This is a genomic window from Brevundimonas sp. (assembly GCF_036732845.1).
GTDB lineage: Bacteria > Pseudomonadota > Alphaproteobacteria > Caulobacterales > Caulobacteraceae > Brevundimonas.
Window position 1 is genome coordinate 1 of the sequence record NZ_DAINBO010000009.1, and the last position, 90,220, is coordinate 90,220.

General features: G+C 68.1%; 93 protein-coding genes and 1 tRNA gene. 52 read left to right on the top strand and 42 right to left on the bottom strand.

Annotated features, from left to right (window positions below; translation table 11 throughout):
* From V7D63_RS04925 to V7D63_RS04935, 3 genes are all read left to right on the top strand, one after another.
* A partial coding sequence (locus tag V7D63_RS04925) for a DNA gyrase C-terminal beta-propeller domain-containing protein (RefSeq protein WP_333591147.1) occupies window positions 1-1,022 on the top strand: 1,022 nt, incomplete at its 5' end.
* Window positions 1,023-1,299: 277 nt separating this feature from the next.
* Window positions 1,300-1,866, top strand: a complete 567-nt coding sequence (locus V7D63_RS04930) for a LemA family protein (RefSeq protein WP_333591148.1) — start codon at window positions 1,300-1,302, stop codon at window positions 1,864-1,866.
* Between the two features lie 6 nt (window positions 1,867-1,872).
* Window positions 1,873-2,889 (top strand): M48 family metallopeptidase, encoded by a 1,017-nt coding sequence (locus V7D63_RS04935; protein ID WP_333591149.1) that lies wholly within the window; start codon window positions 1,873-1,875, stop codon window positions 2,887-2,889.
* Between the two features lie 36 nt (window positions 2,890-2,925).
* Here the strand turns inward: V7D63_RS04935 and V7D63_RS04940 are convergent, their stop codons facing one another.
* Together V7D63_RS04940 and V7D63_RS04945 are read right to left on the bottom strand one after the other, a co-directional pair.
* On the bottom strand, window positions 2,926-3,660 hold the full coding sequence (locus V7D63_RS04940) for an arginyltransferase (RefSeq protein ID WP_333591150.1): 735 nt from the start codon (window positions 3,658-3,660) through the stop codon (window positions 2,926-2,928).
* Window positions 3,661-3,772: 112 nt separating this feature from the next.
* Window positions 3,773-4,675 carry a flagellar motor protein MotB gene (locus V7D63_RS04945; RefSeq protein WP_333591151.1) on the bottom strand — a complete coding sequence of 301 codons (903 nt, stop codon included), beginning with the start codon at window positions 4,673-4,675 and terminating at the stop codon, window positions 3,773-3,775.
* A gap of 139 nt (window positions 4,676-4,814) precedes the next feature.
* Between V7D63_RS04945 and V7D63_RS04950 the strand changes: the two genes are divergently transcribed.
* Genes V7D63_RS04950 through V7D63_RS04960 form a run of 3 tightly spaced genes read left to right on the top strand, consistent with a single transcriptional unit; the run spans window position 4,815 to window position 6,690 of the window.
* Window positions 4,815-5,303 carry a flavin reductase family protein gene (locus V7D63_RS04950; RefSeq protein WP_333591152.1) on the top strand — a complete coding sequence of 163 codons (489 nt, stop codon included), beginning with the start codon at window positions 4,815-4,817 and terminating at the stop codon, window positions 5,301-5,303.
* A 2-nt stretch (window positions 5,304-5,305) separates the two neighbouring features.
* The gene (locus V7D63_RS04955; protein ID WP_333591153.1) at window positions 5,306-6,184 is read left to right on the top strand and encodes an NAD(P)-dependent oxidoreductase; all 879 of its coding nucleotides are present in this window, start codon (window positions 5,306-5,308) and stop codon (window positions 6,182-6,184) included.
* A 44-nt stretch (window positions 6,185-6,228) separates the two neighbouring features.
* The gene (locus V7D63_RS04960; protein WP_333591154.1) at window positions 6,229-6,690 is read left to right on the top strand and encodes a hypothetical protein; all 462 of its coding nucleotides are present in this window, start codon (window positions 6,229-6,231) and stop codon (window positions 6,688-6,690) included.
* On the opposite strand, the gene V7D63_RS04965 is transcribed toward V7D63_RS04960, so the two are convergent.
* From V7D63_RS04965 to hemB, 3 genes are all read right to left on the bottom strand, one after another.
* A complete protein-coding gene (locus V7D63_RS04965; RefSeq protein WP_333591155.1) occupies window positions 6,681-7,430 on the bottom strand; it encodes a carbonic anhydrase in 750 nt (249 codons plus the stop codon). The two genes, V7D63_RS04960 and V7D63_RS04965, sit on opposite strands and share 10 nt — an antisense overlap.
* 107 nt (window positions 7,431-7,537) lie before the next feature.
* Window positions 7,538-8,623 (bottom strand): DUF5694 domain-containing protein, encoded by a 1,086-nt coding sequence (locus V7D63_RS04970; RefSeq protein WP_333591156.1) that lies wholly within the window; start codon window positions 8,621-8,623, stop codon window positions 7,538-7,540.
* Window positions 8,624-8,745: 122 nt separating this feature from the next.
* On the bottom strand, window positions 8,746-9,753 hold the full coding sequence (gene hemB, locus V7D63_RS04975; protein WP_333591157.1) for a porphobilinogen synthase: 1,008 nt from the start codon (window positions 9,751-9,753) through the stop codon (window positions 8,746-8,748).
* A gap of 218 nt (window positions 9,754-9,971) precedes the next feature.
* Between hemB and V7D63_RS04980 the strand changes: the two genes are divergently transcribed.
* From V7D63_RS04980 to V7D63_RS05000, 5 genes are all read left to right on the top strand, one after another.
* On the top strand, window positions 9,972-11,111 hold the full coding sequence (locus tag V7D63_RS04980) for an acyl-CoA dehydrogenase family protein (protein ID WP_333591158.1): 1,140 nt from the start codon (window positions 9,972-9,974) through the stop codon (window positions 11,109-11,111).
* Window positions 11,112-11,150: 39 nt separating this feature from the next.
* The gene (locus V7D63_RS04985; RefSeq protein ID WP_333591159.1) at window positions 11,151-12,206 is read left to right on the top strand and encodes an enoyl-CoA hydratase/isomerase family protein; all 1,056 of its coding nucleotides are present in this window, start codon (window positions 11,151-11,153) and stop codon (window positions 12,204-12,206) included.
* A gap of 72 nt (window positions 12,207-12,278) precedes the next feature.
* Entirely contained in the window at window positions 12,279-13,055 is a 777-nt protein-coding gene (locus tag V7D63_RS04990; protein ID WP_333591160.1) for a class I SAM-dependent methyltransferase, read from the top strand.
* 31 nt (window positions 13,056-13,086) lie between these two features.
* On the top strand, window positions 13,087-13,845 hold the full coding sequence (locus V7D63_RS04995) for a class I SAM-dependent methyltransferase (RefSeq protein WP_333591161.1): 759 nt from the start codon (window positions 13,087-13,089) through the stop codon (window positions 13,843-13,845).
* The gene (locus V7D63_RS05000; RefSeq protein WP_333591162.1) at window positions 13,845-14,594 is read left to right on the top strand and encodes a class I SAM-dependent methyltransferase; all 750 of its coding nucleotides are present in this window, start codon (window positions 13,845-13,847) and stop codon (window positions 14,592-14,594) included. Before V7D63_RS04995 ends, V7D63_RS05000 begins: the two co-directional genes overlap by 1 nt.
* A 144-nt stretch (window positions 14,595-14,738) precedes the next feature.
* On the opposite strand, the gene V7D63_RS05005 is transcribed toward V7D63_RS05000, so the two are convergent.
* Window positions 14,739-15,221 carry a hypothetical protein gene (locus tag V7D63_RS05005; RefSeq protein WP_333591163.1) on the bottom strand — a complete coding sequence of 161 codons (483 nt, stop codon included), beginning with the start codon at window positions 15,219-15,221 and terminating at the stop codon, window positions 14,739-14,741.
* Between the two features lie 100 nt (window positions 15,222-15,321).
* Here V7D63_RS05005 and V7D63_RS05010 point away from each other — a divergent pair, with 100 nt between their 5' ends.
* The 3 genes from V7D63_RS05010 to V7D63_RS05020 all read left to right on the top strand — a co-directional run bounded on the left by V7D63_RS05010 (window position 15,322) and on the right by V7D63_RS05020 (window position 19,183).
* Complete coding sequence (locus tag V7D63_RS05010; protein WP_333591164.1) at window positions 15,322-16,194, top strand: 50S ribosomal protein L11 methyltransferase; 873 nt, start codon at window positions 15,322-15,324, stop codon at window positions 16,192-16,194.
* A 63-nt stretch (window positions 16,195-16,257) separates the two neighbouring features.
* Window positions 16,258-18,069 (top strand): aminopeptidase P family protein, encoded by a 1,812-nt coding sequence (locus V7D63_RS05015; RefSeq protein WP_333591165.1) that lies wholly within the window; start codon window positions 16,258-16,260, stop codon window positions 18,067-18,069.
* Window positions 18,070-18,196: 127 nt separating this feature from the next.
* Complete coding sequence (locus V7D63_RS05020; protein ID WP_333591166.1) at window positions 18,197-19,183, top strand: aldo/keto reductase; 987 nt, start codon at window positions 18,197-18,199, stop codon at window positions 19,181-19,183.
* 160 nt (window positions 19,184-19,343) lie between these two features.
* Here V7D63_RS05020 and V7D63_RS05025 read toward each other — a convergent pair whose 3' ends face one another.
* Entirely contained in the window at window positions 19,344-20,099 is a 756-nt protein-coding gene (locus V7D63_RS05025; RefSeq protein ID WP_333591167.1) for a pseudouridine synthase, read from the bottom strand.
* Window positions 20,096-20,731, bottom strand: a complete 636-nt coding sequence (locus V7D63_RS05030) for a DUF938 domain-containing protein (RefSeq protein WP_333591168.1) — start codon at window positions 20,729-20,731, stop codon at window positions 20,096-20,098. The genes V7D63_RS05025 and V7D63_RS05030 overlap by 4 nt, the downstream gene beginning before the upstream one ends.
* Window positions 20,732-20,931: 200 nt before the next feature.
* Between V7D63_RS05030 and V7D63_RS05035 the strand changes: the two genes are divergently transcribed.
* Together V7D63_RS05035 and V7D63_RS05040 are read left to right on the top strand one after the other, a co-directional pair.
* Entirely contained in the window at window positions 20,932-22,776 is a 1,845-nt protein-coding gene (locus V7D63_RS05035) for a phosphoenolpyruvate carboxykinase (GTP) (protein WP_333591169.1), read from the top strand.
* 41 nt (window positions 22,777-22,817) lie between these two features.
* Entirely contained in the window at window positions 22,818-23,837 is a 1,020-nt protein-coding gene (locus tag V7D63_RS05040; protein ID WP_333591170.1) for an NAD(P)/FAD-dependent oxidoreductase, read from the top strand.
* On the opposite strand, the gene V7D63_RS05045 is transcribed toward V7D63_RS05040, so the two are convergent.
* A complete protein-coding gene (locus tag V7D63_RS05045; protein ID WP_333591171.1) occupies window positions 23,821-24,549 on the bottom strand; it encodes a TonB family protein in 729 nt (242 codons plus the stop codon). The genes V7D63_RS05040 and V7D63_RS05045 overlap by 17 nt on opposite strands.
* A 131-nt stretch (window positions 24,550-24,680) precedes the next feature.
* Between V7D63_RS05045 and V7D63_RS05050 the strand changes: the two genes are divergently transcribed.
* A complete protein-coding gene (locus V7D63_RS05050) occupies window positions 24,681-25,493 on the top strand; it encodes a transglycosylase SLT domain-containing protein (RefSeq protein WP_333591172.1) in 813 nt (270 codons plus the stop codon).
* 79 nt (window positions 25,494-25,572) lie between these two features.
* Entirely contained in the window at window positions 25,573-26,715 is a 1,143-nt protein-coding gene (locus tag V7D63_RS05055) for a DUF2336 domain-containing protein (protein WP_333591173.1), read from the top strand.
* A gap of 246 nt (window positions 26,716-26,961) precedes the next feature.
* Here V7D63_RS05055 and V7D63_RS05060 read toward each other — a convergent pair whose 3' ends face one another.
* The 5 genes from V7D63_RS05060 to V7D63_RS05080 form a co-directional block, all read right to left on the bottom strand.
* On the bottom strand, window positions 26,962-27,357 hold the full coding sequence (locus V7D63_RS05060) for an OsmC family protein (RefSeq protein ID WP_333591174.1): 396 nt from the start codon (window positions 27,355-27,357) through the stop codon (window positions 26,962-26,964).
* A gap of 13 nt (window positions 27,358-27,370) precedes the next feature.
* A complete protein-coding gene (locus V7D63_RS05065) occupies window positions 27,371-28,270 on the bottom strand; it encodes a pirin family protein (RefSeq protein WP_333591175.1) in 900 nt (299 codons plus the stop codon).
* Window positions 28,271-28,285: 15 nt separating this feature from the next.
* Entirely contained in the window at window positions 28,286-28,918 is a 633-nt protein-coding gene (locus V7D63_RS05070; RefSeq protein WP_333591176.1) for a YceI family protein, read from the bottom strand.
* An 89-nt stretch (window positions 28,919-29,007) separates the two neighbouring features.
* A complete protein-coding gene (locus V7D63_RS05075; RefSeq protein WP_333591177.1) occupies window positions 29,008-29,880 on the bottom strand; it encodes a pirin family protein in 873 nt (290 codons plus the stop codon).
* 135 nt (window positions 29,881-30,015) lie between these two features.
* Window positions 30,016-30,954, bottom strand: a complete 939-nt coding sequence (locus tag V7D63_RS05080) for a DUF6081 family protein (RefSeq protein WP_333591178.1) — start codon at window positions 30,952-30,954, stop codon at window positions 30,016-30,018.
* A gap of 98 nt (window positions 30,955-31,052) precedes the next feature.
* On the opposite strand from V7D63_RS05080, the gene V7D63_RS05085 reads away from it, so the two are divergent.
* Window positions 31,053-32,000 (top strand): LysR substrate-binding domain-containing protein, encoded by a 948-nt coding sequence (locus V7D63_RS05085; RefSeq protein ID WP_333591179.1) that lies wholly within the window; start codon window positions 31,053-31,055, stop codon window positions 31,998-32,000.
* A complete protein-coding gene (locus V7D63_RS05090; RefSeq protein WP_333591180.1) occupies window positions 32,000-32,551 on the top strand; it encodes an NADPH-dependent FMN reductase in 552 nt (183 codons plus the stop codon). Before V7D63_RS05085 ends, V7D63_RS05090 begins: the two co-directional genes overlap by 1 nt.
* A 217-nt stretch (window positions 32,552-32,768) precedes the next feature.
* Here the strand turns inward: V7D63_RS05090 and V7D63_RS05095 are convergent, their stop codons facing one another.
* Both V7D63_RS05095 and topA read right to left on the bottom strand, forming a co-directional pair.
* Window positions 32,769-32,978, bottom strand: a complete 210-nt coding sequence (locus V7D63_RS05095; protein WP_333591181.1) for a DUF2945 domain-containing protein — start codon at window positions 32,976-32,978, stop codon at window positions 32,769-32,771.
* A 65-nt stretch (window positions 32,979-33,043) separates the two neighbouring features.
* Window positions 33,044-35,647 (bottom strand): type I DNA topoisomerase, encoded by a 2,604-nt coding sequence (gene topA, locus V7D63_RS05100; RefSeq protein ID WP_333591182.1) that lies wholly within the window; start codon window positions 35,645-35,647, stop codon window positions 33,044-33,046.
* 152 nt (window positions 35,648-35,799) lie between these two features.
* Here topA and V7D63_RS05105 point away from each other — a divergent pair, with 152 nt between their 5' ends.
* The gene (locus V7D63_RS05105) at window positions 35,800-36,042 is read left to right on the top strand and encodes a hypothetical protein (protein ID WP_333591183.1); all 243 of its coding nucleotides are present in this window, start codon (window positions 35,800-35,802) and stop codon (window positions 36,040-36,042) included.
* Here V7D63_RS05105 and dprA read toward each other — a convergent pair.
* From dprA to V7D63_RS05145, 8 genes are all read right to left on the bottom strand, one after another.
* A complete protein-coding gene (gene dprA / locus V7D63_RS05110) occupies window positions 36,039-37,118 on the bottom strand; it encodes a DNA-processing protein DprA (RefSeq protein ID WP_333591184.1) in 1,080 nt (359 codons plus the stop codon). The two genes, V7D63_RS05105 and dprA, sit on opposite strands and share 4 nt — an antisense overlap.
* Window positions 37,115-37,753, bottom strand: a complete 639-nt coding sequence (plsY, locus tag V7D63_RS05115; protein WP_333591185.1) for a glycerol-3-phosphate 1-O-acyltransferase PlsY — start codon at window positions 37,751-37,753, stop codon at window positions 37,115-37,117. Before plsY ends, dprA begins: the two co-directional genes overlap by 4 nt.
* Window positions 37,754-37,814: 61 nt before the next feature.
* A complete protein-coding gene (locus tag V7D63_RS05120) occupies window positions 37,815-38,411 on the bottom strand; it encodes a hypothetical protein (RefSeq protein ID WP_333591186.1) in 597 nt (198 codons plus the stop codon).
* The gene (gene pyrC / locus V7D63_RS05125; protein ID WP_333591187.1) at window positions 38,408-39,688 is read right to left on the bottom strand and encodes a dihydroorotase; all 1,281 of its coding nucleotides are present in this window, start codon (window positions 39,686-39,688) and stop codon (window positions 38,408-38,410) included. The genes V7D63_RS05120 and pyrC overlap by 4 nt, the downstream gene beginning before the upstream one ends.
* Window positions 39,685-40,665, bottom strand: a complete 981-nt coding sequence (locus V7D63_RS05130) for an aspartate carbamoyltransferase catalytic subunit (RefSeq protein WP_333591188.1) — start codon at window positions 40,663-40,665, stop codon at window positions 39,685-39,687. The genes pyrC and V7D63_RS05130 overlap by 4 nt, the downstream gene beginning before the upstream one ends.
* Window positions 40,666-40,688: 23 nt before the next feature.
* Complete coding sequence (locus V7D63_RS05135; RefSeq protein ID WP_333591189.1) at window positions 40,689-41,612, bottom strand: AEC family transporter; 924 nt, start codon at window positions 41,610-41,612, stop codon at window positions 40,689-40,691.
* Window positions 41,612-42,091 carry a Holliday junction resolvase RuvX gene (gene ruvX, locus V7D63_RS05140; RefSeq protein WP_333591190.1) on the bottom strand — a complete coding sequence of 160 codons (480 nt, stop codon included), beginning with the start codon at window positions 42,089-42,091 and terminating at the stop codon, window positions 41,612-41,614. Before ruvX ends, V7D63_RS05135 begins: the two co-directional genes overlap by 1 nt.
* A gap of 38 nt (window positions 42,092-42,129) precedes the next feature.
* Window positions 42,130-42,711 carry a hypothetical protein gene (locus V7D63_RS05145; protein ID WP_333591191.1) on the bottom strand — a complete coding sequence of 194 codons (582 nt, stop codon included), beginning with the start codon at window positions 42,709-42,711 and terminating at the stop codon, window positions 42,130-42,132.
* A gap of 113 nt (window positions 42,712-42,824) precedes the next feature.
* Here V7D63_RS05145 and V7D63_RS05150 point away from each other — a divergent pair, with 113 nt between their 5' ends.
* The 5 genes from V7D63_RS05150 to V7D63_RS05170 all read left to right on the top strand — a co-directional run bounded on the left by V7D63_RS05150 (window position 42,825) and on the right by V7D63_RS05170 (window position 46,621).
* Window positions 42,825-43,340: a hypothetical protein gene (locus V7D63_RS05150; protein ID WP_333591192.1), complete on the top strand. Its 516-nt coding sequence runs from the start codon at window positions 42,825-42,827 to the stop codon at window positions 43,338-43,340.
* 426 nt (window positions 43,341-43,766) lie between these two features.
* The gene (gene gatC, locus V7D63_RS05155) at window positions 43,767-44,054 is read left to right on the top strand and encodes an Asp-tRNA(Asn)/Glu-tRNA(Gln) amidotransferase subunit GatC (RefSeq protein WP_292258557.1); all 288 of its coding nucleotides are present in this window, start codon (window positions 43,767-43,769) and stop codon (window positions 44,052-44,054) included.
* Between the two features lie 174 nt (window positions 44,055-44,228).
* Window positions 44,229-45,707, top strand: a complete 1,479-nt coding sequence (gatA, locus tag V7D63_RS05160; protein WP_333591193.1) for an Asp-tRNA(Asn)/Glu-tRNA(Gln) amidotransferase subunit GatA — start codon at window positions 44,229-44,231, stop codon at window positions 45,705-45,707.
* A 4-nt stretch (window positions 45,708-45,711) separates the two neighbouring features.
* Window positions 45,712-46,080, top strand: a complete 369-nt coding sequence (locus V7D63_RS05165) for a sigma factor-like helix-turn-helix DNA-binding protein (RefSeq protein ID WP_333591194.1) — start codon at window positions 45,712-45,714, stop codon at window positions 46,078-46,080.
* A 157-nt stretch (window positions 46,081-46,237) separates the two neighbouring features.
* The gene (locus V7D63_RS05170; protein WP_333591195.1) at window positions 46,238-46,621 is read left to right on the top strand and encodes an endonuclease domain-containing protein; all 384 of its coding nucleotides are present in this window, start codon (window positions 46,238-46,240) and stop codon (window positions 46,619-46,621) included.
* Window positions 46,622-46,656: 35 nt separating this feature from the next.
* On the opposite strand, the gene V7D63_RS05175 is transcribed toward V7D63_RS05170, so the two are convergent.
* Window positions 46,657-47,004 (bottom strand): hypothetical protein, encoded by a 348-nt coding sequence (locus V7D63_RS05175; RefSeq protein WP_333591196.1) that lies wholly within the window; start codon window positions 47,002-47,004, stop codon window positions 46,657-46,659.
* 125 nt (window positions 47,005-47,129) lie between these two features.
* Between V7D63_RS05175 and gatB the strand changes: the two genes are divergently transcribed.
* Window positions 47,130-48,623 carry an Asp-tRNA(Asn)/Glu-tRNA(Gln) amidotransferase subunit GatB gene (gene gatB, locus V7D63_RS05180; protein ID WP_333591197.1) on the top strand — a complete coding sequence of 498 codons (1,494 nt, stop codon included), beginning with the start codon at window positions 47,130-47,132 and terminating at the stop codon, window positions 48,621-48,623.
* Window positions 48,624-48,725: 102 nt separating this feature from the next.
* Here gatB and V7D63_RS05185 read toward each other — a convergent pair whose 3' ends face one another.
* Both V7D63_RS05185 and V7D63_RS05190 read right to left on the bottom strand, forming a co-directional pair.
* On the bottom strand, window positions 48,726-49,697 hold the full coding sequence (locus V7D63_RS05185) for an RcnB family protein (protein ID WP_333591198.1): 972 nt from the start codon (window positions 49,695-49,697) through the stop codon (window positions 48,726-48,728).
* 162 nt (window positions 49,698-49,859) lie between these two features.
* A complete protein-coding gene (locus V7D63_RS05190; RefSeq protein ID WP_333591199.1) occupies window positions 49,860-50,441 on the bottom strand; it encodes an RcnB family protein in 582 nt (193 codons plus the stop codon).
* A 157-nt stretch (window positions 50,442-50,598) separates the two neighbouring features.
* On the opposite strand from V7D63_RS05190, the gene V7D63_RS05195 reads away from it, so the two are divergent.
* Both V7D63_RS05195 and V7D63_RS05200 read left to right on the top strand, forming a co-directional pair.
* The gene (locus tag V7D63_RS05195; protein ID WP_333591200.1) at window positions 50,599-51,318 is read left to right on the top strand and encodes a glutathione S-transferase N-terminal domain-containing protein; all 720 of its coding nucleotides are present in this window, start codon (window positions 50,599-50,601) and stop codon (window positions 51,316-51,318) included.
* A 180-nt stretch (window positions 51,319-51,498) separates the two neighbouring features.
* Complete coding sequence (locus V7D63_RS05200) at window positions 51,499-51,798, top strand: sel1 repeat family protein (protein WP_333591201.1); 300 nt, start codon at window positions 51,499-51,501, stop codon at window positions 51,796-51,798.
* 41 nt (window positions 51,799-51,839) lie between these two features.
* Here V7D63_RS05200 and V7D63_RS05205 read toward each other — a convergent pair whose 3' ends face one another.
* Window positions 51,840-52,592 carry a polysaccharide biosynthesis/export family protein gene (locus V7D63_RS05205; RefSeq protein ID WP_333591202.1) on the bottom strand — a complete coding sequence of 251 codons (753 nt, stop codon included), beginning with the start codon at window positions 52,590-52,592 and terminating at the stop codon, window positions 51,840-51,842.
* Window positions 52,593-52,723: 131 nt separating this feature from the next.
* Here V7D63_RS05205 and V7D63_RS05210 point away from each other — a divergent pair, with 131 nt between their 5' ends.
* Window positions 52,724-54,172 (top strand): GumC family protein, encoded by a 1,449-nt coding sequence (locus V7D63_RS05210; protein ID WP_333591203.1) that lies wholly within the window; start codon window positions 52,724-52,726, stop codon window positions 54,170-54,172.
* Window positions 54,173-54,236: 64 nt separating this feature from the next.
* Entirely contained in the window at window positions 54,237-54,917 is a 681-nt protein-coding gene (locus V7D63_RS05215) for a hfsB (protein WP_333591204.1), read from the top strand.
* A 306-nt stretch (window positions 54,918-55,223) separates the two neighbouring features.
* Here the strand turns inward: V7D63_RS05215 and V7D63_RS05220 are convergent, their stop codons facing one another.
* The 5 genes from V7D63_RS05220 to V7D63_RS05240 are packed head-to-tail and all read right to left on the bottom strand — an operon-like array spanning window position 55,224 to window position 60,853.
* Complete coding sequence (locus V7D63_RS05220; protein WP_333591205.1) at window positions 55,224-56,174, bottom strand: glycosyltransferase family 2 protein; 951 nt, start codon at window positions 56,172-56,174, stop codon at window positions 55,224-55,226.
* Complete coding sequence (locus V7D63_RS05225) at window positions 56,171-56,908, bottom strand: polysaccharide deacetylase family protein (RefSeq protein WP_333591206.1); 738 nt, start codon at window positions 56,906-56,908, stop codon at window positions 56,171-56,173. The genes V7D63_RS05220 and V7D63_RS05225 overlap by 4 nt, the downstream gene beginning before the upstream one ends.
* The gene (locus tag V7D63_RS05230; protein ID WP_333591207.1) at window positions 56,908-57,846 is read right to left on the bottom strand and encodes a glycosyltransferase family 2 protein; all 939 of its coding nucleotides are present in this window, start codon (window positions 57,844-57,846) and stop codon (window positions 56,908-56,910) included. The genes V7D63_RS05225 and V7D63_RS05230 overlap by 1 nt, the downstream gene beginning before the upstream one ends.
* Window positions 57,843-59,288, bottom strand: coding sequence for a lipopolysaccharide biosynthesis protein (locus tag V7D63_RS05235; RefSeq protein ID WP_333591208.1), 1,446 nt, complete (start codon window positions 59,286-59,288; stop codon window positions 57,843-57,845). Before V7D63_RS05235 ends, V7D63_RS05230 begins: the two co-directional genes overlap by 4 nt.
* Window positions 59,288-60,853, bottom strand: a complete 1,566-nt coding sequence (locus V7D63_RS05240) for an exopolysaccharide biosynthesis polyprenyl glycosylphosphotransferase (protein ID WP_333591209.1) — start codon at window positions 60,851-60,853, stop codon at window positions 59,288-59,290. Before V7D63_RS05240 ends, V7D63_RS05235 begins: the two co-directional genes overlap by 1 nt.
* A 126-nt stretch (window positions 60,854-60,979) precedes the next feature.
* On the opposite strand from V7D63_RS05240, the gene V7D63_RS05245 reads away from it, so the two are divergent.
* From V7D63_RS05245 to V7D63_RS05290, 10 genes are all read left to right on the top strand, one after another.
* A tRNA-Ser gene (locus tag V7D63_RS05245) sits at window positions 60,980-61,071 on the top strand.
* Between the two features lie 352 nt (window positions 61,072-61,423).
* Window positions 61,424-61,936: a hypothetical protein gene (locus V7D63_RS05250; RefSeq protein WP_333591210.1), complete on the top strand. Its 513-nt coding sequence runs from the start codon at window positions 61,424-61,426 to the stop codon at window positions 61,934-61,936.
* Window positions 61,937-61,946: 10 nt separating this feature from the next.
* A complete protein-coding gene (locus V7D63_RS05255) occupies window positions 61,947-66,101 on the top strand; it encodes an RHS repeat domain-containing protein (RefSeq protein WP_333591211.1) in 4,155 nt (1,384 codons plus the stop codon).
* A gap of 3 nt (window positions 66,102-66,104) precedes the next feature.
* On the top strand, window positions 66,105-66,383 hold the full coding sequence (locus tag V7D63_RS05260; RefSeq protein WP_333591212.1) for a hypothetical protein: 279 nt from the start codon (window positions 66,105-66,107) through the stop codon (window positions 66,381-66,383).
* A gap of 205 nt (window positions 66,384-66,588) precedes the next feature.
* Complete coding sequence (locus tag V7D63_RS05265) at window positions 66,589-67,761, top strand: glycoside hydrolase family protein (protein ID WP_333591213.1); 1,173 nt, start codon at window positions 66,589-66,591, stop codon at window positions 67,759-67,761.
* Between the two features lie 14 nt (window positions 67,762-67,775).
* A complete protein-coding gene (locus V7D63_RS05270) occupies window positions 67,776-68,264 on the top strand; it encodes a hypothetical protein (RefSeq protein WP_333591214.1) in 489 nt (162 codons plus the stop codon).
* A 144-nt stretch (window positions 68,265-68,408) separates the two neighbouring features.
* Window positions 68,409-68,591, top strand: a complete 183-nt coding sequence (locus tag V7D63_RS05275) for a hypothetical protein (protein ID WP_333591215.1) — start codon at window positions 68,409-68,411, stop codon at window positions 68,589-68,591.
* A complete protein-coding gene (locus V7D63_RS05280; protein WP_333591216.1) occupies window positions 68,560-69,168 on the top strand; it encodes a hypothetical protein in 609 nt (202 codons plus the stop codon). The genes V7D63_RS05275 and V7D63_RS05280 overlap by 32 nt, the downstream gene beginning before the upstream one ends.
* Before the next feature lie 79 nt (window positions 69,169-69,247).
* Entirely contained in the window at window positions 69,248-69,553 is a 306-nt protein-coding gene (locus V7D63_RS05285) for an SCP2 sterol-binding domain-containing protein (RefSeq protein ID WP_333591217.1), read from the top strand.
* Between the two features lie 158 nt (window positions 69,554-69,711).
* Complete coding sequence (locus V7D63_RS05290; RefSeq protein WP_333591218.1) at window positions 69,712-70,923, top strand: acyl-CoA dehydrogenase family protein; 1,212 nt, start codon at window positions 69,712-69,714, stop codon at window positions 70,921-70,923.
* Between the two features lie 66 nt (window positions 70,924-70,989).
* Here V7D63_RS05290 and V7D63_RS05295 read toward each other — a convergent pair whose 3' ends face one another.
* Window positions 70,990-71,235, bottom strand: coding sequence for a general stress protein (locus V7D63_RS05295; RefSeq protein ID WP_333591219.1), 246 nt, complete (start codon window positions 71,233-71,235; stop codon window positions 70,990-70,992).
* Window positions 71,236-71,454: 219 nt separating this feature from the next.
* On the bottom strand, window positions 71,455-73,065 hold the full coding sequence (locus tag V7D63_RS05300; RefSeq protein WP_333591220.1) for an amino acid permease: 1,611 nt from the start codon (window positions 73,063-73,065) through the stop codon (window positions 71,455-71,457).
* A gap of 145 nt (window positions 73,066-73,210) precedes the next feature.
* On the opposite strand from V7D63_RS05300, the gene hrpB reads away from it, so the two are divergent.
* Both hrpB and V7D63_RS05310 read left to right on the top strand, forming a co-directional pair.
* Window positions 73,211-75,661, top strand: a complete 2,451-nt coding sequence (gene hrpB, locus V7D63_RS05305; RefSeq protein WP_333591238.1) for an ATP-dependent helicase HrpB — start codon at window positions 73,211-73,213, stop codon at window positions 75,659-75,661.
* A gap of 79 nt (window positions 75,662-75,740) precedes the next feature.
* Window positions 75,741-76,403, top strand: coding sequence for a dioxygenase family protein (locus tag V7D63_RS05310; RefSeq protein ID WP_333591221.1), 663 nt, complete (start codon window positions 75,741-75,743; stop codon window positions 76,401-76,403).
* On the opposite strand, the gene V7D63_RS05315 is transcribed toward V7D63_RS05310, so the two are convergent.
* From V7D63_RS05315 to V7D63_RS05325, 3 genes are read right to left on the bottom strand one after another with little or no spacing between them, the layout of a single operon-like run.
* On the bottom strand, window positions 76,400-77,197 hold the full coding sequence (locus tag V7D63_RS05315) for a TrmH family RNA methyltransferase (RefSeq protein ID WP_333591222.1): 798 nt from the start codon (window positions 77,195-77,197) through the stop codon (window positions 76,400-76,402). The two genes, V7D63_RS05310 and V7D63_RS05315, sit on opposite strands and share 4 nt — an antisense overlap.
* The gene (locus V7D63_RS05320; RefSeq protein ID WP_333591223.1) at window positions 77,197-78,087 is read right to left on the bottom strand and encodes a class I SAM-dependent methyltransferase; all 891 of its coding nucleotides are present in this window, start codon (window positions 78,085-78,087) and stop codon (window positions 77,197-77,199) included. Before V7D63_RS05320 ends, V7D63_RS05315 begins: the two co-directional genes overlap by 1 nt.
* Window positions 78,088-78,104: 17 nt before the next feature.
* Window positions 78,105-79,490 carry a glycosyltransferase family 2 protein gene (locus V7D63_RS05325; RefSeq protein WP_333591224.1) on the bottom strand — a complete coding sequence of 462 codons (1,386 nt, stop codon included), beginning with the start codon at window positions 79,488-79,490 and terminating at the stop codon, window positions 78,105-78,107.
* Window positions 79,491-79,654: 164 nt separating this feature from the next.
* On the opposite strand from V7D63_RS05325, the gene V7D63_RS05330 reads away from it, so the two are divergent.
* Genes V7D63_RS05330 through V7D63_RS05345 form a run of 4 tightly spaced genes read left to right on the top strand, consistent with a single transcriptional unit; the run spans window position 79,655 to window position 82,792 of the window.
* Complete coding sequence (locus V7D63_RS05330) at window positions 79,655-80,284, top strand: TetR/AcrR family transcriptional regulator (RefSeq protein ID WP_333591225.1); 630 nt, start codon at window positions 79,655-79,657, stop codon at window positions 80,282-80,284.
* Window positions 80,281-81,072 (top strand): ABC transporter substrate-binding protein, encoded by a 792-nt coding sequence (locus tag V7D63_RS05335; protein WP_333591226.1) that lies wholly within the window; start codon window positions 80,281-80,283, stop codon window positions 81,070-81,072. Before V7D63_RS05330 ends, V7D63_RS05335 begins: the two co-directional genes overlap by 4 nt.
* On the top strand, window positions 81,072-82,058 hold the full coding sequence (locus tag V7D63_RS05340) for a FecCD family ABC transporter permease (protein ID WP_333591227.1): 987 nt from the start codon (window positions 81,072-81,074) through the stop codon (window positions 82,056-82,058). Before V7D63_RS05335 ends, V7D63_RS05340 begins: the two co-directional genes overlap by 1 nt.
* Window positions 82,055-82,792 (top strand): ABC transporter ATP-binding protein, encoded by a 738-nt coding sequence (locus tag V7D63_RS05345; protein ID WP_333591228.1) that lies wholly within the window; start codon window positions 82,055-82,057, stop codon window positions 82,790-82,792. Before V7D63_RS05340 ends, V7D63_RS05345 begins: the two co-directional genes overlap by 4 nt.
* On the opposite strand, the gene V7D63_RS05350 is transcribed toward V7D63_RS05345, so the two are convergent.
* Window positions 82,789-84,825 (bottom strand): lytic transglycosylase domain-containing protein, encoded by a 2,037-nt coding sequence (locus V7D63_RS05350; protein ID WP_333591229.1) that lies wholly within the window; start codon window positions 84,823-84,825, stop codon window positions 82,789-82,791. The genes V7D63_RS05345 and V7D63_RS05350 overlap by 4 nt on opposite strands.
* Window positions 84,826-84,939: 114 nt before the next feature.
* Here V7D63_RS05350 and dapA point away from each other — a divergent pair, with 114 nt between their 5' ends.
* Window positions 84,940-85,824 (top strand): 4-hydroxy-tetrahydrodipicolinate synthase, encoded by an 885-nt coding sequence (gene dapA, locus V7D63_RS05355; protein ID WP_333591230.1) that lies wholly within the window; start codon window positions 84,940-84,942, stop codon window positions 85,822-85,824.
* Window positions 85,824-86,294, top strand: a complete 471-nt coding sequence (gene smpB / locus V7D63_RS05360; RefSeq protein ID WP_333591231.1) for an SsrA-binding protein SmpB — start codon at window positions 85,824-85,826, stop codon at window positions 86,292-86,294. Before dapA ends, smpB begins: the two co-directional genes overlap by 1 nt.
* Before the next feature lie 18 nt (window positions 86,295-86,312).
* On the opposite strand, the gene V7D63_RS05365 is transcribed toward smpB, so the two are convergent.
* The 3 genes from V7D63_RS05365 to V7D63_RS05375 form a co-directional block, all read right to left on the bottom strand.
* Entirely contained in the window at window positions 86,313-86,510 is a 198-nt protein-coding gene (locus V7D63_RS05365; protein ID WP_333591232.1) for a hypothetical protein, read from the bottom strand.
* 133 nt (window positions 86,511-86,643) lie between these two features.
* Complete coding sequence (locus V7D63_RS05370; protein ID WP_333591233.1) at window positions 86,644-87,282, bottom strand: uracil-DNA glycosylase; 639 nt, start codon at window positions 87,280-87,282, stop codon at window positions 86,644-86,646.
* Complete coding sequence (locus V7D63_RS05375; protein WP_333591234.1) at window positions 87,279-87,830, bottom strand: LabA-like NYN domain-containing protein; 552 nt, start codon at window positions 87,828-87,830, stop codon at window positions 87,279-87,281. The genes V7D63_RS05370 and V7D63_RS05375 overlap by 4 nt, the downstream gene beginning before the upstream one ends.
* A gap of 43 nt (window positions 87,831-87,873) precedes the next feature.
* Between V7D63_RS05375 and folK the strand changes: the two genes are divergently transcribed.
* The 3 genes from folK to V7D63_RS05390 all read left to right on the top strand — a co-directional run.
* Window positions 87,874-88,365 (top strand): 2-amino-4-hydroxy-6-hydroxymethyldihydropteridine diphosphokinase, encoded by a 492-nt coding sequence (gene folK / locus V7D63_RS05380; RefSeq protein WP_333591235.1) that lies wholly within the window; start codon window positions 87,874-87,876, stop codon window positions 88,363-88,365.
* A gap of 88 nt (window positions 88,366-88,453) precedes the next feature.
* Complete coding sequence (gene rpoZ / locus V7D63_RS05385) at window positions 88,454-88,813, top strand: DNA-directed RNA polymerase subunit omega (RefSeq protein ID WP_333591236.1); 360 nt, start codon at window positions 88,454-88,456, stop codon at window positions 88,811-88,813.
* 215 nt (window positions 88,814-89,028) lie between these two features.
* On the top strand, window positions 89,029-90,220 hold a 1,192-nt coding region (locus V7D63_RS05390), incomplete at its 3' end, for a RelA/SpoT family protein (protein WP_333591237.1).

Genomic DNA, 90,220 nt, shown 5'->3' on the forward strand with positions numbered 1-90,220 from the left:
TGAACCTGGACGAGGTGATCCGCATCGTCCGCGAGGAGGAGCAGCCCAAGGCGGTGCTGATCGCCCGTTTCGGCCTGACCGAGACCCAGGCCGACTTCATCCTGGACACCCGGCTGCGTCAGTTGGCGCGGCTGGAGGAGATGGCGATCGAGAAGGAGTTCAAGGCGCTGTCTGAGGAACTGGCGGGCCTGAACGCGATGATCGCCTCGCCCGCGCGCCAGACCAAGCTGCTGGTGGTGGGCCTTCAGGACGTGCGCAAGGCCCTGGTCTCGCCGCGCCGCACGACCATGGCCGAGGCGGTGGACGCCAGCGCCTTCGTCGCACCCGAGGCCTTCATCCCGCGTGAGGCGGTCACGGTCATCCTGTCGGAACGCGGCTGGATCCGCGCCGCCAAGGGCAAGGTCGAGGACCCGTCGGAGCTGAAGTTCAAGGAGGGCGACGCCCTGGCCTGGCTGGTCCCGGCCTGGACCACCGACAAGCTGCTGATCGGCGCCTCGGACGGGCGGGTGTTCACGGTCGGGGTCGACAAGCTGGCCTCCGGGCGCGGCCATGGCGAGCCGTTGCGCCTGATGATCGACCTGGACGAGAAGGCCGACATCGTCGGCGTGCTGGCGCACCAGCCGGGCGGCAAACTGCTGGTCGCGTCGAAGGCTGGTTACGGCTTCCTAGCGCCCGAGGACGAGACCCTGGCCCAGAAGCGTGGCGGCAAACAGGTGCTGAACGGCGAGATGCTGTCGATGCTGCGGGCTTCGGGCGATCACGTCGCGGCCATCGGCGACAATCTGAAGACCCTGGTCTTCCGCCTGGACGAACTGCCCGAGATAGGTCGTGGCAAGGGGGTGAAGATCCAGTCCTACAAACAGGGCGGCCTGGTCTCGATCACGACCTTCGACGCCGAGCCGGGACCGGAATGGGTCGACGGCGGCGGGCGACGCCGCAACTGGCCCGACTGGAAGGACTGGCTGGGCAAACGCGCGCAGACCGGGCGGCAGGGACCGAGAGGGTTGCGGAAGTTCAGGTAGGTTTCCCTCTCCCGATGGGAGAGGGCTTGAGGCCCGCAGAGCGAAGCGATGCGCCTTGGCCGAAAGGGTGAGGGTCGGATATCCGCCGATCATCACCCAGCAGTCGACCCTCACCCTTTCACGCGGCCAATCGCCTTGCAGGCTCCTGGGCGTTCAAGCCCTCTCCCAGCGGGAGAGGGATGACGCCGAGGTGACGCCGATTTCATTCGCGGGGGGCTTCGCCATACGCGATAATCCGCCCGTGGGCCGCGTTGGCCCACGGCTGGAGATTGAATGGATGACCTGGATCATCATCGGCGTCATCGTCGCCGTGCTGCTGTTCGTGGTGGTGGGCGCGTACAACAGGCTGGTCGCCCTGGATCAGGCGGCGAACCAGTCGTTCGCCGACATCGACGTGCAGTTGAAGCAGCGTCAGGACCTGATCCCCAATCTGGTCGAGACGGTGAAGGGCTATGCCGCCCACGAGAAGGGCACGCTGGAAGCCGTGATCCAGGCGCGCAACGCCGCGACCTCGGCGGCATCGGTCAATGACAAGGTGCAGGCCGAGAACATGCTGACGGCGTCGCTGGGCCGTCTGTTCGCCCTGTCGGAGGCCTATCCCGACCTGAAGGCCAACACCAATTTCCAGCAGTTGCAGATGGATCTGTCGGACCTGGAGAACAAGCTGGCTGCCGCGCGTCGTTTCTTCAACAATGCGGTGGGCGAGTTCAACGCCGTGCGCCGCCAGTTCCCGACCGTGCTGTTCGCCGGGATGTTCGGCTTTGGCGCGGACAAGCCCTTCTTCGACGTCGGGGCCGACGAACGCGCGGCCCTGAACGCCGCCCCGCCGCAGGTGAAATTCTAAGCCGCCATGGCCGCCTTCCACGGCCGCGCCGTCGGCCTGAAGACCCACATCTGGGCCAACAACACCCGGTCGGCGATCCTGCTGGCCGGGTTCCCGGTGTTGCTGGTGATGATCCTGTACGGGGTGCAGTTGGTCCTGATGGGATTGGGCGTCCTGCCGGGCACGGGCCGGGGTCTGGACGCCGATATGGCGCGGGCGGCCGAATGGCTGAGCTGGACCGTGCCCATGGCGGCCGTGATCGCCGTGATCTGGTTCGTCATCGCCTATTTCGGCAACCAGATGATGATCGACGCCATGACCGGCGCCCGCCCGGTCGAGCGGCGTGATGCGCCGGACCTCTATAATCTGTTGGAGAACCTGTGCATCTCTCGCGGGATGCGGACGCCGACCTTGCGGATCATCGAGGACCCGTCGCTGAACGCCTACGCCAGCGGCCTGCATGAAGGGCGTTACAGCGTCACCGTCACGCGCGGCCTGATGGACGCCCTGAACCGTGACGAGTTGGAGGCTGTTCTGGCCCACGAACTGACGCACGTCATCAATCGCGACGTGCGCACCATGGTCATCGCTTCGATCTTCGCCGGCATCATCAGCGTGATCGCCGAACTGGTGTTCCGTGGGCTGTTCTATGTGCGCGGCGGCGGCAAAAACAACAAGAACGCCGGGCCTCTGATCCTGATCGGTCTGGCCATCGCGGTGATCGGCTTCGCCCTGGCGGCGGTGATCCGCATGACCCTGTCGCGGACACGCGAATATGTGGCCGACGCGGGTTCGGTGGAGCTGACCAAGAACCCCGACGCCATGATCTCGGCCTTGCGCAAGGTCTCGGGCCGGTCGCAACTGCGGGCGCCGGACGAGGTGCAGGGCATGTTCCTGGACAATCACCCAGACCGGAACGGCTTCATGGACATGTTCGCCACCCACCCGCCGATCGAGAAACGGATCGCGGCCCTGGTGGAGTTCGCGGGCGGACGGGACCTGCCGCCGACGGATGCGATCAATACGGCCGTGCCGACGACGTAGATCTCCTCCCTGTCGTGCGGCGATGGGGAGGAGAAGTCAGTCCACCCGCACCCAGCCCATCGGCTTCAGCATCTCCATCGGCCGGAACTGGGCCTTGTAGTCCATCTTGGGCGAACCCTGGACCCAGTAGCCGAGATAGACATAGGGCAGGTTCACCGCCGCCGCCTGGCGCAGGTGGTCCAGGATGGCGAACACGCCCAGGCTGCGCCGCTCCAGCGACGGGTCGAAGAAGCTGTAGACCATCGACAGGCCGTCGTTCAGCAGGTCGGTCAGGGTGCAGGCCACCAGATCGCCCGGCCCGCCGTCGGTCGAGGGCAGGCGATATTCGATCAGATGGGTGCGCACGGCCGTGTCCTCGACCATGGCGACATAGTCCAGCCAGCCCATGTCGGTCATGCCGCCGCCGGGGTGGCGGTGATTGAGATAGCGGCGCAACAGGTCGAACTGCTCGATCGTCGCCTCGGCCTCGACCAGGCCGCGCGACAGGTCGGCGTTCCTGGCCATGACCTTGCGCTGGGTGCGCGACAGATCGAAATCGGCCACCGGCAGGCGCACCGAGACGCAGGCGTCGCAGGTCGCGCAGGCCGGGCGATAGGCGATGTTCTGACTGCGGCGGAAACCCGCCTGGGTCAGTTCGTCATTGACGTGCGCCCCGTCGAAGAAGGGCAGGTTGGCGAACACCTTGCGCTCGGTCTGGCCCGCCAGATAGGGGCAGGGCGCGGTCGCGGTCATATAGAAGCGAAGCTGGTGATGAGGAACGTGTCGGGTCACGCGCTAATCCCGCATCCGATTTCGCCGAAGGTGTGGCGCGACCTCGTCCATGACGCCGATGTGAGGCCGGTTCGGCGCGCGCCGCAAGGTCTCTCGCCTCGCGGCAGAGCGGTCACAGGCTGGTGTCCGTCGGCAGGACCGGCGCCTCGCGCAACAGCACGATGGCGATGCGGCGGTTGCCGGCCAGGCTGGGATCGTCGGGATACAGCGGGTCCGAGCCGGCCTTGCCCGAGACCTGATACACGCGGTCGGCGTCGACCCCGGCGTTCTGCAACACCAGGCGCGAGGCGTCGGCCCGCTGGGACGACAAGGACCAGTCGGTCGGGGCGCTGGCGCGGCCCGAACCGGGGCGGGCGCTGGTGTGGCCGGTGATGGAGATGCGGTTCGGCAACTGGTTGATGACCCGCGAGACGGCGCGCAGCAACAGGGTGGCGCGGGCGTTCGGGCGGGTGGAGTTCGGCTCGAACATCGAGCGGCCTTCCTGATCGACCAGTTGAATGCGCAGGCCCTCGGGCGTCTGGTCGATGATCAACTGTTTCGACAGTTCGGCCAGTTCCGGCATCGACTGCATGGCCTGGCGCAGGGATTCGGCGGCCGAGGCGAACTCGGCGGCCTCGCGCCGAGCGATCTCCTCGCGCAGGGCTTCTTCCGAGGCGGCGGCGAGGTTGGAGTTCTGACCCGCCTCTTGCGGCGCGTCCGGCGGCGCCTCGGGCGACAGTTGGTTGATCACCGACATGGCGCCGGACCCCTTGGCCCCGTCCTCGCCCAAGGAGGTCCCCCCCAGGATGCCGCCCGAACCGCTGGTCGTCTGGCTGACGCTGGCGGGGGCGAAATATTCGGCGATGCCGCGCTTCTGCTCCGGGTCGGTGGTGTTGATCAGCCACATCAGCAGGAAGAAGGCCATCATGGCGGTCACGAAGTCCGCATAGGCCACCTTCCACGCGCCGCCATGGTGGCCGTGGCCGCCGACCTTCTTGACCTTCTTGATGAGGATCGGACGATCACTCGAAGACATGGGAACTCACGCGGCAAGACTTCATTAGCCTTAAAATCGGCGCGGGCCGTTAAGAAGCCGTTGCGCCTGCTCCGTCAGCCGGGCTTTCGGTTGAGACCTCGCTCTTGCCGTGACGGGGCGGCTCGCCTAGGTCAGGCGGGTGTCCGACGCCCTTGACCGCTCTGCATATCGACGCGCCCTGGGGACCTTTTCGACCGGCGTCTGCGTGGTCACGGCCCATACGCCCGAGGGGGCGTTCGGCATCACGGTCAACTCCTTCACCTCGGTGTCGCTGGACCCGCCGCTGATCCTGTGGTGCCTGGACGAGGGGTCGGAGCGGCACGGCCTGTTCGCCGCCGCCGACAGGTTCGCCGTCCATGTCTTGCCGGTCGAGGATCGCGAGATGTCCGACCGCTTCGCCTGGGGCGTCTGCCGCCTGTCGCAGGATGAGTTCGACACCGCCGATCCGGCGCCGCCGCGCCTGAAGAACGCCCTGGCGCGGCTGGACTGCATCGCCGAGCAGCGCCTGCCGATGGGCGATCACCTGACCATCGTCGGCCGGGTGCTGGATTTCGACAGCCGGTCGGGCGACGCCCTGACCTATTTCCGCGGCCGTTATGGAACGGCCGCCGATCCTCACGAGGGGTGACCATGCGCATCGCCTTCGCCGGACTGGGCGTCATGGGCGCGCCCATGGCCCGACACCTGATCACCGCCGGACACGAGGTCGCGGGCTACAACCGTTCGCCGGACAAGGCGCGCGCCTGGGCGCAGGCGCATGGCGGCCGCTTCGCCGCGACCGTGGCCGAGGCGGCGGACGGGACCGAGCTGTTCATCCTGTGCGTGGGCGACGACGACGACGTGCGCCAGGTCGTGACCGAGGCCCTGCCGCACCTGGCTGAAGAGGCGGTGATCGTCGACCACACCACCACCTCGGCCAAGGTGGCGCGCGAAATGGCCGAACGGGCGGCCCAGCGCGGCGTCGCCTTCATCGACGCCCCGGTGTCAGGCGGACAGGCGGGGGCCGAGACCGGCCAACTCAGCGTCATGGCCGGCGGCGACGCCGACGCCCTGGCGCGGATCGAGCCGGTGCTGCGCGCCTATTCCAAGGCGATCCGGCACATGGGACCGGCGGGCGCGGGCCAACTGACCAAGATGGTCAATCAGATCTGCATCGCCGGGGTGGTTCAGGGCCTGGCCGAGGCGGTGCATTTCGCCGAACGGGCGGGACTGGACACGGACGCGGTCTATGAGGCGGTGTCCAAGGGCGCGGCCCAGTCCTGGCAGATGGACAATCGCTGGAAGACGATGGCCGAGGGCCGGTTCGACTTCGGCTTCGCCGTCGACTGGATGCGCAAGGACCTGGGCCTGGTGCTGGATGAGGCGCGGACCAATGGGTCGCATCTGGCGGTGACCGCCTTGGTCGATCAGTTCTATTCGGAAGTTCAGAGTTTGGGGGGATCGCGATGGGACACGTCGAGCCTGGCGGCGAGGTTGCAGGATCGAAGCCGCCGTCCAAGCGGCGGCTGACCACCATCTGGCGCCAAGGGGAACCGTCCCATCCGGCCTGGGCTTTGTGGTGGCGGCTGAAGCGGCATTTCAGCCTGCTGACGGCGCCGGCCAGTTGGTTCGGCTCGCCCGGCGCCTGGACCTATTTCGGCAACGACTTCATCACCGGTCTGCGCCGCAACGAATCGACCGCGCGGTCCTTCGCCCTGCTGGACGAGCAGCCCGAGCTGTTCGAGGTTGTGCGCGCCCTGGCGGCCCTGAATCTGAAACGCCACGAGCAGATGTTTCAGTTCATCGCCCTGCTGTACGTCTCGGTCCCGGTCACCATCGTGCTGGGATTGGCCGAGGTCATGCCGAATGACCTGATCCGCCTGTTCTCGGAACAGCAACGCGGGGTGATGATCCTGGTGACGGCCCTGACGGTGGGCGCGCTGGTTTACCTGGTCGGGATGTGGCGCGCCCGTCAGTTGATCTCGGTGCTGGAGCTGTGGCGGATCGAGCGCGGGCGCGCCGGACCTCAGGCGTGACCGGCGCCGTCGTCGGCTGAGGCGGGCGGCAGGTCCAGGAAGACGACCCGGCCCGTGTCCATCCGCTTGACGGCGGCGACGACCTTCAATCGTCCCGAGCCGATGGCGTCGGCCAGGCTGGCGTCGGCGACCTTCAGCTTGTCGGCGACGCGGCGGGCGTTCTCCTCGACCGCACGCACGGCCATGTCGGCGGCGCCCGAGCGGCGGGCGTCCAGCACGGCGGGGATGATCGGCACGATCATCTCTTCCAGGGACGGGTCCAGCGGGATGGCGCCGTCGACCACGGCCTCGGCCGCCGCCACGGCGCCGCAGCCGGTATGGCCCATGACCACCACCAGCGGGCAGTTCAGGTGCTTCACCGCATAGACGATGGAGGCCAGGCCGCGTCGGTCGACGGTGTTGCCGGCCACCCGGATCGAGAACAGGCGGCCGAAACCCTGGTTGAACAATATGGTCGGCGGGGTGCGGCTGTCGGCGCAGCCGACGATGGTGGCGATGGGGTTCTGACCGCTCTGAAGCTCGTCCAGGTCGTCGGCCTTGATGTGACCCAGGTTGTTCTCGCCGCGCAGGAAGGCCTCATTGCCGGCGATCAGCTCGGCCAGGGCCTGCTTGGGCGTGGGACCCGAGCGCGCGGCGGGAGCCGAAGACGCGGTCGTGATGATCGGCTCCAATCCGGTCGCGCCGGTCGAACCCGTCGTCGGGCGCGACTTGTCGCGTCCTCCCCCCCATAGCCAGCCCATGCATCCCCCCATAAAGCGACCGCCGTCTGTCGAACGGCGGTTAACATCTGTCAAGGCAAAGGGGCGGCGATCCGCGCGCGAAAGGCCGAGCCGAACCTTCCGTTCGACTACTTCAGAACGGTCTCGGCGTCCGTGAGCACGACGTCGTGCATCTGGTTCAGATAGGCTTCGTAATAGCCCTTGTGAGACGCGCCGACGATGGTCAGCATCCGGGTTCCCGCTTTACGGCCCAGCACTTCTCGGATGTTGGCGACCATCCGCAGGTTCCGCGTCTCCCAATATCCCAGATAGTTTCGCCCGAACGCCTGCGGCGACGGTTCGACGTGTTGTGCGCCGAAGTCGGAGCGATAGACCACCATGGCCATCGCGGGGGCGTTGTAGGCGCGATAGATGTTCAGCAGGCCTTCCGGTTCGCCCAGGCGCGCCTCAAGGGCGGCGTCCTGGTCCTTGCGCGCCTGGACATCCGGGTTGTCCCAGGCGGCCATGATGGCGGCGGCGTAGGCGTCCTCGTCATCGATCGGCGCCGCATTGTCCGCCGAATGGTCATCGACGCTCCAGACGCGTTCAAGCCCGATGCGTGCGGCCAGGGCGGCCGCGATCAGTTCGGTTTCGTTCCGTCGCGAGGCGCGCTGGTTGAGGGCCGCGATCAGATCCGGCGTCAGCCCGTCTTGCGCCAGGCGTTGGTTCTCGGGCAGGCGAAGCCATTGCACCAGCGCCGACGCCGGTTCGCCCGCCGCCAAGAACACCAAGGCCAGGCGTCGACGATCCGTCGACGACGGCGCCTGCGGCCAGTTCGCCAGCAAACGCTCCACCTCGGCGTTGGCCGTGGGAACGTCCATCCCCGCCGCCAGGGCCGCCGCGCCGGGATCGTAGCAGTATCGCTGTACGCTCTCGGCGTACCTGACCGGGTAGCGGCGCAAGCTGTCGCACTGCAGTCCCGACACGGTCTCGGTGGAAATCGCCGTGGGCCGCCACGCCGCCAGTCTTTCCAGAACAGGCTGGACCTGTTCGATGCGGAATGTGTCCGGCAGGCCCGACAGGTGCGGCGAGCCGAGAACCAGCACTTCGTTCAGCGCGCCCGGCGGCGGGCCTTTCAACTGGTCGGGGTGAAAGGCGGGAACATAGTCCTGGGCCATGGCCGGTGGGCCAAATGCCGTCAGCGCCGTCACGGTCAGAGCGAATGCGGCTCGCATTTTGGTCCCTCGATCCGCGCTGTGATCTGGCGCTGAGGGACCCTACCGACCGCTGTTCTCGCCACGAAGTTAAGGTTGCTTAATCTGATGCTCGCCGGTTCGCGAGGCGGGGCTGGCCGACCTCATGACCCCAACAGTCGCGCGGCCTTGGGTGCGAAATAGGACAGCACCCCGGCGCAGCCCGCGCGCTTGAAGGCGGTCAGGGTCTCGACGATGGCGCGGTCCTCGTCCAGCCAGCCGTTGGCGATCGCCGCCTGCATCATCGAATATTCGCCCGACACCTGATAGGCGAAGGTCGGCACGCCGAAGGTCTCGGACACGCGCCGGATGATGTCGAGATAGGGCATCCCCGGCTTGACCATCACCGCGTCGGCGCCCTCGGCGATGTCCATGGCCACCTCGCGCAAGGCCTCGTCGGAATTGGCGAAATCCATCTGATAGGTCTTCTTGTCGCCGGTCAGCATCTTGGCCGAGCCGACCGCGTCCCGGTACGGGCCATAGAAGGCCGAGGCGTATTTGGCGGCGTAGGACAGGATCAGCGTGTCCTGGAAGCCGTTGGCCTCCAGAGCCTCGCGGATGGCCTGGACCCGGCCGTCCATCATGTCGGACGGGGCGACGACATCGGCCCCGGCATGGGCCTGGATGAAGGCCTGTTCGGCCAGCCGCTCCAGCGTCGCGTCATTGGCGATGCGGCCGTTTTCGATCACGCCGTCGTGGCCGTGGTCGGTGTAGCAGTCCAGCGCCACGTCGCACATGACGCCGATCTCGGGCGCGGCGTCCTTGATGGCCTTGATGCACTCGGGGACCAGACCGTCGGGATCGGTCGCGCCCGTGCCGACGGCGTCCTTGGTCGCCGGATCGACATTGGGAAACAGGGCCACCGCCGGAATGCCCAGGTCGCGGGCTTCCTTCGCCGCCTCGGCCGCGGCCTTGGGCGACAGACGGAACACGCCGGGCATGGACGGCACGGCCACGCGGTCGTCGGCGCCGTCATGAATGATCAGCGGCCAGATCAGGTCGGCGGGCGTGACGGTGTTCTCCGCCACCAGACGCCGCACCCACGGACTGGCCCTGAGCCGGCGCGGCCGAGCGAGCGGGAAGGGGGCGGGGGCGAAGGGGAGCGTGGTCATGAGGCTCCATATCGCCCTTCTCCCATTGGGAGAAGGTGGCCTGGCGGAGCCAGGTCGGATGAGGGGCGGCTGTTTCAGTCGGCGTGGGCCGTGGCGTTGACAGCCGACCCTCACCCTTTCGCGCAGCCGATCGCTTCGCTCTCGGGCGCTCAAGCCCTCTCCCAATGGGAGAGGGGAGTGTTTAGAACCCCCCGCAAAGACTTCGAGGAAAACGCTCCATGGACTTCGCCCTCAACGACGACCAGCGCGCCATTCAGGACGCCGCTCTCGCCTTCGCCGAGGCCGAGCTGGCGCCGCACAGCGCCGAGTGGGACGAGACCAAGACCTTCCCGGTCGACGTCATGCGCCACGCCGCCGAAATGGGCTTTTGCGGCATCTACGCCCAGGAAGAACACGGCGGCATGGGCCTGGGCCGGGTCGAGGCGGCGGTGATCTTCGAGGAGCTGGCGCGCGGCGACGTGTCGACGGCGGCCTTCATCTCGATCCACAATATGGCGACCTGGATGATCGACGGCTTCGGTTCGGCCGATTTGCGCGCGCGCTATGTGCCGTCGCTGGTCACGATGGAGAAGATCGCCAGCTATTGCCTGACCGAGCCGGGTTCCGGCTCGGACGCCGCCGCCATGCGCACGACGGCGGTGCGCGACGGCGACCATTACGTCCTGAACGGCTCCAAGGCCTTCATCTCGGGCGCCGGGACCAGCGACGTCTATGTGGTCATGGCCCGCACCGGCGAGGCGGGACCCAAGGGGATCAGCGCCTTCGTCGTCGATCTGGGCACGCCCGGCCTGAGCTTCGGCGCCCAGGAGAAGAAGATGGGCTGGAACAGCCAGCCCACGGCCATCGTCAGCTTCGACGACTGCCGCATCCCGGCCGCCAATCTGCTGGGCAAGGAAGGCGACGGCTTCCGCTACGCCATGATGGGCCTGGACGGCGGCCGCCTGAACATCGCCGCCTGTTCCCTGGGTGGCGCCCGGCTGGCGCTGGAGACGGCCCAGGCCTATGTCGCCACGCGAAAACAGTTCGGCAAGTCACTGGATCAGTTCCAGAACACGCAGTTCAAACTGGCCGATATGGCGACCCAGTTGGAGGCGGCGCGGCTGATGGTGCTGCGCGGCGCCTGGGCCATCGACACCGGCCACCCGGAGAAGACCAAATGGTGCGCCATGGCCAAGCGGCTGGCCACCGACGCCTGTTTCCAGATCGCCGATGAGGCCCTGCAACTGCACGGCGGCTACGGCTATCTGAAGGACTATCCGCTGGAGCGGATCGTGCGCGACCTGCGCGTCCACCGCATCCTGGAAGGCACCAATGAGATCATGCGCGTGATCACCGCGCGGGAGATGATGCGGCAGTAGGCTGGACCGGAACGGCGACGCTACTTAGACGCAAGGTCCATGAGTGAATTGGAAGTCCTGACCCGCATCGAATCCGGCGTGGGGCGCATCACCCTGAACCGGCCCAAGGCGCTGCACGCGCTGAACCGGGGGATGTGCGAGATCATGACCGAGGCGCTGCTGGCGTGGCGCGACGATCCGGCGGTGAAGTCGGTGCTGATCGACCATGCGGGCGAACGCGGCTTCTGCGCCGGCGGCGACATCCGCATGATCGCCGAGAGCGGGGCGGGGGACGCGTCCGAGGCCAAGGCCTTCTTCGAGGTCGAATACAGGCTGAACCATCTGATGTTCGTCTATCCCAAGCCGATCACGGCGGTGGTGGACGGCATCGTCATGGGCGGCGGCGTGGGCATCAGCGAACCGGCCGACGTCCGCATCGCCACCGAACGCACCACCTACGCCATGCCCGAGACGGGCATCGGCCTGTTCCCCGATGTCGGCGGCGGCTGGTTCCTGCCGCGACTGCCGGGCGAGGCGGGGACCTGGCTGGCTTTGAGCGGAGCGCGGTTGAAGGCGGCCGATACGGTGGCCTTGGGCGTGCACACCCATTTCGTCCCGGCCGAGCGGATCGAGGATTTCAAGGCGGCGCTGCTGGCCGACCCCTCCGATCCCAAGACCGTCGCCGACCGCTTCGCCGTCGATCCCGGCCCGGCGCCCAGCGCCGAACATCGCCCGGCCATCGACCGCCTGTTCGCCCATGACACGGTCGAGGCGATCTTCGCGGGCCTGGAGGCGGACGGTTCGGATTGGGCCGTGGCGCAGTTGCAGACGTTGAAGACCAAGTCGCCGCAGTCGCTGAAGGTGTCATTGCGTCAGTTGCGGCTGGGCGCGAAGATGCCGACCTTCGCCGACAATATGGCGATGGAATACGCCCTGGGCGGCCGTGTCGTGCGCACCCACGACTTCCAGGAGGGCGTTCGCGCCGTGATCGTCGACAAGGACGGCCAGGCGAAATGGTCGCCCGCGACGCTGGCGGATGTCACCGAGGCGGACCTGGACGCCCTGTTCGCGCCCCTGCCGGACGATCAGGCGTGGACGCCGATCAAGGGTCTCTGAGGCCGTTTCTTTACTTGCGTCCCTTTCAAATCCGCGCCCCTATCCCGAACCTCGCCGTTCGGGATCGTCGCCATGAAGAAAGCCCTGTTCGCCGCCGTCGCCGCCCTGGCGCTGTCGGGCTGCATCATCATCGCCGATAGCGGGGAGCGGGATGTCGTCGTCCAAGCGGCGCCGCCGACCGACTATTCCGCCCTCTACGCCGACGCCGTGGCCGATCCGCAGCGGTTGCCGGAAGAGGTGGCGCGCGATCCGCTGAGGAAGCCGGCCGAAATGCTGGCCTTCATGACGTTGAAGCCCGGTGACGCCGTCGCCGACATCCGGCCCGAGGAAGGCTATTTCACCCGGCTGTTCGCCCCGGTGGTCGGGCCGACGGGCAAGGTTTACGCCTTCGTGCCGAACCAGACCGCGCGGCGTGAGGACGCCTTTGGCGACACCCTGGCGGCGGCCTATCCGAATGTTCAGCGGATCACCGGCGCGCTGGAGGAGATGGCCTTCGACCGTCCGCTGGACGTAGTCTTCATGGGCGAGGAGTACCACGACTTCACCATCCCCCGCTTCGGCGTGGACGTGGCGCGGATGAACGCCGCCGTCTTCGCGGCGCTGAAGCCCGGCGGCCTGTACGTCATCCTGGATCACCAGGCGGCGGACGGCGCGGGCGTCGGCGTGGCGGGAACCCTGCACCGCATCGAGGCGGCCGAACTGCGCCGTCAGGTCGAGGCGGCGGGCTTCGTCTTCGACGGTGAGAGCAAGGCCGTCCGCGTGCCGACCGACGACCATTCGCTGACCGTGTTCGATCCCGGCATCCGGGGCCGCACCGACCGTTTCGTCTATCGTTTCAGGAAGCCGTAGGGACCCGCGGCCGACAGGAAAGGAAACCGCCATGCGTAACCGTCTGATCCTCGCGGCCGTGGCCGCCGTTCTGGTCGCCGCGCCGATGTCGGCCGCGGCCTTGCAGGCGAACGACCTGATCGCCGCCGCCGTCGCCAACCCGGCGCGCCCGGCCGAGGACCGAGAGCGCGACGCCCTGCGCAAACCGGCCGAAACCCTGGAATGGGCGGGGGTGAAGCCGGGGATGCGGATCATGGATCTGGTGCCCGGCGGCGGCTATTTCACCCGCATCCTGTCGCAGGCGGTGGGCGAAGGCGGCCGCATCTACGCCATGCAGCCGACCGAGGCGGTCGCGGCCTTTCCGCAGTATCGCGAGATGATCGAGAAGATGGCGGCCGAGCCGGGTTACGACAACGTCTCGGTGCTGTTCCAGCCCGGCGCCGGCTTCGACGCCGGAGAGCCGTTGGACATGGTGTTCACGGCCTTGAACTATCATGACTTCCACGCCGACTTCATGGGCGACGCCGACGGACCCCAGGTCAATGCGGCGGTGTTCGCGGCGCTGAAGCCGGGCGGTCTCTACGTGATCATCGACCACCATGCGACGGCCGGTTCGGGCCTGGCCGATGTGAACCGGCTGCACCGCATCGACATCGAACAGGTCAAGCGCGAGGTCCTGGCCGCCGGTTTCGTGCTGGACGGCGAAAGCGATCTTCTGGCCCATCCCGACGATCCGCGCACGGCCATGGTGTTCAACCCGGCGATCCGGGGCCGCACCGACCAGTTCATGCTGCGCTTCAGGAAGCCGTGATGAGAGCGTTGCCGCTCGCGCTCGGCTTGGCGCTGCTGGCTTCGCCGCTGGCGGCGCAGGCCGTGTCCGACCCCATCGCCGCCGCCGTCGCCTCCGACCAAAGGCCCACCGCCGATCGCGGGCGCGACGCCGCGCGAAAACCCGCCGAGGTGCTGGCCTTCGCGGGTGTGCGGACGGGCTGGAAGGTCGGAGAGTACATGCCCGGCGCCGGCTATTTCACCCGTGTTCTGGCCCGCGCCGTCGGGCCGCGAGGATGGGTGTTGGCCTATCAGCCGACCGAGATCGTGCGGATGCGGCCCGCCTTCCTCAGCGAGATCCAGGCGGCGGCGGCCGAGCCGGGGATGGAGAACGTCCATGTCGTCTCCGAACCGACCCCCGCCTTCGCCGCGCCGGAACCGTTGGACTTGGTGTTCACGGTGCAGAACCTGCACGACCTGTACGGGCCGTTCGCCTCGGACGGTACGGGCGAAGCCTGGCTGACCGCCGCCTATCGGTCACTGAAGCCGGGCGGGGTGTTGCTGGTGGTCGATCACCACGCCCTGCCGGGAACGGGGTTGAGCGGGGCCGGGCGTCTGCATCGTATCGACGCCGAGGCGGCCAAGACGGCGATCATGGCCGCGGGCTTCGTGCTGGAGGCTGAAAGCGACTTGCTGGCCAATGCCGACGATCCCCGCACGGCCGGAGTCTTCGACCCGTCGATCCGGGGACGCACCAGCCAATTCATGCTGCGGTTCAGAAAACCGGTTTGACGATCCGGCAAAAGAAACGGGCGCCGGTCTCTCCGTCTTTGCCCCGGCGGATGGAGACCCGCCGTCACTCGATGTGATTTCAGCCAAAAAAGAAAGCGCCGGAGAGGCGGCCCCTCCGGCGCTTCCTATTTCAGAGACCTGATCTCAGCGTTTGCCGAAGATCGCGTCGCCCAGCATGGCGAAAAAGCCCTTCTTGGCGGCGGGCTTGGGCGTCGAGGCGACAGGGGCCGGAGCCGCCGGAGCAGGCGCGGCGGCCGGAGCGGGCGCGGGCTTGGGCGCGGCGGGCTTGGCGGCGGGCTTGGCCGCGGCGGGCGCCGGCTTCTTGGCCGGGGCGGGTTTCTTGGCGGCGGCGGGCTTTGCAGCCGCCTTCGCGGCCGGTTTGGCGGCGGCCTTGGGAGCGGCGGCCTTTTTGACGGGCGCGGCCTTGGGCGCGGCGGCCTTCGGAGCGGCCGTTTTCGCAGCCGCGGGCTTCACGGCGGGCTTGGCCGCGGGCTTGGCTGCGGCCTTGGGCGCGGCGGTCGGCTTGGGCGCGGCGGGTTTCTTCGCAGCGGCAGGCTTCGCGGCGCTCGACTTCGCGGCCGGTTTAGGCTTGGAAGCGGACTTGGACGCTGACGGTGATTTGGCCATGGACTCCCCGACCCCTCGGTTTGGACGAAAGCGCGCTGGACCACTGCGGACCGGGTCGCGCCGGATAAGTTCGATTCGGCATGATAACGGGGTTTAACAAATGTCACAGACCGCAGTTCAGATAATCGCACACGGGCCGCGCGAAATCGCCGAGACCGCCGCCGCCGTCCTGGACGCCGACCCCCTGTTGGAAGGCGCGACCTACTCCATTCTGGAAGAGGACGAGGACAGGGGCGTCTGGCGCATCGACGCCTTTCCCACCACCGACGAGGAGGCCGCCGGGATCGAAGCCAGCCTGCGCGCGCACGACGGCCTGACGGTCGTGGTCGAAAAGCTGGCCGACGCCGACTGGCTGGCCATGTCGCTGTCGGGCCTGCCGCCGGTCGAGGCGGGGCGGTTCTTCGTCTATGGCGCCCATGACCAGGGCAAGGTCCCGGCCGACGTCGTCGCCATCAAGATCGACGCGGGCGCCGCCTTCGGCACCGGCCACCACGGCACGACCGTCGGCTGTCTGGAGGCGCTGGAGACGGTGCTGACGACCTCGGGCGCCCCGGCGAAGGTGCTGGACGTCGGCACGGGCACCGGCGTGCTGGGCATCGCCGCCAATCTGACCGGCACGCCGATCGTGGTCGGCACCGACATCGACAGCCCTTCCGTGCGCATCGCCGGCGAGAACGCCGAGATCAACGGCGCCAAGGCGGTCTTCGTCGAAGACGGCGATCTGAGCCATCCGGCGGTGACGGGACCGGCGCCCTATGACCTGGTCTTCGCCAACATCTTGGCGCGGCCGCTGATCGAACTGGCCCCGGCGATCACCCGGCTGATGACGGCGGACGGGCGCGCCATTCTGTCGGGCCTGCTGCGGACCCAGGAGGTCGAGGTTCTGGAGGCGTATGAGGCGCTGGGCTTCGGGGTCGAACAGACCATCCACCACGACGCCTGGTCGGCCCTGCTGCTGCGGCGAAAGGGCTAGGGTTCTTAACTCTGAACGCGCTCACCCTCCCCAGGCGGGGAGGGGGGTGCTAGACCCCGCGTCATGCGCCAGACCTTCGACGAAACCACCACGCCCGCCTTCGGTGAAAAGCACCTGCCCCTGTTGCGCGCCCGCATGGCCGAGCAGGGGCTGGACGGCTTTCTGATCCCGCACGAGGACGAGCACCAGAACGAATATCTGCCCGCCGCCAACGAGCGGCTGGCCTGGATCAGCGGCTTCACCGGCTCGGCCGGGGCGGGGGCGGTGCTGACCGACCGCGCCGCCGTCTTCGCCGACGGCCGCTATACGGTGCAGGTTCGGGCGCAGGTCGATCCGAAGGCGTTCGAGATCCTGGACCTGGAGAACAACGGCCTGGCCCGCTGGCTGGAAGGCGCCCCCCGGGGCGCCGTCATCGGCTATGACCCGCGTCTGCACAGCCCCGACGCCCTGGCCGGACTGAAGGCCGCCGCCGCCAAGGCGGGCGCCGAACTGAGACCGGTCGACGTCAATCCGCTGGATCAGGCCTGGGGCGACGACCGTCCGCCGCAACCGACCGCGCCGGTGGTCCCGCACGAGGACCGATACGCCGGTGAAACCGCCGCCGCCAAACGCGCGCGCATCGGCCGGGCCGTCGCCGACAAGGGGGCGGATGTCGCCGTTCTGACCGCTCCCGCCTCCATCGCCTGGCTGTTCAATGTGCGTGGCGGCGACGTCATCCGTACGCCCCTGCCTCTGGCCCAGGCGATGGTCGAGGCGGACGGATCGGCGCGTCTGTTCATCGATCCGAAGAAGGTCACCAATGAGCTGCCCGGTTGGCTGGGCGACCAGGTCCGAGTCGAGGCGCCCGACGCCCTGGACGGCGCCTTGGAGGGGTTGAAGGGCCGCCGTGTCCTGATCGATCCCGGCGTCTCCTCGGCCTGGTGGTTCGACCGGCTGGATCAGGCGGGCGCGGTCGTGGTGCGCGCCGCCGACCCCTGCGCCCTGCCGCGCGCGGCCAAGAACGCTGTGGAGATCGAAGGCTCGCGCCAGGCCCACATCCGCGACGGCGCGGCCCTGACCCGTTTCCTGCACTGGGTCGACACCGTCGCCCAGCACAGCCTGCCCGACGAGCGTGAGGTGGCCGAGGCGCTGGAGCGGTTCCGCGAAGGGACCGGCGCCCTGAAGGACCTGTCGTTCGACACCATCGCCGGGGCCGGGCCGAACGGCGCCCTGCCGCACTACAAGCCCGTGACCCGCACCCTGCGGCGGATGGAGCCGGGATCGCTGCTGCTGGTCGACGGCGGCGGCCAGTATCTGGACGGCACCACCGACGTGACGCGGACCATGGCCGTGGGCGAACCGGGCGCCGATCAGAAGCGGATGTTCACCCTGGTGCTGAAGGCGCACATCGCCATGGCCGTGATCCGCTTTCCGACGGGCACGACGGGGCACCAGTTGGACGCCCTGGCCCGCGCGCCGATGTGGATGGCGGGCCTGGATTACGACCACGGCACCGGCCACGGCGTGGGCAGCTATCTGGGCGTGCACGAAGGACCCCAGCGCATCTCCAAGGCTGTGAACAGCCAGCCCTTGCTGCCGGGCATGATCGTGTCGAACGAGCCGGGCTATTACCGCGAGGGCCACTGGGGCATCCGCATCGAAACCTTGCAGGTGGTGACGCCCGCCGAACCCATCGCGGGCGGCGAACGGCCGATGCTGGGCTTCGAGCAACTGACCCTGGCGCCGCTGGACCGCCGCCTGATCGACGCGGCCCTGCTGACGTCGGACGAACGCGCCTATGTCGACGCCTATCACGCCAAGGTGGTCGAGAAGGTCGGGCCGTTGCTGGACGGCGAGGTTCTGGACTGGCTGAAGGCGCAGTGCGCGCCGCTGTAGGCCTTGCCCTGCTTTCGTCATTCCGGGTCTGCGGCGCTTCGCGCCTTCGCCCGGAATGACGAAAGAAAGGGTTGCGCTTCCTCCTCGGCATCACGACCTGAGCGGTTCAGCCAATCAGGAGTGCTCCATGAAGACCCGTCGCCTCGGCCGGAACGGCCCAGAAGTCTCCGCCATCGGTCTGGGCTGCATGGGGATGAGCGCCTTCTACGGCGCGACCGACAAGACCCAGTCGCTGACGACCCTGGACCGGGCGCTGGAGCTGGGCGTCACCCTGTTCGACACGGCCGAGATGTACGGGCCGTATCTGAACGAGGAGCTGTTGGGCGAAGCCTTCGCCGGGCGGCGCGACCGCATCTTCCTGGCGACCAAATTCGGCATCGGCTACAACGCCGAGCGTACGGCTCTGACGGTCGACGGCAGCCCCGCCAATGTGCGCCGGGCCATCGAAGGCAGTCTGAAACGGCTGAACACCGACCACGTCGATCTGTACTATCTGCACCGCGTCGATCCGAACACGCCGATCGAAGACACGGTCGGCGCCATGGCCCGGCTGGTGGAAGAGGGCAAGGTCCGTTTCCTGGGCCTGTCCGAAGCGAACCCGGCGACCCTGAGAAAGGCGCACGCCGTCCATCCGATCACGGCCTTGCAGACCGAATATTCGCTGTGGAGCCGCGAGCCGGAGGACGAGATCCTGACGACCTGCGACGAACTGGGGATCGGCTTCGTGCCCTACAGCCCGCTGGGCCGCGGCTTCCTGTCGGGCGAGATCAAGTCGATCGACGACCTGGCCGCCGATGACTATCGCCGCACCAATCCGCGTTTCCAGGGCGAGAATTTCCAGAAGAACCTGGATCTGGTCGCGGCCGTTCAGGCCATCGCCGCCGACCGGGGCGTCACCGCCGCGCAACTGGCCCTGGCCTGGGTGCTGGCCCAGGGTGAGCATCTGGTCCCGATCCCCGGCACGCGACGTTCCAAGACGTTGGAGGAAAACGTCGCCGCCGCCGACCTGGCGCTGACGGCCGACGACCTGGCGCGGATCGAGGCGGCCTTCCCGCGCGGCGCCGCCCAGGGGCATCGCTATGCGGAAACGGCGCGGTCGTCGTTGAATCGCTGATCCTTTCCTTCTCCCCTTGGGGGAGAAGGTGTCATGCGGAGCATGACGGATGAGGGGTAAGCCTGCCCCGTCCTGACTGTCAGCCGGTCAGCGTGTCGGACACAGCCCCCTCATCCGACCCGCTCTGCGGGCCACCTTCTCCCGCGAGGGGAGAAGGGTTTCACCCGATCAGCTTCTTGCGCTCATCGGCCGTCAGCATCCGCCAGCGGCCCTCGGGCAGATCGCCCAGGGCCAACGGGCCGATGCGCGTGCGTTTCAAATCCGTGACCTCCAGCCCGACCAGTTCGCACATCCGGCGGATCTGGCGGTTGCGGCCCTCGCGCAGGATGAAACGCAGGCGGCGCGGCTTGAGCTGGGTGACATCAGCGGGTTTCAGGGTTCGCCCGTCCAGCGACAGGCCGTGGCGCAGCAGGGCCAGCTTGCGCTCCGTGACCTCGCCAGAGACGCGGACCAGGTATTCCTTGGCCAGGTCCGACTCCGGCCCGATCACCGCCTTGGCCACCACGCCGTCGGACGACAACAGCAACAGACCGCGCGAATCCTCATCCAGCCGCCCGATCGGGGGCAGGGAGGCGTCGGCCGCGATATCCGGTGAGCCGTCCGTGGCGTTGGCGGCGGTCAGCAGGCGGACGGCGGGAATCTTGTCCGGCTCGGGCTGGCCCGAGACATAGCCGACCGGCTTGTGCAGCATGATGGTGACGGCGGCGTCCAGGGCGCGGGTCGCGCCGTCGCTGAGCGTCAGGGTCTGGCCGGGCAGGATCTTGCGGCCCGCGTCGGTCACCACCTCGCCGTCGATGCTGACCAGCCCTTCGGCGATCAGCCCCTCGGCCTCGCGCCGCGAACAGACGCCCGACTGGCCCAGCCATTTGTTGATCCGCTGCGGCTCGACGCCGTCATAGGTGCGCGTCCAGCTCATGGAACGCGCCGGAACAGCAGGGACAGATTGTTCGCCGGCATGGTCTTTCGCAGCGTCAGGGCCAGGCCGTTCGCCTTGGCCAGCGCCGCGACATCGGCCACGTCGCGCAGGCCCCAGGCCGGATCGCGCGCCTTCAGGCTGGCGTCGAAGGCTTCGTTCGACGGCGCGGTCTCGATCCCGGCCTCGCGATAGGGACCGTACAGATAGAGCAGGCCCATCGGCGCCAGGACCCGTCGAGCCAGGGCCATCAGGCCCTCGGTCGCCGTCCACGGGCTGATGTGGATCATGTTGATGCAGACCATGGCCTGGAACGGGCCGTCGGGCCAGGTCGCGGGGTCAAGGCAGTCGAGCGCGACGGGTTCCGTCAGGTTCGGCGGCCCCTCGCCCGCGCGCCAGGCGGCGATGCTGGCGCGAGCGTCCGGGCTGGGATCGCTGGGCGTCCAGTCCAGGCCGGGCAGGGCGGCCGAAAAGGCCAAGGCGTGCTGGCCCGACCCGGCGGCGATCTCCAGCACCCGGCCGCGCGCGGGCAGGTGGGCGCGCAGCACGGCCAGGATCGGCACGGTGTTGCGCGCGACGGCGGGCGAGCTGAGCGCGCCGTCCGGCGCCGAGGTCTGAGGGTCGAGGGTTCGCACCCCATTCCGATAGCCGCCGCAGGCGCGGGCGAAAAGTGCGTATCGACGGCGTCGGCGCGCTCACATGGGGTTGAAACTTGCATCAGTTGACGCCGCGTCGGCTTCGGTGTCTTTCGCCTGAAACATTGCGTGATCCCTCACGCGGAGGAGTCGGCCACGGCGACGCCAGATCGCCGAACCGGTCGTTCAGGAGCGTCATCGTGACTCAATCGATTCCCGGCCTTCATCCGGCGCCGACCACCCACGCCCGTCTCGTCGACTGGGTCGAGCGGATCGCGGCCTTGACCAAGCCCGCGCGCGTGCACTGGTGCGACGGGTCCGAGGCCGAAAAGGAAACCATCGTCGCCGACCTGCTGGCCAAGGGCACGTTGAAGGCGCTGGACCCGGCCAAGCGCCCCGGCTGCTACTACGCCGCGTCCGATCCGCGCGACGTGGCCCGCGTCGAGAGCCGCACCTTCCTGTGCCCGGCCGATCCGGCCGACGCCGGCCCGACCAACAACTGGGCCGATCCGGCCGAGATGCGCCAGCGTCTGGACGGCCTGTTCGACGGCTGCATGGCCGGACGGACGATGTACGTCGTGCCCTTCTGCATGGGACCTCTGGGGTCGCCGATCAGCGCCCTGGGCGTCGAGATCACCGACAGCGGCTATGTCGCCGTGTCGATGGGCGTCATGACCCGCATGGGCAAGCCGGCGCTGGACATGCTGGGTTCGGACGGCGTCTTCGTGCCCTGCGTCCACACCCTGGGCGCGCCCCTGGCCGAGGGGCAGGCCGACGTGGCCTGGCCGTGCAATGACGACAAGTGGATCGTCCACTTCCCCGAAACGCGGGAAATCTGGTCCTACGGCTCGGGCTATGGCGGCAACGCCCTGTTGGGCAAGAAATGCTACGCCCTGCGCATCGCCTCGGTCATGGCCCGCGACGAGGGCTGGCTGGCCGAGCACATGCTGATCCTGAAGCTGACCGATCCGAAGGGCCGCGCCAAATACGTGGCCGCCGCCTTCCCCTCGGCCTGCGGCAAGACCAACCTGGCCATGCTGCAACCGGCGCTGGAAGGCTGGACGGCCGAGACCATCGGCGACGACATCGCCTGGATGCGCTTCGGCGACGACGGCCGCCTGTACGCCGTGAACCCCGAGGCCGGCTTCTTCGGCGTGGCGCCGGGCACCAGCCGCAACACCAATCAGAACGCCCTGGCGACCCTGACGCGCAACACCGTCTTCACCAACACGGCCCTGACCGCCGACGGCGACGTCTGGTGGGAAGGTCTGTCGAAAGAGGCGCCGGAAGGCCTGACCAACTGGAAGGGTGCGGCCCACGACCCGGCCTCGGGCGAACCCGCCGCCCACCCCAACGCCCGCTTCGCCGCCCCGGCGCACCAGTGCCCGACCATCGCGCCGGAATGGGAAGACCCCAAGGGCGTGCCGATCGACGCCATCCTGTTCGGCGGCCGTCGCGCCTCGGCCGTGCCGCTGGTGACCGAGGCCTTCGACTGGGAGCACGGGGTGTTCATGGGTTCGACCGTGGCCTCGGAAGGCACGGCGGCGGCCGAGAACAAGGTCGGCGAGCTGCGCCGTGATCCGTTCGCCATGCTGCCGTTCTGCGGCTACAACATGGGCGACTATTTCGCCCACTGGCTGAAGATGGGCCAGGGCCGCGACGCTGCGAAGATGCCGCGCATGTTCTTCGTCAACTGGTTCCGCAAGGGCGAGGACGGCAAGTTCGTCTGGCCTGGCTTCGGCGACAACGCCCGCGTGCTGAAATGGGTGGCCGAGCGTCTGGACGGCGAGGCCGAGGCCCACGACACCCCGGTCGGCCGCGTGCCGACGCGCGAGGCGCTGGACTTGTCGGGCCTGGATCTGACGGACGCCCAGTTGGACACTCTCTTGAGCGTCGACGCCGAGGTCTGGGCCGAGGAAGCCGCCCTGATCCCCGACTTCTACGGCAAGTTCGGCGAACGCCTGCCCAAGGCCCTGTGGGAGCAGCATGACGCCCTGACCCGGCGCCTGGACGCGGCGCGGGCCGCGGCCATCGCGGCGGAATAAGGGGCTTGATTGAGCGCCGCGTCCGGCCGATGTGACCGGGCGTGGCCTCTCCAGCTCATGACATCCTGATCGTCGGCGCCGGCGTGCTGGGTCTCAGCACGGCGTCGGTCCTGCGCGCGCGCGGTCATGCGGTGACCGTGGTCGATCCCGGCGGGCCGAACGCCTCGTCCGTCGCGGCGGGCATGATCGCGCCGGCGATGGAGAGCGCGGCCGAAGACGTGACGCCGGAACGGGCGGATCTGTATCGACGGGCGGCGGCGCGATGGCCCGTTTTCGCCGCCGAGGCGGGGGTCGATGTGGTTCCCGCCATGGCCGAGTGGCGCGGCGAAGGCTGGGACCAGATCGCCGAGCGCCTGCGTGCGCTGGGCTTCGCGGCCGAGACGACCGAGCGCGGCGTGCGCGCGCCGCAGGACCTGCGTCTGTCGCCCACGGCCGCCCTGAAACGCCTGGCGGACGGCGTGGGCCGGATCGAGGGCCGCGTCGAGACCGTCACCGGCGACGCTCAGGGCTGGGTCGTGCGCCTGGCGGACGGCCGAACATTGACGGCCCAGGCCGTGATCCTGGCCACCGGGGCGGACGAGAGGATGGGCGGCCTGCCGCCGTCGGTTCGCGCGGCCCTGGACGCGGCGACGCCGGTGCGCGGACAGATCGGCTTTGTCGGCCAGGCGCTGGCCGACCGGACCCTGCGCGGTCGCGCGGGTTATGTGACGCCGGTCGACGGCGGCGTGGTCATCGGCGCGACCATGGAGGCGGGACGCCGCGACCTGACGCCGGACGCCGAAACCTCGGAGCGTCTGCGGCGGGCGGCCGAGGCCTTGCTGGAGCAGTCGATCGATCCGGCGGCCGTCAAATGGTGCGTCGGGGTGCGAGGGGCGTCGGCGGACGGCCTGCCCCTGGCGGGTCTGGCCGCGCCGGGCCTGGCAGTGGCCCTGGCGCCGCGTCGCAACGGCTGGATGCTGGGACCCCTGGTCGGCGAGATCGTCGCCGATGCGGTTGAAGGCCGCGCGCCCCGGCCCGAGGCGGCGGCCTTCGATCCCATGCGGTTCAGTCGGGCAGGGTGAAACGCACGCCGACATCGACGCGGGCGCCGTCGACTGCCTGGCCGTCCACTGCGCCGGGGTTCATGCGGAAATAGCGGCTGAGACCCAGGGCCGAACGACCGAAGCCATAGCCGCCCGGCGTCTCGGTCAGCACCGAACAGCCGGTCAAACTGCCGTCCAGCCGCACGGCGCAACGCAGGGTGGCCGCGCCCGCCACCTCATTGCGCATGGCGCGGTCGGGATAGGCGTCCATCAGTTGCGCTCCCGACGGCTTGCGCAGCCAGGTGGGGTTGGTGATGACGACCGGGCCGCGCGCGGGAACGTCCGGCGTAGCTGCTACGCCCGTCGCATCAGGCGCGACCGGATGGGCCAGGTTGATGACCGTGCCGGTGACCGGCGCCGGATCATCCGTCACCGGAACCGACAGCGTCTCGGTCGGCTGGGCGACGACGGGGCGGTTCAGATCGGGCGTCGGCGCGGGCGGCGCGGGGTCGTTCTTGACCACGGGCGGCGGCTCGGGCCGGTCCATGGTGACGGTGATGGGAGGCGTGTCGGAGATCGTTTCCGGGATCGCGATCTCGAACCGCTGCGTATAGAGGGCCACGCCGACTGCGCCGTGAACGACCAGAGACGCGCCGATGGCGCCCCAGGCCCAGCGCGGCAGAGGCTTTCTGCGCTCGCCGAAATCGATGGGGCTGACCAGTCCCGGTCCACCCGCGGTCTTCATCATCATGGCCGTCACTCCCTCTAAGGAAGCCCCCTCAGCCGTCGTCATGGTGACGCTTACGTTGCGGCAAGTTTGTGGCTGGTCGAGCCGTTAACGATTCAGACTCCGTTAACCATGATCGCCCAGCGTCCGGCATCATGACGGTCGGTGCGATTCCATCATCGGGAGGCGTGGAGGCGGCCATCCGGCGCGCCGCCGAGGCCACCGGCGTGGACTTCGACTTCCTGATGAAGACGGCCCGGCGCGAGAGCGCCATGAACCCGTCGGCGCGGGCGCGCACCTCATCGGCGGCGGGCCTGTTCCAGTTCATCGAACAGACCTGGCTGGCGACGGTCAAGAAGTCGGGTGCGCGACACGGCTACGGCCAGTACGCCGATCTGATCCATCGCGGGTCCGACGGGCGTTGGCGGGTCGAAGGGTCCGCCCGGAACGTGGTGATGGACCTGCGGTTCGATCCGCACGCCGCCTCGGCCATGGCGGCCGAACTGACGGCGTCGAACGCCGCCTATCTGCGCGGGCGCACGGGACGCGAGCCGGGGGCGGGCGACCTCTACGCCGCCCACTTCCTGGGACCCGGCGGGGCGGCGGAGCTGATGGAGGCCATGACCACGCGGCCCGGGGCCAGCGCGGCGTCGCTGTTTCCCGAGGCGGCGGGGGCCAATCGTTCGATCTTCTACCGCGACGGCCGCCCGGCCACGGTGGCCGAGGTGCACGCCAATCTGCAACGCACGGCGGGGCAGGGTGCGCCCGCCTCGGGCGTCGGCACGGCCGAAGAGACGCAAGGCCTGACCGACAAGCAAAGAGCCTTGGCCGCGCGCATGGATCGGCTGAAGCAGGATCAGAGCCTGCTGGCCCTGTTGCTGGGTCAGCCGGGCGAGGGCGGAACCGGCGTCGGCGGCGGCTTCGGCGGCGCCTTCGCGCCCGCTCCCACGAACGAAACCAGCGCCTGACCACCGCTTGGTGAACCCGCCGTTAATCATGGCGGGCGGATGCTGGGGTTCGACACGATTCCGTGCTGAGAGTCCGCCCATGACCGCCTACCGCGCGCGCCTGACCGACGCCGACATCCGCCGGCTGATCAAGGCGACCGACGAAGACGAACGCGCCGCCGCCGCGCACAAGCTGTGCCGCAGCATGGATCGGCCCGATCTGAACGATCAGGACCGCGCGGCGGCCCAGAAGATCCTGCGGGTCATGGCCGAGGACGCGGCCGAACTGGTGCGCCGGGCCATGGCGGTGACGCTGAAATCCTCGGACCTGATCCCGCGTGACGTGGCGCGGCGGTTGGCGGCCGACGTCGACAGCATCGCCCTGCCGATCATCGGCTCTTCGCCCGTCTTCACCGACGAGGACCTGATCGAGATCGTGCGCGCCGGCTCGGCCGTGCGCCAGACCGCCGTCGCCGCCCGTCTGCGCGTTAGCCGCGACGTGGCCGAGGCCGTGGTCGAGGTCGGCGGCGAGACCGCCGTGCGGACCCTGGCCGCCAACGACAACGCCGACATGGGCGAACACGCCCTGAACCGCGCCGTCGATCGCTTCGGCCAGTCGGGCGAGGTGGTGGCCGCCATCGCCTATCGCCAGGTGCTGCCGCTGCACGTGACCGAACGTCTGATCGAACTGGCGTCCGAGGCCGTGCGCGAGCATCTGGTCTCGCGTCACGCCATCGCGCCCGAGACGGCCATCCGCCTGGCCCAGTTCGCGCGCGAGCGGGCGACGGTCGATCTGGTCGATCAGGCCGCGGCCAGCCCCGACATCGGCCGCTTCGTCAGCCAGTTGAACGCGCGCAAGGCCCTGACGGCCTCACTGTTGCTGCGCGCCGTGGCGCGGGGGCAGATGGAGTTCCTGGAATACGGCCTGGCCGAGCTGGCGGGCACGCCGCATCAACGGGCCTGGCTGATGGTGCACGACGCCGGGCCGTTGGGTCTGAAGGCCCTGTACGACCGGGCCGGTTTGCCGCCGCGCCTGTTCCAGGCCTTCCGCGCCGGGGTCGACACTTGGCGCCAGCTCCAGTCCGAGGGCGCCGACACGACCGGCGAGGCGTTCCGCGAACAGATGCTGCAACGCTTCCTGACCCAACGTCCGAACGCGCCGCGCGAAGACCTGGCCTATCTGATGGAGCGTCTGGACCAGCCGGTGGCGGAAGCGGCGCCCCGCGCGGCGAACGCGGCCTAGGGACGACCCCCTGAACCTCGTCACCCTCGGGCTTGTCCCGAGGGGCCATGGGGCTGCAAACCGGACTGAGGGCTGTTGTGACCCCTGGTCAAGATCATCCGCGTTCGAGGACGCCGCCGGAATAGGCCCTCGGGACAAGCCCGAGGGTGACGGAGGTCTTGAAGGCCTTGGCGAAACTCAGACCCGATTAGGGGTTCACACCGCAGGGGGCGCCGTCTTTCCCGGCGGGCCATTAGATCTCGGCCCTTAGGCCAGCGTGGTGTGCACCGGCACGCCGTTCTTGATGGCCAGGGTCACGGGCGTGCGTTCGGCCACGTCGGCCAGGCGCGCGCGCTGCGCCTCGTCCAGCGGCCCTGTCGGCGTCAGCACCCGTTCGATGCGCGGCGGGGTTTCGCCGCCCAGATATTCCAGCCGCACCTCCAGCCCCTCCAGCGGCCAGCCCTTCTTCTCGGCGTACATCGTCAGGGTGATGGCGGTGCAGGCGCCTAGGGCCGAGACCAACAGGTCGAACGGGGCGGGTCCCGCATCCGTTCCGCCCAGGCGCGGCGGCTCATCGGCGGTGATTTCATGCTCAAGGTCATGCCCGGTCCTGATCGTGGTCCGGTAGCGGGCGGTTCCGATGCGGGCGTGGGCGATGGCCATGGTGCGGCTCCGATCAGGACGTGGGCGATGCGGACGGGGTCGGATCGGGCGGCAGGGGGATGAACTCCTGATCGTCCATGTCGGGCAGTTTCATCCGCCCGGCGCGCCAGTCGGCCTTGGCCTGTTCGATACGGTCCTTGGACGAGGAGACGAAATTCCAGTCGATGAAGCGTTCGCCCACCGGCTCGCCGCCCAGGATCATGACGGTCGACGGCTCCAGCGCGCAGACCACCGAGGCGACGCCCTTTTCCAGCACCGCCATCTGGCCGTGGCCCAGCGGGCGGCCGTCGTCGATCTCGACCAGGCCGGACACGACGTAGACGGCGCTTTCCGCATGGTCGGTCGGGGTCTGGAAACGCGCGCCCGGCTCCAGCTCCAGATGCAGATAGTGCATGGGCGAGAAGGTGTTGACCCCCGCCTTCAGGCCCAGGGTCTCGCCCGCGACCAGGCGGCCTCTCACCCCACCCTCGCGCCAGGTCGGCAGGTCGGCGGCGGCGACGTGCTGGAACGAGGGGTCGATCTCTTCCTGGCCGGTCGGCAGGGCGACCCAGGCCTGGATGCCTTCCATATGGGCGCCCTCGCGCCGCGCGCGCTCAAGCCGTTCGGAATGGGTGACGCCGCTGCCGGCCGTCATCCAATTGACCTCGCCGGGGCGGATGTCCTGATGATAGCCCAGGCTGTCGCGATGGGTGATCTCGCCGGCGAACAGATAGGACAGGGTCGAGATGCCGATATGCGGGTGGGGCCGCACGTCCATGCTCATCGGGAATCCGGCGGGCAGATCCAGCGGTCCCATGTGATCGAAGAAGACGAACGGCCCGACCGCCCGGCGCTTCATGTACGGCAGGACGCGCCCCACCTCGAAGCCGCCGCCCAGATCCCGGCGACGCTGGTCGATGACGAGTTCGATCATGGATTCAGTCTCCTACTAGGCGACGGCTTCGACGGTGATCTGAACATCTATCTCATCGCCGACCACTGGCAAGGCGACCCCCAGGCCAAAGTCGGAACGCTTCAGCGTCGTGGACGCCGAAAAGCCGACCGCCGGGGCACCGGTCATCGGATGGACGCCGGACCCGTTCAGAACGGCGTCCAGCACCACCGGTCGGGTGACGCCGCGTACGGTCAGGTCGCCTTCGACCTGGAACCGGTTGCCCAGGCCGGTGAAGCGCACCGCCCGGCTCTGAAAGGTGATGTTCGGATGGCGTGCGGCGTCGAAGAAGTCGGCCCCCTGGAACATGGCGTCCAGGGCGGGAACACCGGTGTCCGCGCCGCTGACCGGAATGGTCACCGAGACGCTGGACCTGGTCGGGTCGGCGGTGTCGATGCGGATCACGCCCTCGATGGTCTCGAAGGTCGCGCCGGGCCGCGACAGGCCCATGTGGTTCCAGGAGACGCGCGCCTGGGCGTGGGTCGGATCGATGCGATAGGCGACCGGACCCGCGGCCTGGGCGGTTGCGGCGATGGGGGCGGACTGAGCCGGGGGCGCGGCCAGGGCCGGGGCGCTGGCGGCCAGCAGTTGGACAATGACGGCCGCTGCGGCGGCGGTTCGGGAAATCATGGCATCCTCACGGGTCTGGGCTGCATCGACGGGGATCGTCAGCAGGAAGTGGAGGCGGCCCGGTCCGAAGACCGGGCCAGTGTGCGGGGTTAGGCCGTGGCGGCGATCTGGCCGAAACGGCCGGCGTTGAAGTCCGTGATCGCCTGGCGGATTTCGTCCTGAGAGTTCATCACGAACGGGCCGTAGCCGACGATGGGTTCGTCGATCGGCTCGCCGGTCAGGACCAGCAGGACGGTGTCGGCGTCGGCGCGGATCTGCACGCCCTCGCCGTCGCGGCTCAGCAACAGGGCCTCGGCGGCTCCGGCCGATTCCGTATCGTTGACGGTGATCCGGCCCGACAGCACCACCAGGATGGAGGTGTGGTCCTGGGGCAGGTCCAGCGTCGTCTGGGCATCGCGGTTCAGCCGCACGTCCCAGACGTTCATCGGCGTGAAGGTCCGGGCCGGACCCTTGGAGCCGTCGAAATCACCGGCGATGATCCGCGCGGTCCCAGCGCCGTCCTTCAGGCTGACGGTCGGGATCTCGGCGTTCAGGATGCCCTGATAGCCGGGCGTGGTCATCTTGTCCTTGGCGGGCAGGTTGACCCACAGTTGGACCATGCGGAACGGCCCGCCGGACTTGGCGAAGGCGGAAGAGTGGAACTCCTCGTGCAGGATGCCGCCGCCCGCCGTCATCCACTGGACGTCGCCGGGACCGATGATCCCGCCCTGGCCGGTCGAGTCGCGGTGCTCGACCTCGCCGTCATAGACGATGGTCACCGTCTCGAACCCGCGGTGCGGATGCTGGCCCACGCCGCGCCGTTCGGTCGTCGGCTCGAAATTGTGCGGCCCGCCATAGTCGAGCAGCAGGAAGGGGCTGACGTGCTTGCCGACGCTGTCATAGGAAAACAGCGACCGCACGGGGAAGCCGTCGCCGACCCAATGGCCGCGATCGTTTCCATAACGTCCCAGAACCTTTTTCATGGCTTGTCTCCTCGGGGCGACCGGATGGCCCGTTCGCGTTGACGGCCATATGCACCCGCAACGCCGACCCGAGTAGATTGCGAAAACGGCTCTATGCGTTCTAAATATGGAACGATGAAAGCGACCCCTTCAGGCTCAGGCCGGGTCCAGATGGATCTCGATGTTCTGGAACCCGCCGATGGCGCCCTGGCCGAACAGGCGTTGGTCCAGCGGGATGGAGATGCTCTCTTCCGGCGCGGTCTCATACTGGAAGGGAAAGGCGTCCAGCAGGCTGAACAGGCCGTGGCCGATGGCGAAGCTGTTGATCCGGTCGGTCAGGTCCTCGCCGGGACCCATGGCGGGCCAGCGGCCGGTATAGAGCTGGCCCTGCCAGTCCAGCGGCACGCCCACCCGCTCGACGCGGCTGATGACCTGGCCGTCGACCAGGAACTCCACGCCCGGGCGTTCGACCCCGCGCGAGAAGCGGATGGCGTAGGTGTGCGGGCCAGGCGTGATCGGGTGCTCCATGACGATCTGGGTGTGCATCTTGTCCGAGCCAACGGGGATGGCCGAGCCGGTCACGCTGGACGGCAGCCGCTCGACCAGGCACATGGCGACCCGCTCGGACACCAGCCAGTCGAACAACTGACCGGTCTCGAAGTCGATCAGATGCAGGGTGACGCTGGCCTGTTGGGCGTCCAGCAGCATGGCGGAATAGGGCGTGCCCGTCGGCCCGCCGCCAGACGGGCCATAGACGCCGTGCACCACCCGGCCGCGCTCTATGCCCGGCGTTCGGGCCTCGATCGTCGCCTTAAGCGTCAGAGAGCCGCGTCTGGGCGGGGCGAACGTCTTTCGGCTGACCCCGAAATATTTGATGTGATCCAGCACGCTCTTGTCGACGCCCGTGCTGAACGGGGCGGCCGAGACGGTGAACACGCCGTCCTCGAAACGGCGCGTGTCCTGAACCGCCATCTCGCCAAGACCGTAGATGTTGTCCCAGAGCGCCTGATAGTTCGCCAGCGTATAGCCGCCGTCGGCTCGGAAGTCGTCATAGACGATCCGGCTGGCCTGATCTTCCGTTTGCGGATGCGCCATCATCGCCGCCCCCTGTTCTTCATTTCATCACGCTAGGTGAGGCTTGATCCGACCGCCAACCCTGCGCCTTTATTCCTGAGCTGTTTCGCGAACTTGTGATGCCTGACCTCAACGACCTCTTCTACTTCGTTCGCGTGGCGGACCATGGCGGCTTCGCGGCGGCGGCGCGCGCGCTGGGCCTGCCGAAATCAAAGCTTAGCCGCCGGATCGCCGCGTTGGAGGATCAGCTCGGCGTTCGCCTGATCCAGCGCACCTCGCGCAAATTCTCGGTCACCGAGATCGGCCAGGAATACTACCGCCACTGCCTGGCCATGCTGGTCGAAGCCGAGGCCGCCCAGGCGGTGATCGACAATGTCGCGGCCGAACCGCGCGGCGTCATCCGCGTCGCCTGCGTGCCGGGGCTTCTGACCTATCAGATGGGCGGGCTGATCGCCGGCTTCATGGCCCGCTATCCCGAGGTCGAGGTGCATCTGGACAGCACCAGCCGCCGGGTGGATGTGGTCGGCGAGGGCTTCGACCTGGCCATCCGCGTGCGCGAGCCGCCGCTGGAGGAGACCGACCTGGTCATGCGCAAGCTGGACGAGAGCGTGCACCGCCTGGTCGCCAGCCCGGACCTGATCGCCCGAATGGTCGATGCGGCGACGGGTCCCGCCGACCTGGCGGACTGGCCCAGCCTGGATTTCGGCCCGGCGCATCGCGATCACGTCTGGGCCTTGCAGCATAAGGACGGCATGACCGCCTCGATCCGCCACACGCCGCGTCTGGTGACCGACGACCTGCACATGCTGCATGAGGGGGTGATGCGGGGGCTGGGCGTCGCCCTGCTGCCGTCGGTGGTGGTGGCGCGTGACCTGGAGAGCGGGCGACTGGTCGACCTTCTGCCCGACTGGCGGCCCAAGGCGTGGATCGTGCACGCCGTCTTTCCGTCGCGCCGGGGGCTGTTGCCGTCGGTGCGGTTGTTGTTGGACCATCTGGTTCAGGGTTGCGCCGAGCAGCGAATTCACGGCGAAACGTCGTCAGCGCCCCTATTGGAGACGAAAGACTGATGCGTCTGGTCGGACTGTCGGGCAGCCTGCGGGCGGCCTCATACAACAGCGCCCTGTTGCGGGCGGCCCAGGAAGCGGCGCCGCCGGACGTGGAGCTGATCGCCGCCGATATCCGGGGCATTCCCCTGTATGACGGCGACCTGGAGGCCGAACAGGGCCTGCCCGAGGCGGTGGTCGCGCTGAAGGACCTGATCGCCGGGTGCGACGGCCTGATGCTGTTCACGCCTGAGTACAACAACTCCATCCCCGGCCCGTTCAAGAACGCCATCGACTGGCTCAGCCGCCCAGCCTCGGACATCGGCAGGGTGTTCGGGGGGCGGCCGGTGGCGGTGCTGGGCGCCTCGCCCGGCCCGTTCGGCACGATGATGAGCCAGGCCGCCTGGCTGCCGGTGTTGCGGACGTTGGGAACCGCGCCCTGGTTCGGTCAGCGGATGTTGGTGTCGCGCGCCGGCGCCGTTTTCGACGCGGACGGGCGCCTGATCGACGACGACGTCCGTCAGCGGCTGGCGGCGTTCGTCGCGGGCTTCGCCGGTCACGTGCGCGGCCGTTGAACCCGGAAACGGCGGCGCCAACTTGGGTGCGTACTCGATACCGCTCATCCCCGCGAAAGCGGGGACCCAGTCCTTTTACCGCGCAGAGCGTCCGGGATGGCCTTCACTGGACTCTTGGCGGGGCCGGATCGCCCAAAACACTAGGTCCCCGCTTTCGCGGGGATGAGCGGAACGTGCTGGATCACTGATTTCAATGAGCCTTAATTGAGCCTGGACCCTAGTCGAGCCGCGTCAGCGCTCCATCCTTGTGGGCGGCGACATGGTCGGTCTTGTCGCTCTTGATCTCGTACTGGGGGGCGTCGGGCGAGGCCCGATGGCGATAGCCCTTATAGTCGAAGTCGGCCGTATGGACCTTGATGATCCGTCCGCTGACCCGCCCGGCCTCTGAGTTCCAACCGACATGGTCGCCGACGGCGAATTTGGTCATGACCGCGGTCCCTGTTCGTCCTCTTTAAGCGTGAAGGCGAGATCGGGTTCCATCGGCCGCTGAACTCAGGCCTTCTTCTTGGCGGCCGCCTTCTTGGCCGGAGCCTTCTTCGCCGCCGGTTTCTTGGCCGCGGCCTTTTTCGCTGGAGCCTTCTTCTTGGGACCGGCGGCCGCCTTGGCGGCCAGCAGGGGCAGGGCGGCCTCCAGCGTCAGGTCCTCGGGCGCCGTGCCGCGCGGCAGGGTGGCGTTGATCTTGCCCCACTTCACATAGGGACCGAAGCGGCCCGCCATGACGTGGATCGGCGCCCCGTCCTCGGGGTGGGCGCCCAGATCCTTCAGCGGGGCCGTCGCGGCGCCGCGCCCGCCCGGCCGCCCTGCGCGCTTCTCGGCCAACAGGGTCACGGCGCGGTTCAGGCCGATGTCGAAAACTTCTTCGATATCCGACACATTGGCATAGGTCCCATCGTGCAGGATGAAGGGTCCGTAGCGGCCCAGACCGGCTGAAATCATCTTGCCGTCTTCCGGGTGCGCCCCGACCTGACGCGGCAGGCTGAGCAGGCGCAGGGCGCGTTCCAGGTCCAGCGAGGCGGGCGACCAGCCCTTGGGCAGGGACGAGCGTTTGGGCTTGTCGCCGTCTCCGGCGGTTTCGACATAGGGACCGAAACGGCCGATCTTCAACTGCACCGGCTGGCCGGTCGCCGGATCGACGCCCAGTTCGCGGTCGCCGCCGTCCGCGCCGCCCTCGGCCGCGTCGGGCGAGGCCACGGGCCGGGTGTATTTGCAGTCGGGATAGCGCGAGCAGCCGATGAAGGCGCCGTAACGGCTGGTCTTCAGGCTGAGCTGCCCCTGATGGCACAGGGGGCATTCACGCGGATCGGAACCGTCGCCCTTGTCCGGGAAGATGTGGGCGCCCAGCGACTCGTTCAGGGCGTCCAGAATGGCGGTGGTGCGCAACTCGCCCGCCGCCTGGGTGGCGGCGTGGAAGTCGGTCCAGAAGCGGCGCAGCAGCACCTTCCAGTCCAGATCCCCGGCCGAGACCTCGTCGAGCTGGGTCTCCAGCGCGGCGGTGAAGTCGTATTCGACCCAGCGGTCGAAGAATTTCTCCAGGAAGGCGGTGACCAGCCGACCCTTGTCCTCGGGATAGAAGCGGTTCTTGTCCATCCGCACATATTCGCGGTCGCGCAGGGTGGTCAGGATCGAGGCGTAGGTCGACGGGCGGCCGATGCCCAGTTCTTCCAGCTTCTTGACCAGGGTCGCCTCGGAATAGCGGGGCGGCGGCTCGGTGAAATGCTGGTCGGTGCGGACAACGTCGACCTTGGCCGTCGCGCCTTCCTTCAGCGCGGGCAGGCGGGTGGTGTCGTCCTCGTCGTCCTCGGCGGCGCCCTTCGGACGATCGTCGCGGCCCTCTTCGTACACGGCCATGAAGCCGTCGAAGGCGACGACCTGGCCGGTGGCGCGCAGCCCCGTCTGGCCGTCGGCGGTCTCGATCTCGACCGTGGTCCGGTCCAGGCGCGCCGATTCCATCTGCGAGGCGACCATCCGCTTCCAGATCAGCTCATAGAGCCGCTGAAGATCGCTTTCGAGGCGCAAGGCGTCGGGGTGGCGGCTGATGTCCGTCGGCCGGATCGCTTCGTGCGCTTCCTGAGCATTCTTGGCTTTCGCCTTGTAATATCTAGGCTCAGACGGAACATAGGCGGGACCAAAACGGTCGCCGATGACCGAGCGGGCCTGGGCGATCCCTTCGGGACTGACCGAGACGCCGTCGGTACGCATATAGGTGATCAGGCCGCCCGAGCCGTCGACGCCCTCATACAGCTTCTGGGCCGTCTGCATGGTGCGCTGGGCGGTGAAGCCCAGTTTGCGGGCCGCCTCCTGCTGCAGGGTCGAGGTGGTGAAGGGGGGCGAGGGGCTGCGCTTGACCGGCTTCTTCTCGATCGAGCGGATCGTCAGCGGACTGGCCTGGATGGCGGCGCGCGCGGCCTGGGCCGTGGCCTCGTCCTTGATGTCCAGGCGCTGGACGCGCTTGCCCTGATGCTTGACCAGGCGGGCGGTGAAGGGCGGGCTGTCGGCCGTCAGATCGGCTTCGACCGACCAGTATTCCTGGGCCTTGAACCGCTCGATCTCCATCTCGCGGTCGACGACGATGCGCAGGGCCACCGACTGGACCCGCCCGGCCGAACGCGCGCCCGGCAGCTTGCGCCACAGCACCGGCGACAGGGTGAAGCCGACCAGATAGTCCAGCGCGCGGCGCGCCAGATAGGCCTGGACCAACTCCATATCCAGCTCGCGCGGCTGGGCCATGGCGTCGAGCACGGCGGACTTGGTGATGGCGTTGAAGGTGACGCGCTGGACGGTCGTGTCCTTCAGCGCCTTCTTCTTGTTCAGCACCTCCAGCACGTGCCAACTGATGGCCTCGCCCTCGCGATCCGGGTCGGTGGCCAGGATGACGCGGTCGGCGCGCTTGGCCGCCTCGGCGATCTCGCTGAGGCGCTTGGAGGCCTTGGCGTCGACCTCCCAATGCATGGCGAAGTCATCGTCGGGCAGGACCGAGCCGTCCTTGGACGGCAGGTCCCGAATATGGCCGTATGAGGCGAGAACCTCGTAGTCCGAACCAAGGTACTTATTGATGGTCTTGGCCTTGGCCGGGCTTTCGACGATGACGAGATTCATGAGCGTGGCGGTTCCCGGAGAGGGCGGGGAAGGTGGTGGGGGCGCGGCGTCCTGTCAATCGCGTGACGACAGCTTCTTCGACATGGGTTGAAAGTCAGCTTGCCAGTCTCGTTATGGTTGTGTGTATTGATGCGGCCAGGAGGAGAAACGCCATGGTCCAACCGACGCCCAGCGACGGGCCGCTAGATCCCGCCGCCGCGCCCGAACCGGAGGGTGTGCTGATCCCGGGCGTGGTCGAGGAGGAGAGGGTCCGGGAATACGTCCGCTCCCTGTCGGAGGAGTTGGCGTTGATGGCGCGCCGGGCCGGCGACGAACCCTTGGCCAGCGTGCTGGAGGCGGCCGTGCGGCTGGCGTCCGAACCCAGGCGAACCGTGGGGCGCGGCCGCAACAGCTAAAGCGAGACCAGGCCGCCGGGCAAAAGGGTGGCGCGCCCCGTCAGATCCAGCTCCAACAAGGCGGCGGCCACGGTCGAGACGGGCAGGTTCAGGGCGCGGGCCAGTTCGTCGCGCGGCGTCGGCGTGGGCGACAACAGGGCGGCGACGCGGTCCAGAAGCTCGGGCGCGATCTCGCCGGGGGCGTCGCCGAACGGATGGCCGCCCGGCGGCTCGCGCAGGGTGCGCAGGGTCGAAAAGGCCCGCTCCACGTCCTCGACGCCCTCGCAAAGGACGGCCCCGTTGCGGATCAGCTCATTGGGACCGCGCGAACGCGGGTCCAGCGGCGATCCCGGCACGGCGAAGACGTCGCGGCCCTGTTCCGCCGCCAGCCGGGCGGTGATCAGCGAGCCGGAACGCAGCTCGGCCTCGACCACCACGACGCCGCGCGACAGGCCCGAGATGATGCGGTTGCGGCGCGGAAAATCGCGCGCCTGCGCCCGTGCGCCCATGGGACTTTCGGAAACGATGCAGCCCTGCTCGCGGATGCGGTCGTACAGCGCGGCGTTGTCGGGCGGATAGACGTCGTCGACGCCGCCGCCCAGCACCGCGACCGTGCCGGTCGGCAGGGCGCCCTCATGCGCCGCCGCGTCGATGCCGCGCGCCAGGCCGGAGACGACGACATGACCCGCCTGACCGAGCTGCTGGGCCAGGCCGCGGGCGATGCGCTGCCCGCCCGCCGAGGCGATTCGGGCGCCGACCACGGCGACGCAGGGCCGGGACAGCAGGGCGGGGTCGCCCAGGGTCCACAACAGCGGCGGCGGCGGATCGACGGCGGCCAGCATCGGCGGATAGGCGTCGTCGCCCAGAACGATCAGGCGGGCGCCCGCCCGTGCACCGGCGGCCATTTCGGTCTCGACCTGTTCGACCGAAGGCGGGGCCGAGGCGCCGCCCGCCTTGCGGATCATGCCGGGCAGGGCGGTCAGGGCGGCCTGGGCCGAGCCGAACCGCTGAAGCAGTTGGCTGAAGGCGACGGGACCGATGCGTTCGGTGCGGGCCAACCGCAGCCGGGCGAACCGCTCGGCCTCGGGCAGGGTCACGCGGCCTTGGCTCCGATGCGGGGTTCCGCTCCCCGCAACAGGCGGCCGATGTTCTGATGGTGGCGGACCCAGATCAGCACGGCGGCGAAGGCGGCCAACAGGGTGATGGGCATGGATGTCGGCAGGCCCAGGGCGGCGATGGGCAGCAGCGACAGCACCGGCGTGGCCGCCGAGGCGATCAGGGCCGACAGCGACGAGATGCGGAACAGGGCGGCGGTCACCAGCCACAGGGCGGCGGCAAGCAGGCCCAGCGGCCACCAGGCGGCGATCATCAGGCCGAAGAAGGTGGCGACGCCCTTGCCCCCCTTGAAGCCCAGCCAGATCGGGAACAGGTGGCCCAGGAAGGCGGCGCCCCCGGCGATGGCGGCCGCGACGTCGCTGTCGAACAGCCACCGCGCCAAGAGCAGGGCGGCCGCGCCCTTGCCCGCATCGAGCAACAGGGTGGCCAGGGCCAGGTCCTTGCGGCCGGTGCGCAGCACGTTGGTCGCGCCGATGTTGCCGGACCCGATGTTGCGCACGTCGCCTGCGCCCGCCGCGCGGGTCAGGATGACGCCGAAGGGAATGGAGCCGAGCAGGTAACCGGCCACGGCCGTCAGACCGAGCGTGCCGAGCGCCGGAGCGACCAGATCCTGCACCTTCAGACCCCCAAAGATTCAGGCCCCCTGAATCGCTTCAGGCTGTGTAGCACGGGCGGCTTCAGGTGAACCAGCACCGGTAGTAATGCCCGGTGATGCGACGGCAGGACAGGAGGTCGCCGCCCCAGAGTTCCTGAAGATCGGATCGAACCGTGTGCTTTGGGGGCTTGCCGGTCCAGCCTCTCGCCGTGGCGACCGCGTCGCTCGGATCATGGATCACCGCGCCCCAATTATCGGCCACCCCCACGGGCTGTGGAAAGGCGATGCGAACGGGAGGGCCGCGCTCGATACGGTATTGGCGACCGTCGATTTGGCCTTGATCCGGCAGGGCGGCGGCTTGCGCGACCACCTGATCATAAACTGCCTTGTGAGATTGCAGGCTGGCCCATGCCCAGCTCCAGCTTCCCGCTGTCGAAATGAAGGGCGAAGCGGCAACGACGAGAGCGCCCGCGACGAGAGCCGCCAGTCCGCCGCGCCACCCAGACTGAATAACCGAGACGGCCAATACGCCGACGCCCATCACGAACCAGAAAATCTGGAGTACTGAGCCGAAGATGAAGACGGTCTCGAACAACCAGTCGCCGATGAACAGCAAAAGGCTCATGACGGTTGACCAGATCAGAATGGGGATCAGGGTCGAACGACTGATCCGCTTCACGTCATGAACACCCGTCGCCCGCCGACGAACGTGGCCTGAATCCGACCTTGCAGGCGGCGGCCGTCGAAGGGGGTGTTCTTGGATTTGGAGCGCAGGGCGTCGGCGTCGATGACCACCGGCGCGGCCGGGTCGAACAGGATCAGGTCGGCGGGCGCGCCGGGCGTCAGGGCGCCAGCCTCCAGCCCCAGTAGGGCAGCGGGACCGTGGGTCAGGGGCCGCAGCACGTCCAACAGGTCCAGCCCATGCTCGTGATGCAGGCTCAAGGCGGCGGGCAGCAGGGTCTCCAGCCCCACGGCGCCGGGCGCGGCCTCGGCGAAGGGGCGGCGCTTGTCCTCGGCCGGGGCGGGCGTGTGGGCGGATGTGATCACGTCGATCACGCCGTCGCGCACCGCCTCAACCAGGGCCTGTCGGTCGCTCTCGGCGCGCAGCGGCGGGTCCAGCCGGAAGAAGGTGCGGTAGTGGCCGATGTCCAACTCGTTGAAGCACAGGTGGTTGATCGACACCGAGGCGGCGACCTCCAGCCCGCGCGCCCGGGCGCGGGCCAGGGTCTCCAGCGCGCCCTCGGTCGAGATCTGATCGACCAGGAAGCGCACGCCGGTTTGTTCGACCAAGGCCAGGTCGCGCTCCAGCCCGATGCGTTCGGCCACGGCGGGCGCGCCCGACAGGCCCAGCCGCGTCGCCAGTTCGCCCGAGGCGGCCGTCGCGCCCTCGGCCAGCCACGGATCGGCGGGGCGGCAGGCGATCAGGGCGTTGAAGGCGGTGGCGTAGCTCATCACCCGCATCAGGGTGCGGCTGTTGGCGATGACGTGGTCGCCGTCGGTGAAATACAGGGCGCCGGCCTCGTCCATCAGGCCGATCTCGGCCATGCGTTCGCCGCCCAGGGCCTTGGTCGCGGCGCCCGCCGCGCGGACGTTGACCAGGTTCAGGGCCGCGCCCCGACGCTGGATGAAGTCGATCATCGCCGGATCATCGACGGCCGGATCGGTGTCGGGCTGGACCACGATGGTGGTGACGCCCCCGGCCGCCGCCGCCAGGGCGGCCGATTTCAGCGTCTCTTTCGGCTCATGCCCCGGTTCGCCGGTGCGCACGCGGATGTCGATCAGGCCCGGCGCCAGGCACAGGCCCACAGCGTCGATGATCTCGACGCCGTCGGGCGCGGTCGAGACGCCGTGCGCCACGTCGACGATGCGGCCGTCCTCGACCAGAACGGCGCCGGGACCGTCGTAGTCGGACGCCGGGTCCAGCAGGCGGGCGTTGATGAAGGCGAGGGCGGTCATGCGGCGCCTCCGCGACGTTCCGACAGGGCCGCCAGCACGGCCATGCGCGCGGCGACGCCCATTTCGACCTGGTCCTGGATCAGGGAGACGGCCGGATCGTCGGCGACGTCGGAATCGATCTCGACGCCCCGGTTCATCGGGCCGGGGTGCATGACCTTGGCGCCGGGCGCGGCCCAGGCCAGCTTTTCGCGGTCCAGGCCCCAGAAGCGGAAATATTCGCGGGTCGAAGGGGCCAGGGCGCCGTCCATCCGTTCCAGTTGCAGACGCAACATCATCACCACGTCCACCCCGGCCAGACCCTCGCGCATATCGTGGAAGACCTCGCAGCCCCAGCGGTCGGCGTCGCCCGGCACCAGGGTCGGCGGGCCGATCAGGCGGACGCGCGCGCCCATCATCGACAACAGGGCGACGTTCGACCGCGCCACGCGGCTGTGGGCGATGTCGCCGCAGATGGCGACCGTCAGACCGCCGACGTCGCCGAACGCCCGGCGCAGGGTGACCAGGTCCAGCAGGGCCTGGGTCGGATGTTCGTGCCGCCCGTCCCCGGCGTTGATCACCGCGCAGCCGACCTTCTGGCTCAACAGGTCGGCGGCCCCGGCGGCGGCGTGGCGGATGACCAGCACGTCCGGCTTCATGGCGTTCAGCGTCGCCGCCGTGTCGATCAGGGTCTCGCCCTTGGCGACCGAACTGGTGCGCGGCGACAGGGCGGTGACGTCGGCGCCCAGGCGCCGGGCCGCGATCTCGAACGAGGCCGAGGTGCGGGTCGAGTTCTCGAAGAACAGGTTCACCACCGTGCGACCGCGCATCAGGTCCAGCGTCTTCTGGTCCGACCGGCTGAGGTCCACGAAGGCGTCGGCCAGGTCGCACAGGGCCAGGGCCGCAGGCGGGTTCAGGTCGGTGGCGGATAGGAAATGATCGCGGGGGAACGGGACCAGCCGTTCTTTGATCGTCTCGGCGAGTCGGGCGGCCTGGCTCATCGAGGCCCGGCTATAGGCCCCGATCAGACCAGATGGAAGAGCGTCAACACCACCGGAATGCCCACGGCGCTGCCGACGGTGGTCAGGGCGACGATCCCGGCCATCAGCGGCGCGTCCCCGCCCATCTGCCGCGCCAGGATGTAGCTGGCCGCCGCGCCGGGCGCCGCGCCGCACATCAGGGCGATGCCCTGCGCCGTCGCATCGCCGCCGTAGAGGCGGCACAGGCCCCACATCAGCGGCGGGGTGACGACCAGTTTGATGAAGCTGACCGCGCCGATCGTGACCCGGCGGCGCGCCACCTCGGCGAAGCTCAGGCCCGCCCCGGCCACGATCAGACCCAGCGGCAGGGCCGCCCCGCCCAACAGTTGCAGCGTGTCGGAAACGCCGGGCAGGCGCGGAACCTTCAACAGGTTCAGGGCCAGGCCGACCAGACAGGCGATCAGGATCGGGTTGGACAGGATGGCCTTGGTCAGGGCCAGGGGCGACATCTCGCGCTGATCGGCGCCCCAGCGCACCAGGACGATGACGCACAGGATGTTGGTCACCGGGATCATGGCGGCGATGACCACCGCCGCCAGGGCCAGGCCGTCGGGACCGTAGATCGACTGAATCACCGGCAGGAAGACGAAGCTGTTCCAGCGGATCACGCCCTGAAAGACGCTGGTGAAGGCTGGGCCGTCGATCTTCAGCAAGGGGCGCGCCGCATAGGTGGCCGTGGCGATGATCAGCACCGAGGTGACGGCCGCCGCCCCGGCCGCGCCCGCGCCGCCGCCCGAGATGTCGGCCGTCCAGATCGCCGGAACCAGAAAGCCGGGATACAGCAGGTGGATCGACAGCTTCTCGACCGGCCGCCAGGTGGCGTCGGGCAGAAAGTCGGACTTGCGCAGGCCATAGCCGATGGCGATCAGCACGAAGACCGGAACGACGCCGACCAGCAGCGCGCCCATCAGATCCAGGTCGCCTGGTCGCGCACCCGGTCCAGCGCGCCTTGCAGGATCCAGGCGGCGGCGGTGCGGTCCACCACATCGGCCCGGCGTTTGCGGCTCAGGTCCAATTCGTCGATCAGGAAACGCTCGACCGCGCTGGTCGACAGCCGCTCGTCCCAGAAGGCGATGTTGACGGGGCGCAGCCGCTCCAGATTGCGGGCGAAGGCGCGGCACGACTGGGCGCGTGGTCCCTCGGTCCCGTCCATATTGACCGGCAGGCCGATGATCAGGGCCGAGGCCCGACGCCCGTCCATCAGTTTGAACAGGCGTTCGGCGTCGGGCGTGAATTTGGTCTTGCGGATCAGCTCCAGCGGGCTGGCGATCAGGCGCGAGGCGTCCGAAGCGGCCACGCCGATGGTCGCCTCGCCCAGGTCCAGGCCCAGCCAGGGCGTGTCGGGCGGGCAGGCGACGGACAGGTCGAGAAGGTCGAGGACGGGCACGGCTCGCCGGTAAGCTGATGGGTACGGCGTGTCAAAGACTACGGACGACAGCTCGCATCGCCGTAGGCCTCAAGGTATGGTTTGTCGAAACAGATAATCAGACCGTCGAGCACGTCTAGGTTCATGGGCCAGGCGATCTCGCGCCCAAACTTCGCACGGAACTCCGCAACCGCCTCGTCCCAGTCTTCAGGAGGCGGGGTGGCTGCGAGGCGATCGCGGGCAGTCTTGAGTCCTTCAAGGTCCCGGTTCAGGAATGCGACGCTTCCAAGCGCGTAGTCGGCGAAACCATCGGAAGTCACGCTGGGATCGACACCGGCCATCATCAACCGAACCGCACGTGCAGTTTGACCCAGGCCAGCGCGAAGCTGCCCCTCATGCCAGTAGTTCAGGTGTAACTGGCTTATGTCGAGGACCGCCCGATGGCTCTCGCGATAATCACGCAGAAGGTTGGCCGCTACGGCAAGGCACGTCTGGTTGTTGGCAAGCGTGCGCCAACTGATGACCTCAGTGCTGTCGAAACGCTCTGGAGACATGGCCATTAGGGCTTCTCGGTCATGAGCACATGGCGCCACAGGGGCAGAGACCGTTTGAAGCGCGATGAAAAGCGAGGCGATGAGCATGACGATCCTCCTGCACAGACGATTGTCATGTAAGGTGTCCAGATTGCGGCTCGGGTCTGGCGTCGCGCCGTGTCCAGAGGCATGGTGGCGCCTCGTCGACGAAGGAGAGCCGGATGCGTCCCCTTGTGTTCGTTTGCAGTCTTTTGGCGCTCAGCGCGTGCGACACCCAGGTCGAGAGCCGGCGCGAGGCGTTGGAGCCGCGACAGGGCGGCTCGGGTCCCGCCCAGACGGCGGCCCTGACGCCCACGGGCGCGCCCCAGACCCTGTCGCCCGAGACCGACGCCAGCCTTCAGAGTGCGGCCTCGGTGGTCGAGTTGACGACCCTGGAGGGCCAGGACGCCAAGATCTTCGGCACGGCGGGCGGCGATCCGGCCATGAACGGCCTTTATGTGCACATCGCCTTCTTCATTGACCCGGCCCAGGGCTGGCGCGTGTTCCGCATCGGCGACTTCCTGGACTATCGCGTGTTGCGCGCGGCGCCGGGCGTGGTCGATCTGGAACTGACCGAGAGCGTGATGGACGCCGCCACCCAGCAGATCGGCAGCCAGAAGCGACGGGTGATCGTCCGCTGGACGCCGGGCCAGGGCGGGGCGGCGCCGACGGCGGTGACAGTGGCTCCAGCAGGCTGATGGCTGCGTCACATATTTTGGTAGTTTCTAAGGTTGAAATCTGCGGCCTGTAAGCTCGCCCGCGCTAAAGCGTGGCCCTTACAGAAGTGCGGGACCTGATAACCTTACTCTCGCAACAAGGGGGGGCGGCATGGGTTCTTTAAGCATCTGGCACTGGATCATCGTTGTCATATGGCTTCTGCCGATGTTCCCTATCTCCACGATCTTGAAGAAGGCTGGCTTCAGTCCGTGGTGGGCGCTGCTTTATGTGGTGCCAGTTGGCAATGTGGTCGCGCTGTTTGTCTTCGCCTACGCCAAGTGGCCAGCAAGAGCGTAAGGCAGCCTCAGACTTCAAACTAAGGCACCGCCTGATCGTCCGCATCCTTGTGAAATCGCGGCCGGACGGCTAATCCCGCCGTCTCTATTTTCGCGCATCTGGAGGGCCGCATGGCCATCGACGCCGCGACGGTGAGGCGCGTCGCCCACCTCGCCCGCATCAAGACCCCCGAGGATCGGCTGGAGCCTCTGGCCGCCGAGCTGAACGGCATCCTGAAATGGATCGAACAGTTGGACGAGGTCGATGTGCAGGGCGTCGAACCGATGACCTCGAACGTCGCCGCGCGCCTGAAGATGCGCCCTGACGTGGTCACCGACGGCGCCAAGGTGGACGCCGTGCTGTCGAACGCGCCCAAGTCCGCTGACGGCTTCTTCGTCGTGCCCAAGGTGGTCGAATGAGCGTCGTCCATTTTATCCTTCTCCCCCCGGGGGAGAAGGTGGGCGGCGGAGCCGCTCGGTTGAGGGGGCTGCCGACTTCGCCCTCATCGCCCGGCTGCCTGCTCGCCGAACCAGCCCCCTCAACCGTCTCGCTCCGCGAGCCACCTTCTCCCCCGAAGGGAGAAGGAGATCGATATGTCTGACCTGACCTCACTCACGCTCACGCAAGCCGTCGCAGGCCTGAAGACGAAAGCCTTCTCGTCCGAAGAGATCACCCGCAGCTTCCTGGGCGCCATCGACGCCGCCAATCCGACCCTGAACGCCTATGTCGAGGTCACGGCGGACAAGGCGCTGGAAATGGCGCGTGCGTCCGACGCCAGACTGGCGGCCGGGCAGGGCGGGGCGCTGGAAGGCGCGCCGCTGGGCATCAAGGACCTGTTCTGCACCGACGGCGTCCAGACCACCGCCGGCTCCAACATGCTGCGCGGCTTCGTCCCGCCGTATGAATCGACCGTCACCGCCAATCTGTGGCGCGACGGGGCGGTCATGCTGGGCAAGCTGAACATGGACGAGTTCGCCATGGGTTCGTCCAACGAGACCAGCGCGTTCGGCCCGGTGAAGAATCCATGGAAGTCCAAGGCGTCCAACGCCGAACTGACGCCGGGCGGATCGTCGGGCGGCTCGGCCAGCGCGGTGGCGGCGGACCTGTGCCTGGCGGCCACGGCCTCGGACACCGGCGGCTCGATCCGCCAACCGGCGGCCTTCACCGGCACGGTCGGGATCAAGCCGACCTATGGCCGCGCCAGCCGCTTCGGCATGGTGGCCTTCGCCAGTTCGCTGGACCAGGCCGGGCCGATCACCAAAAACGTCGCCGACGCGGCCCTGATGCTGCGCTCCATGTGCAGCTTCGATCCCAAGGATTCGACCAGCCTGGACGTCGCCACGCCCGACTGGACCGCCAGCCTCGGCCAGGGCGTGAAGGGCCTGCGCATCGGCGTGCCGCGCGAATACGTCGTGGACGGCATGCCGGCCGAGATTCAGGCCCTGTGGGACCGCGGCGTCGAATGGCTGAAGGCCGCAGGCTGCGAGATCATCGACATCAGCCTGCCGCACACCAAATACGCCCTGCCGACCTATTACATCGTCGCCCCGGCCGAGGCCTCGTCGAACCTGGCTCGCTATGACGGCATGCGCTTCGGCCATCGGGCGACGGATGCGAAGTCGCTGACCGACCTGTACGAGACCAGCCGGGCCGAGGGCTTCGGCAAGGAGGTCCAGCGTCGCCTGACCATCGGCGCATACGTGCTGTCGGCCGGTTTCTACGACGCCTTCTACGTCAAGGCGCTGAAGGTGCGCCGCCGCATCGCCGAGGATTTCGACAACGTCTGGGACAAGGTCGATGCGGTGCTGACGCCCTCGACCCCGTCGGCGGCCTTTGCGTTGGGCGACAAGCAGATCGACCCGGTGACCATGTATCTGAACGACGTCTTCACGGTGACGGCCAACCTGGCCGGCCTGCCGGGGATCTCGGTGCCCGCCGGTCTGGACTCCGGCGGCCTGCCGCTGGGTCTGCAAGTCATCGGCAAGGCCCTGGACGAAGCCACCGTCTTCCGCGTCGGCCAGGCGCTGGAGGACGCGGCGGGGTTCACCGGCAAGGCGGAGCGCTGGTGGTAGGGCAATGACCGATCTGGAGCGCAAAGTGCTCGAACTTCGTGATGAAGGCCTCACCTTCAAAGCGATTGGAGAACGACTTGGCGTTTCAGGGAGCAGGGCGAGCCAATATGTCATTCGCGCTCAACTACGTCGCGATGTGGCTCCTTTCTATAGCGGTCCACAGGAAGCCGAAATCAGAGCCTTGGTGCCGGAGAGTGTTGCGCGTCGCTTTATGACGGATCGCATTTTCCATTGGCGCGAAGTGCTTACGGCTTATGTGCTTGGAGAACCGTTTTCCCGATGGCCGAATGGAAGACCCGTGTCCCTTGCTGTCGGAAATCTGATCAAGTTCGTCCTCCGAAACGAAGTTGATCTTCCAACTATCTCGCGATGAACCCTCTCCCATTGGGCGCGATGAACCCTCTCCCATTGGGAGAGGGAGGGACCCGCGCGCTTAGCGCGTGGGAGGGTGAGGGACGGATGTTGAGCGTTGAAAGCCGACCCTCATCCGACCTGGCTTCGCCAGGCCACCTTCTCCCACAGAGAGAAGGATGGTGACGAGCGGACGAACCCAGAGGGCGCGGTCGTTGCGACGGCGTGATGGGCTGGCCGAGCAGAAGGTATGGTCGCTTCTGCGCGGTGGTCGCATCGATGGGCTGAAGTTCCGACGCCAGCATCCAGTTGGTCCATACATCGTGGACTTCGCCTGTGATCCGCTGAGACTCGTGATCGAGATCGACGGCGGAATTCACACACGAGATGACGTAACGCTGGACGACCACTATCGGCAGGTGGAGATCGAAAGCTTAGGCTGGACGGTCATGCGGTTCTCGAACGAGCAGGCGTTGACCGAGCCGTTGCGGATCCTCGATGCGGTCCACGCCCATGCGCGACTGGTGAGGGCCGACCCTCACCCTCCCGCTCAACCAGGTTGAGCGGGTCCCTCCCTCTCCCGCTGGGAGAGGGTGTTTTACGCCGGCGGCAGTTTCTTCAGGTCGGCGTCGATGGCGGCGATGATTTCGGCGGTCACGGCGCCGCCCGACAGGGGCGCGACCTCGGCCAGGGTCATGTCCTCGAATTGCGGACGGGCCGGGTGCTGAGACACGCCGGGCAGGTGTTTTTCCATCACTGCGCGGGTCTGTTCATTGGCCAACAGGTCCTTGATCGAGCTGGCGATGGTCGGGCGCGCGGCGGGCGCGGCGGGGGCCTGGGTCCCGGCGGCGTGCGCGGCGTGGCCGCTGTGGTCATGGGATTGGGCGGATGCGCCGCTCGTGGCGGCGAGGGCCAGGGCGAGCGAGGCGGCGACGGTTCTGATCATGGTTTCCTCCGACTTGGAGCCGGATGGAACACCAGAGGCAAACGCCGTTCAATGGTGAATGTGAAACGCGGCGAATTGCGACGCGACGGCTTTCCTCGCGCCGCGTCGGAGGCTATCGCACAGGCATGAGCGACACGTCCAAACTGATCCAGGGCCGCACCGGCGCGTGGGAAATCGTCATGGGGCTGGAGATCCACGCCCAGGTGGCGTCGAAATCCAAACTGTTTTCGGGCGCCGCCGTCGGCTTCGGCGCGGGACCGAACGAACAGGTGTCGCTGGTCGACGCGGGCTTTCCCGGCATGCTGCCGACGCTGAACGAATTTTGTGTCGAACAGGCCGTGCGCTCGGGCCTGGGCCTGCGCGCTCAGATCAACCGGATCAGCCAGTTCGACCGCAAGAACTATTTCTATCCCGACCTGCCCACCGGCTATCAGATCAGCCAGCTCTATCACCCCATCGTCGGCGAGGGCGTGGTCGAGGTCGAGCGCGAGGACGGATCGTTCTTCAACGTCGGCGTCGAGCGGCTGCATCTGGAGCAGGACGCGGGCAAGCTGATCCACGACCTGTCGCCGACCGAGAGCTATGTCGACCTGAACCGGGCCGGCACCGCGCTGATGGAGATCGTCTCGCGCCCCGACATCCGCACGCCGGAAGAGGCGGTCGCCTATGTGAAGAAGATCCGCACCATCCTGATCTATCTGGGCACCTGCGACGGCGACATGGAGAAGGGCAATTTGCGCGCCGACGTGAACGTGTCGGTCTGTCGCGAGGGCGGCTATGACCGGTTCAAGGCGACCGGCGACTTCAGCCACCTGGGCACGCGCTGCGAGATCAAGAACGTCAACTCGTTCCGCTTCATCCACCAGGCCATCAACTATGAGGCCCGCCGCCAGATCGAGATCCTGGAGGACGGCGGCTCCATCGTGCAGGAGACGCGCCTGTACGATCCGAACGCGGGCGAGACGCGTTCGATGCGGTCTAAGGAAGAGGCGATGGACTATCGCTACTTCCCCGACCCGGACCTGTTGCCGCTGGAGCTGGAGCAGGCGTGGATCGACGCCATCGCCGCCAGCTTGCCGGAACTACCCGACGACAAGCGGCGCCGGTTCATGAGCGAATACGGTCTGTCGCAATACGACGCCGGAGTGCTGATCTCGGAACAGGCCAAGGCCGATTATTTTGAAGCCGCTGCGAAGGGGCGTGACGCCAAACTGGTCGCCAACTGGGTCACCAACGAGGTCTCGGCCCGCCTGGCCGCCGACGGCAAGGATTTCGGCGAGAACCCGCTGCCCGCCGCCCATGTGGCCCAGTTGGTCGAGCTGATCGAGACCGACGTCATCTCGTCCAAGATCGCCAAGCAAGTCTTTGACTATGTCTGGAACGGCGAAGGCTCTCCGGCCGAGGTCGTCGAAAAGCGCGGCCTGAAACAGGTCACCGACACCGGCGCCATCGAAACCGCAATCGACGCGATCATCGCCGCCAACCCCGACAAGGCGGCCGCGGTGGCCGAAAAACCCCAGGCCCTGGGCTGGTTCGTCGGCCAGGTCATGAAGGCCACCGGCGGCAAGGCCAATCCGGCCGCGGTCAACGACATCCTGAAGGCCAAGCTGGGCTTGTAGCCCCGCCCGCCGTCATCCTCGGGTCAAGCCCGAGGATGACGGAACTGAAAAGACAAAGGCCCCGGAGATCGCTCTCCGGGGCCTTCTTCGTTGCGTTGGAGCCTACCAGCGCCAGGCGTCGTAGATGGCTTCGATGATGTAGCCGTCGTAGCGGTCGACCAGATAGATGTTGTTGTCGACGAACACCCACATGGTCCCGGCTGGCGGATAGGGCAGGCCCCAATAGGCCCAGTCCCGCAGCTCGTAGCGCCAGAACAGGGACGGCAGGAAGTCGCCCTCGTAATAGCGGCGGCCCCAGTAGCTGCGCGGGACGTTGTAGTAGCCGTAGCCCGGCGCGAAATAGAAGCCGATCCGCACGCCGCTCCAGCCGCGGAACGAGCGGTCGTTGCGCCACCAGTCCGAGCGGCCGTGACGCCGTTCCCAGTTGCGGCTCCATTGGTCGCGGTTGAAGCGGTTGCGGAAGTCGCGGTGGTCGCGCCGGTCGTTGTTGTTCCAGTTGCCGCCGTTGGGACGATCCGGGCGGTCAGGACGGCCCGGACGATCGGGCCGATCCGGCCGATCCGGCCTGTCGGGGCGGTCAGGCCTGTCGGGACGGTTCGGCCAGTCGGGGCGATCTGGACGATCCGGGCGATCCGGGCGATCAGGCCGCGTCGGGCGGTCGGGCCGGTCCCAGCCGCCGTTGTTGCCGCCGTTGCCGCCGCCGTCATTCGGCCGGTCAGGCCGCTGGGGACGATCAGGCCGGTCGGGCCGGTCAGGACGATCAGGACGGTTCGGTCCCGTCCAGCCGCCATTGCCGCCGCCCGACGGATTGGAGGGCTGCTGAGGCGGTTGCGGCCTGTCGGGGCGATCCGGGCGATCCGGGCGATCGGGACGATCCGGCCGGTCGGGACGTTGCCCAGTGTCGGGGCGCTCGTCGCGCTGTTGCTGTTGTTGGCCGCCGTTGCGGCCGCGATGACGCGGCGGGTCGTCGCGCTCTTCGGCCTGCGGGCCGTCCTGGGCCGCCGCGGCCAGGGGCGCCGCCGCCGGAACGGCGAAGGCGACGAGGGCGGAAAAGACCATCAATGTGCGTTTCATGGCGTTCTCTATTCCCGATGCGCCCCTTATGGGCGTCGTGTGAGGAGACGGTCGCGCCTGGCGCATGAACCGTGTCTGAACGACGTTCGACACCGTCGTCGCGATAAAGAAAACCCCGCGGATCGCTCCGCGGGGTCGTCAGCCGGGTTCGGTTCGGAACCCCTAGAAGATGTCGTACAGCACGCTGGCGATCAGGCCGGTCGCCAGGGCGATCAGCACGATGTCGTTGCCGGCATAGACATAGCGGTAGCCGCGCGGGGCCTGCGGCAGGCCGTAATAATAGGGGTCGTTGACGTAATAGCTGCGATAGGCGGGCGGCAGGTAGCCGCCGCGGCTCCAGCGCTGGCCGTAGTAGCGCGGCTCGACCCGGTAATAGCCGTAGCCCGGCGCATACCAATAGTTCTGGCGGGCGCCGCGATAGTCGTGGAAATCGCTGCGGTCGCGCCACCAGTCGCGGTTGTTGCGGTCCCAGCGGCGGTTGTCGTTGCGCCAGTCGCGACGGTCGTCACGACGATCCTGACGCCAGTCGCGACGGTCGTCGCGGCGGTCCTGGCGCCAATCCCGGCGGTCGTCACGGCGGTCGTTGCGCCAGTCGCGATTGTCCTGACGCCAATCGCGTCGGTCGTCGCGCCGGTCATGGCGGCGTTCACGGCGGTCGTCGCGGCTCTGGGCCTCGGCGACCAGGGGGGCGGCGGTCGTGCTGAGCGCGAGGGCGACGACGGCGGCCTTGGTCAGGCGGTTCATGCATATCTCCATCGTTCGGCGCCCGCCCCCCGAGCGGCCAGTTAACCCTGACAGGCTCGGGTTCGCGGCATGAACCTCGCCTGAACGGTGAATTCAGGTGGATTGCGCGAGGCGGTCTCGCTCCCCAGATCAGGACCCGAAGCCAAGGAGCCAACGCATGACCCGGCCGATCGAACTCTGGTACTGGCCCACGCCGAACGGCTGGAAGGCGTCCATCGCCCTGGAGGAGATGGGGCTGGCCTATGAGATGAAGCCGGTGAACATCGGCGTCGGCGAGCAGTTCCAGTCGGGGTTCCAGGCCATCAGCCCCAATGGGCGGATGCCGGCCATCGTCGATCCCGACGGGCCGGGCGGCGAACCGATCTCGATCTTCGAGTCCGGGGCCATACTTCAGTACCTGGGTCTGAAGTCCGGGAAATTCTATCCGACCGACCCGCGCGCCAAGGCCGAGGTCGATCAATGGCTGTTCTGGCAGGTCGGCGGGCTGGGACCGATGGCGGGCCAGACGCATCATTTCCGCCAGTACGCGCCGGCCCTGATCAAGGATCAGCGCCAGATCGCCTATGGCGTGAACCGCTATACGAACGAGACGCACCGGCTTTACGGCGTGCTGGACCGGCGGCTGGCGGGGCGGGACTTCGTCGCGGGCGACTATTCCATCGCCGACATGGCCTGCTGGCCCTGGATCCTGCCCGAAAATCAGGGGCAGAACCTGGACGACTTCCCGAACCTGAAGGCCTGGGTTGCGCGCGTGGGCGCGCGGCCGGGGGTGATCGCGGGCAAGGCCGTGGGCGCCGATCTGCGCCGCGACCTGGGCCGCGCGGGGGCCGAGGCGGACGCGGCGCGCAAGGTGCTGTTCGGACAGCGGGCGCGGTAAGTCTGAATCAGAACTTACCGGTCGATTGAAGGTTTGTGAATCGCGCCTGGAGTATTCATTTCAGCTTTACTGAAAAGTCCGCGCGCGACCTGTCGCTGTTAACTTTAACTTCAAACCGGCGGTATTTGATCGCGTATCAGAGGGGCGGGCCAGAACGGCGTCGCCTTGGAGGATACGGTGATGAACGCGCAAGAACTGGCGCACGACGAAGCCCCGGCGGCCTTGCCGCTGCCGACGCCCGACATGGACGGCGACGCCCTGTTCCGCCTGGGGATGATGTATTCCTCGGGTTCGGGGGGCTGTCCGATGGACCGGGTCTCGGCCCATATGATCTTCAACCTGGCGGCCATGAAAGGCTCGGTCGAGGCGCGTGTCTATCGCCGCGAAATGAGCCAGGAGATGGAGCGTGAGGAGATCGCCGAAGCCCAGCGCGCGGCGCGGCAATACATCGACGCCGGCGTGGTGCGGCTGGTGGCCTGACGACATCGTCCTTCTCCCTCGGTGGGGAGAAGGAAGCGCCCCTAAAAATTCTGATACTGCCCGTTGATCGTATAGTTGAAGCCGATCGGCAGGGCGTTGCGGATCTGGGTGAAGAAGTTGGCCAGTTCGCCCAGATTGCTGCGCGGCACATAGATCAGGTCGCCGCGACGCAAGGCCACCACCTCGCCGCGCCGGGGCCGCAGATCGATCACCCGCATCATGCGCCGCCCGCCCGGCCCGCGCCGGATCAGGGCGACTTCTTGGGGCTTGGCCGTGGGCAGGAAGTCTCCGGCCTGGACCACCGCCTGATAGGCGTCGATGTCGCCGTTCATATCCAGAACGCCGGGGGTGCGGACCTCTCCGGCCACCCAGACCTTCAGCGGCCCGGCCGTCTTCAGGGTGATCTCGACCACCGGCCGCACCAGTTGCGAGGCATAGGCGCCCGAGGCGGCGCTCTCCAGTTCGGCGAGGGTGCGATCCGCCGCCATCAACTGGCCGACCAAGGGCAGGGACACCCGTCCGTCCGGCCCGATGCGCAGGGTGCGGGTCAGTTCGGGCGCGGTCGGGGTCGCGATCTCGATCTCGTCGCCGGGATAAAGCACGTACTCCGGCTCGTCGTCGGTCCAGTCGGCGAAGGGGATGTTGGGAAAACTGCCGGGCTGGACCCGATCCACGCGGCCGACGGCGCCCTGATTGCGGGCCATGGGGCGCGGCATGCGGTCAGCCTCGCCGCCCGCGCACCCTGACAGAAGGGCGGCGGCGCCCAGCAGGATCAGGCGGCGGTCAGGGATCATGGCGCTCGCTCAACACAGAGACTCGAAACCAGCTTCGGACCTCAGGCTGGCGGTTTATGGGTAACCAGTGGTTAACGCCGCGCGGCCACTGTCCGAACGACCGCCAGTATTGAACGGATTCGGCCCAACCCATGCGCTCGGCGACCTATGTGACAGCCCGCCCGCGTTATGGCTTCGGCGACGTCGTCGGCCTGCTGTTCCGGGAATTCTGGGTGATGATCGTGGTTTTCATGGTCGTCTTCGCCTTGGGCGCGGCGGCGATCCTGACGCTGAAGAAGACCTACACCGCCTCGGCCAGCCTGTTCGCGGGGGTGGGCCAGGAATATGTCTATCAACCGCGCGTCGGCCAGACCGCCGATCGCGGCCAGGCGCCGAACGGCGATCAGGTGGCCCAGTCCGAAGCCGCCATCCTGTCCAGCCAGATCGTCCAGCAGCGCGTGGTCAAGACACTGGGCGTCGTCGCCTTCCAGGACGGCAAGCCCGCGACCGGCACGGCGGCTCAGCAGGAGGCGGCCGCGGTTCGCGCCGTGGCCCAGGGCCTGAAGGTCGCCACCACGCCGGGCAGCGCGGTCATCAACGTCAGCTATGAGAGCGACGACGCGGCCAAGTCGGCGCAGATCCTGAACGCCGTCATCGACCAATATCTGATCCGCCGTCGCGAAGTGTTCCAGGATCACGCCAGCCCGGCCATCGGGGCGCAGCGCGAAGCGTTCCAGGATGACCTGGAGGCGGCCGACGTCGCCTATGAACAGTTCCAGCGATCCAACGACGTCGGCGATTTCGCCGCCACCAAGACGGCCCTGGCGACGGCCTATCAGACGGCCATGACCGAAAAACTGTCCAGCGAACTGGCCTTGGCCGCCGCGAACCGGCGGCTGCAGACCCTGGAGGCGCAACAGGCGGCCACGCCCGCCGAGATCGCCCTGCAACAGGATCTGAACATCTCGGCCCAGGACCAGATCCTGCAACTGCGCACCCAGCGTGAGGATCTGCTGGCCCGCTATACGCCTGACAGCCAGCCGGTGCGCGACATCGACGCGCGGATCGCGGGGCTTCAGCAATATGTGGCCACCGGCACGGCCGTGGGCGCCAAGGAGGTCCGCACCGGCCCGAACCCGATCTGGGTCGAGCTGGAGACGACGCGCATCAACACCCTGGCGGAGCGCAATGCGCTCCAGGCCCGGCTGGGCGGCGCCGAACAGCAGTTGGCCCAGATCCGCGAGCGGCAGATGGAGCTGACCCGCCAGGAGTCCGAGAACGCCGTGCTGGGCGGCAACCGCGAGATGCTGCAAGGCTCCGTGCGCGAATTCCAGCAGCGCGAGGCCCAGAGCCGCGCCGACGGCGCCCTGGTGGCGGCGGGCGCCGACAACGTCACCGTCATCGAACGCGCCCAGACCCCGACCAAGGGCAAGAGCCTGAAGGCGCCGTTGCTGGCGGCCGTCTTCCTGTTCGCGGCCTTCACCGCCCTGTGCGTGGGTTTGCTGCGGATCTTCACGCGGCGAGGCTTCGTCACGGCCGGGTCGGCGGGGCGGACGCTGGAGATGCCGGTGCTGGCTGTCGCTCCGGCCAAAGCTCAATGATCGTGGTAGCTTAGGAGCCTGCGGCGGGGCGCGTACCGATTCGATGGTCGATCTGACATCCGAAATGGCCGGCCTTTGGGCGGCGCTGGGACCGGCGCCGCAGCATCGCGGCCGCGTGATCCAGTTCGCCTCGGCCAGCACGGGCGAGGGCGTTTCGACCGTGGCGCGGGAGTTCGCGCGCCTGGCCGCCGTGCGCGCGCGCAAGCCCGTCTGGCTGATCGACGGCGACCTGTTGCAGCAGGGGCAGCTAGAGGCGGCGGCGGCCGAGCCGGAGCGGTTCGGGCGTCTGGGCCGGGCGGCTCTGGCGTCGCCGGACGGCTCCAGCTTCTTCGCGGTGACGCCGCGCGTCATGGATCAACAGAACCGGCCGGTCGCGCCCGCGCGCCTGCTGGCCGCCAGGCCCTGCCTGGGCGGGCGTCTGTGGATCACCCGCTTCGCCACCGAGACCCTGCGTTCGGGCCAGCGGGTCGAGGTGATCGGCGATCCCGGCTATTGGGACGCGCTGAGGAAGCACGCCGACACGGTGGTGATCGACAGCCCCGCGGCCGATCGCAACGACATGGCCATCACCCTGGCGCCCTTCGTCGACGCGACCATCCTGGTGGTGGCCGCCGAGACCACGGCGGCGCACGAGCCGGTCATCCTGCGCGACGAGATCGAGGCCGTGGGCGGGCGCATCGCTGGGGCGGTGGTCAACCGTTCGACCTATCGTCCTCCGGGATTCCTGAGGCGGCTGACGGGCTAAGTTCTTTCCTTCTCCCCTTGAGGGAGAAGGTGTCATGCGGAGCCTGACGGATGAGGGGGGTGTGTCCGCAAGCTGAGTGGCCGCCACCGAGTTCGGGATCAGGCTTGCCCCTCATCCGACCTCGTTCCGCTCGGCCACCTTCTCCCTCAAGGGGAGAAGGAGGGTTCCAGGCCGATTCCACCCCCATCCCCTGCGTCCGAAACCGACGCACACCCTTGCTAGGGTGCGCACACTGCCTTTTCGGGAGGGGCGGCGAACCTGGGGTCGATGGACGAATCGGACTCTTTGGACTCTCTTTTTTCGAGTCTAAGCCCGGTTCGCCTCCAGCCGCTCCAGTTCGCGCGCGCCATAAAAATGCGGCTCCAACCCCTTCATCCAGAACAGTTTACCGAGGCCGCGCGCGGCGCGGTCCAGCATGTCGGCGCGACGGGGGCTGAGGATCAGGGTCAGGACCAGGGCGGCTGAGCCGAAGGCGGCGGCCTGGACGGCGCCGATCAGCATCCAGCGGGCGACGGCGGGCCAGTCGCGGGCCTTGGCGGCGGTCTGGCTGGGTCCCTGGCCATAGGCGAAGGCGCGGGCCAGGGCATAGGACAGGGTGGCGCGGTGGGCGGGGGCGAACTCCTCCACCCAGGCGTCGGCGGCCCAGCCGAACCGGCCGCCGCGCGCGGCCAGGGCCGCGAACAGGGCGTCGTCCTCGCCCCCCGACTGATCGGCCGAGACGTCGAACGGCGCCGGGCCGGGCAGGGCGGTCGCGCGCACCATCAAGGAGTCGCCGCACCCGAAGCTGTGGCCGATCAGACCAGTCGTCGCCGGGCCTTCACGGCCGAAGAACCGTTCGAGATAGGGCCGCAGCCAGGGCTTGGCGTCCGGCGCCCGTCCCTGGATCGGGCCGAACACGACATCGGCGCCGGTCTGGGCCTGGGCGTCGATCAAGGCCGCCAGCCAGCCGGGCGAGGCGACCTCGTCATCGTCCAGAAAGGCGATCAGCGGCGCGTCGGTCTCGGCCAATGCGGCGTTGCGGGCGGTGGCGACGCCGGGGCGGGGCGCGTGACGATAGATCAGTTCGATCGAGGTCTCGTCTCGCAGCCGCCGTATGACCGGCTCGGCGGACCCGACGGGGTCGTTGTCGGCGATGACGATGGAGGCGAGGCGGCCTTTGACGCCCGCCTGAATGAAGATCGACCTTAGGGCGCGCTCCAGCTCGGCCGGGCGGCGCAGGGTCGGAATGACGACGCTGACCTGATGGAGGGCGCTCACGCCAGCACCTCGCCGACGGTGCGGATGTCGCAGCCCCGCGCCTTGGCGTACCGGGCCAGGTTCCGCAGCGCCTCGGGCGTGCAGCCCCAGGGCGAGGGCGTGGCCCGCACGTCGTGGGTGAACAGGATCAGCCAGGCCTTCTCGGCCACGGCGCGGTCGATCCAGGCGCGGGCGCGGGTCTCGCCGTCGTCGCCCTCTATGCCCACGGCGGGAAGCTGGTTCCGGTCGCCGCCGTCATGGACCAGCCCGGCATGGACGCCGCGCAGAGAGCCGTAGCGCGGGCCGAGCCGCTGCTTGGCGCGCGGCCCGACCTCGCCATAGGGAAAGGCGAAGTGGGCGGCGGTTCCGCCCAACTCGCGCAGCGTCGCGGCATTGGCCGTGACATCGGCCGACAGGCGCTCGTCGTCGGCGCGATGGCAGTCGATGTGATCGCGCGTGTGGCAGGCGATCTCATGCCCGGTCGAGACCAGGCGGCGAACGTCGTCGGCGTCGGCGAACCGGCCCATATGCCCGTCGCGGCCGAACAGGCCGGCGCACAGATACCAGGTCCCGCGCACGCCCTCGGTCTCCAGCACCGGCGCGCCCTCGTGCACGGCGCTGGCGGGCACGTCGTCGAAGGTGAAGCTGACGACCGGCCGGTCCAGCATCAGCCGCGCCGGACGGCGGTGCGTCAGCCGGGCGTAACGGCGCCGCAGCTTGCCCTTCAGACTGGGATCGGCGGCATAGGGCTGCATCAGACGGCCCTGGCGTACAGGGCCGCGCGATACAGGCGCAGCGAGAAGGCCCGCGCCTTGACCGGCAGCCAGGCGGCGGCGGCGGCGCGCTTCATCCATGGTCGAATGGCGTCGAGACCGGGAAGACGCTTCAACAGGCGCGCGGCCTTGTAGCTGGGATAGGCGCTGACGATGTCCGGGTGACGGCCCACGACGCGGGCGAAGTTGGGGGCCGACTGCTCATATTTGGCCGTCAGGGCCTCGACCGTGTCCAGGCCCATGTGGGTGGCCGGATTGTCCAGATGGACGACGCGGAACCGGCGCGACACGCGCATGGCCCATTCCACGTCCTCCCAGCCCCAGCCGCTGAAGCCGGGGTCGAAAGCTTCGGTCTCGAACACGTCGCGCCGGACCAAGAGGTTGGAGGTGTAGACGTACTTCTCGGGTTGCCGCGCCCGCTCGGTATAGGGCACGCAGTCCGAGCGCGTGGCCATGGCGCGGTGCACGGCGAACCGGGCCTCGTCGGGGGCTTGCAGCAGCGAGAAACCGCCAAAGGCCACCGCCGGGTCCTCGCGCGCCACCAGATCGGCCCAGTCCTTCAGGAAGCGGCGATGGTCGGGGCGCATGTCGCTGTCCAGGAACAGCAGGCTGCCGCCGCGCGCGGCCGAGGCCAGACGGTTGCGGCCCCGGCTGCGGCCCTCATTGGCCGGCAGGGTGATCAGCCGCGCGGGCAGGCGCATGGTTTCGATCTGGGCCGACAGGCGCGCGGTCAGTTCGACGTCGCCGGTGCCGTCGTCCAGCAGCAACAGTTCGACCCCGCCGTCGACGGCGGCGGCCTCTTCGTCCAGCAGGGTCAAAAGCTGGCTCGGGTCGTCGCGCAGGAAGGGGATCAGAACCGACACGGCGGGCCGGGCGGTCTTCCAGCGGGCGTTGTCGGTGATGACGGCGCGGCGGCTCATGCCAAGGCTCCCCGGCGCTGGGCGATCAGACGACGGGCCAGGTCGCGCACGCCCGCCGCGTTCAGGGTCAGGACGACGGCGGCATAGACAACCGCGCCGACCGAGGCGTCCAGCATCAGCTCGGCGAACCCGCCGATCGTCGGCAGGGAGCGAACGGCCGCGGCCATGACCGCCGAGGCGATGGCGCACCGGATCAGGGTCTCCCACGGCACGGGCAAGGGCATGACGCGCCGCCCCATGGCCCAGGACGCGATCAGGCCCAGGCCGAAGCTGGCCGCCGTCGCCCAGGCCGCGCCCAACACACCGTAACGCGGGATCAGGATGACGTTCAGAACGACGTTGGCGAGCGCCGGAACCGCCATGGCCGCCAGCAGCAGGCCGGTCTTGCGGCTGAGCGTGAAGGCCTGGTGGAAGTAATAGACCGTCATGCCCGACAGCAGGGCCGACAGGGCGATCCAGGGGGTGATCAGGGTCGCGGCGTCGCGCAGATGCTCGCCGATCATGAACTGAGCCAGGGGGCGCGCGACCAGGGCCACGCCGACGCAGGCGGGCAGGCCGACCAGGATCAGGGTCTCGGCCTGTTCGCGCGCGGCGGCGGCCAGGCGCTCACGCCCGCCGCGCTCCAGCGCCATGACCAGGGCGGGGGTCCCGGCGGCGCCCAGCCAGATGAACAGGACGTCGAGCGTGCGGTTGGCGATGCTGTAGCCCGCGTGATAGGCGCCGACGGCGGCCGTATCCATGAAGGCGGCCAGCAGGAACCGGTCGGTCGAGGCCAGCACCACGGCCAGGGCCAGACTGGCCGCGATGGGATAGCCATAGACGGCGTAGGCGCGCAGTCGGGCCGGGTCGATCACGCCGTTGCGCGCCTGTTTCAACTCGCCGGGCAGGATGAAGGGCAGGGCGGCCAACGGAGCCAGGGCCAGACCGGCCAACGGCGCCGCGCCGCCCGCGCCCGACAGGGCGAAACCGACGCCGATGAGCAGGCCGCCGATGGCGATGAAGATGTCCAGGCCCGCGGCCTTGGCGACCTCTCCGGCCGCGCGGAACCGTTCCTGGGCCAGTTTGGACAGGCAACGCACCGGCGCGCCGAACAGACCCACGGCCAGGGCCAGGCGGAAGGCTGGATCGACCGGCAGGAGCCAAAGCAGCAAGGCGACGGCGGGGAAATAAAGGGCCGTCAAGATGAAGGCTGTGCGGTACAGGCCGGCGAAGTGGGCGGCGGTCTCCTCGGCCGTCTTCTGCGCCGCCCAAAAGCGCGCCATGGCCGCCTCCAGCCAGGTGAAGACGGCGACATGGACCAGGGTCACGACCGAAAAGGCCAGGGCGTAACGACCGAAGTCCTCGGGACTCAGCAGGCGCGTGAAGACGACGATGGCCAGAAAGCCGACCACCCCCTGCACGATGTTGGCGGGCAGATAGCCCCAGACCCCGCGCCAGAACATCAGCGCACCGCCATGCGGTCACCCAGCAGCACCGGGATGGTGACGATCATGATCCACAGGTCCAGCCAGAAGGATTGGCGCTCGATGTACTCGACGTCCAACTGAACCCGGCGGCGCACGTCGGCGGCGCTGTGCAACGGGCCGCGCGAACCCTTGATGGCGGCCCAGCCGGTCATGCCCGGTTTGATGCGATGACGGTGGGCGTAGTCGGCGACCAGGCGGGCGGATTCCACCTGGCCGGTCTTCATGCCGATGGCGTGCGGACGCGGCCCGACCAGCGACATCTCGCCCTGGATGACGTTCAGCAACTGAGGCAGTTCGTCCAGGCTGGTCGAGCGCAGGATGCGGCCGATGCGGGTGATGCGGTCGTCATCCGCCGTGACCTGGCGCGCGGCGGTGGCGTCGGCGGCGTCGGCGCGCATGGTGCGGAACTTCCAGACCACGATCTCCTCGTGGTTGAAGCCGTGACGGCGCTGGCGGAAGAAGGCCGGGCCGGGGCTGTCCATCCTGACGGCCAGGGCGATCAGGCCCAGAACGGGCGCCAGAAAGACCAGGGCGGTCAGGCCCAGGATCAGGTCCTGCAACCGTTTGTGGAAGGCCTTCTTGTCCGGGTCGACCGGCCCGTCGAGGCTGGCCAGCGGCGTGCGCGCCAGGCGTTCCAGGGCGGCGTTGCGCTCGTCCTCGCCGTGCGGATCGACCATCAGGGTGACGGGGGTGGGCAGGACGGCCAGGCGGCCAGTCAGCTCGCGCACCCGCGCCTCGGCCTTGGGGTCGATAGCCATGACGATGCGGTCGACATAGGGCGTCATCCGGTGCGTCAACAGGTCTTCGGCCCGGCCCAGCACCGGCACTCCGGCCACGGCCTCGGGCGCACGGGCCAAGCGGTCGTCGAACACGCCCAGCACGTTCAGATCACGGCGGCTCAGAGCTTCCTGGATCACCGCCTCGGCGTTCTTGGTCGCGCCGACGATGACGACGTTCGGCGTCAAGGCCCCCGAGGCGCGCCAGCGGCCGATCATGTCGCGCCAGCCCATGTGCAGGCCGTACAGGGTGACCGTGGTCAGCGCCGCCCAGATCAGAACGGCGGTGATGGTGGCCGTGCCCGGCGCGAATCCGGCGGTCAGGGCCAGGGCCAGGCCGCCGCCCAGAAGGCCGCAGACCGTGACCCGCGCCAGATGAACGCCGACGCCTTCGTCACGACCGAAACGATACAGATCCAGACGCCGCATCAGCCACAGCATCAGCACCATCCCGGCCACATAGGGCAGGACCAGGGCCACGGGGGCGTGGACCAGACCGGAAGGCGTCGCCATCCAGGCGCAGGTCATGGCCAGGGCGACGGTCAGGCTGGCGTCGATGGCGCGGAAATAATGGGGGGCCAGCCGCGCGGCCCCGCGCTGACGCGCATTCAGCCAGACCTCCGGCCGGAACGGGCCGCGTCGGGCCGCGCCCTTGGCGTCGGGTTCGACCATGCGGCGCGCGGCATAGGCCTGAAGCGCCGGCGCGCCGGCGGGCGCGGCGTCCAGATCGTCCGACGAGGGCAGGCGGGACAGGGAGTCGGGCATGGGCGTCCAGGAAGCGGAAACGTCCGGCCGATCCTGCCCATGCGGCCTCTAGATCACGTTAACGCTCGGAAGTCGCACGAGCCGGATTGCACGGCGCCGTCCGCTCCGCTATCCACGCCGCCTGCCGGAGACGTGGCCGAGTGGCTGAAGGCAACGGTTTGCTAAATCGTCGTACCCTGTAAGGGGTACCGAGGGTTCGAATCCCTCCGTCTCCGCCAGACCTTCCCGGAAAACGCCAGTGCGGCTTTGGATGCGCGGACGCGGCCTTTCAAGGTCGTGAGGGTCTTCGTCGTTTCGCACCATTGGCGTTGACGACAGGTCAGCGCGCTCGATTGCACGTGTTGAGTGTTTTATGCTGCTGATTTTTTGTATGATTTTTTGACATTGCTCGCCTTGAGCCGCCTGGGTTCGGCGCCCGCATAAGACTGCCTCCTGAGTTCAACCTCTTCAGGAGACATATTGATGCGATGGTCCGTTCCTCCGTCATGCGACGGAGCAGCCACATCCGGCCCGGTGCGGGTTTCATTGGGCAAGCGCGCTCGATTTGGTCTGCTTTTGGCCTGTCTGGCCGTGACGACGCCCGTCGCCGCCCAAGAGCAGGCCACCTATCGGTACGACGCCTTTGGGCGTTTGGCCGGGGTGGCGCGGTCGGTGACCGGGGCGGCGGGGAATTACACGGGATACGCCAATGACGCGGCCGACAATCGTCTGTCGCGCGGCGTCGTCGCCGTGCCGGCGCCGGCCGTGGCCAAGGAGCTGCGCGCGGGCGAAACCCTGGTCCCGTTTCAGAAGCTGACCTCGGCCGATGGCCGTTTCACCTTCCTGTTCCAGGCCGACGGCAATCTGGTGCTCTACTTCGGCGCGACGCCGTTGTGGGCCTCGACGACCATGAACGGACGCGGGCTGTCGCTGCGCATGGAGAGCGGCGGGAACCTGGTTCTGTACGACGCCGCCAATGCGGTCGTCTGGTCATCGGGAACCGGCGGCCACCCCGGAGCGAAACTCGTCCTCCAGAACGACGGCAACGCGGTCATCTATGACGGCGCGACCCCGCTCTGGGCCACCCACACCTGCTGCCACTGAGGGGCTTTTCATGACACGCAATACGATCAAGGCGGCCCTGATGGGGTCCGCCGGCTGGGGGCTGCCCGTCGCGGTGGCCCTGGCGTTCGCGGCCGCGACGCCGACCTATGCCCAGGACATCATCAAGCCGCCGGAATCCTATAATCCGACCGATGCGCGGGGGGTGAACCTGGCCACCGGTTCGCTGTCGATCTCGACGACCGAGATTTCGGCCGGTCAGCCGGGCCAGGGCGGGCTGAGCTACAGCGCCAGCTATGACAGCCAGGCGCGCGGCTGGCGCCACAGCGTCTGGGGCGGGGTGCAACGCGACCCGGCCGATCCCAGTGCGCCGCTGCCCGGTTACACCGTGACCGTCATGGGCAAGTCGGTGGTGTTCGAGAAGGTCGGCACGGCCTTCAACGCGGTCGACGGCTTCGGCCAACTGACCCTGAGCGGCGGCGTCTACACCTTCACCGACCTGGACGGCACGGTCGCCACCTTCAACCAGGCCGACAAGAGCATCGAAGGCCATGAGGCCAATGAAGGGGTGATCAACCTGATCGTGCGCCCGGACGGCGAGCGGATCAGCTTCACCTATGAGGTTGTGAGTTCGGGGCCGACCGTCCAACGGCACCTGAAGTCGGTGAACAGCAGCCTGGGTTACCAGTTGTTCTTCAGCTACCCCGGCTCCGACCGATTGGGCGCCTGGAGCGTCACGGCGATCAACAACGGCGACGCCTATTGCAACCCCACGGCTTCGACCTGCTCGCCCGGCTCCGGCTGGCCGAGCCTGACGTTCGCGCGGACGGGGGTGACCGGCGATTACACCGTCACCGACAATCTGAGCCGACAACTGAAGTTCACGGTCGGATCGCGAGGGCCGACGGCGATCTATCGTCCGACCTGGACCAGCGGCGCGCCCAGCATGGCCGTGACCTACGGCCCGTCGTCGGGTGTGGCCGCCGATGCGGTCGCTTCCGTCAGCGACGGCGTCGGTCAATGGACCTATCAGATCATGCCGCGGACCACCGGCGGCGTCGCGACGTCGAGCGTCACCGATCTGAACGCCCATACGACCAGCTATGATTTCATGTGGCAGGCGTTGGACATCAATCGCGTCATCCCGGCGCTTCAGGCCATCACCAACGGCGCGGGCGAAGAGACCCAGGTCAATCAGAACGGCGGCGGTCTGCAATCGATCGTCTATCCCGAGGGCGATTCCGTCGTCGTGAACCGAAACGCGCGCGGCGATGTGACCAGCATCGTGCGCACGAACAAGGCGGGCACGGCCTCGACCACGGTTTCGGCGACCTATCCGAGCGGCTGCACCAATCCGATCATCTGCGGGCGTCCGACCTCGATCACCGATGCGCGGGGCAATGTCACCGACTACGGCTGGAACGCCACCCACGGCGGGCTGGAGACCGAGACCCTGCCGGCGGTCGGCGGCGTGCGGCCGCAGACGCGGCACGCCTATGCCCAGTTCAACGCCTGGTACCGGACCAGTTCGTCCACGACCCAGGTCCAGAACACCAACGCCGTTTGGCGCCGCACCGGAACCTCGGCCTGCGCCACGGCCGCGGGCGTCGCCTGCGTGGGCGGCGCCGACGAGGTGGTGACGACGACCGGCTATGAAGCGGGCAACGCCTCAACGCGCAGCAACGTCCTGCCGACGACGGTGTCCAGCGGTTCGGGCGACGGTCTGCTGACGGCCACGACCAGCACCGAATACGACGCGCTGAGCAATGTGTTGCGGATCACCGGTCCCTTGGGCGGGTCCGACGTCACCCGCTATGTCTATGACGCCATGCGTCAGCGGGTGGGCGAGATCGGGCCTGATCCCGACGGGGCGGGCGGCCGGGCCTTTCCGGCGACCAAGACCCGCTACAACGCCGACGGCCAGGTCGATCAGGTGCAGCAGGGCACGACCACGGGCCAGACCGACGGCGCCTGGGCGGCCTTCAGCCCGCTTCAGACCGCGACGACCCTGTATGACGTTCAGGGCCGCAAGGTGCGCGACACGGCCTTTGACGGTTCGACCCATCCGCTGGTGTCGCAATACACCTATGACGTGGCCGGGCGTCTGACCTGCACGGCGACGCGGATGAACCCGGCCGTCTTCGCCAGCCTGCCGTCCTCGGCCTGCACGGCCTCGACCGTCGGCGCCTTCGGTCCCGACCGGATCACGACCAACAGCTATGACGCCGCCGACCGTCTGATCCAGGTGCAACAGGGCGACGGGGCCTCGGCCACGCGCACCCTGATGGCCCAGGCCTGGACCGACAACGGCAAGGTCGACTGGATGGAGGACGGCGAGGGCAACCGCTCGAACTTCATCTATGACGGCTTCGACCGCGTCTATCGGCTGGAGTATCCGTCGACGACCGTGGGCGCCCACGCCGCCAACACCTCGGACTATGAGGAGTACGGCTATGACGCCAACGACAATCCGACGTCCAAGCGCACGCGCTCGACCGGGGTGTTCACCACCACCTTCGACGCCCTGAACCGGATCAGCGCCATCGACGCGCCGGTCGGCTCGAACGACGTCTGGTACGGCTATGACAATCTGAACCGGCGCCTGTACGCCAGCCACGCCTCGGGCACGCCGTCATGCGGCACGACCACGGCCGTGTGCATGACCTGGGACGCCCTGGGTCGGCAACTGACGGACAATCAGGCCCTGGGCGTCATGACCATGTCATACGACCTGGCGGGACGGCGCACCAACCTGTTCTACCCGGACAGTTTCGAGATCCGTTACGCCTATGATCTGGACGACAGTCTGCGCACGGTGACGCAGGCGGGTCTGACGACCATCGCCAGCTACGCCTATGACGACCTGTCGCGCCGCACGTCGGTGACGCGGGGCAATGGGGTGGTGACGACCTACACCTATGACGGGGCGTCGCGGCTGAAGACCCTGGCGCACGACCTGGCCAGCACGGTCTCGGACGTGACCTGGACGTACGGCTATACGCCGTCCAGCCAGGTGATCACCCGCCAGGTGTCGAACGGCGCCTATCTGTACGCGCCCTCGGCCGGGACGCAGACGGTGACCCGCAACGGCCTGAACCAGCCGGTGACCATCGACGGCGTCTCGGCCAGCTCTGACGCGCGGGGCAATCTGACCTCGGACGGGGTCAAGAGCTTTGTGTACGACAGCGCCAACCGGCTGACGGGCACGGGGTCCTCGACGTTGAGCTATGACCCGCTGGATCGCATGACCCAGATGGTCGGGACCCTGGGCGCGCGGTACCTGTACGACGGCGACGAGATCGCGGGGGTGGTGGTCGCCTCGACCGGAACCACGATCGCCAACCGCATCGTGCGCGGGCCGTGGCCGGATGAACTGCTGGTCGCCTATCAGGGAAACACGGCCTCGACGCCGTTGTGGAGCCTGCAGGACGCCCAAAGCTCGATCATCGCCATCACCGACGCGGCGGGCACGGCGCCCTACACCCTGGCCTATGACGAATACGGTCGGCCCCGGTCAGGCAACGCCGGCCGGTTGATGTACACGGGCCAACTGTGGATGCCGGACTTCGGTCTGTATCACTACAAGGCCCGTGCCTATCACCCGGGCCTGGGCCGGTTCGTGCAGACCGACCCGGTCGGCTACGAACAGGGCATGAACCTGTACGCCTATGTGGGCCTGGATCCGATGAATGCGACGGATCCGGGGGGGATGGTTGGCCAAGACCGCAATCCAATGCTTCCGCCTCCGAATCCTGAACAGATAGAACAAGTGCGCGCTGTCGTAGGCGTGTTGGCCGACTTCGTGCCGATCATCGGTGATGTGAAAGGAGGTTTGGAGTTCTTCGCTGACCCTTCCTGGGGTGGAGCGGCAGTTCTTGGCATCAGCCTGATTCCTGGTGGCGACATTGTAAAATATGGAGATGAAGCATTCGACCTTCTGCAAGATGGCATGAAGTTGGGAACCAACGACGCCCTAGAGACCTCATTGTCTGTCTTGGGCGATGGCTATAGCGAAGTAGCCAACGGGGTATTTCGATCTTCAGATGGTCGCTTCCAGGTGCGAATGACCGATTCTGATCTGGCCGGTCGTGGAACTAACGGTAGGCCTCATGTGAACATTGAGCGCGGCACGACTGTGAAAGACCCGCGTACGGGCAGAGCGGTCTTTAGAAGAAATGAAAACATCCACGTTATGGTAGAGGATTAAGGCATGGTGGAGAAAATAAACATAAAAAAAATTGCCGAGGAAATTAGAAAGACTCGCGATTTAATTAATGAATCTAACGGCGTGCTTGAAAATCTTGTATTTGAGAAGCACGATTACGGCGCTTCTATTGAGGCTAACCGGAGCGGATTATTAGAGCTGGCCTATCAGATAATTTTACTTGCCGAAGAAAATGAATCTAGAAAATACATAGACATTGATAAAGCATCTTTTGCATCAAAATCAGACGGAGTTCTTACTATATCTATAAATAAAGATCTATAATTACAACAATATAATATATATGCATATCTCAAGCAAGCAAATATATATATATAACCCACTAATTGTGATGGTGGAGCCGATCGGCCCGTAATATCTGATGTTATTGGTCGTTTAGTATTAGGCCAGCCCTCCAAAGGGTTGGCCTTTCTTTTGTCAAGCCGTCGACAAAATTCAAACCCTGACCCGCAACGGCCTGAACCAGCCGGTGACCATCGACGGCGTGTCGGCCAGTTCGGACGCGCGGGGCAATCTGACCTCGGACGGGGTCAAGAGCTTCGTGTACGACAGCGCCAACCGGCTGACGGGCACGGGGTCTTCGACGTTGAGCTATGACCCGCTGGATCGCATGACCCAGATGGTCGGGACCCTGGGCGCGCGGTACCTGTACGACGGCGACGAGATCGCGGGGGTGGTGGTCGCCTCGACCGGAACCACGATCGCCAACCGCATCGTGCGCGGGCCGTGGCCGGATGAACTGCTGGTCGCCTATCAGGGAAACACGGCCTCGACGCCGTTGTGGAGCCTGCAGGACGCCCAAAGCTCGATCATCGCCATCACCGACGCGGCGGGCACGGCGCCCTACACCCTGGCCTATGACGAATACGGTCGGCCCCGGTCAGGCAACGCCGGCCGGTTGATGTACACGGGCCAACTGTGGATGCCGGACTTCGGTCTGTATCACTACAAGGCCCGTGCCTATCACCCGGGCCTGGGCCGGTTCGTGCAGACCGACCCGGTCGGCTACGAACAGGGCATGAACCTGTACGCCTACGTCGGCCTGGATCCGATGAATGCGACGGATCCGGGGGGGATGATTTGCGTTGCTGCTTCAGATGCAAATAGTGAAACGCCTGCCACGACAATCTGCCAGGACGCCAGTGAACTGGACCTGTCTGGCAATGGCGCAAAAAACATCATCGGATTCGAGGGGGTAAGCGCGTCAGCCTATCAGGTTGGCAGCGATATCCCGACGATCGGTATCGGTCATACCGCTGGGGTCCAAATGGGTGACACGATGACCGCGGCCCAAATCCAGGATGCTTTCATGGCCGACGTCAGCGGGGCGGAAAAGTTTGTCGAGAGATTGGTAGGTGATTTGCCTGTTTCACAACAAGAATTTGATGCGCTCGTCGATGTCGTCTTTAATGTGGGTTCGACCAAGTTGAATGCAACCAACAGTCCGGGCCTCCATAGCGCCATAGCCGCTGGGGACTACGGAGCGATAGGTGACAATTTGCGATACACGCGAGGACCAGACGGGCCGTCGCCAGGTTTGATGGAACGAAGCAATTCTAGGCAGAATATTTTTGCCAACGGCGATTACAGTATTGGTGTCATGCGATACGATGGACTGCTTAGCCGCCTTAGGCGCGGGTAGGAATTTTGAATCCTATGTCATCTCACATTTATTTGTACGCAGCACTCATTCTGGTCGCAGCTTGCGAGCCAAAAGATCCGCCTAATTCGCGGGTGCGTCAAACGGCCTTGCAGGAAACCACAATGCCATCGGCTGATGTGAAATCTTATAGTCTCTGCGGGAAAACAACTACGAAACGGCGTGTAGAGGAATACTTCAATAATGTCGTTTCTTTTCTAGAGCGCCAGAATGATAGACGTATGTTGAGTAGTCTTGTCTCCGAAAATATCGCAATAATTGGAAATGACGGAGCCAAAATTATTGCAGCATCTTCATTCTCTCAGGCCGAACCCTATTTGATATCCATCGATGATTGGGCTGAGATAGCTCGTCGTGGCGAACCTCGCCTTATATCAGCCGGATGGAGAGGCTGCATTCTTGGCAAAGGGAAGGCTGCATTCGTTGTGGATGATGACGGGAGACTGCACCTTTCATCATTCAACTTAAGCCTAGCCTGGGATTAATTCGAAGAACCTGAGGGCAACATTTGGGGGCGGCTAACGTGTTGCCGCCTTTTTGGAGTTGCAGTGAGAATCTTGAGTGCTGAAAGGCCGGTCCTTCCGAGGACCGGCCTTTCATTTGCCGGGCTAACGGCCGGGACCCAGACGGTGACCCGCAACGGCCTGAACCAGCCGGTGACCATCGACGGCGTGTCGGCCAGCTCTGACGCGCGGGGCAATCTGACCTCGGACGGGGTCAAGAGCTTCGTGTACGACAGCGCCAACCGGCTGACGGGCACGGGGTCCTCGACGTTGAGCCATGATCCGGTGGCGTGGCGGGCGGGGTCTTGAACCGGGCGCGGATTGGCGGCTTTGTGTCGGCATGGCGCGGATGGATCAGATCGTGGAGCGGTTGCGGGCGTGGGGCGACGGTGCGCGCGCCTGGGCCGCGCGGCGCGGCCTGGACTGGCGGCATGGCGCGGCGGCGGGGGGCGTGCTGTTGGCCGGGGGCGTCGTCGTCGGCCTGATGAGCGCGGCCTCGGGCGGGCGACCGGCGGCCGCCGCGGGCCAGCGCTTGCAGATCGAGATCGTGCAGCCGGTCGAGCCGGTGTTCACCGCCGGGCCGACGATGGAGGTCGGAACCCTGGTCGACGGGTTCGATCCGGGCCTGATGTCGACGCCCGAACCCTCTGAGACGGCCTATGACGACATCGGTCAGGTCGAGCCGGACGCCAAGGATGAGGGCGGCCCGTCGCGGCGTCTGTCCAGCGCCGTCCGCCGTGACGACGGCGACCAAACCCGGCCCAGCCGACGCCCCGAGCGCGAGGCGTATGACCGCCATGAGACCGAGCGTCGCGAGCCGCGCGAACCGCGCTGGCGGATGGACGCCTCATCCCGCGGCGGCCGTGAAGAGACGCCCGTGGGCTGAGTTTCCCCGACGTGATCTTGGCGCCGGGCGGGCAGGGGTCTAGGTCGAGGGATCAACCGCTTTAAACGGAGACACGCCGATGGCCGACCTGGCTCAAGTGACCGAACACATCCGCGCCGCCCTGGGCGACAACTCGGGTCTGGGCAAGACGCTCAAGATCGACCTGGGCGACATGGGCAAGATCTTCATCGACGGCGCCTCGGCTCCGAACGCGGTGACCAATGAGGACAAGCCCGCCGACGCCACCGTCTCCCTGTCGTGGGACGACTTCATGGCCCTGTCGCAGGGGCAGTTGGACCCGATGATGGCCTTCATGCAGGGCAAGCTGAAGGTCGCGGGCGACATGATGCTGGCCCAGAAGCTGGCGCCGCTGCTGAAGCGGTGATCCGGGTTCTCCCTCCCCGAACGGGGAGGGTGTCTGAGCCGTAGGCGAAGACGGGCGGGGGCGGCTCGACGAGACAAACTCCGTGGATGTGTCGCCCAGCCCTCCCCACCCGACGCTTCGCGTCACCCTCCTCGAATGGGGAGGGAGAAGGAGACGCCATGGACTTTCGGCACAGCGACAAGGCCCTGCACTGGCAGGAAAAGCTGAGGCGCTTTCTGGACGAGCGCGTACTGCCGCGTGAGGCGGAGTATTGGGCGCAGGTCCATGGCGATCACACGCGCCAGCCGCCGGTCATGGAGACGATGAAGGCCGAGGCGCGCGAGGCGGGCCTGTGGAACATGTTCCTGCCGGGGAACCACGGCGCGGGGCTGACCAATCTGGAATACGCGCCGCTGGCCGAGATGATGGGCCGCCATCTGTGGTCGGCCGAGGTGTTCAACTGCAACGCCCCCGACACCGGCAACATGGAGGTGCTGCACCTCTACGGAAACGAACAGCAGCAGGCGCGCTGGCTGACGCCGTTGATGGCCGGCGAGATCCGCTCGGCCTTCCTGATGACCGAACCGGCGGTGGCCAGTTCGGACGCCACCAATATCGAGACCCGGATCGCGCGCGACGGCGACCACTATGTGATCAACGGCCGCAAATGGTGGTCGACCAACATGGGCCATCCGAACGTCGCGGTGACCATCGTCATGGGCAAGACCGATCCGGCCGCCGCCGTCCACGCCCAGCAGAGCCAGATCATCGTGCCGGTGAACACGCCCGGTTTCCGCGTCGAGCGGATGCTGTCGGTGTTCGGTTATGACGAACGGCCCATCGGCCACGCCGAGGTGGTGCTGGAGAATGTGCGCGTGCCGGTCGAGAACCTGATCGCGGGCGAGGGCAGGGGGTTCGAGATCGCCCAGGGCCGCCTGGGACCGGGCCGCATCCACCACTGCATGCGGGTGATCGGCATGGCCGAGCGGGCGCTGGAGCTGATGTGCGAGCGGCTGTTGAACCGCACCGCCTTCCGAAAGATCATCGCCGAGCATTCGGTGTGGGAACAGCGCGTGGCCGAGGCGCGCACCAATATCGAAATGTGCCGCCTCTTGGTGCTGAAGGCCGCCTGGATGATGGACGAGGCGGGAGCCAAGAACGCCCGTTCCGAAATCGCCCAGATCAAGGTGGCGGCGCCGCGCATGGCGCTGAAGGTCATCGACGACGCCATCCAGGCGTTCGGCGGCGCGGGCGTGTCCGGCGATACGCCCCTGGCCGAGATGTACGCCATGGTGCGCACCCTGCGCATCGCCGATGGCCCGGACGAGGTGCACAACCGCGCCATCGCCAGGCTGGAGTATGCGAAACACGGCGGACGGCCGGTTCGCTGATCGTCTGAATCGAAAGGGCGACCGGCCGACGCCGATCGCCCCAAGCCGCTGAACGGCGCCGCCGTTTCAGATCGACGGCAGGGCCGGGTCCATCCGCTCATCCGCCGGTTTGTCGATGCGCGAACCGTGCGAGGCCTCTCCGCCCTTGCGTCCGGCCTGGGCGGCCAGGTTGCGGTCCTGAGAGAAGCTGCGCTTCTCGCTGGGCACGCTGGCGCCGCCCTTGCGGGCGATCTCGCGTTGGCGCGCAGGGTCCATCGAGGCGAAACCGCGCTTGGACACGCCCGAGGCGCGGGGGATCTGTCCATCAGCCATGTTTGACTCCTTTCGTGACAGGGCGTCGCTTGCTGAACTGAACCCCGATCAATGCTTCAGGTTCCGAGCGCCGACGCTTTTCATGGTCAGACGAAGCGTTTGACTTTGCTGCGACTCACGTTCGCTCAAACCGAGGCGCCCGCCGGGCCGCGCCGCGCAAATGAAAAGACCCCGGAGATCGCTCTCCGGGGTCTCATTGTCTTCGTCAGGAGCGGCGGATCAGCCGTTGTCCTCGCCGGGGGTCGACGCGCCCGGCATGGGCGGCACCGGCACCTGGGGCGCATTCGGGTCCAGTTCGGGCACATCGACGATGCCGCGGCCGACGTGGCTCTTGTGGACGCCGTACAGCAGATAGACGACCAGGCCGATGCCGCCCCAGATCGGCAGCACCATCTTGGCGTCGTGCGGCAGGTTCCAGAACAGGAAGGCGCAACCGGCGGCCGACAGCGGGGCCATGATCCACACCAGCGGCGTCTTGAACGGACGGTGGCGGTGCGGGTCCTTCACGCGCAGGATCAGCACGGCGATCGACACCATGAAGAAGGCGAACAGCGTGCCCGAGTTCGAGATGTCGGCCAACTGACCGACCGGGAACAGGGCGCCAGCGACCGCCACGGCCATGCCGGTGAACAGGGTCACGATGTGCGGCGTCTTCCACTTGGGGTGGATCTTGGCGAAGGCTTCCGGCAGCAGGCCGTCACGGGCCATCACGAAGAAGATGCGGGTCTGGCCGTAGATCATCATCAGGATGACCGAGGGCAGGGCCAGCATGGCGGCGATGCCCAGGGCGTTGCCGACGGCCGGATAGTTGATCTCGCGCAGGACGTGGGCCAGGGCTTCGTTCGAGCAGACCAGCTTGCTGGTGTTCTCGGCCAGGGCGCAGGCGGCGGTGAAGGCGGGCGAACCCGGCTGGACGGCCGAACCGTCAGCGCCGAGCACCGGCTGGGCGCCGATGGCCCCGACCGCGCCGGCCGCGACCAGCAGATAGAAGATGGTGCAGATCGCCAGCGAACCGATCAGGCCGATGGGCACGTTGCGTTGCGGGTTCTTGGTCTCTTCCGCAGCGGTCGAGACGGCGTCGAAGCCGACGTAGGCGAAGAAGATCGAGGCGGCCGCGCCGACGATGCCCATGCCCGAGGTGCCTTCCGGCCCGAACCAGCCGTTGGGCGCGAAGGGCTGGAAATTGCCGGACTTGATGATCGGCAGGGTCAAGACGATGAAGGCGGTCAAGGCCGCGACCTTGACCAGAACCAGAGCGGCGTTGACGCGAGCGCTCTCGGTCGTGCCGATCATCAGCAACAGGGTGACGGCCAGGGCGACGATGATCGCGGGCACGTTGATGAACCCGGACGAGAAGTCGGGCGACGGAATGAAGCCGTTCATGCTCCAGGTCGGACCCGCTTGAAGCATGTCCGGCCAGTCGAAATGCAGGGCGTTCTCAATGAGTCCAAGCACATAGCCGGACCATCCCACCGACACGGCCGAGGCCGCCACGGCGTATTCTAGGATCAGCGCCCAGCCGACCATCCAGGCCAGCAGTTCGCCCAGAACCGCATAGGTGTAGGTGTAGGCCGAGCCGGACACCGGGGCCATCGCGGCCAGTTCCGAATAGCAGAGCGCGGCCACCGCGCAGACGGCGCCGGCGATGACGAAGCTGTACATCATGCCGGGACCCGCCTTTTGCGAGGCGGCGGCGGTCAGCACGAAGATGCCGGTGCCGATGATCGCCCCGATGCCCAGCAGCGTGAGCTGCACGGGTCCTAGTGAGCGATGAAGCGATTTCTTCTGAGCCGTGGCCAGAATCGCGTCGAGCGATTTAACGCGCCACATGGGGTCCCCTCCCGATAATTCTGCGGCTCGTGCCGCGTTGCGCGCGACGCTAGCGGCGGTCGGGGCCGCGTGCAACGCGGTTTCCGTATGGTGAAGGTGCGACGACGCTTTCATGAACCGGCCCGATGCCGCTAGAGCCGGGGTGATGTTGCCCATCCACGCCGTTCTCGACGCCTTGAAGGCCGCCGTCGCCGCCCATCCGGCGGTGGTGCTGGCCGCGCCCCCGGGTGCGGGCAAGACGACCGTGGCTCCCTTGGCCCTGTTGGACCAGCCGGGGGTGGGCGAGGGACGGATCTTGGTGCTGGAGCCGCGACGCTTGGCCGCGCGGGCGGCGGCCGAGCGGATGGCCAAGACCCTGGGCCAGGCGCCGGGCGAGACGGTCGGCTATCGCACCCGGCTGCAGAGCCGGATCGGCCCGAAGACGCGGATCGAGGTGGTGACGGAGGGCGTCTTCACCCGAATGATTCTGGACGACCCGGGCTTGGACGGCGTGTCCGCCGTTCTGTTCGACGAATTCCACGAACGCAGTCTGGACGCCGACCTGGGTCTGGCCCTGGCGCGCGAGAGCCAGACCCTGCTGCGCGACGACCTGAAGATCGTGGTCATGTCGGCGACCTTGGACATCGCGGGCGTGTCGCGGCTGTTGGCCGACGCCGAGGGCGTGGCCGCGCCGGTCATCGAGACCGAGGGGCGGTCCTTTCCGGTCGAGACGCGGTATCTGGGCCGCGATCCGGCGGTGCGGGTCGAGGACGCGGTCGTCCGCGCCTGTCTGACCGCCCTGGCCGAGGAGACCGGCTCGATCCTGGCCTTTCTGCCGGGCCAGGGCGAGATCCGCCGCACGGCCCAGAGGCTGGCCGAACGGCTGCGCGATCCGTCGGTCGAGATCGCGCCCCTGTATGGAGCCATGGACAAGGCGGCCCAGGACCAGGCCATCGAACCGGCCGCGCCAGGGCGGCGCAAGGTCGTGCTGGCGACCTCGGTGGCCGAGACCAGCCTGACCATTGAAGGGGTGCGGGTGGTGGTCGATTCCGGCCTGTCGCGCGTGCCGCGTTTCGATCCGGCCAGCGGCCTGACCCGTCTGGCGACGGTGCGCGTCAGCCGGTCGTCGGCGGAACAACGTCGGGGCCGCGCGGGCCGGATCGAACCGGGCGTGTGCTATCGCCTGTGGGATCAGGAACAGACGCGCGGCCTGGTTCCGCACCAGCGGCCCGAGATATTGGAGACCGACCTGACCGGCCTGGCGTTGGACCTGGCGCGCTGGGGGGCGAAATCGGCCGAGGGGTTGGCCCTGCTGGACCCGCCGCCCGCCGGGGCCTTCGCCGAGGCGCGCAAGGTGCTGGCGCGGCTGGGCGCGTTGGACGGTGAGGGCGCATTGACGGGTCATGGGCGGCGTCTGGCGCGGATTCCGCTGTCGCCTCGGCTGGCGCATATGGTCGCCGCGGCCTCGGATGCGGGCGACGCGCGGCTAGGCGCGCGCATCGCGGCGGTGCTGTCGGAGCCGGGGCTGGGCGGGAACGAGATCGATCTGGCCGAGCGGCTGAAGGGCCTGGCGCGCGACCGGTCGCCGCGCGGCAAGGACGCCGGCGTTCTGATCGACCGCTGGGCCAGGGCGGCGGGCGGCGGCGTCGACGGTGCGGTCGACCCCGGCCGTCTGTTGGCCGAGGTCTTTCCTGAACGGATCGCCCGGGCGCGGGGCAAGGCGGGCGAGGTCTTGCTGGCGTCCGGCCGGGGCGCGCACCTGGACCCGCACGATCCCTTGGCGCGGGCGTCCTGGCTGGCGGTCGGCGAACTGGGCGGCGGCGAGGCCAAGGACCGCATCCGTCTGGCGGCGCGGCTGGACGAGACGGCGCTGACGACCGACCTGGCGCATCTGGTCGTCGAGGAGGATCGGGTGGCGCGCGAACCGTCGGGTCGTCTGACCCTGCGCCGTCTGCGCCGGATCGGGGCGCTGACCCTGGCGGAAAAGGTCATCGGGACGCCGGATCGGGCGGCGGTGACGGCGGCCCTGAAGGCCGAGTTCCAGTCAAAGGGACCGGGCGCCTTGCGGTGGGGTGAACGCGCCGGGGCGCTGCGCGCGCGCCTGGCCTTCCTACACGGTCTGGATGCGGCCTGGCCGGATGTGTCGGACGAAGGACTGACGGCGTCTGCCGAGACCTGGCTGGAGCCGTTGCTGGGCGATGCGGACGCCTTGTCCACGATCACGGACGGGGCGCTGGAACAGGGATTGCGCGGCCTGATCCCGTGGGACCTGCAACGGTCGCTGGACGCCCTGGCCCCGACCCGGCTGGAGACGCCGCTGGGCAGCGCGGCCATCGACTACGCCGCCGAGGGCGGCCCGCGCGTCGACATCCGGGTGCAGGAGCTGTTCGGGGTCAAGACCCATCCGACCGTCGGCGGCGGGCGTGCGCCCCTGACCCTGGCCCTGCTATCGCCCGCGCGGCGGCCGGTGCAGGTGACCCAGGACCTGCCGGGCTTCTGGGCCGGGTCCTGGGCGGCGGTGCGCGGCGAAATGCGCGGCCGCTATCCGAAACACCCCTGGCCCGAAGACCCCGCCAACGCCGAAGCGACCACGCGGGCCAAGCCGCGCGGGACCTGACGGTTCAATACAGGCCTCTTTTCTAAAGAGCGTGTATGTGGCTAGCCTCAGCCGCCGGGGAACGGACGGAGTGGATGCGATGGACAGGCGCGGTGTGGCCTTCGGCCTGGGTTCGGTCGGTGTTCTCGGGATCGTGGCGGCCTGTTCACGCAGCGGATCGGCCCAGGCTGAGCAGACCGGTCAAGCCGCCCCGCCTGTACGAAGCGATCTCTATGTCTGCGAAGGGTGCGAGGCGACGACTGAACGGGCGCCCGCCGGCCTGACGCCGTCGGTGACCCTGGCCCCGCCGGGGACGCCGGGCGAACGGTTGCGTCTGACCGGCCGCGTCCTGGCCGCCGACGGCGTGACGCCCGCCGCCGACGTGGTGATCTATGCCCACCAGACGAACGCCCAGGGCCTGTATGCGGACGGGTCGTCGGAAAGCGTGTGGAGCCGTCGTCACGGACGGTTGAGAGGCTGGGTCCGCACGGGACCGGACGGCCGCTACGCCTTCGACACCATCAAGCCCGCGCCCTATCCCGACATGACCATGCCGGCGCATATTCACCTGTTCGTCCAGGAGCCGGGACGACGGCCCTATTACATCGATGACGTGGTGTTCGACGGCGAGCACGGCGTGGACGGCGCCTATCGGACGCACCAGGAACTCAGGGGCGGTTCGGGCATCGTGCGCCTGACCGGAAACGCCGAACAGGGCTGGTCGGCGGTTCGCGACATCCGCCTGGAGCGGCATCCGGGCTAGGCCGCCCCCTCCGTCAGGGCATAGACCATGATCCCCGTGGCGATGGCCAGGTTCAGGCTGTCGGCGCGGCCGCGCATGGGAATCTTGACATTGACGTCGCAGGCGGCGGCCAGGCGGTCGGTCAGACCCGCCTGTTCATTGCCCATCAGCAGCAGGGCCGGGCGTTGCGCCGCACCGTCGCGATAGCCCGCCGTGGCGTCCAGCCGGGTGCCGATCACGCTGCCCGGCCAGCGCGCGCGCCAGGCCAGGAATTCCTCGGATGTCGTGCGGCTGATGGAGACGGCGAAGACCGAACCCATGGTGGCGCGCACGGCCTCGACCGAGAAGGGATCGACGCAATCGTCGATCAGGATCACCCCGCCGCACCCGGCCGCGTCGGCAGTGCGGATGATGGTGCCCAGATTGCCCGGATCACGCACCTGCTCCAGCGCCACCCAGCAGGGGGCCTGGGCGGGTTCTATGGCGTCCAGCGGCGTCCAGGTCTGGCGAAACACGCCCAGCACCGTCTGCGGATTGTCGCGGCGGCTGATCTTTTCGAGGATGGCGTGGGTGACGATGACGATCCGGCCGCCCTTGGCGCGCGTCTCGGCCTTGGCGCGGTCCAGCAGCGGGTGCGGCCGGGCGTCCTGGCCGACCAGCAGCATCTGGGGCGTGTGTTTCAGATCAAGGGCTTCGCCGATGAATTTCAAGCCTTCGGCAAGGAACAGCCCGGTCGCCTCACGCTCCTTCTTGGCGTGCAGCGCGCGCACCGACTTGACCGTCTCATTGGTCAGGGAGGTGATGACCGCGTCCATCAGGCGCTCCAGCGCGAAAAGAACGACAGGCCGATGGCGCGGGCGTCCGGCCCGTCCTCGGACAGGGCCAGTTCGCCCCAGTCGATGCGCCCGCTGCGATCCGCCGTCGCCTGGGCCGTCAGATGCGCCAGCGACAGGCCCGAGATGCGCGCGGCATAGGCGTTCAGCAACAGGAAGTCCGCGTCGTCGCCCAGCAGGGCGGCGCAGTCGGTCAACAGACCGGGCAGATCCTCGAACAACCGCCAGACCTCGCCGGTCGGCCCGCGCCCGTATTTCGGCGGGTCCAGGACGACGCCGTGATATCTCGAACCGCGCCGGACCTCGCGGGCCACATATTTGCGGGCGTCTTCCACGATCCAGCGGATGGGCGCGTTCTCCAGCCCGGACTGGGCCGCGTTCTCGCGAGCGTAGTTCACCGACTTCTTGGAGGCGTCGACGTGGGTGACCTCGGCGCCCGCCGCCGCCAGGGCCAGGCTGGCCACGCCGGTGTAGCCGAACAGGTTCAGGATGCGCGGACGCTCCAGCCTGCGAACACGCTGGTCCATCCAGGCCCAGTTGGCGGCCTGTTCGGGAAAGAAGGCCAGGTGGCGGAAGGGCGTGAACCGGCCGGTGAATTTCACGTCGTTCCAGGCCAGGGGAAAGGCCTCGATCGGCTTGCCCGAGAAACGCCAGCGGCCGTCGTCCTCCTCGCCCGTCGGATCGAACACGGCGTCGGCGCGGTCGAAGGCGCCGGGGTCCTTGGGCGCCCAGAAACACTGCGGCTCGGGCCGCACCACGGTGTGGCGGCCATAGCGTTCCAGCTTCCTGCCGCCGCCGCTGTCCAACAGGGCGTAGTCGCGCCAGCCGTGGGTGACGAGGGTTTCGGGACTGGGCGACAGGACGGGAGCCATGCTCGGCTGATAGGCGGTCAGGCGGCCCGGCGTCCAGTGGCGCGCGTGTCGCCGCCCTCGATGACGGCGGGCGCGTCCGGCACGTGGGGCGTCTTGTCCCAGGCGTGCGGTTCGACCACCAGCCGCCAGGCGGCGTGCATGAAGGCCAGGGTCAGCATCGACCAATAGGCGGGCGCGGCCAGCATGTCGGCCAGGCCGTAAGAAACCCGCGCGCGTCGCGCCCCGATCAGGGTGGTGATCCAAGCCGACGCCGCGCCGATCAACAGCACGCCGATCGCCAACGGCGGCGTCGCCGGCGACACCTGGGCCGACACGGACAACAGGACCGCCGACAACAGCCAGGCCAGGGCGGGGGCGTGGGCCAGGGCCGACAGGATCGCCATGCCCAGCGTCAGGCACAGGGAGAGCAGCCCGCGCCAGCCCAGTTCGGACGGCTTTCGAGTGTGCACGCCCCAGGTCTGCATGAAGCCCTTAAGCCAACGACACCGCTGGGGCAGCCAAGCGTGCAGACCGCCGGGCGGAGTTTCATAGGTCGGCCGGGCGATGACGCCGCCGCGCCATCCGGCGCGCCACAGGCGGAATCCCAGGTCGGCATCTTCGGTGACGTTGTGGCTGTCCCAGCCGCCGACCTGCCTCAGGGCCTCGGCGCGAAGGTGGTTCGAAGTGCCGCCCAGCGGAAACGGCAGGCCCAACGCCGCCATGCCGGGCAGGGTCACCTCGAACAGGGCGGCGTATTCGGCCGCGAATTGACGGTCGATGAAGGGCGATGACGCTTTGGCCTTGTATTTCCGGCGAATGCGCAGCGGCGCCTGGAGACAGCCCAGGTCGGGATCATCGGTGAACCGCGCGGCCGCCTCGCGCAGTTGCAGCGGATCGGGCGTGTCCTCGGCGTCATAGACGGTGACGAATTCGCCGGTGGAGACCGCGAGCGCATGGTTCAGGGCGCGGGGCTTGGTGCGCGGAAAGCCGTCGGGAACGATCAGCAGACGCAGCCATTGCGGACGCGGCGTGGCGCGGGCGACGGCCAGGGTGGCTTCATCGTCGGCCTCCAGCACCAGAAAGCCCTCCAGCCGTTCGGGCGGATAGTCGATCTCGGACAGGCGCTCGACCAGTTGCGGCAGAACCTGCGCCTCGTCATGTAAGGCCGCCAGGATGGTGTAGCGCGGCCAGGTTCCCGGCGGGTCTCGGGCGGGCGGGGGGAGGCGGCTGGCCAGCACCAACAGCAGGCGCCACAAGGCCGAGACCAGAAACAGGCCCTGCACCCCGACCACGAGACAGGCGAAGGTTCCGGCAGGGGCCGCGACGAAGGCCGCCGTCGGCAATAGGACGACGCCGAGCGTCGCCGCCGCCTGGATCGGCGTCGGTCCCAGCCGCGCCGCGCTGTCGGCGAACGGCGGTCCCATGGCCTTTGGTTCTGATCCATCCGCCCCCATGACGACAGGGTTACCGGTTCTCGGTCCCCGGGTGAACCGGCCGAAGGGCGAATAGGCGCGTCGAACGTCGGCTCGATTGGCGCGGCCGGTCGAATGCCGCTATGGAGAGCCGCCTGTACGGCGCGGAGCCTGAGTTGACCGACACCGCCACCCATCCTGGCCGGACCCGCAAGCCCAAGGGGGAAGGCCACTCCCGGCGCGCCGAAATCCTGGCCGCGGCCGAACGGATCTTCGTCGAGCACGGCTATGAAGGCGCGACCATCCGCAAGATCGCGGACGAGGTGGGGCTGTCGTCCACGGCCCTGTACATGCACTTCTCGGAAAAGAGCGAGATCCTGCACGAGATCTGCCGCGAGACCTTCGAGGCCTTGCAGGCGACCAATGACGAGGCGTCGGCCAAGGCGGGACCGCCGGAGGTGCGGCTGCGCGGCATGATCGAGACCTATATCCGCTTCGGCTTCGACAATCCGAACGCCTATCGCCTGGTCTATATGACCCGCCCGGTCGAGGCGCGGGAAGGCGCCATCACCGCCGCGCAAGAACTGGGCGCCAGCCTGTTCGGCTCGTTCCAGTCGGTGGTTGAGGAAGTGGCGGCGACGGGACGGCTGAAGGGCGATCCCAAGGCGGCGGCCCAGGCCATCTGGGCGGCGGGTCACGGCGTGGTCTCGTTGATGATCACCAAGACCTATTTCGACTGGGTCGAGCGTGAGCGGCTGGCTCGGACCCTTCTGGACGCCCTGTTCGAGGGCTTGATCGAACCGTGAGGCGCGCCTGGTCGGCCGCGGTTTGCGCGGCGCTGATCCTGGCGAGCGGGGCGGCCGAGGCGCGGCCCTTGCGGGTGATGTCGCTGGATCAATGCGCGGACCAGTATGTGCTGGCCCTGGCGCCCGAGCTGGATCTGGCCCTGTCGCCGCGCGCCGACGACCCTGACGCCTGGCTGCGTCGTGAGGCCGTGGGCCGCCGTCGGGTGCGGCCGACGCTGGAGGCGGCGGTCGGGTTCGACCCTGACGTCGTGGTTCGATACTGGGGCGGCGAGCCGCGTCTGCTGGCGGCGCTGGAGCGGCGCGGCGCGCGCGTCGTGACCCTGGACGACGCGACGGATTTCGACGGCGTGCGGGGCAATGTTCGCGACGTGGCGCGGGCGCTGGGCCGCCCGGCGCGGGGCGAGGCGGCGTTGAACCATATGCGGGCGCAGCTGGAGCATGCGCGAACGGATCGGTCGCGGGGGACGGCCCTGTATCTGACAGCGGGCGGATTCACGGCGGGGGCGGGGACCCTGGTCGACGCCATCCTGACGGCCGCCGGTTACGTCAATGCGGCGTCGCCGGGTTTTGGCGCCGTCAGCGTCGAGCGCATCGCGCTGGAGCCGCCGACGCGTTTCATCCTGGCCTTCTTCGAGCAGACGCGGGCCGATTGGCGCGGGATCGGGCGTCATCCGGTGGTGCGCAAGGCGGCCCAGGGACGCACGGCGGCGCGGCTGCCGGGATCGGTGGTGTCTTGCCCGGCCTGGTTCGCGGCCGATGCGGCGGCGATGCTGGCGGATCAGGCGTGATGCGGCGGCCGGGACTGATCGTCGGCCTGGCCATGGGCGTCGTCGCGGCGGCCGTGCTGGCGGTGCTGCTGGGCGAGACTCTGCTGACGCCGGGCCAATGGCTGCAAGGCCTGACCGATCCGGCTTCCGGCCCAGGCGAGGTGTTGTGGGCGGTGCGGGCGCCGCGTGCGGTCTGCGCCCTGATGGTGGGGGCGGCGCTGGGGCTGGCCGGGGCGGTGATGCAGGGTTTGCTGCGCAATCCGCTGGCCGATCCGGGCGTCTTGGGCGTGTCGGCGACGGCGGCCCTGGGCGCGGCCCTGGCCATCGTCGCGGGCGCGGCGGCCCTACCAGGCGCGGTCGAGGTTTCGGCCCTGGTCGGCGCGGGCGGCGGCGGGCTGCTGCTGGTCGGTTTCGCGGCGCGGGTGCGCCAGCCCGAGGCCCTGATCCTGTTCGGCGTGGCCCTGTCCAGCTTCGCGGGCGCGTTGACGGCCCTGGTGTTCAACCTGTCGCCTTCGCCCATCGCCACGGCCGAGGTGATGAGCTGGCTGCTGGGTTCGGTCCAGAACCGAAGCTGGATCGACGTGTTGTGGGTCGCGCCGCCCCTGGCCTTGTCGGCCCTGTTGGCGACGCTGGCCGCGCCAGGCCTGCGCATGCTGAGTCTGGGCGAAGAGACGGCCGCGACCTCGGGATTGCCCATGACGCGGCTGCGACTGCTGGCCTTGATCGCCGCCACCGTAGCGACGGGCGCGGCGGTGGCGGCGGCGGGGGTGATCGGCTTCGTCGGCCTGGCCGCGCCGCACCTGGTGCGGGCGGCGGTGCGCGGCGATCCGGGGCGCATCCTGCTGCCGTCGGCCTTGGCGGGAGGGTTGATGCTGGTCTCGGCCGATCTGCTGGCGCGGATGACGCCGACGGATCAGGAGCTGAAGCTGGGCGTGTTCACCGCCCTGGTCGGCGCGCCGCTGTTCGCCCTGATCGCCTGGCGCGCGGCGCGGGAGTGGCGGCTGTGAGCGAGGTTCTGCTCAAGGGGGCGACGGCGCGGCTGGGCGAACGGCCGGTACTGGACAGCGTCAATCTGAGCCTGCAGCTCGGCGAACTGGTGGCTCTGTGCGGGCCGAACGGAGCGGGCAAGACCAGCGTGCTGCGCGCCGCCTTGGGCCTGATGAGGCTGGACGCGGGCGCGGCGCCCTTGGGCGATCTGCCGGATCGGGAACGGGCGCGACGGGCCGCCTATCTGCCCCAGGATCGGCGCATCGCTTGGAATCTGCCGGCGGTCGAGGTCGCGGCCCTGGGCGCGCCCTTCCTGGAGGGCGAAGCAGCGTTGGAGCGCGCGCGGACGACGCTGGAGGCTGTCGGCGTGGGCGATTTGGCTGATCGCGGCGTGGCGGAGATGTCAGGAGGCGAGCGAGCGCGAGTTCTGCTGGCGCGCGCCTTGGTCAGCTCAGCGCCGATGCTGCTGGCGGATGAACCGGCGGCGGGACTGGACCCTGACGCGCGGCTGCTGGTGATGGAGCGGTTGCGGGAACGAGCCGACGGCGGCCACGCGGTGTTGGTCAGTCTGCATGACCTTGGGCTGGCGGCGCGCTTCGCCGACCGGGTGGTGGTGATGCGCCGTGGCGGGGTCATGGCCGATGGACCGCCGCTGGAGGCTCTGAGATCCGAAACATTGATGCACGCCTTCGGCCTGACCGGGCGCTGGATCGAAGGACCCGACGGGCCGTTGCTGTCGGCGCGGCGGGCCTAGTTTCCGTCGGCCGAATACGGACGCGGTCCCTCGGGCGCACCGGCGCGCAGGTCGGTCGACAACGTCAGCGGGGCCGAGCCGCCGTTCAGGCGCGCCTTGTAGATCGTCATATTCTCCAGCACCCGCATCATGTAGTCGCGCGTCTCGCTGAACGGCACGCATTCGACGAAGTCGGGGGGATCGACCTGGCCGCCGCGCGGATCGCCGCAACGCGAGACGAACATGCGGATGCGGCCTTCGCCCGCGTTGTGCGCCACGGCCGACAACAGATAGGAGCCGCCCGCGTTCGACAGGGTCTCGCCCAGGTGGAAGCTGCCCAGGGTCATGTTGTAGTCGGGATCGTAAAGCCGCTCGGCCGAGAAGGGCAGGCCCAGTTGCCGCGCGACCGCGGCGCCGGTGGCCGGGATGAACTGCATCATGCCGCGCGCATTGGCGCCCGACAGGGCGCGGGGGTCGAAGCTGGATTCCTGGCGCGTGATGGCCAGGGTGAAGGGCAGGGGCGCCGCGCCCGCGACCTGGGGCGGCATCCGCACCGGATATTGTCGCTCGGGCATCAGGAAGCCGCGCTGGCTGGCCGCGCGGCCGACCATCATGGAGGTGAACCATTCGCCATAGCCGCGCGTCATGTCGATCAGCAGCGCCAGATCGACGGCGCCCGGAAGCTGGTCGTCGGCGGCGAAGGCGAAGACGCGGTACAGCGAGGTCTCGCCGGTCTCGCCCAGAATACGCAGGGCGCGGACCAAGTCGTCGCTTTCGAAGCGCGCGACATCGGCCTGGGACGGAACGGGATCGCTGGGCAGGACCAGGGTCTCGATCCCGGCCTTTTCCGCGGCCAGTTGGCCGTAGAAGGATTGAATGTGGCGTCCGCCCTCGGCGTAGAAGGCCCGAGCCGCCGCCTGATCGCCGCGCGCCTCGGCCGCACGGCCCAGCCAGTACAGGGCGCGGCCCTGGGTGATCGGCGTCGATGACATTCCGCGCAGGGTCTCGAAGTGGCGCGCGGCGGTGACGGGGTCGTTGAGCTTCGTGAGAGCGGCCCAGCCGGCGAAGAACTCGCCGTCCACCTTGCGGTCGCCCGCCGGGAAGTCGGCCCCCGCCATGGCGTCATAGGCGCCGCGATCGTTCCCGAACCGCAGGGCGTCGAGGAAGTAGTTCTTGCGCTCGCTCCACAGGGTGTCCTGGCCGTCCTTGTGCGACGGGGCGGCGGGCAGGGCCGACAACAGGGCGAAACCCTCGCTCTGACGACCGGCGGCGCGCAGGATGCGGACCCGCTCCAGCACCACGGCCGGATGCAGGGCCTGGGACGGGGTCAGACCCGACACGACGCCGTCGGGCGAATAGGCGGTGCGCAGGCTCATGGCCGCCTGGGCCACGGTGCGCATGTCGGGCGACGCCAGATTGACCATGGCGCGCGTCGCCGGGCCGTGCGGTCCCAACAGCAGCATCGACAGGCGGGCGTCGTGATCCTCGGCCGTCAGCCAGGCGGACCAGCGGTTCAGGATGCGGCTCTGCTGGGCGTCGTCGAACGAGCGGGTGCGCCACCAATCGCGGATCAGACGCTGAGCCTCGTCGCGACGGCCGCGCTGCTCATAGGCGTCGGCCAGGGCGATGGCGCCCTGAACCGTCGTGGGCGGGGCGTCGGCGAACAGGGCCAGGGCGGCGTCCGGTCCCGCGCCCGACAGGTCCAGCGACAGCTCGGTCGCCGAACGGCGTGAATCGCCGCGCGGCCAACGCGCCATCGCCTGGGACGCCTGGGCCAGCTCGACATAGGCCATTTGATTGGCGGCCGTGTCGATCAAGGCCCATTCGACCAGTTTGCGCGCCGTGGGGTCGCTGATCTGCGACATGGCCAGGCGCGCGCCGCCGACATCGCGCGCGCGCGCGGCGGTCAGGCCCTGACGAAAGGCGGCCGTATCGGCGTCGTTCAGCACGCGCGGCTGATAGGCCGGGGCCGAATAGGGCGTGGGTTGGCCGTTCAGCGACTGAGGCAAGGGTGCGGTCGCCGCCAGGACGGTGGCCAGGACAGTCGCGATCATCAACCTGAATATCCCCATTCTACGCGGTTGCGGCGCGGGCGGCGCCGACCTAAACCTCCTGCATACGGCAAGGGCGTCTAACGCCTACTTATCCCACACAGGCCTTTTGTTTCCATGAACGCCCCCCTGTTCAAGGGCGTGATCACCGCCCTGATCACACCTCTTCGTGACGGAAACGTGGACGAAGACGCCTTCGCCCGGCTGCTGGAACGCCAGATCGCGGCGGGGGTTCACGGCGTCGTGCCCATGGGCACGACCGGCGAGAGCGCGACCCTGCACCTGGACGAGCACCAGCGCGTGGTCGAATTGGCCGTGAAAGTCGCCGCCGGACGCATCCGCGTGATCGCGGGCGCCGGGTCGTCGGCGACCGACAAGGCCATCGACCTGGTTCGCTACGCCAAGACCGTCGGCGCCGACGGGGCGCTGGTGGTGACCCCCTATTACAATCGGCCCTCGCAGGCGGGTTTGCAGGCCCATTTCGAAGCCATCGCCGAGGCGGTGCAACTGCCGGTGCTGTTGTACAATGTGCCGGGCCGCACGGGCGTGGATCTGGCCAATGAGACGGTGGCGGCCCTGGCGGCGCAACCGAACATCGTGGGCATCAAGGACGCCACCGGCGACCTGGGCCGGATCGGTTGGATGCGGGCCAATATCACCGAGGGGTTCGCTCTGATTTCCGGCGATGACGCCAGTTGGCTGGGCTATCAGGCGGCCGGCGGTCACGGCGTGATCTCGGTGACCTCCAACGTCGCGCCGGAGGGCATGGTGGCCCTGTATGACGCCGTCGAGGCGGGGGACTTGGAAACCGCGCGCCTGTGGCAGGACCGGCTGATCGGCCTGCATCGCGCCTTGTTCCTGGATTCGTCGCCGTCGCCGGCGAAATACGCCCTGGCGAAACTGGGTCTGTGCGCCGAAGAGGTGCGTCTGCCGCTGGTTCCGACGCGCGCGGACGTGCGCCCGCTGCTGGATCGCGCCCTGGCCGAGGCCGGCGTCGCCTGATGGCCGCCGAGAAACCCAAGACCAAGCTGATCGCCGAGAACCGGCGCGCGCGCTTCGACTACTTCCTGGAAGACAATATCGAGGCGGGCATCCAACTGCTGGGCACCGAGATCAAGGCCCTGCGCGACGGACGGGCCAATATCGCGGAATCCTATGTCTCGCCCGAGGGGCGCGAGGTCGTGCTGATCAACGCCGACATCCCGCCGTACAAACAGGCCAACCGCTTCAACCACGAACCGCGGCGGCCCCGGAAGCTGTTGCTGCATCGCAAGCAGATCGACCGGCTGATCGGCGCGGTCCAGCGCGACGGCCAGACCATCATTCCGCTGCGCCTGTATCTGAACGAAGACGGCAAGGCGAAGCTGGAGATCGCCCTGGCCAAAGGCAAGAAGCTGCATGACAAGCGCGAAACCGAGGCCGCCCGCGACTGGCAGCGCGACAAGGCCCGCCTGATGCGCGACAAGGGTTGAGAACGGGACGAACCCGGATTAGCTCGCCGGGCGCGCGTCCAGAACCCCCGGCAACGGCGCGAAACTGTAAGACGCCGCGCCGTCGGGTCCCAACGAAGGCCGCCGCCACGTCTGTTCGATCAGCAAGCCTCCGGCGGTGATCGCCGCCGCCATCGTCAAGGCCCAAAGCGCCGCCTTGCGCTCGCTGCGGGTGAACACCTTGGTCGTCTTCCGCATCCCAGCCTCCTGTGCGGCTACGAACGCAAACACCACTTCACTGTTCCGCGTCCTGGCGGGCGACTCACGCCGCCGCCGATTCGCGTGATGCGAGTGCAACACTTCGTGCTGACCGAGGGGTTAACGACGCCGGTCAGGCGTCGATCAGGGCCTTGGCGCGATCGAAGACGGCCCGGAACATCGCGGGCGTCAGGCGGCCGGTGTTCGTGTTCAGCCGCGAGCAGTGATAGCTGTTCAGCAGGATGTAGGGTCCGACCTGGGCCTCCACGCCATGCCCCGCCGGGGCCGCCGAACCCGGCAGGCCCAGGGCCTTCAGCACATTGCGGCGCGACACGTCGCCGAGCGTCACGATGACCTTGAGCCGGGGCAGGGCCTGAAGCCGCGCAGCCAGGAAGGGACGGCAGGCCTTCTCCTCGACCGGCAGGGGCTTGTTGCCGGGCGGGGCGCAGCGGACGGCGTTGGTGATCATGCAGTCGACCAACTCCAGCCCGTCGTCGGGCCGCGCTTCATAGGTTCCGCGCGCGAACCCGGTCGCGATCAGGGTTTCGTACAGCAGCCAGCCCGCCCCGTCGCCGGTGAAGGGCCGCCCGGTGCGGTTGGCCCCGGTGCGGCCGGGCGCCAGCCCCGCCACCAACAGCCGCGCGTTCGGATCGCCGAACGACGGCGCCGGGCCGTTCCACCAGTCGGGATGCGCGCGCCGGTTCTCGGCCCGGTATTCGACCAGCCGTGGACACAGCGGACAGTCGCGCGGCGGCTCGGGGTTCAAGCTCACGCCCGGTCGTCTCGCGGCGCGCGCGGACGGCCCACGTCCTGGGACAGATCGGCCAGGTCGATGAAGGCGTCGGCCTGGCGGCGCAGTTCGTCGGAGATCTGAGGCGGCTGGCTCTTGACCGAAGAGACGACGGTGACCCGCACCCCCTTGGCCTGAACCGCCTGCACCAGGCGGCGGAAGTCGCCGTCGCCCGAGAACAGCACCACATGGTCCAGGTGCGGCGACAGCCCCAGCATGTCGACGGCGATCTCGACGTCCATATTGCCCTTGGTGCGGCTGTGCCCTTGGGCGTCGGTGTAGCGTTTGACCGGCTTGGTCACGACGGTGAAGCCGTTGTAGTCCAGCCAATCCACCAGCGGCTTGACCGGAGAGAACTCGTCGCCCTCGATCAGGGCGGTGTAATAGTAGGCGCGGATCAGCTTGCCCTTGGCGGCGAAGGCGTCCAGCAGCTTGCGGAAGTCGAGATCGACGTTCAGCGCCTTGGCCGCCGAATAAAGATTGGCGCCGTCGATGAACAGGGCGAGCCGGTCGGTGTTATATTGCGTCATGGGTCAATCCGGTCAGGGCGAATATGTAGGCGAGGACATCGCGATGGATGACGCCGTCATCGTCGCCCTCGGCTGCAATGACAAGGGGGTCTGGCGCGATTGCGCACAGGCGCTGGAGGCGGCGCTGGCCCGGTTCCGAGCAGAGGGGATCGACATCGTCGCCCGGTCGTCCTGGTGGCGCTCGGCGGCCTGGCCCGATCCGACCGATCCGGCGTTCCTGAACGGCGTGGCGATTGTGCGCACCGATCTGGACCCGCACGCCCTGATGGCGGCCCTGGGTCGGATCGAACAGGTGTTCGGGCGCGAACGCGGACGCCGTAACGCGCCGCGCACCCTGGACCTGGACCTGGTGGCCTATGGGCGGCTGAGCGGTGATCTGGACGGCCTGATCCTGCCCCATCCCCGTGCGGCGGAACGGCGCTTCGTCATGGGACCCTTGGCCGAGATCGCGCCGGATTGGGAGCATCCGATGGGCGGCCGCGCCGACGCCCTGGCCGATGCGGCGACCGTGGGGCGGGACGCCAGACCGTTGTGACGGCCTGATTTCGGCCTTCACTGCATTGCACAATGTCTCTTCGCTCTATATTTTGACGGGTTCACTCCCCGCGCCTCCCGAGGAATTCATGGCTCGCGTCACTGTCGAAGACTGCATCGAGAAGGTGCCGAACCGGTTCGGCCTGGTTCTGCTGGCCGGTCACCGCGCCCGCAACATCGCCAATGGCGCGCCGCTGCTGATCGATCGCGACAACGACAAGAACCCGGTCGTGGCCCTGCGCGAACTGGCCGACGACGCCGTCGTGCCGGACGAGCTGCGCGAGAACATCATCACCACCCTGCAACGCGTCGACGAGCGCACCGAGGCCGAGGACGAGGCCGAAACGGTGGCCCTGCTGGCCGAACCGCAGCACATGAACATGGCCGAGCAGGAGCTGATCCGCGCCCTGCAAAGCGACCGCGACGGCGGCCAGGAGGAGCGCTACTGACGGCCGAGCCGGGCACAGGCGTCACCATTCTGCCGGCGCGGCCTGCCGAGGCTGCGCCGAAACCCAAGGCTGCGAACCGAAACGACCCGCCGCCATCCGCCGAAACGGCGGGCAAGCGCACGTCCATTCTGCGCCAGTTCGAGCTGGTCGAGGCGGTTCGCGCCTATGATCCCACCGCTGACGAAGACCTGCTGAACCGGGCCTATGTCTATGCGATGAAGATGCACGGCTCGCAGTTGCGGGCCTCGGGCGATCCCTATTTCGCCCATCCGATCCAGGTCGCGGGCATACTGACCGACTATCGGCTGGACACGGCCACCATCGTCACCGCCCTGCTGCATGACGTGGTCGAGGACACATCGGCCACGCGTGACGACATCGCCGCCATGTTTGGCGAAGAGATCGCTGGCCTGGTCGAGGGCGTGACCAAGCTGAGCCGGCTGGAGCTGCAGGCCGAGCACACGCGCCAGGCCGAGAATCTGCGCAAATTCATCCTGGCCATCAGCCGCGACGTGCGGGTGCTGTTGGTCAAGCTGGCCGACCGCCTGCACAACATGCGCACCCTCCAGTATGTGAAGCCGGAGAAGCGCGAGCGGATCAGCCGCGAGACCCTGGAGGTCTATGCGCCCCTGGGCCGGTCGATCGGCATCCACTCCATCGCCTCCGAGTTGGAGGAGCTGGCCTTCACCTATCTGAACCCGACGGCCCGCACCGCCATCGAGCGGCGGCTGGAGGCGTTGAAGCTGGAGCACGGCCGGGCCACCGACGGCGTCGCCGCCGAGGTGCAGCGGGTTCTGGCCGAGGCGGGCGTCAAGGCCGAGGTCTATGGCCGACAGAAGACGCCCTATTCGATCTGGAGGAAGCTGCAACGCAAGTCGGTGGGCTTCTCGTCGCTGTCGGACATCTACGGCTTTCGGGTGATCGTCGAGGCTGAGGACGACTGCTACCGCGCCCTGGGGGTCATCCACCGCGAGTGGCCGATGGTGCCAGAGCGGTTCAAGGACTTCATCTCGACGCCCAAGTCCAACAACTACCGCAGCCTGCACACGACCGTGGTCGGGCCGGGCGGCCTGCGTATCGAGATGCAGATCCGCACCGCCGACATGGAGCGCGTGGCGGAAGAAGGTGTTGCGGCGCACTGGCGCTACAAGAACAAGTCCTACGGCTTCGACAAGGAAGCCATGGAGCAGGCCGGCGGGCGCGATCCGCTGCAGAACCTGCGCCATCTCGTGCAGGTGATCGAGCACGGCGAGGGCGGCGAGGACTGGGTCGAGCACGCCAAGCTGGAGATGTACCTGGATCAGGTCTTCGTCTTCACGCCCAAGGGCGCGCTGATCACCCTGCCGCGCGGGGGGATGCCGCTGGACTTCGCCTACGCCGTTCACACCGAGGTCGGCGACACGGCCG

What these genes read in the sequence shown, in the direction of transcription:
- V7D63_RS05215 (WP_333591204.1), top strand. Translation starts at nt 54,237, where the DNA reads ATGGCCGGCCTTTGGGCGGCGCTGGGACCGGCGCCGCAGCATCGCGGC.
- dapA (WP_333591230.1), top strand. Translation starts at nt 84,940, where the DNA reads ATGAACGCCCCCCTGTTCAAGGGCGTGATCACCGCCCTGATCACACCT.
- V7D63_RS05255 (WP_333591211.1), top strand. Translation starts at nt 61,947, where the DNA reads ATGACACGCAATACGATCAAGGCGGCCCTGATGGGGTCCGCCGGCTGG.
- V7D63_RS05205 (WP_333591202.1), bottom strand. Translation starts at nt 52,592, where the DNA reads ATGATCCCTGACCGCCGCCTGATCCTGCTGGGCGCCGCCGCCCTTCTG.
- V7D63_RS05080 (WP_333591178.1), bottom strand. Translation starts at nt 30,954, where the DNA reads ATGGCGCATCCGCAAACGGAAGATCAGGCCAGCCGGATCGTCTATGAC.
- V7D63_RS05195 (WP_333591200.1), top strand. Translation starts at nt 50,599, where the DNA reads ATGACCCGGCCGATCGAACTCTGGTACTGGCCCACGCCGAACGGCTGG.
- V7D63_RS05070 (WP_333591176.1), bottom strand. Translation starts at nt 28,918, where the DNA reads ATGATTTCCCGAACCGCCGCCGCAGCGGCCGTCATTGTCCAACTGCTG.
- V7D63_RS05130 (WP_333591188.1), bottom strand. Translation starts at nt 40,665, where the DNA reads ATGAGCCAGGCCGCCCGACTCGCCGAGACGATCAAAGAACGGCTGGTC.
- V7D63_RS05310 (WP_333591221.1), top strand. Translation starts at nt 75,741, where the DNA reads ATGGACAGGCGCGGTGTGGCCTTCGGCCTGGGTTCGGTCGGTGTTCTC.
- V7D63_RS04985 (WP_333591159.1), top strand. Translation starts at nt 11,151, where the DNA reads ATGAGTGAATTGGAAGTCCTGACCCGCATCGAATCCGGCGTGGGGCGC.
- hemB (WP_333591157.1), bottom strand. Translation starts at nt 9,753, where the DNA reads ATGACCACGCTCCCCTTCGCCCCCGCCCCCTTCCCGCTCGCTCGGCCG.
- V7D63_RS05210 (WP_333591203.1), top strand. Translation starts at nt 52,724, where the DNA reads ATGCGCTCGGCGACCTATGTGACAGCCCGCCCGCGTTATGGCTTCGGC.
- V7D63_RS05150 (WP_333591192.1), top strand. Translation starts at nt 42,825, where the DNA reads ATGCGTCCCCTTGTGTTCGTTTGCAGTCTTTTGGCGCTCAGCGCGTGC.
- folK (WP_333591235.1), top strand. Translation starts at nt 87,874, where the DNA reads ATGGATGACGCCGTCATCGTCGCCCTCGGCTGCAATGACAAGGGGGTC.
- V7D63_RS05365 (WP_333591232.1), bottom strand. Translation starts at nt 86,510, where the DNA reads ATGCGGAAGACGACCAAGGTGTTCACCCGCAGCGAGCGCAAGGCGGCG.
- V7D63_RS05170 (WP_333591195.1), top strand. Translation starts at nt 46,238, where the DNA reads ATGGTGACGAGCGGACGAACCCAGAGGGCGCGGTCGTTGCGACGGCGT.
- V7D63_RS05090 (WP_333591180.1), top strand. Translation starts at nt 32,000, where the DNA reads ATGCGTCTGGTCGGACTGTCGGGCAGCCTGCGGGCGGCCTCATACAAC.
- V7D63_RS04930 (WP_333591148.1), top strand. Translation starts at nt 1,300, where the DNA reads ATGACCTGGATCATCATCGGCGTCATCGTCGCCGTGCTGCTGTTCGTG.
- gatC (WP_292258557.1), top strand. Translation starts at nt 43,767, where the DNA reads ATGGCCATCGACGCCGCGACGGTGAGGCGCGTCGCCCACCTCGCCCGC.
- V7D63_RS05295 (WP_333591219.1), bottom strand. Translation starts at nt 71,235, where the DNA reads ATGGCTGATGGACAGATCCCCCGCGCCTCGGGCGTGTCCAAGCGCGGT.
- V7D63_RS04945 (WP_333591151.1), bottom strand. Translation starts at nt 4,675, where the DNA reads ATGTCTTCGAGTGATCGTCCGATCCTCATCAAGAAGGTCAAGAAGGTC.
- gatB (WP_333591197.1), top strand. Translation starts at nt 47,130, where the DNA reads ATGAGCGACACGTCCAAACTGATCCAGGGCCGCACCGGCGCGTGGGAA.
- V7D63_RS05000 (WP_333591162.1), top strand. Translation starts at nt 13,845, where the DNA reads ATGAGAGCGTTGCCGCTCGCGCTCGGCTTGGCGCTGCTGGCTTCGCCG.
- V7D63_RS05175 (WP_333591196.1), bottom strand. Translation starts at nt 47,004, where the DNA reads ATGATCAGAACCGTCGCCGCCTCGCTCGCCCTGGCCCTCGCCGCCACG.
- V7D63_RS05075 (WP_333591177.1), bottom strand. Translation starts at nt 29,880, where the DNA reads ATGAAAAAGGTTCTGGGACGTTATGGAAACGATCGCGGCCATTGGGTC.
- V7D63_RS05055 (WP_333591173.1), top strand. Translation starts at nt 25,573, where the DNA reads ATGACCGCCTACCGCGCGCGCCTGACCGACGCCGACATCCGCCGGCTG.
- V7D63_RS05235 (WP_333591208.1), bottom strand. Translation starts at nt 59,288, where the DNA reads ATGTTCTGGCGCGGGGTCTGGGGCTATCTGCCCGCCAACATCGTGCAG.
- V7D63_RS05270 (WP_333591214.1), top strand. Translation starts at nt 67,776, where the DNA reads ATGTCATCTCACATTTATTTGTACGCAGCACTCATTCTGGTCGCAGCT.
- V7D63_RS04980 (WP_333591158.1), top strand. Translation starts at nt 9,972, where the DNA reads ATGGACTTCGCCCTCAACGACGACCAGCGCGCCATTCAGGACGCCGCT.
- V7D63_RS05230 (WP_333591207.1), bottom strand. Translation starts at nt 57,846, where the DNA reads ATGAGCCGCCGCGCCGTCATCACCGACAACGCCCGCTGGAAGACCGCC.
- V7D63_RS05060 (WP_333591174.1), bottom strand. Translation starts at nt 27,357, where the DNA reads ATGGCCATCGCCCACGCCCGCATCGGAACCGCCCGCTACCGGACCACG.
- hrpB (WP_333591238.1), top strand. Translation starts at nt 73,211, where the DNA reads ATGTTGCCCATCCACGCCGTTCTCGACGCCTTGAAGGCCGCCGTCGCC.
- V7D63_RS05340 (WP_333591227.1), top strand. Translation starts at nt 81,072, where the DNA reads ATGCGGCGGCCGGGACTGATCGTCGGCCTGGCCATGGGCGTCGTCGCG.
- V7D63_RS04970 (WP_333591156.1), bottom strand. Translation starts at nt 8,623, where the DNA reads ATGCGAGCCGCATTCGCTCTGACCGTGACGGCGCTGACGGCATTTGGC.
- V7D63_RS05375 (WP_333591234.1), bottom strand. Translation starts at nt 87,830, where the DNA reads ATGACGCAATATAACACCGACCGGCTCGCCCTGTTCATCGACGGCGCC.
- V7D63_RS05185 (WP_333591198.1), bottom strand. Translation starts at nt 49,697, where the DNA reads ATGAAACGCACATTGATGGTCTTTTCCGCCCTCGTCGCCTTCGCCGTT.
- rpoZ (WP_333591236.1), top strand. Translation starts at nt 88,454, where the DNA reads ATGGCTCGCGTCACTGTCGAAGACTGCATCGAGAAGGTGCCGAACCGG.
- V7D63_RS05290 (WP_333591218.1), top strand. Translation starts at nt 69,712, where the DNA reads ATGGACTTTCGGCACAGCGACAAGGCCCTGCACTGGCAGGAAAAGCTG.
- V7D63_RS05095 (WP_333591181.1), bottom strand. Translation starts at nt 32,978, where the DNA reads ATGACCAAATTCGCCGTCGGCGACCATGTCGGTTGGAACTCAGAGGCC.
- V7D63_RS04965 (WP_333591155.1), bottom strand. Translation starts at nt 7,430, where the DNA reads ATGGGCTGGCTATGGGGGGGAGGACGCGACAAGTCGCGCCCGACGACG.
- V7D63_RS05350 (WP_333591229.1), bottom strand. Translation starts at nt 84,825, where the DNA reads ATGATCGCGACTGTCCTGGCCACCGTCCTGGCGGCGACCGCACCCTTG.
- V7D63_RS05005 (WP_333591163.1), bottom strand. Translation starts at nt 15,221, where the DNA reads ATGGCCAAATCACCGTCAGCGTCCAAGTCCGCTTCCAAGCCTAAACCG.
- V7D63_RS05025 (WP_333591167.1), bottom strand. Translation starts at nt 20,099, where the DNA reads ATGAGCTGGACGCGCACCTATGACGGCGTCGAGCCGCAGCGGATCAAC.
- V7D63_RS05065 (WP_333591175.1), bottom strand. Translation starts at nt 28,270, where the DNA reads ATGATCGAACTCGTCATCGACCAGCGTCGCCGGGATCTGGGCGGCGGC.
- V7D63_RS05045 (WP_333591171.1), bottom strand. Translation starts at nt 24,549, where the DNA reads ATGATGATGAAGACCGCGGGTGGACCGGGACTGGTCAGCCCCATCGAT.
- V7D63_RS05300 (WP_333591220.1), bottom strand. Translation starts at nt 73,065, where the DNA reads ATGTGGCGCGTTAAATCGCTCGACGCGATTCTGGCCACGGCTCAGAAG.
- V7D63_RS05145 (WP_333591191.1), bottom strand. Translation starts at nt 42,711, where the DNA reads ATGCTCATCGCCTCGCTTTTCATCGCGCTTCAAACGGTCTCTGCCCCT.
- V7D63_RS04935 (WP_333591149.1), top strand. Translation starts at nt 1,873, where the DNA reads ATGGCCGCCTTCCACGGCCGCGCCGTCGGCCTGAAGACCCACATCTGG.
- topA (WP_333591182.1), bottom strand. Translation starts at nt 35,647, where the DNA reads ATGAATCTCGTCATCGTCGAAAGCCCGGCCAAGGCCAAGACCATCAAT.
- V7D63_RS05085 (WP_333591179.1), top strand. Translation starts at nt 31,053, where the DNA reads ATGCCTGACCTCAACGACCTCTTCTACTTCGTTCGCGTGGCGGACCAT.
- V7D63_RS05285 (WP_333591217.1), top strand. Translation starts at nt 69,248, where the DNA reads ATGGCCGACCTGGCTCAAGTGACCGAACACATCCGCGCCGCCCTGGGC.
- V7D63_RS05240 (WP_333591209.1), bottom strand. Translation starts at nt 60,853, where the DNA reads ATGCCCGACTCCCTGTCCCGCCTGCCCTCGTCGGACGATCTGGACGCC.
- pyrC (WP_333591187.1), bottom strand. Translation starts at nt 39,688, where the DNA reads ATGACCGCCCTCGCCTTCATCAACGCCCGCCTGCTGGACCCGGCGTCC.
- V7D63_RS05315 (WP_333591222.1), bottom strand. Translation starts at nt 77,197, where the DNA reads ATGGACGCGGTCATCACCTCCCTGACCAATGAGACGGTCAAGTCGGTG.
- V7D63_RS05165 (WP_333591194.1), top strand. Translation starts at nt 45,712, where the DNA reads ATGACCGATCTGGAGCGCAAAGTGCTCGAACTTCGTGATGAAGGCCTC.
- V7D63_RS05325 (WP_333591224.1), bottom strand. Translation starts at nt 79,490, where the DNA reads ATGGGACCGCCGTTCGCCGACAGCGCGGCGCGGCTGGGACCGACGCCG.
- V7D63_RS05015 (WP_333591165.1), top strand. Translation starts at nt 16,258, where the DNA reads ATGCGCCAGACCTTCGACGAAACCACCACGCCCGCCTTCGGTGAAAAG.
- V7D63_RS04995 (WP_333591161.1), top strand. Translation starts at nt 13,087, where the DNA reads ATGCGTAACCGTCTGATCCTCGCGGCCGTGGCCGCCGTTCTGGTCGCC.
- V7D63_RS05200 (WP_333591201.1), top strand. Translation starts at nt 51,499, where the DNA reads ATGAACGCGCAAGAACTGGCGCACGACGAAGCCCCGGCGGCCTTGCCG.
- smpB (WP_333591231.1), top strand. Translation starts at nt 85,824, where the DNA reads ATGGCCGCCGAGAAACCCAAGACCAAGCTGATCGCCGAGAACCGGCGC.
- V7D63_RS04955 (WP_333591153.1), top strand. Translation starts at nt 5,306, where the DNA reads ATGCGCATCGCCTTCGCCGGACTGGGCGTCATGGGCGCGCCCATGGCC.
- V7D63_RS05190 (WP_333591199.1), bottom strand. Translation starts at nt 50,441, where the DNA reads ATGAACCGCCTGACCAAGGCCGCCGTCGTCGCCCTCGCGCTCAGCACG.
- V7D63_RS05050 (WP_333591172.1), top strand. Translation starts at nt 24,681, where the DNA reads ATGACGGTCGGTGCGATTCCATCATCGGGAGGCGTGGAGGCGGCCATC.
- V7D63_RS05020 (WP_333591166.1), top strand. Translation starts at nt 18,197, where the DNA reads ATGAAGACCCGTCGCCTCGGCCGGAACGGCCCAGAAGTCTCCGCCATC.
- V7D63_RS04990 (WP_333591160.1), top strand. Translation starts at nt 12,279, where the DNA reads ATGAAGAAAGCCCTGTTCGCCGCCGTCGCCGCCCTGGCGCTGTCGGGC.
- V7D63_RS05225 (WP_333591206.1), bottom strand. Translation starts at nt 56,908, where the DNA reads ATGCAGCCCTATGCCGCCGATCCCAGTCTGAAGGGCAAGCTGCGGCGC.
- V7D63_RS05260 (WP_333591212.1), top strand. Translation starts at nt 66,105, where the DNA reads ATGGTGGAGAAAATAAACATAAAAAAAATTGCCGAGGAAATTAGAAAG.
- V7D63_RS05135 (WP_333591189.1), bottom strand. Translation starts at nt 41,612, where the DNA reads ATGGGCGCGCTGCTGGTCGGCGTCGTTCCGGTCTTCGTGCTGATCGCC.
- V7D63_RS05280 (WP_333591216.1), top strand. Translation starts at nt 68,560, where the DNA reads ATGATCCGGTGGCGTGGCGGGCGGGGTCTTGAACCGGGCGCGGATTGG.
- V7D63_RS05105 (WP_333591183.1), top strand. Translation starts at nt 35,800, where the DNA reads ATGGTCCAACCGACGCCCAGCGACGGGCCGCTAGATCCCGCCGCCGCG.
- gatA (WP_333591193.1), top strand. Translation starts at nt 44,229, where the DNA reads ATGTCTGACCTGACCTCACTCACGCTCACGCAAGCCGTCGCAGGCCTG.
- V7D63_RS05010 (WP_333591164.1), top strand. Translation starts at nt 15,322, where the DNA reads ATGTCACAGACCGCAGTTCAGATAATCGCACACGGGCCGCGCGAAATC.
- V7D63_RS05320 (WP_333591223.1), bottom strand. Translation starts at nt 78,087, where the DNA reads ATGGCTCCCGTCCTGTCGCCCAGTCCCGAAACCCTCGTCACCCACGGC.